Annotated in this window: 105 protein-coding genes and 2 pseudogenes (2 of these 107 only partly in view); 43 read left to right on the top strand and 64 right to left on the bottom strand. The window is 68.4% G+C overall.

The window, feature by feature from the left end:
• Positions 1 to 2942, bottom strand: partial view of a long-chain-fatty-acid--CoA ligase gene (locus ACW175_RS19235; RefSeq protein WP_492101585.1) — the 5' portion only. It extends 58 nt beyond the left edge of the window; 2942 of the gene's 3000 nt are visible here — the first part of the coding sequence; it begins with the start codon at positions 2940 to 2942; its stop codon lies off the left edge, out of view.
• A gap of 231 nt (positions 2943 to 3173) precedes the next feature.
• Between ACW175_RS19235 and ACW175_RS19240 the strand changes: the two genes are divergently transcribed.
• On the top strand, positions 3174 to 4931 hold the full coding sequence (locus ACW175_RS19240; protein WP_492101586.1) for an ATP-binding protein: 1758 nt from the start codon (positions 3174 to 3176) through the stop codon (positions 4929 to 4931).
• A 4-nt stretch (positions 4932 to 4935) separates the two neighbouring features.
• Here ACW175_RS19240 and ACW175_RS19245 read toward each other — a convergent pair whose 3' ends face one another.
• Positions 4936 to 6435 carry a bifunctional aminoglycoside phosphotransferase/ATP-binding protein gene (locus ACW175_RS19245; RefSeq protein ID WP_492101587.1) on the bottom strand — a complete coding sequence of 500 codons (1500 nt, stop codon included), beginning with the start codon at positions 6433 to 6435 and terminating at the stop codon, positions 4936 to 4938.
• Between the two features lie 144 nt (positions 6436 to 6579).
• Between ACW175_RS19245 and ACW175_RS19250 the strand changes: the two genes are divergently transcribed.
• Positions 6580 to 7200 (top strand): TetR/AcrR family transcriptional regulator, encoded by a 621-nt coding sequence (locus ACW175_RS19250; protein WP_492101588.1) that lies wholly within the window; start codon positions 6580 to 6582, stop codon positions 7198 to 7200.
• An 18-nt stretch (positions 7201 to 7218) separates the two neighbouring features.
• Here ACW175_RS19250 and pdxH read toward each other — a convergent pair whose 3' ends face one another.
• Positions 7219 to 7887, bottom strand: a complete 669-nt coding sequence (gene pdxH / locus ACW175_RS19255) for a pyridoxamine 5'-phosphate oxidase (RefSeq protein ID WP_492105003.1) — start codon at positions 7885 to 7887, stop codon at positions 7219 to 7221.
• Positions 7888 to 8004: 117 nt separating this feature from the next.
• Between pdxH and ACW175_RS19260 the strand changes: the two genes are divergently transcribed.
• The 3 genes from ACW175_RS19260 (at position 8005) to ACW175_RS19270 (ending at position 9689) form a co-directional block, all read left to right on the top strand.
• Entirely contained in the window at positions 8005 to 8706 is a 702-nt protein-coding gene (locus ACW175_RS19260; RefSeq protein WP_492101589.1) for a DnaJ domain-containing protein, read from the top strand.
• Between the two features lie 106 nt (positions 8707 to 8812).
• A complete protein-coding gene (locus ACW175_RS19265) occupies positions 8813 to 9229 on the top strand; it encodes an organic hydroperoxide resistance protein (RefSeq protein WP_492101590.1) in 417 nt (138 codons plus the stop codon).
• A gap of 10 nt (positions 9230 to 9239) precedes the next feature.
• Positions 9240 to 9689, top strand: a complete 450-nt coding sequence (locus ACW175_RS19270; protein WP_492101591.1) for a MarR family winged helix-turn-helix transcriptional regulator — start codon at positions 9240 to 9242, stop codon at positions 9687 to 9689.
• A 111-nt stretch (positions 9690 to 9800) separates the two neighbouring features.
• Here the strand turns inward: ACW175_RS19270 and ACW175_RS19275 are convergent, their stop codons facing one another.
• From ACW175_RS19275 to ACW175_RS19285, 3 genes are all read right to left on the bottom strand, one after another.
• Positions 9801 to 10205: a DUF4282 domain-containing protein gene (locus ACW175_RS19275; protein WP_492101592.1), complete on the bottom strand. Its 405-nt coding sequence runs from the start codon at positions 10203 to 10205 to the stop codon at positions 9801 to 9803.
• A gap of 104 nt (positions 10206 to 10309) precedes the next feature.
• Positions 10310 to 10843 carry a hypothetical protein gene (locus tag ACW175_RS19280; RefSeq protein ID WP_492101593.1) on the bottom strand — a complete coding sequence of 178 codons (534 nt, stop codon included), beginning with the start codon at positions 10841 to 10843 and terminating at the stop codon, positions 10310 to 10312.
• Positions 10844 to 10932: 89 nt separating this feature from the next.
• Positions 10933 to 11568, bottom strand: coding sequence for a TetR/AcrR family transcriptional regulator (locus ACW175_RS19285; protein WP_492101594.1), 636 nt, complete (start codon positions 11566 to 11568; stop codon positions 10933 to 10935).
• A gap of 123 nt (positions 11569 to 11691) precedes the next feature.
• Here ACW175_RS19285 and ACW175_RS19290 point away from each other — a divergent pair, with 123 nt between their 5' ends.
• Together ACW175_RS19290 and ACW175_RS19295 are read left to right on the top strand one after the other, a co-directional pair.
• The gene (locus ACW175_RS19290; RefSeq protein WP_492101595.1) at positions 11692 to 13011 is read left to right on the top strand and encodes an oxygenase MpaB family protein; all 1320 of its coding nucleotides are present in this window, start codon (positions 11692 to 11694) and stop codon (positions 13009 to 13011) included.
• 42 nt (positions 13012 to 13053) lie between these two features.
• Positions 13054 to 13194, top strand: a pseudogene (locus ACW175_RS19295) (hypothetical protein); the annotation flags it as partial.
• A gap of 65 nt (positions 13195 to 13259) precedes the next feature.
• On the opposite strand, the gene flhA reads toward ACW175_RS19295, so the two are convergent.
• The 10 genes from flhA to ACW175_RS19345 form a co-directional block, all read right to left on the bottom strand.
• The gene (gene flhA, locus ACW175_RS19300) at positions 13260 to 15368 is read right to left on the bottom strand and encodes a flagellar biosynthesis protein FlhA (protein WP_492101596.1); all 2109 of its coding nucleotides are present in this window, start codon (positions 15366 to 15368) and stop codon (positions 13260 to 13262) included.
• 136 nt (positions 15369 to 15504) lie between these two features.
• Positions 15505 to 16872 carry a sigma-54-dependent transcriptional regulator FlbD gene (gene flbD, locus ACW175_RS19305; RefSeq protein WP_492101597.1) on the bottom strand — a complete coding sequence of 456 codons (1368 nt, stop codon included), beginning with the start codon at positions 16870 to 16872 and terminating at the stop codon, positions 15505 to 15507.
• 30 nt (positions 16873 to 16902) lie between these two features.
• On the bottom strand, positions 16903 to 17235 hold the full coding sequence (gene fliN, locus ACW175_RS19310; protein WP_099580726.1) for a flagellar motor switch protein FliN: 333 nt from the start codon (positions 17233 to 17235) through the stop codon (positions 16903 to 16905).
• Positions 17236 to 17250: 15 nt separating this feature from the next.
• Positions 17251 to 17889, bottom strand: coding sequence for a FliH/SctL family protein (locus ACW175_RS19315; RefSeq protein WP_492101598.1), 639 nt, complete (start codon positions 17887 to 17889; stop codon positions 17251 to 17253).
• A 10-nt stretch (positions 17890 to 17899) separates the two neighbouring features.
• Positions 17900 to 18922: a flagellar motor switch protein FliG gene (gene fliG, locus ACW175_RS19320; RefSeq protein WP_099580731.1), complete on the bottom strand. Its 1023-nt coding sequence runs from the start codon at positions 18920 to 18922 to the stop codon at positions 17900 to 17902.
• The gene (gene fliF / locus ACW175_RS19325) at positions 18922 to 20583 is read right to left on the bottom strand and encodes a flagellar basal-body MS-ring/collar protein FliF (RefSeq protein WP_492101599.1); all 1662 of its coding nucleotides are present in this window, start codon (positions 20581 to 20583) and stop codon (positions 18922 to 18924) included. The genes fliG and fliF overlap by 1 nt, the downstream gene beginning before the upstream one ends.
• A gap of 281 nt (positions 20584 to 20864) precedes the next feature.
• Positions 20865 to 21146, bottom strand: coding sequence for a CtrA inhibitor SciP (sciP, locus tag ACW175_RS19330; RefSeq protein ID WP_099580735.1), 282 nt, complete (start codon positions 21144 to 21146; stop codon positions 20865 to 20867).
• Between the two features lie 169 nt (positions 21147 to 21315).
• On the bottom strand, positions 21316 to 23079 hold the full coding sequence (gene flgE, locus ACW175_RS19335; protein ID WP_492101600.1) for a flagellar hook protein FlgE: 1764 nt from the start codon (positions 23077 to 23079) through the stop codon (positions 21316 to 21318).
• 128 nt (positions 23080 to 23207) lie between these two features.
• Positions 23208 to 23927 carry a flagellar hook assembly protein FlgD gene (locus tag ACW175_RS19340; RefSeq protein WP_492101601.1) on the bottom strand — a complete coding sequence of 240 codons (720 nt, stop codon included), beginning with the start codon at positions 23925 to 23927 and terminating at the stop codon, positions 23208 to 23210.
• A 14-nt stretch (positions 23928 to 23941) separates the two neighbouring features.
• Positions 23942 to 25777 (bottom strand): flagellar hook-length control protein FliK, encoded by a 1836-nt coding sequence (locus tag ACW175_RS19345; RefSeq protein WP_492101602.1) that lies wholly within the window; start codon positions 25775 to 25777, stop codon positions 23942 to 23944.
• 285 nt (positions 25778 to 26062) lie between these two features.
• On the opposite strand from ACW175_RS19345, the gene ACW175_RS19350 reads away from it, so the two are divergent.
• Genes ACW175_RS19350 through mnmA form a run of 4 tightly spaced genes read left to right on the top strand, consistent with a single transcriptional unit; the run spans position 26063 to position 30495 of the window.
• Complete coding sequence (locus ACW175_RS19350) at positions 26063 to 26191, top strand: hypothetical protein (RefSeq protein WP_492101603.1); 129 nt, start codon at positions 26063 to 26065, stop codon at positions 26189 to 26191.
• Entirely contained in the window at positions 26182 to 28293 is a 2112-nt protein-coding gene (gene flgK / locus ACW175_RS19355; protein ID WP_492101604.1) for a flagellar hook-associated protein FlgK, read from the top strand. The genes ACW175_RS19350 and flgK overlap by 10 nt, the downstream gene beginning before the upstream one ends.
• 3 nt (positions 28294 to 28296) lie before the next feature.
• Entirely contained in the window at positions 28297 to 29220 is a 924-nt protein-coding gene (locus ACW175_RS19360) for a flagellin (RefSeq protein ID WP_492101605.1), read from the top strand.
• 54 nt (positions 29221 to 29274) lie between these two features.
• Entirely contained in the window at positions 29275 to 30495 is a 1221-nt protein-coding gene (gene mnmA / locus ACW175_RS19365; protein ID WP_492101606.1) for a tRNA 2-thiouridine(34) synthase MnmA, read from the top strand.
• A 104-nt stretch (positions 30496 to 30599) separates the two neighbouring features.
• Here the strand turns inward: mnmA and ACW175_RS19370 are convergent, their stop codons facing one another.
• A complete protein-coding gene (locus tag ACW175_RS19370; RefSeq protein ID WP_099580748.1) occupies positions 30600 to 30911 on the bottom strand; it encodes a hypothetical protein in 312 nt (103 codons plus the stop codon).
• Positions 30912 to 31080: 169 nt separating this feature from the next.
• On the opposite strand from ACW175_RS19370, the gene ACW175_RS19375 reads away from it, so the two are divergent.
• The gene (locus ACW175_RS19375) at positions 31081 to 31407 is read left to right on the top strand and encodes a DUF2200 domain-containing protein (protein ID WP_492105004.1); all 327 of its coding nucleotides are present in this window, start codon (positions 31081 to 31083) and stop codon (positions 31405 to 31407) included.
• Between the two features lie 5 nt (positions 31408 to 31412).
• On the opposite strand, the gene ACW175_RS19380 is transcribed toward ACW175_RS19375, so the two are convergent.
• Positions 31413 to 31913, bottom strand: coding sequence for a winged helix-turn-helix transcriptional regulator (locus ACW175_RS19380; RefSeq protein WP_492101607.1), 501 nt, complete (start codon positions 31911 to 31913; stop codon positions 31413 to 31415).
• Between the two features lie 235 nt (positions 31914 to 32148).
• Between ACW175_RS19380 and ACW175_RS19385 the strand changes: the two genes are divergently transcribed.
• Positions 32149 to 33336: an acetyl-CoA C-acyltransferase gene (locus ACW175_RS19385; RefSeq protein ID WP_492101608.1), complete on the top strand. Its 1188-nt coding sequence runs from the start codon at positions 32149 to 32151 to the stop codon at positions 33334 to 33336.
• 53 nt (positions 33337 to 33389) lie between these two features.
• Positions 33390 to 33659 (top strand): GNAT family N-acetyltransferase, encoded by a 270-nt coding sequence (locus ACW175_RS19390; protein WP_492101609.1) that lies wholly within the window; start codon positions 33390 to 33392, stop codon positions 33657 to 33659.
• Here the strand turns inward: ACW175_RS19390 and ACW175_RS19395 are convergent.
• Complete coding sequence (locus ACW175_RS19395; protein ID WP_492101610.1) at positions 33656 to 35032, bottom strand: M20/M25/M40 family metallo-hydrolase; 1377 nt, start codon at positions 35030 to 35032, stop codon at positions 33656 to 33658. The two genes, ACW175_RS19390 and ACW175_RS19395, sit on opposite strands and share 4 nt — an antisense overlap.
• Before the next feature lie 71 nt (positions 35033 to 35103).
• Positions 35104 to 35604, bottom strand: a complete 501-nt coding sequence (locus ACW175_RS19400; RefSeq protein ID WP_492101611.1) for a winged helix-turn-helix transcriptional regulator — start codon at positions 35602 to 35604, stop codon at positions 35104 to 35106.
• A gap of 101 nt (positions 35605 to 35705) precedes the next feature.
• On the opposite strand from ACW175_RS19400, the gene ACW175_RS19405 reads away from it, so the two are divergent.
• Positions 35706 to 36506, top strand: a complete 801-nt coding sequence (locus ACW175_RS19405) for an SDR family NAD(P)-dependent oxidoreductase (RefSeq protein ID WP_492101612.1) — start codon at positions 35706 to 35708, stop codon at positions 36504 to 36506.
• Between the two features lie 106 nt (positions 36507 to 36612).
• On the opposite strand, the gene ACW175_RS19410 is transcribed toward ACW175_RS19405, so the two are convergent.
• Positions 36613 to 37182 carry an OmpA family protein gene (locus ACW175_RS19410; protein ID WP_492101613.1) on the bottom strand — a complete coding sequence of 190 codons (570 nt, stop codon included), beginning with the start codon at positions 37180 to 37182 and terminating at the stop codon, positions 36613 to 36615.
• Between the two features lie 199 nt (positions 37183 to 37381).
• Complete coding sequence (locus tag ACW175_RS19415) at positions 37382 to 38251, bottom strand: LysR family transcriptional regulator (RefSeq protein ID WP_492101614.1); 870 nt, start codon at positions 38249 to 38251, stop codon at positions 37382 to 37384.
• Positions 38252 to 38361: 110 nt separating this feature from the next.
• On the opposite strand from ACW175_RS19415, the gene bla reads away from it, so the two are divergent.
• Positions 38362 to 39264 (top strand): class A beta-lactamase, encoded by a 903-nt coding sequence (bla, locus tag ACW175_RS19420; protein ID WP_492101615.1) that lies wholly within the window; start codon positions 38362 to 38364, stop codon positions 39262 to 39264.
• Here the strand turns inward: bla and ACW175_RS19425 are convergent.
• Positions 39261 to 40229, bottom strand: coding sequence for an SDR family NAD(P)-dependent oxidoreductase (locus tag ACW175_RS19425; RefSeq protein ID WP_492101616.1), 969 nt, complete (start codon positions 40227 to 40229; stop codon positions 39261 to 39263). The genes bla and ACW175_RS19425 overlap by 4 nt on opposite strands.
• A gap of 95 nt (positions 40230 to 40324) precedes the next feature.
• On the opposite strand from ACW175_RS19425, the gene ACW175_RS19430 reads away from it, so the two are divergent.
• A complete protein-coding gene (locus ACW175_RS19430) occupies positions 40325 to 40915 on the top strand; it encodes a TetR/AcrR family transcriptional regulator (RefSeq protein WP_492101617.1) in 591 nt (196 codons plus the stop codon).
• Positions 40916 to 40922: 7 nt separating this feature from the next.
• Here ACW175_RS19430 and ACW175_RS19435 read toward each other — a convergent pair whose 3' ends face one another.
• The 9 genes and pseudogenes from ACW175_RS19435 to prmC all read right to left on the bottom strand — a co-directional run bounded on the left by ACW175_RS19435 (position 40923) and on the right by prmC (position 49409).
• Positions 40923 to 41255 carry a hypothetical protein gene (locus ACW175_RS19435; RefSeq protein ID WP_099580774.1) on the bottom strand — a complete coding sequence of 111 codons (333 nt, stop codon included), beginning with the start codon at positions 41253 to 41255 and terminating at the stop codon, positions 40923 to 40925.
• Positions 41256 to 41320: 65 nt separating this feature from the next.
• Entirely contained in the window at positions 41321 to 43900 is a 2580-nt protein-coding gene (gene clpB / locus ACW175_RS19440) for an ATP-dependent chaperone ClpB (RefSeq protein WP_492101618.1), read from the bottom strand.
• 97 nt (positions 43901 to 43997) lie between these two features.
• Positions 43998 to 44762 carry a M48 family metallopeptidase gene (locus ACW175_RS19445; RefSeq protein ID WP_492105005.1) on the bottom strand — a complete coding sequence of 255 codons (765 nt, stop codon included), beginning with the start codon at positions 44760 to 44762 and terminating at the stop codon, positions 43998 to 44000.
• Positions 44763 to 44840: 78 nt separating this feature from the next.
• Positions 44841 to 45416, bottom strand: a complete 576-nt coding sequence (locus ACW175_RS19450) for a hypothetical protein (RefSeq protein WP_492101619.1) — start codon at positions 45414 to 45416, stop codon at positions 44841 to 44843.
• A 75-nt stretch (positions 45417 to 45491) separates the two neighbouring features.
• Positions 45492 to 45833 carry a response regulator gene (locus ACW175_RS19455; protein ID WP_492105006.1) on the bottom strand — a complete coding sequence of 114 codons (342 nt, stop codon included), beginning with the start codon at positions 45831 to 45833 and terminating at the stop codon, positions 45492 to 45494.
• Positions 45834 to 45843: 10 nt separating this feature from the next.
• Positions 45844 to 46893, bottom strand: a complete 1050-nt coding sequence (locus ACW175_RS19460; protein WP_492101620.1) for a sensor histidine kinase — start codon at positions 46891 to 46893, stop codon at positions 45844 to 45846.
• Positions 46894 to 47122: 229 nt separating this feature from the next.
• Positions 47123 to 48295, bottom strand: a complete 1173-nt coding sequence (locus ACW175_RS19465) for a DUF4167 domain-containing protein (RefSeq protein ID WP_492101621.1) — start codon at positions 48293 to 48295, stop codon at positions 47123 to 47125.
• Positions 48292 to 48502, bottom strand: a pseudogene (locus ACW175_RS19470) (hypothetical protein). Before ACW175_RS19470 ends, ACW175_RS19465 begins: the two are co-directional and overlap by 4 nt.
• Positions 48503 to 48539: 37 nt before the next feature.
• Entirely contained in the window at positions 48540 to 49409 is an 870-nt protein-coding gene (prmC, locus tag ACW175_RS19475; protein ID WP_492101622.1) for a peptide chain release factor N(5)-glutamine methyltransferase, read from the bottom strand.
• 72 nt (positions 49410 to 49481) lie between these two features.
• On the opposite strand from prmC, the gene ACW175_RS19480 reads away from it, so the two are divergent.
• Together ACW175_RS19480 and ACW175_RS19485 are read left to right on the top strand one after the other, a co-directional pair.
• Entirely contained in the window at positions 49482 to 49748 is a 267-nt protein-coding gene (locus tag ACW175_RS19480) for a type II toxin-antitoxin system ParD family antitoxin (protein WP_492101623.1), read from the top strand.
• On the top strand, positions 49745 to 50035 hold the full coding sequence (locus tag ACW175_RS19485) for a type II toxin-antitoxin system RelE/ParE family toxin (RefSeq protein WP_492101624.1): 291 nt from the start codon (positions 49745 to 49747) through the stop codon (positions 50033 to 50035). Before ACW175_RS19480 ends, ACW175_RS19485 begins: the two co-directional genes overlap by 4 nt.
• 3 nt (positions 50036 to 50038) lie before the next feature.
• Here the strand turns inward: ACW175_RS19485 and ACW175_RS19490 are convergent, their stop codons facing one another.
• Positions 50039 to 50800 carry an MOSC domain-containing protein gene (locus ACW175_RS19490; protein WP_492101625.1) on the bottom strand — a complete coding sequence of 254 codons (762 nt, stop codon included), beginning with the start codon at positions 50798 to 50800 and terminating at the stop codon, positions 50039 to 50041.
• Between the two features lie 102 nt (positions 50801 to 50902).
• On the opposite strand from ACW175_RS19490, the gene ACW175_RS19495 reads away from it, so the two are divergent.
• From ACW175_RS19495 to ACW175_RS19510, 4 genes are read left to right on the top strand one after another with little or no spacing between them, the layout of a single operon-like run.
• Positions 50903 to 52129, top strand: a complete 1227-nt coding sequence (locus ACW175_RS19495) for a YihY/virulence factor BrkB family protein (protein WP_492101626.1) — start codon at positions 50903 to 50905, stop codon at positions 52127 to 52129.
• 37 nt (positions 52130 to 52166) lie between these two features.
• Positions 52167 to 52694 carry a GNAT family N-acetyltransferase gene (locus ACW175_RS19500; protein ID WP_492101627.1) on the top strand — a complete coding sequence of 176 codons (528 nt, stop codon included), beginning with the start codon at positions 52167 to 52169 and terminating at the stop codon, positions 52692 to 52694.
• 49 nt (positions 52695 to 52743) lie between these two features.
• Positions 52744 to 53271 (top strand): AAA family ATPase, encoded by a 528-nt coding sequence (locus ACW175_RS19505; protein ID WP_492101628.1) that lies wholly within the window; start codon positions 52744 to 52746, stop codon positions 53269 to 53271.
• Between the two features lie 58 nt (positions 53272 to 53329).
• The gene (locus ACW175_RS19510; RefSeq protein ID WP_492101629.1) at positions 53330 to 54100 is read left to right on the top strand and encodes a DUF3108 domain-containing protein; all 771 of its coding nucleotides are present in this window, start codon (positions 53330 to 53332) and stop codon (positions 54098 to 54100) included.
• A 3-nt stretch (positions 54101 to 54103) separates the two neighbouring features.
• Here ACW175_RS19510 and ACW175_RS19515 read toward each other — a convergent pair whose 3' ends face one another.
• The gene (locus ACW175_RS19515; protein WP_492101630.1) at positions 54104 to 55480 is read right to left on the bottom strand and encodes an aminotransferase-like domain-containing protein; all 1377 of its coding nucleotides are present in this window, start codon (positions 55478 to 55480) and stop codon (positions 54104 to 54106) included.
• 123 nt (positions 55481 to 55603) lie between these two features.
• Here ACW175_RS19515 and ACW175_RS19520 point away from each other — a divergent pair, with 123 nt between their 5' ends.
• Entirely contained in the window at positions 55604 to 56269 is a 666-nt protein-coding gene (locus ACW175_RS19520) for a LysE family translocator (protein WP_492101631.1), read from the top strand.
• A gap of 35 nt (positions 56270 to 56304) precedes the next feature.
• On the opposite strand, the gene ACW175_RS19525 is transcribed toward ACW175_RS19520, so the two are convergent.
• Complete coding sequence (locus ACW175_RS19525) at positions 56305 to 56832, bottom strand: DUF1993 domain-containing protein (RefSeq protein ID WP_492101632.1); 528 nt, start codon at positions 56830 to 56832, stop codon at positions 56305 to 56307.
• Between the two features lie 109 nt (positions 56833 to 56941).
• Entirely contained in the window at positions 56942 to 59149 is a 2208-nt protein-coding gene (locus ACW175_RS19530) for a putative bifunctional diguanylate cyclase/phosphodiesterase (protein ID WP_492105007.1), read from the bottom strand.
• A 181-nt stretch (positions 59150 to 59330) separates the two neighbouring features.
• Here ACW175_RS19530 and prfA point away from each other — a divergent pair, with 181 nt between their 5' ends.
• From prfA to ACW175_RS19545, 3 genes are read left to right on the top strand one after another with little or no spacing between them, the layout of a single operon-like run.
• Positions 59331 to 60401, top strand: coding sequence for a peptide chain release factor 1 (gene prfA, locus ACW175_RS19535; RefSeq protein WP_492101633.1), 1071 nt, complete (start codon positions 59331 to 59333; stop codon positions 60399 to 60401).
• Positions 60402 to 60459: 58 nt separating this feature from the next.
• On the top strand, positions 60460 to 61224 hold the full coding sequence (locus ACW175_RS19540) for a pseudouridine synthase (RefSeq protein ID WP_492101634.1): 765 nt from the start codon (positions 60460 to 60462) through the stop codon (positions 61222 to 61224).
• Positions 61225 to 61255: 31 nt separating this feature from the next.
• Positions 61256 to 62254: a class I SAM-dependent methyltransferase gene (locus tag ACW175_RS19545; RefSeq protein ID WP_492101635.1), complete on the top strand. Its 999-nt coding sequence runs from the start codon at positions 61256 to 61258 to the stop codon at positions 62252 to 62254.
• Between the two features lie 220 nt (positions 62255 to 62474).
• On the opposite strand, the gene ACW175_RS19550 is transcribed toward ACW175_RS19545, so the two are convergent.
• The 11 genes from ACW175_RS19550 to ACW175_RS19600 form a co-directional block, all read right to left on the bottom strand.
• On the bottom strand, positions 62475 to 62927 hold the full coding sequence (locus ACW175_RS19550; protein WP_492101636.1) for a MaoC family dehydratase: 453 nt from the start codon (positions 62925 to 62927) through the stop codon (positions 62475 to 62477).
• An 87-nt stretch (positions 62928 to 63014) separates the two neighbouring features.
• Positions 63015 to 63416, bottom strand: a complete 402-nt coding sequence (locus ACW175_RS19555; RefSeq protein WP_492101637.1) for a hypothetical protein — start codon at positions 63414 to 63416, stop codon at positions 63015 to 63017.
• A 123-nt stretch (positions 63417 to 63539) separates the two neighbouring features.
• Complete coding sequence (locus ACW175_RS19560) at positions 63540 to 63950, bottom strand: hypothetical protein (protein WP_492101638.1); 411 nt, start codon at positions 63948 to 63950, stop codon at positions 63540 to 63542.
• 12 nt (positions 63951 to 63962) lie between these two features.
• Entirely contained in the window at positions 63963 to 65102 is a 1140-nt protein-coding gene (gene ispG / locus ACW175_RS19565) for a flavodoxin-dependent (E)-4-hydroxy-3-methylbut-2-enyl-diphosphate synthase (RefSeq protein ID WP_492101639.1), read from the bottom strand.
• 78 nt (positions 65103 to 65180) lie between these two features.
• A complete protein-coding gene (locus tag ACW175_RS19570; RefSeq protein WP_492101640.1) occupies positions 65181 to 66242 on the bottom strand; it encodes a helix-turn-helix domain-containing protein in 1062 nt (353 codons plus the stop codon).
• A gap of 157 nt (positions 66243 to 66399) precedes the next feature.
• Positions 66400 to 68664, bottom strand: coding sequence for a phosphoenolpyruvate--protein phosphotransferase (gene ptsP / locus ACW175_RS19575; RefSeq protein WP_492101641.1), 2265 nt, complete (start codon positions 68662 to 68664; stop codon positions 66400 to 66402).
• A gap of 241 nt (positions 68665 to 68905) precedes the next feature.
• Positions 68906 to 69307 carry a hypothetical protein gene (locus tag ACW175_RS19580; protein WP_492101642.1) on the bottom strand — a complete coding sequence of 134 codons (402 nt, stop codon included), beginning with the start codon at positions 69305 to 69307 and terminating at the stop codon, positions 68906 to 68908.
• Positions 69308 to 69448: 141 nt separating this feature from the next.
• Positions 69449 to 70411: a DMT family transporter gene (locus ACW175_RS19585; RefSeq protein ID WP_492101643.1), complete on the bottom strand. Its 963-nt coding sequence runs from the start codon at positions 70409 to 70411 to the stop codon at positions 69449 to 69451.
• 67 nt (positions 70412 to 70478) lie between these two features.
• Positions 70479 to 70943: a hypothetical protein gene (locus ACW175_RS19590; RefSeq protein WP_492101644.1), complete on the bottom strand. Its 465-nt coding sequence runs from the start codon at positions 70941 to 70943 to the stop codon at positions 70479 to 70481.
• Positions 70944 to 71020: 77 nt separating this feature from the next.
• A complete protein-coding gene (locus ACW175_RS19595; RefSeq protein WP_492101645.1) occupies positions 71021 to 72268 on the bottom strand; it encodes an aspartate kinase in 1248 nt (415 codons plus the stop codon).
• A 116-nt stretch (positions 72269 to 72384) separates the two neighbouring features.
• The gene (locus ACW175_RS19600; protein ID WP_492101646.1) at positions 72385 to 73248 is read right to left on the bottom strand and encodes a hypothetical protein; all 864 of its coding nucleotides are present in this window, start codon (positions 73246 to 73248) and stop codon (positions 72385 to 72387) included.
• Between the two features lie 65 nt (positions 73249 to 73313).
• Between ACW175_RS19600 and ubiG the strand changes: the two genes are divergently transcribed.
• The 4 genes from ubiG to ACW175_RS19620 all read left to right on the top strand — a co-directional run bounded on the left by ubiG (position 73314) and on the right by ACW175_RS19620 (position 76978).
• Entirely contained in the window at positions 73314 to 74069 is a 756-nt protein-coding gene (gene ubiG / locus ACW175_RS19605) for a bifunctional 2-polyprenyl-6-hydroxyphenol methylase/3-demethylubiquinol 3-O-methyltransferase UbiG (protein ID WP_492101647.1), read from the top strand.
• 184 nt (positions 74070 to 74253) lie between these two features.
• Positions 74254 to 75267: a YMGG-like glycine zipper-containing protein gene (locus ACW175_RS19610; RefSeq protein ID WP_492101648.1), complete on the top strand. Its 1014-nt coding sequence runs from the start codon at positions 74254 to 74256 to the stop codon at positions 75265 to 75267.
• Between the two features lie 121 nt (positions 75268 to 75388).
• A complete protein-coding gene (locus tag ACW175_RS19615) occupies positions 75389 to 75691 on the top strand; it encodes a glycine zipper 2TM domain-containing protein (protein WP_492101649.1) in 303 nt (100 codons plus the stop codon).
• An 87-nt stretch (positions 75692 to 75778) separates the two neighbouring features.
• Entirely contained in the window at positions 75779 to 76978 is a 1200-nt protein-coding gene (locus tag ACW175_RS19620) for a glycosyltransferase family 87 protein (protein ID WP_492101650.1), read from the top strand.
• Here the strand turns inward: ACW175_RS19620 and ACW175_RS19625 are convergent.
• From ACW175_RS19625 to ACW175_RS19640, 4 genes are read right to left on the bottom strand one after another with little or no spacing between them, the layout of a single operon-like run.
• Positions 76876 to 77310: a DUF1178 family protein gene (locus ACW175_RS19625; RefSeq protein WP_492101651.1), complete on the bottom strand. Its 435-nt coding sequence runs from the start codon at positions 77308 to 77310 to the stop codon at positions 76876 to 76878. The two genes, ACW175_RS19620 and ACW175_RS19625, sit on opposite strands and share 103 nt — an antisense overlap.
• A gap of 19 nt (positions 77311 to 77329) precedes the next feature.
• Complete coding sequence (locus ACW175_RS19630) at positions 77330 to 78163, bottom strand: carbon-nitrogen hydrolase family protein (RefSeq protein WP_492101652.1); 834 nt, start codon at positions 78161 to 78163, stop codon at positions 77330 to 77332.
• Entirely contained in the window at positions 78160 to 78414 is a 255-nt protein-coding gene (gene grxC / locus ACW175_RS19635) for a glutaredoxin 3 (protein WP_492101653.1), read from the bottom strand. The genes ACW175_RS19630 and grxC overlap by 4 nt, the downstream gene beginning before the upstream one ends.
• A gap of 31 nt (positions 78415 to 78445) precedes the next feature.
• Positions 78446 to 79222, bottom strand: a complete 777-nt coding sequence (locus tag ACW175_RS19640; RefSeq protein ID WP_492101654.1) for a ComF family protein — start codon at positions 79220 to 79222, stop codon at positions 78446 to 78448.
• Between ACW175_RS19640 and ACW175_RS19645 the strand changes: the two genes are divergently transcribed.
• The gene (locus ACW175_RS19645; RefSeq protein ID WP_492101655.1) at positions 79222 to 80136 is read left to right on the top strand and encodes a methyltransferase domain-containing protein; all 915 of its coding nucleotides are present in this window, start codon (positions 79222 to 79224) and stop codon (positions 80134 to 80136) included. The two genes, ACW175_RS19640 and ACW175_RS19645, sit on opposite strands and share 1 nt — an antisense overlap.
• Positions 80137 to 80142: 6 nt before the next feature.
• Here the strand turns inward: ACW175_RS19645 and ACW175_RS19650 are convergent, their stop codons facing one another.
• Together ACW175_RS19650 and mutT are read right to left on the bottom strand one after the other, a co-directional pair.
• Positions 80143 to 80298 carry a Flp family type IVb pilin gene (locus ACW175_RS19650; protein ID WP_492101656.1) on the bottom strand — a complete coding sequence of 52 codons (156 nt, stop codon included), beginning with the start codon at positions 80296 to 80298 and terminating at the stop codon, positions 80143 to 80145.
• Positions 80295 to 80699: an 8-oxo-dGTP diphosphatase MutT gene (gene mutT, locus ACW175_RS19655; RefSeq protein ID WP_492101657.1), complete on the bottom strand. Its 405-nt coding sequence runs from the start codon at positions 80697 to 80699 to the stop codon at positions 80295 to 80297. Before mutT ends, ACW175_RS19650 begins: the two co-directional genes overlap by 4 nt.
• 279 nt (positions 80700 to 80978) lie before the next feature.
• Between mutT and ACW175_RS19660 the strand changes: the two genes are divergently transcribed.
• Both ACW175_RS19660 and ACW175_RS19665 read left to right on the top strand, forming a co-directional pair.
• A complete protein-coding gene (locus ACW175_RS19660; protein WP_492101658.1) occupies positions 80979 to 82439 on the top strand; it encodes a DEAD/DEAH box helicase in 1461 nt (486 codons plus the stop codon).
• 153 nt (positions 82440 to 82592) lie between these two features.
• Complete coding sequence (locus ACW175_RS19665; protein ID WP_492101659.1) at positions 82593 to 84857, top strand: PAS domain-containing protein; 2265 nt, start codon at positions 82593 to 82595, stop codon at positions 84855 to 84857.
• A 49-nt stretch (positions 84858 to 84906) separates the two neighbouring features.
• Here the strand turns inward: ACW175_RS19665 and ACW175_RS19670 are convergent, their stop codons facing one another.
• Both ACW175_RS19670 and ACW175_RS19675 read right to left on the bottom strand, forming a co-directional pair.
• Positions 84907 to 86457 (bottom strand): hypothetical protein, encoded by a 1551-nt coding sequence (locus ACW175_RS19670; protein WP_492101660.1) that lies wholly within the window; start codon positions 86455 to 86457, stop codon positions 84907 to 84909.
• Positions 86454 to 87221 (bottom strand): ABC transporter ATP-binding protein, encoded by a 768-nt coding sequence (locus ACW175_RS19675; protein ID WP_492105008.1) that lies wholly within the window; start codon positions 87219 to 87221, stop codon positions 86454 to 86456. The genes ACW175_RS19670 and ACW175_RS19675 overlap by 4 nt, the downstream gene beginning before the upstream one ends.
• A gap of 120 nt (positions 87222 to 87341) precedes the next feature.
• Between ACW175_RS19675 and ACW175_RS19680 the strand changes: the two genes are divergently transcribed.
• Positions 87342 to 89933, top strand: coding sequence for a glycosyl hydrolase 115 family protein (locus ACW175_RS19680; RefSeq protein WP_492101661.1), 2592 nt, complete (start codon positions 87342 to 87344; stop codon positions 89931 to 89933).
• A gap of 21 nt (positions 89934 to 89954) precedes the next feature.
• On the opposite strand, the gene ACW175_RS19685 is transcribed toward ACW175_RS19680, so the two are convergent.
• The 4 genes from ACW175_RS19685 to ACW175_RS19700 form a co-directional block, all read right to left on the bottom strand.
• A complete protein-coding gene (locus ACW175_RS19685; protein ID WP_492101662.1) occupies positions 89955 to 90479 on the bottom strand; it encodes a hypothetical protein in 525 nt (174 codons plus the stop codon).
• An 85-nt stretch (positions 90480 to 90564) separates the two neighbouring features.
• Complete coding sequence (locus ACW175_RS19690; protein ID WP_492101663.1) at positions 90565 to 91044, bottom strand: hypothetical protein; 480 nt, start codon at positions 91042 to 91044, stop codon at positions 90565 to 90567.
• Between the two features lie 3 nt (positions 91045 to 91047).
• On the bottom strand, positions 91048 to 92514 hold the full coding sequence (gene argJ, locus ACW175_RS19695; RefSeq protein ID WP_492105009.1) for a bifunctional glutamate N-acetyltransferase/amino-acid acetyltransferase ArgJ: 1467 nt from the start codon (positions 92512 to 92514) through the stop codon (positions 91048 to 91050).
• A 29-nt stretch (positions 92515 to 92543) separates the two neighbouring features.
• Positions 92544 to 93518 carry a peptidylprolyl isomerase gene (locus ACW175_RS19700; protein ID WP_492101664.1) on the bottom strand — a complete coding sequence of 325 codons (975 nt, stop codon included), beginning with the start codon at positions 93516 to 93518 and terminating at the stop codon, positions 92544 to 92546.
• Between the two features lie 411 nt (positions 93519 to 93929).
• Between ACW175_RS19700 and secA the strand changes: the two genes are divergently transcribed.
• Positions 93930 to 96698 carry a preprotein translocase subunit SecA gene (gene secA, locus ACW175_RS19705; protein WP_492101665.1) on the top strand — a complete coding sequence of 923 codons (2769 nt, stop codon included), beginning with the start codon at positions 93930 to 93932 and terminating at the stop codon, positions 96696 to 96698.
• A gap of 100 nt (positions 96699 to 96798) precedes the next feature.
• Here the strand turns inward: secA and ACW175_RS19710 are convergent, their stop codons facing one another.
• On the bottom strand, positions 96799 to 97398 hold the full coding sequence (locus ACW175_RS19710; RefSeq protein ID WP_492101666.1) for a methyltransferase domain-containing protein: 600 nt from the start codon (positions 97396 to 97398) through the stop codon (positions 96799 to 96801).
• A gap of 63 nt (positions 97399 to 97461) precedes the next feature.
• Positions 97462 to 98829, bottom strand: coding sequence for an MFS transporter (locus ACW175_RS19715; RefSeq protein WP_492101667.1), 1368 nt, complete (start codon positions 98827 to 98829; stop codon positions 97462 to 97464).
• 73 nt (positions 98830 to 98902) lie between these two features.
• Here ACW175_RS19715 and ACW175_RS19720 point away from each other — a divergent pair, with 73 nt between their 5' ends.
• Positions 98903 to 99607 carry an ArsR/SmtB family transcription factor gene (locus tag ACW175_RS19720; RefSeq protein WP_492101668.1) on the top strand — a complete coding sequence of 235 codons (705 nt, stop codon included), beginning with the start codon at positions 98903 to 98905 and terminating at the stop codon, positions 99605 to 99607.
• Between the two features lie 162 nt (positions 99608 to 99769).
• On the opposite strand, the gene ACW175_RS19725 is transcribed toward ACW175_RS19720, so the two are convergent.
• Complete coding sequence (locus tag ACW175_RS19725) at positions 99770 to 100825, bottom strand: DUF2855 family protein (RefSeq protein ID WP_492101669.1); 1056 nt, start codon at positions 100823 to 100825, stop codon at positions 99770 to 99772.
• A gap of 186 nt (positions 100826 to 101011) precedes the next feature.
• Between ACW175_RS19725 and ACW175_RS19730 the strand changes: the two genes are divergently transcribed.
• From ACW175_RS19730 to ACW175_RS19740, 3 genes are all read left to right on the top strand, one after another.
• Positions 101012 to 101911, top strand: a complete 900-nt coding sequence (locus tag ACW175_RS19730) for an EamA family transporter (RefSeq protein ID WP_492101670.1) — start codon at positions 101012 to 101014, stop codon at positions 101909 to 101911.
• Between the two features lie 61 nt (positions 101912 to 101972).
• Positions 101973 to 103112, top strand: coding sequence for an epoxide hydrolase family protein (locus ACW175_RS19735; RefSeq protein ID WP_492101671.1), 1140 nt, complete (start codon positions 101973 to 101975; stop codon positions 103110 to 103112).
• 184 nt (positions 103113 to 103296) lie between these two features.
• Positions 103297 to 104316 (top strand): threonine aldolase family protein, encoded by a 1020-nt coding sequence (locus ACW175_RS19740; protein ID WP_492101672.1) that lies wholly within the window; start codon positions 103297 to 103299, stop codon positions 104314 to 104316.
• 57 nt (positions 104317 to 104373) lie between these two features.
• Here the strand turns inward: ACW175_RS19740 and ACW175_RS19745 are convergent, their stop codons facing one another.
• The gene (locus tag ACW175_RS19745; protein WP_492101673.1) at positions 104374 to 106599 is read right to left on the bottom strand and encodes a putative bifunctional diguanylate cyclase/phosphodiesterase; all 2226 of its coding nucleotides are present in this window, start codon (positions 106597 to 106599) and stop codon (positions 104374 to 104376) included.
• A gap of 235 nt (positions 106600 to 106834) precedes the next feature.
• Positions 106835 to 107194 carry a phage holin family protein gene (locus tag ACW175_RS19750; RefSeq protein WP_492101674.1) on the bottom strand — a complete coding sequence of 120 codons (360 nt, stop codon included), beginning with the start codon at positions 107192 to 107194 and terminating at the stop codon, positions 106835 to 106837.
• A gap of 209 nt (positions 107195 to 107403) precedes the next feature.
• Between ACW175_RS19750 and rpoH the strand changes: the two genes are divergently transcribed.
• The 3 genes from rpoH to ACW175_RS19765 all read left to right on the top strand — a co-directional run.
• Positions 107404 to 108300 carry an RNA polymerase sigma factor RpoH gene (gene rpoH, locus ACW175_RS19755; RefSeq protein ID WP_099575897.1) on the top strand — a complete coding sequence of 299 codons (897 nt, stop codon included), beginning with the start codon at positions 107404 to 107406 and terminating at the stop codon, positions 108298 to 108300.
• A 170-nt stretch (positions 108301 to 108470) separates the two neighbouring features.
• Complete coding sequence (gene mrdA, locus ACW175_RS19760; protein ID WP_492101675.1) at positions 108471 to 110444, top strand: penicillin-binding protein 2; 1974 nt, start codon at positions 108471 to 108473, stop codon at positions 110442 to 110444.
• Positions 110445 to 110529: 85 nt separating this feature from the next.
• Positions 110530 to 110896, top strand: the 5' portion of a protein-coding gene (locus ACW175_RS19765; protein WP_492101676.1) for an alpha/beta fold hydrolase. It continues 365 nt past the right edge of the window; 367 of the gene's 732 nt are visible here — the first part of the coding sequence; its start codon is at positions 110530 to 110532; its stop codon lies off the right edge, out of view.

A 110896-nucleotide genomic window follows, 5' to 3' on the forward strand; every position in this document is an offset into this window, starting at 1 on the left:
TCCGGCGCGGCGTCGCGACCGATCGAGCGCATATCCAGGCGCGAGCCCCGGGCGTGCGGACGGACCCGGACCACCAGGTCGTCGGTCAGACCGTACCAGAAGCTGCTGCCGGTGGCCTCCAGGCGGCCGTCCATCGGATCGTCGGTGACCAGGGTCATGCCCGAGGCCAGGACGGCGGCCTTGATCGACTCGTAGACGTCGCCGGGCGCGCGTTCGCTGACCAGCGGACGGGCCGCCGGACAGGTCTCGGCGTTGATCTCGGCCAGGCGGCGGCCGGCATAGGCGGCCGAGCCGACCGGCAGGCTGGGGTCGTCGACGACGATCTCCGCCGAGCCGCCGCGGGCGGCCATGGCTGCGTCAGAGAAGCCCAGCGGCGTCTTCCAGTCGGTGGCCACGTCATGGATCGGCGGCGACTGGCCGCCCAGCGCCTTGGCCGCGAACATCACCCCGAAGGTGGCGGCCGTGATCGCCAGGGCCAGCACCGCGCCCTTCCACAGCCGGCCGAAGCCGGCGCTCAGCGCGATGATCAGGCCGATCAGCCCGGTGGCGACGCTGATGAAGGCCAGTCGCGGCGCCCAGTCCAGGGTCATGTCCGTGTAGCCCAGCGGCAGGGGGATCATGCCCAGCTTGACGCCCAGCGCGCCGCCAGCGGCCAGGGTGGCCGGGGCCAGGGCGATCAGCAGAGCCAGGTCAAGATAGAGCGACGCCCAGCGGGGCGGCTTGCCCGAAGCCTTGCCCGCCGGTTCGCTCCTGGTCTTGGCGTCCTTCTTGCCCTTGCCGCGCTTGCCCGGCGTGATCGGCATGGCGAACGGCAGGGCCTCGCCGGCGTCGGCCAGGACGGGCGTCGGCTTGGACGGTTCGGCCGGATCCGGCTCGCGCAGGCGCAGCGGCGGTTCGGGCTCGGCCTTGATCTGGACTGGCTCGGGCTCCGGCGTCGTGACCTCGGCGACGGCGATAGGTTCGGCCTCGGGCTCGGGAGGCTTCTCGGCCGGCGCCGCGGCGGCGGCGATGGCGGTGGCCTCGGCGATGATCGCGTCGGCGGCCGAGACCTGCTGGATTTCCGGCTCCGGCGTGGGATCGGCGACGATCTCGGGCTCAGGCGTGGTTTCAGACTCCGGGGTGTGGAGCGCCGTCTCGGCCTCGACCGCCTCGACCGGTTCCGGCGCATAGATGACCGCCGTGTGGCCGCCATCGGCGGCGGCCAAGGTCTGTTTCGCGACCGGCTCGGCGTCCTGTTCGGGCGCGCTCGTTTCCTGAGGTCGCGGCGCGGGCGTCGACTGAACCGGCGTTTCCGGCAGCGTGTAGCCTTCGTCAGCCAGGCGCTTGCGGATCAGTTTCTTGTCGATCTTGCCGGTCGCGCCCAACGGTATGTCGTCGACGAAGATCACGTCGTCCGGCATCCACCACTTGGCGATCTTTCCCTGGAGGAAGTCGATGAACTCGACCTTCGTCGCCGCCTCGCCCTCCTTCAGCTTGACCAGCAGCACGGGCCGCTCGTCCCACTTGGGATGCGGCATGCCGACCACCGCCGCCAGGGCGGCCTTGGGATGGCCGACGGCGATGTTCTCGATCTCGATGGTGCTGATCCATTCGCCGCCGGACTTGACGACGTCCTTGGCGCGGTCGGTGATCTGCATGAAGCCATGCTCGTCGATCGTGGCGATGTCGCCCGTGTCGAAGAAGCCGTCCTGGTCCAGGATCTTGCCGCCGGCGCCGCGGAAGTACTCGGCGGCGATGATCGGGCCGCGGATCTTCAGGTGGCCGAAGGCCTGGCCGTCGTGCGGGAGCAGCTTGTCGTCGTCATCGGTCAGGCGCAGCTCGACGCCCAGCGGCGGCCGGCCCTGCTTCAGGCGATACGGCATCTGCTGGTCGTAGGGCAGCTTTTCCAGTTCGTCGGTCATCACCGACAAAGTCCCGACCGGCGAGGTCTCGGTCATGCCCCAGGCATGGACCACCTCGACGTCATACGTCTCCTGGAAGGCGCGGATGATCGTCTCGGGACAGGCGGCCCCGCCGATCACCACCTTCTTCAGCACCGGCAGCTTGGCGCCCGTGGCCTCCAGGTGCTGCAGCAGCATCTGCCAGACGGTGGGCACGGCGGCCGAGAAGGTCACGCCCTCGGTATCAAGCAGTTCATAGATCGAGGCGCCGTCCATCTTGGGTCCCGGCATCACGATCTTGGCGCCCGCGCCGGGAGCCGAGAACGCCACGCCCCAGGCGTTGGCGTGGAACATCGGCACCACCGGCAGGATCACGTCCTTCTGCGACAGGCCCATCACGTCCGGCTGCAGGGTGATCAGGGTGTGCAGGAAGTTCGAGCGGTGCGAATACATCACCCCCTTGGGGTCGCCCGTCGTGCCCGAGGTGTAGCAGAGGCCCGCCGCCGTGCCCTCGTCGAAGCCGCCCCAAGCGCACTCGGCGCCGTGCTGATCGATCAGGTCCTCGTAGGCGAGCAGCCCCTTGAAGCGCGGAGCCTCACCGGCCAGCGGGAACTCTCCCGGCATGTGGTCGCGGTCGGTGAACACCACCACGTGCTCGACATGCGGCAGGCGCGGCAGGATCGCGGCGATGATCGGCAGGAAGGTCAGGTCGGTGAAGATCAGCCGGTCGCCGGCGTGGTCGGCGATCCAGGCGATCTGCTCGGGGAACAGGCGCGGGTTCAGGGTGTGGCAGACGGCCCCGATGCCCATGATGCCATACCAGGCTTCCATGTGCCGGCCGGTGTTCCAGGCCAGGGTGCCGACGCGGTCGCCGGGCTTGATCCCCAGGGACAGCAGCGCATTGGACACCCGCTTGGCGCGGTCGCGGATCTCGCGATAGGTCGTGCGCACGATCGGCCCCTCGACCGAACGGCTGACCACCTCGCGCCCGCCGTGCCACTGGGCGGCGTGGTCTATGATCTTGTCCAGGGTCAGGGCCCCGTGCTGCATCAAACCCTGCATCTGAACCTTACTCCCGGCGGCTTATCGTTGTTCACGCAAGGCTATCGGTGTGCGGCGCAACACGCAACGCGCCGCGCCCCAAGGGAGAAAAGAGAGCCGTACGTCGACGCGATTGGTCGGATATCCGACAACACCGCGCCAATCGGCCGCAGGATGCATTTAAAGACTCTTGGTTGCGATCAACCGATAGTCCCGCGTGGCGAATGCGTTTCGTCGATAGGAGACGATGGCGTGGGGTGGCTGGCCGACACTCTGGCGGATGAGAGACTGGACGAAGTGGGCGCCGACATTCGGCGGCTGAGCGTCTCGCGTCTCGTCTCCGGTTGTCTGGCGGCTGGAGTCGTCGGCCTGGGTCTCGGCGCGACCGTCGCGGTCGCCTGGCTGGCCGGCTTTCTGTTCGCCGAGGGCCTGGCTACCCTAGCGACCCGGAACTTCGGCCAGGACCGCCCGGTGTCGCGCGGCGACCGCGCCGCCTTCATGCTGGCCGCGATCCCCGTCAACGGTAGCTGGGCCGCCCTGGCCAGCCTGCTCTGGCTGCAGGGCTCCGACAGGCTGAAGATCGCCGCCGTCGCCATCTGGTGCGGCCAGCTGGTCTTCGCCCAGCAGTATCGTCACCAGCCGCTGGCCTTGCTGATCATCAGCGGGCTGCTGCCCGTGGTCAGCCTGATCGTCTTCCCGTTCTTCTTCATGCCTGGCGCCGACATGGTCACCCAAGCGACGCGTTGGTCGCTGGTGCTGCTGATCGGCGTGACCGTGAACGTGGCTCTGCGCAACCGCGCCGCCGCCCGACGCATGGACGCGCTGACCCGGGGCCTGCGCGAGGAGCGCGAGCGCGCCCTGGAGGCCGCTCGCGCCAAGTCGACCTTCATCGCCGTCACCAGCCACGAACTGCGCACGCCGATGAACGGCCTGCTGGGCATGGCCCACGCTCTGGAGCGATCGGACCTCAACCCCGCCCAGCGCGAGCAGGTCGCCCTGATGCTGAAGTCGGGCGACAGCCTGATGCAGCTGCTCAACGACGTGCTGGACATGTCGCGGATCGAGGCCGGCCGCGTCGTGCTGGCCCCGGAAGCCGTCGATCCCCGCGCCATTGTCACCGAGGTGGTCGACACCTGGCGCGATGCGGCGGAGTTCAAGAGCTTGTCGCTGTTCACCGATTTCGGCGCCGAGGTCCCGGCCTGGATTTTCGCCGACCCGCTACGCATCCGCCAGATCCTGACCAACCTGGTATCCAACGCCGTCAAGTTCACCACCGCGGGCCATGTCCGGGTCAGCGTCGACGCCGAGCGCTCGGCCCAGGCCTGGACACTGCGCTTCGCGGTCAGCGACACCGGGCCGGGCGTGCCGACGGCGGCGGCCGACCGGGTGTTCGACAGCTTCACCCAGGCCGACGAGACCATCTCGCGCAGTCATGGCGGCGCGGGCCTGGGGCTGACCATCTCACGCGCCCTGGCCCGCCAACTCGGCGGCGATCTGGAACTGCGCCCCGCCCAGGTCGGGGCCTGCTTCGTGCTCAGCATCCGCGCCGAGGAGGCCGAGGCGGCCGAGGCCGCGCCGGAGCTCGAAACGCGGGATGACGAGACCCTCGACCAGATCCGCGTGCTGATGGCCGAGGACAACGCCGTCAACCAACTGGTCGTGCGCACCATGTTGGAGCCGACCGGCGTGGCCCTGACCATCGTCGAGAACGGCGAGGAGGCGCTGAAGGCCATGGCCTCGGGCCACTACGACTGCGTGCTGATGGACATCAACATGCCGGTGATGGACGGCATCACCGCGCTGCAGGCGATCCGCCAGGGCCGGGCCGGCGATCCCGCTTTGCCCGTCATCGCCCTGACCGCCTCGGCCATGGCCGGCGACCACGAACGGTTCCTGGGCATGGGCTTCGACGACCATCTGGGCAAGCCGGTCAAGCCGATGGACCTGATCACGGCGATCGTCAGGGCCGTGAACCCGGATCCGCCGAAAGAGGGACTGCGAGCGGCGTAAGCCCCTACCCCATTGTCTCCGCCAGCGCCCGGGCCTCGTCCTCGAAGGCGTTGACCGTGTCGACCTTGCGCCAGGTGATCTCGCCCGTCTCGCGGGTCAGCTGGTTTTCCAGCACCGCCACATCGGCGTCCGAGGCGTCGTTGACGCGGGCCGCCACGCGCGCGCGCAGCACTTCCGCTGGCGCCTCCAGCCAGACGCCCAGGAAGCCGACGTCGCAGCGCTTGGCCAGGGCCTCGGCGCGGGCGCGCTCCTCGGATTTCAGGAACACCGCGTCCAGCACCACCGAACGGCGGGCCTTAAGGCACAGCTCGGCATCGTGGAACAGCTGGTCGTAGACCTTGGCGCTCATCTCCGGCGTATAGGCCTCGCGCGGCAGGCGCTGCAGCGAAGGCACGCCCCACAGGCGCTTGCGGATCTCATCGGTGCGCAGGACCACGGCCCCCGGCGCGGAGCCCAGGCCCGGCGCGCAGACTCGCGAGAAGGTCGACTTGCCCGAGCCCGATAGGCCGCCGGCCGCCACCAGGCTCACCGGCTTGGGCGCCAGGTGCTCGAGCGCCGTGTTCAGATAGGCCCGTGCGGCCTCGTCGTCGCCGGTATAGGCCCAGACGTGGGTGCGCACGGCGGCGCGCACGGACAGCATCAACGGCAGGGCCGCAAGGCCCGTCCACAGCCCCTCGCCGAACGTTCGGGCGGCCTCGTCCAGATAGGCGTTCAGCACCCGGCCGGCGGCGTCGCGGCGACGGCGGAAATCCAGGTCCATCAGCAGGAAGGCCAGGTCGTACTGCACGTCGATATCGGACAGGGTGTCGTTGAACTCGATGCAGTCGAACAGGATCGGCTGGCCGTTCTCGATCAGGATGTTCCCCAGGTGCAGGTCGCCATGGCAGTGGCGGGCGAAGCCCTCGGCGGCGCGGCCGTCCAGCAGCGGGCCCAGGCGTTCCAGGGCGATATCGGTCTCTTGCACCAGGCGCTCGACGGCCTGCTTGCCCAGCCGCGCGGAGAGACCCCGCAGCAGGTTGGCGTTGGAGCGGATCGTATAGCCCAGGGCCAAGACGCCGCCGCCTCGCGGGCGCAGGCTCGCGCCGGCGTGGAAGCGGGCCACGGTGCGGCCCAGCGAATCCTCGAGCGCGTCGTCGATCGCCCAGGGCTGGGTCGCCAGCACGCCATTCTGGTCGAAGCGGCGCATCTCCAGCAGGTACTCGACGATCTCGCCCTCGCCGTCGATCTCCAGCCCGCCGTCGGCGGTGCGGTTCAGCTGGCGGACTTCGCGATAGATGTCCGGCGCGGCGGCGCGGTTGAAGCTCAGCTCACGCTCCAGCGCCCAGCGCCGCAGCTCCAGGGTCGAGTAGTCCAGAAAGCCGAAATCGACCGGGCGCTTCACCTTGAAGGCCGAGCCATCGATCAGGAACACCCGGGCGCACGAGGTCTCGATCGTGCTTTCCGCCCGGTCGCCAAACCAGGCCGCCACTTCCTGTTCGCGCGCGGCTTCCGCGTCCTTGATCACGCCCGGTTTCCCATCTCGTCGCGCCCGAACACCGGCGCCGAGGCTGCATAGCCCAAACGCGCGCCCGCGTCCTCTCGCGCAAGCCTTGCCGAGTCTTCATTTTCGCGGTTAGATTGCATCGAAGTCATCAGGTGCGAGTTTCACATGCTTGTCGGCGCGGGTCTGAAGCGGTCTGGACACAAGCGCGAGGAGATCCTCGCCTCCGCCCGATTCCTCTTCCTCAAGGAAGGCTATGCCGACACTGGCATGGAGGTAGTCGCCCGCGCGGCCGGGGTCTCGACCGCCACGCTCTATGCCTATTTCCCCAGCAAGGCCGACCTGTTCAAGGCGATCGTGCTGGAGACGGTCAGCAGCGTCGGCGCGCCGGTGCGCGAGGCGGTCCGGGTGAAGGGCGACGCCCGTGCGCGGCTGACCGCTCTGGCCATCGCCTACGCCACCTTCCTGTCGCGCGCCGACACCCGCGCCATGTTCCGCATGGTCACGGCCGAGCGCCGCCGCTTCGAGGACGTGGCCGAATATTTCCTGCAGAGCGCCCGCGACGAACTGGGCGGGGCGGCGATCTCGGTGATCAACGACCTGACCAGGACCGGCGAGATCAAGGTCGAGAAGGCCTCCTGGGCCGCCGGCCAACTGCTGGGCCTGCTCGACCACGCCACCCTGGTCCTGGGCATCACGGCCGGCGACGAAGTGCTGTCGCGGCGGCCAGTCACAGCGCTCGCCCAGGACGCGGTCGAGACGTTCCTGGCGCGCTATGGCGTAAGGTGACCCGGAGCGGGCGTTCCTTTACGGAAACAGCCGCTTCGTCGTCCAGCCCCCGGCCGCGCGGTCGAACACCAGCCGCTCGTGCAGGCGGAACGGCCGGTCGCGCCAGAACTCTAGGGTGACCGGGATGATGCGGTAGCCTGACCAGTGCGGCGGGCGCGGAACCTTGGAGAGGCCGAACTTCAGGCCCATCTCGGCGACCCGCTTTTCCAGGGCCAAGCGGTCGGGCAGCGGGCGCGACTGGTCGCTGGCCCAGGCGCCCAGTTGGCTGTGGCGGGCGCGGCTGGCGAAATAGGCGTCGGCCTCGGCCTCGCTGACCGGCTCGACCACCCCGCGGATCCGCACCTGGCGGCGCAGGGACTTCCAGTGGAACAGCAGGGCCGCCTTGGGATGGGCGTTCAGCTCCACCCCCTTGGCGCTCTGGGTGTTGGTGTAGAAGACGAAGCCGCGCGCATCGACGTCCTTCAGCAGCACCATCCGCGAGTCCGGCATGCCGTCGGCGTCGACGGTCGAGACGGTCATGGCGTTGGGGTCGTTCGGCTCTTTCTTGCCCGCCTCCTCCAGCCACTCGGCGAACAGGGCGAACGGATCCTCTTCCGACAGCAGGGGCGGCGGCGTCGCCTCGGTCACCTGGCGGACATAGTCGTCCTCGCTGGGCGAGGCGGGGATCAAGGTCGGGTCAGCGCTCATGCCTTCGATATAGAGCCTGGCGCGGTCGAGAGCCACATCAGGGCAAGTCCTTTGGGGACCTGACCTCTAAAGTCTTAACTTAACCCGCCGTTGACCATCCGGCGCCAGGGTCGGACCATGACGACCCGTACGCCCGCCCTGACGCTTTCGGCTGCTCGCGCCCTGCTGGGTGTCGGTCCGAACGCGGACGAGCGCGAACTGCGCATGGCCTATCGTGAGGCCGCCAAGCGGGCCCATCCCGACCGCCCGACCGGCGACGCGGCCCTGTTCCGCGACGTGCTGGCGGCCTACCGCCTGCTGCAGGACACGCCGGTCGTTCAGCACAACTTTCCGCCGGCCGTGGCCCAGCCGATCCCGATCGCCGACCGCGTGTTCCTGGAGATCGACATCGCCACCGCCGTCAGCGGCGGCGCCGAGGAGCTGGCCATCGACGGCCGCCGCCTGCGGCTGAAGCTGCCCGCCGGCCTGCGCGAGGGCGACAGGGTCCGGGTCGAGGGCGTGCTGTTCGAGGTCCGCCTGCGCGCCCAGGCCGGGGCCCTGGTGCGCGGCGACGACATCTGGCTGACCGGCAAGGTCGATCCGCGCGTGCTGGCCGAGGGCGGTCGCGTCGACGCCGACACCCCGCTGGGCCCCCGCCCGGCCTGGATCTCGACCAAAGCCGCCGCCCGCGGCCTTGTCCGCCTGCCCGGCCAGGGCCTGCCCGCCCGCGCGGCGCACAAGGCCGGGGATCTGTTCCTACGCCTGGAAGCGGCCGAGACGCGCGGCGAAAGCCCGGCGCGCTCTCTGCTCAAGCGCTTCGCGGCGGCCTGGGCGGCTTAGGCTTCACACAAGAATAATCGCACACGATCTTTTTTAGCGTGAAGCTCTTGCAATTACATAGTGCACGATTAAATCGTTCACATCATTCCAAGCCAAGGAGGCTCCCATGACCACGCTCTACACCACCCGCGCCACTGTCGTTGGCGGCCGTGACGGCCACGCCCGCAGCGAGGACGGCCTGCTGGACGTCCAGCTGTCGATGCCCAAGGCCCTGGGCGGCAAGGAAACCGGCACGAACCCCGAGCAGCTGTTCGCCGCCGGCTACGCCGCCTGCTTCCAGAGCGCCATGGCCCACGTCGCCCGCACCCAGAAGATCGCGCTGGCCGGCTCGACCGTGACCGGCCAGGTTGGCCTGGCCACGCAAGAGGTCGGCTTCAAGCTGGAAGTCGCACTGGACGTCGAAATCCAGGGTCTGAGCCAGGCCGACGCCGAGGCGCTGGTTGCGACCGCCCACCAAGTCTGCCCCTATTCGAACGCCACCCGTGGCAATGTCGACGTGGCCATCACCGTGAAGGCCGCCTAAGTCAGGTCCCATGACCCAGCAGAAGTCCGCGCCGTCCGATGGTCCGATCGAGGTCCTGCGCCTCGAGAACCAGCTGTGCTTCGCCCTCTACGGCGCGGCCAACCGGATGACGCGGCTCTACCGGCCCATGCTGGACGCCCTGGGACTGACCTATCCGCAGTATCTGGCGATGCTGGTGCTGTGGGAGGCCAGTCCCCGGACCGTCGGGGCCCTGGGCGACGCCCTGGACCTCGATTCCAGCACCCTGACCCCGCTGCTCAAGCGCCTGGAGGCCGGCGGCCTGGTCATGCGCACCCGGGATCCGGAAGACGAGCGGCGCGTCATCGTGGCGCTGACCGACAAGGGCCACGCGCTGCGCGATCAGGCGGCCTCCATCCCGGAGAAACTGTTCTGCGCGCTCGACATGCCACTGGAGACGATGGGCGTGCTGCGCGAACAGCTGAAGACCGTCGCTAAATAGAAGCTTTTAAACCTGAGAACGCGGCGGCCGCGCCGCCTGACTTAAACCTGAGAACGCGGCGGCCGCGCCGCCTGCCTTAAACCTGAGAACGCGGCGGCCGCGCCGCCTGACTTAAACCTGAGAACGCGGCGGCTGCGCCGCCTGCCGGGCGCGGATGGCGGCGTGGTCGGCGTCGCTGGTCTGGCGCAGGGCCCGCAGGTCCTCGCTGATCCGGAAGATGGCGACGTAGAACTCGCAGAAAGCGCGCCACAGCAGCACCAGCGCGCCCGCGACCAGCAGGCCGGCGATCAGCACCGGGAAAGCCAGCAGCAGCGAGCCGACGCCCGGCTCCTTCAGCGCCAAGCCGACGGCGGCGCCGACGACCGAGAAGCCGAACAGGGCCACGACACCAAGGCCCGCCCAATAGATGAAGTGAATCACCGGCCCGGTCACCAGACGATCGAACGTCAGAAGATCCCAGAGCAGTGAATTCGACCCACGCTTAGTCTTATTGGCCGGAGGCATACGGAACCCCAAATCGGCGAGAAACGCCCCGATAAGCCTGCATCGCTAGCAGTGCGAAGCCCGCTCGGCAATGCCGGGCGGGCTCGCGGTTGTATCAGTCTAGACCTGATGTCGCATTACTGCGGCTTGGCGCCCGCGACCGTGGCGTCGATCTGAGCCTTGGTGGCCGTGGTCGAGACGCTGCCATCGGCGCCCGCGCTGAGGCTGTTGGCCGGCAAGGCGAACTTCACGCCGCCATTGGCGACGATCACGTTGGTCGAGCCGTCGGCGCCCGTGCTGGTGCCGGTGATCTGGCCGACCGAGACGCCGCTGGCGTCCTTCACGGCGGAGCCGACCTTGAAGCTGGCGACGCTGGCCGAGGTCGGCGTCCCCGCGGCGTCAGCCGGGTTGGCCGACGGCGGCGTGGTGGTCTGAGTCGTCGTCGAACCCGACGGCGTCATCGTGGTGGTCGTGCTCTGAGCCGGCGTCATGGTGGTTGTCGACTGGGTCGGCGCCGGCATGGCGGTCGAGGCCGGCGGCATGGCGCCGGTGGTCGGCGAAGCCGGGGCGGTGGCGCTCGGGGTCGTCGTGGTGGTGGTGCTCTGGGCGAAAGCCGCGCCGGCGAACGTCAGGGACGCGGCGGCGGCGAGCAGGGCGATCTTGTTGGTCATGGTCACTCTCTCCGTCGAAAGGGCCCCTCCCTTGCCGAAAACAACGTGACCTCGCGGACGCGGTTCCGTCGGCGAGTCGACTCGATCTTCTACCCTCGCGCGTCGCCGTCGCCGCGGGGCGCCATGACCAGGGCCCCGATATAGGCCTCCATCAGCCGCACCAATTCGTCCTCCAGCCGTGCGGGATCCAGCGCCAGCTCGGCCTCGGCGGTGGCCGCGCGCAGCAGGCCGACCACCGCATGGGTCAGGACGAAGCCGGCCTCGGGCGACAGCGGAAAGCCGAAGACGGTGTTGCCGGCGATCGCATCGAAGAAGCGAAGATGATGATGCATGACCACCTCGTCGCCGCCAGCCAGGGTCAGGGCGTCCAGCAACGCGCGGCGCGTGGCGGGCGAGCCCTCGAAGGCCGTGGCCAGGGTGCGGACGATCAGGCGCACCGCGCCCAGCTCGGGTCTCTCCACGGCGGAATTGGCGATGACGATCTGAGCGATGCGGTCGCGGGCGGCGGCGGCCTGGCGCTGGGCCAGGGCCGCGAGGATCGCCTGCTTGCCCGCGAAATACTGGTACAGCGTGCCGACGCTGACCCCGGCCCGCTCGGCGATGTGGTTGGTGGTCAGGGCCTCGACCCCGCCCAACTCGAGAAGTTGAAAGGCCGCTTCCAGAATCGCCTCGACCGTCGCCTCGGAACGCGGCTGGCGCGGCGTTCGCCTCGTCTTTTCAGTCACTTGCCGCCTGGCCTCCAGGAAGCGCCGGCCTTGCGGACAAGGCGAGTAGCGCGAGGGTCCGTGGAGCCTAACCTAGAAGCCGGGACGAGGATCCGCCAAGGGTCCGCTACGCCAGGAGATCCGATGAACGCCGCCCTCGAAAAGGTCCGCGCCAAGGTCGCGTCGCAGAAGACCGCCCTGCCCGCGCTGTATGGCGACGTAGACTTCGACGCCACGCCGGAACGCTTCACCGACGATCCGAAAGCCAGCGTCGCGCCGCGCCTGCGTAAGCTCGATCCGGACAAGGTCGCCCTGATCAAGGCCTACACCCTGCTGGGCGATGTCGTGGCCGACGCCTATGCGGCCCTGATGCCCCAGTACGGCTTTCGACCGCTGATCGCCATGCTGACCAAGGCCTGCGACCAAGGCGTCGCCGCCGTGCCCGACGCGCCGCCGGAACTGGCCGCCTTCATCGCCGACATGGAGGCCACGCCGGCCTGGGTCGACATGGACCTGGTGCGCGAGGGCCAGCGGCTGGACCGCAACGCCGCCGCCAATCTGGGGCCTTTCGCGATCCGGGGCGCGTTCATCGCCACCTTCATGAACAAGTACGCCGCCCTGCCGATGGCCCTGACCGGAACCCTGTCGAACGACACGGCCGCCCGCCGGGTCAACGAGACGGCGACCTTCTTCACCACCACCCTGCTGCCGGGCTCGCTGGAGCGCCACGGGGCCGGCTTCAAGGCCGCCGCCATGGTGCGGCTGATGCACTCGATGGTGCGGTTCAACGCCCTGAAGCGCTCGGACCGCTGGGACGTCGGCGTCTACGGGATTCCGATCCCGCAGGTCGACCAGATGCCTGCCGGCCTGATCCCGATCTTCCTGATGAGCTACAAGATCGTCGCCCAGGGTCGGAAGACCTTCACCGCCGACGAGCGCGCCCGGGTCGAGCTGGCCCGCTACCGCTGCTTCCTGCTGGGCCTGCCCGAGGACCTGCTGGCCGACACCCCGCAAGGCGTGGTCGACACCATGAACGCCCGCAGCGGATCCTTACGCGCCGGCTTCGACGACGCCACCTGTGGCGAGCTGGTCCGCGCCACGCTGAACGTCTACCTGCCGCCGGACGAGCGCCCCGAGAACCGCCTGTTCGACAAGGTCGAGCGCCGGTTCTCCAAGGTGTTCTTCCTGCGCAACTTTATGAACGGCGACGTCGCGGCGGCCAGGCGCATGGGCGTCGAGATCGGTCCCCGCGACTTCATGATGTTCGGCGTGGTGGCGCTGCTGGTGACCAGCCAGCTGCTGGCCTACCGCCTGGCGCGCAACGTCCCGGTCGTGAGCGACCTGGCGGACGCCCGGCTGGTCGGCAAGCTCAAACGCCAACTGGCGCGGTATGGCCACGCGGAGTTCACGAGCGACGCGGAGACGTACCGCCCGGCGCCTGGCGCGGCGGCGAAAGCGGCTTGAGGCGGGGGAAGGCCAAGCCGACGTTTCGCGAGGCGGTGATGGGTGGCTGTCGGACCCTGCTCCCTCTCCCATAGGGAGAGGGCTGGGGTGAGGGGTTACAGCGCTCGACGGAGTGCCGGCACGCCGTCAAACCTCGTAACCCCTCACCCTCCCACCGCTTCGCGGCGGGCCCCTCCCTCTCCCTAAAGGAGAGGTTTTCTAGGGTCCTCCTCGGGTCGAAAGCAGCCCCCGGGCGATGACCAGGATCCCTAAACCATCCCTACCGTCTTCAGCCGCGCGCGGGGGTGGATTTCGTTCTGGCTCATCACCACGGTCTGGCCGCGGAAGCGTTCGATGATCGAGCGGACATAGGGACGGACGCCGGGGCTGGTCAGCAGCACGGCGTGCTCGCCGGCCAGGGCGGCGCGCTCGAAGGCGTCGCGGACGCCGCGGATGAAGTCCTGCAGGCGCGAGGGCGGCAGGGCCAGCTGCTTATCGTCGCCGGGACCGATCAGGGCTTCGGCGAAGGCCTGCTCCCAGTCGGCCGACAGGGTGATGATCGGCAGGGCGCCGTCGTCGCCGCGATTGGCCCAGCATAGCTGGCGCGACAGGCGGGCGCGCACCTGCTCGACCAGCAGGGTGACCGAGGCGGTGTGCGGCGCGGCCTCGCCGATGCCTTCCAGGATCTGCGGCAGGTCGCGGATCGAGACCCGCTCGCGCAGCAGCGACTGCAGCACGCGCTGCACCGTGGCGGCGGTGGCGGTGCCCGGGATCAGGTCGTCGACCAGCTTCTTCTGCGACTCGGGCAGCTCCTTCAGGAGCTTCTGCACCTCGGCGTAGGACAGCAGGTCGGCCATGTTCTCCTTGAGGATCTCGGTCAGGTGCGTGGTCAGCACCGTGGCCGGGTCGACGACCGTGTAGCCGCGGAAGGTGGCTTCCTCGCGCAAGTCGTCGGCGATCCAGGTGGCCGGCAGGCCGAAGGCGGGCTCGCGCACATGCTCGCCGGGCAGCTCGACCTGGCCGCCGCGCGGGTCCATGGCCATCAGGCTGCCCAGGCGCACTTCGCCGGCGCCGGCTTCCATTTCCTTGATGCGGATGGCGTAGCCCTGGTTGGCCAGGCGCATGTTGTCGAGGATCCGCACCGGCGGCATGACGAAGCCGAACTCGCCGGCCAGGGTCTTGCGCAGGGCGCGGATCTGGTCGGTCAGCTTGCGGCCGTCCAGGTCGTTGATCAGGGTCAGCAGGCCGTAGCCCAGCTCGATCTTGACGTCGTCGATGGCCAGCGAGGCGCTGATCGGCTCTTCCTCGGCCTCGGTCGGCCCGGCGGCGGCCTCAAGCAGCGACGGATCGATGGGCTTGGGCTTCTTGGCGTCCTGGATGCGCTTGTAGGCCAGGGCCCCGGCGCCCAGCGACAGCACCGCGAACGGGATGATCGGCATGCCCGGGATCAGGGCGATGATGCCGGCCGAGGCCGAGACCATGCCCAGGCCCGCCGGGTTCATGGCCAGCTGGGTCGTGAGGGCCTTGTCGGCCGAGCCTTCGACGCCGGCCTTCGACACCACCATACCGGCGGCGATCGAGATGATCAGGGCCGGGATCTGGCTGACCAGGCCGTCGCCGATGGTCATGATGGTGTAGGTCGAGGCGGCCTGGTCGATCGGCAGCTTGTGCTGCACCACGCCGATGATGATGCCGCCGACGACATTGATGCCGGTGATGATCAGGCCGGCGATCGCGTCGCCCTTCACGAACTTGCTGGCGCCGTCCATGGCGCCGAAGAACGTGCTTTCCTGTTCCAGTTCCTTGCGGCGCAGCTTGGCGCCGTCCTGGTCGATCAGGCCGGTCGACAGGTCGGCGTCGATCGCCATCTGCTTGCCGGGCATCGAGTCCAGGGTGAAGCGGGCGGCGACTTCGGCGATCCGGCCCGAACCCTTGGTGACGACCATGAAGTTCACCACCACCAGGATGATGAAGACGATCACGCCGATGACGAAGTTGCCCTGCATCATCAGGTGGCCGAAGGCCTCGATGACCGCGCCGGCCCCGCCGGTGCCTTCCTGGCCGTGGCCGAGGATCAGGCGGGTCGAGGCGACGTTCAGGCCCAGGCGATACAGGGTCGAGACCAGCAGGACGGTCGGGAACGAGGTGAATTCCAGCGGCCGCTTGATCAGGATCGCGGTCATCAGGATCAGCACCGAGCCGGTCACCGAGATGGCCAGCAGCATGTCCAGCAGGACCGGCGGAACCGGCAGGATCAGCAGGACGATGATGCCCACGACGCCCAGCGCCAGGCCCATTTCGCCGCGCAGGAAACCATCCAGCAGCGACCGGGCGCTGGGCATGGAACTGGCGGTCTTGGGAACGGCGGCGTCGGCCATGCGGAACCTTGAACCGTGGATGGAAAGCTAGACCAGCGCTTGGAGCGATTTGCGGTCCGCCGCCATATCCTTAACGAGAATTAGTCCTGTTCGGCGCCGGACGGATGGTCGCGGCGCCGAGCCATGGAGTCGCGGCTTAAGCGGCGGCGCCGACCCCGCCTTGCGGCGGCGGAACGGAGACGCCGGCGTCGCCATATTCCTTGAGCTTGTTGCGCAGGGTGCGGATCGAGATGCCCAGGATGTTGGCCGCGTGGGTGCGGTTGCCCAGGCAGTGTTCCAGCGTATCGATGATCAGCTTCTGCTCGACCTCGGCGACGGTCGAACCGACGAAGGCGCGCGAGACGGCGTCGGCGGCCATCTGGGCGCCGCGGGCGACCGCGACGTCCGGCGCGGGCGCCAGTTGCTGGCCGTCCGGCAGGCGGATGGCGAATTCCTCGATCTCGGCGCCGGTCGACAGCAGCACCGCGCGGTGCATGGCGTTTTCCAGCTCGCGAACGTTGCCCGGCCAGCGGTGGGCCAGCAGGCGGCGCTTGGCTTCGGCCGAGATCGGTTTTTCGGGCACGCCGTTGGCGGCCGAATACTTCTTCACGAAGAACTCGCACAGGCTGAGCACGTCGCCGGGACGCTCGCGCAGCGGCGGCAGGCGCAGGTTCACGACGTTCAGGCGGTAGAGCAGGTCTTCGCGGAAGATGCCGTCCTTCACGGACTGGGCGAGGTCGCGGTTGCTGGTGGCCAGGATGCGGATATTGACCTTGACCGGCTTCGAGCCGCCGACCCGGTCGATCTCGCGCTCCTGGATGGCGCGCAGCAGCTTGGCCTGCAGGCGGACATCCATCTCGCTGATTTCGTCCAGCAGCAGGGTGCCGCCGTCGGCTTCCTCGAACTTGCCGATGCGGCGGGCCATGGCGCCGGTGAAGGCCCCCTTCTCGTGGCCGAACAGCTCGCTTTCCAGCAGGTTCTCGGGGATGGCGGCGCAGTTGACCGAGATGAACGGCGCCTTGGCCCGGCGCGACTTGCCGTGGACGTAGCGGGCCATGACCTCCTTACCCGAACCGCTTTCGCCGGTGATCAGGATCGAGGCTTCGGACGCGGCGACCTGGTCGGCCAGCTTGATGACCGACTCCATGGCCGGGTCGCGGACGACCATCGGCTTTTCGTCGTCGGTGACCGCGGCCAGGACGGCGGCGATCAGCTCGGCGTCCGGCGGCAGCGGGATGAACTCCTTGGCCCCGGCCTTGATGGCGGCGGCGGCGCGCGCCGGATCGGCGTCGACGCCGCAGGCCACCACCGGCACCCGCATCCGCTCGGCCTCGTTGGCCGCGATCAAGCCCGCGATATCCAGCGAGTACTCGACCATCAGCAGGTCGGCGCCCTGCCCGGCGCGCAGCGCGTTGGTCGCCTGCTCCGTCGTTTCGACGTGCGAGACCTTCGCGCCCGCGTTCATCGCCATCTTCACGGCGACCGAGAGCTGCCCGTTCAGTTTTCCGACGACCAGAAGCCGCATTTTCTACACTCCCTCACGGACGGCAGGGCGTTAGCCCTGGTCGCCGTCCTTGATGATTTCCGTCATGGTCACGCCCAGGCGCTCGTCGACGACGACGACCTCGCCCCGGGCGACCAGGCGGTTGTTGACGTAGATGTCGATCGCCTCGCCGACCTTACGGTCCAGCTCCAGGATCGAGCCCTGGTTCAGCTGCAGCAGCTGAGCCACCGACATGTGGGCGCGCCCCAGCACCGCCGAGATGTTGACCGGGACGTCGAAGACCGGCGCCAGGTCCGACGCGGTCTTGTCGCTGAGCTCGACCGGCATTTCGGAGGCCAGCATGCTGCCTCCGAATTCGTCGAGCGGGAGATTGTCGTCGGCCATCTTAGGTCAGCCTTTTCAGGAGAACAGGGGTTCGGCGTGGAGACCTTCGGCGGCGATGGCCGCTTCCAGCGCTTCGGCGACGCGTTGGGCGGCGCCGTCTGGATCGAAGGCCGCGCGGCCCTCCCCCCAGTCGAAAGTAAAGGCCGCGGGGGCCATGGCGCCGTCGGCGCGGGCGACGATCTGGCCCTGGAAGCCGATCTGTGTCGCCACATGCTCCAGCGCGGCTTGCGTGCGCTCTTCCAGCTCGGGCGACACCCGGACGAAGATGCGCGGCTGAGCCTCGACTTCGCGGGCCAGGGCCTCCAGCGCCGCGGAGACCGGAGCCTCGGGGAAATGGTGCAGGGCCGCGTCGGCGATCTTGCGGGCGCAGGCCAGGGCCAGCATGGCCGCGCCTTCGCGGTGCTCATGCGCCACATGGGTCAGCGAACCGAACGCCTCGCGGATGGCGTGGGCCACCTCGTTCAGGGCGTGGGCGGCTTCCTGCTCGGCGCGGGCCACGGACGAGCGTTCGCCCTCCTGGTAGGCCTGGGCCTTGGCCGCTTCGATCTCCTCGAGGGTGAAGTTCTTCTTCACCTTGGGCGGGGTGTAGGCGACGCCGCCACGGTCGTCGAAGACCGTGCCGAAGTCGAACCTGCGGTGAGGGGTGTCGTTCATGCCATCCGCCTCAGTAGATCAGCTCGTCGTCGCCGCCGGAGCCGGCCAGCATGATCTCGCCCTTGGCGGCCAGATCCTTGGCGACCTGCACCATGCCCACCTGGGCGGCGTCGACATCCTTCAGGCGCACGGGGCCCATGCTCTCCATGTCCTCACGCATGATCTTGGCGGCGCGCTCCGACATGTTCGAGAAGAACATGTCGCGCAGCTTGTCCGAGGCGCCCTTCAGGGCCAGGCCCAGCTGTTCCTTCGGCGTGCCGCGCAGCAGGGTCTGGATGCCGCCCGGGTCCAGCTTCGAAAGGTCTTCGAACACGAACATCAGGGCCCGGATGCGCTCGGCCGCCTCGCGGTTGCGCTCCTCCAGGGCCGCGATGAAGCGAGCTTCGGTCTGGCGATCGAAGTTGTTGAAGATCTCGGCCATCATCTCGTGGCTGTCGCGCTTGGACGTGCGCGCCAGGTTCGACATGAATTCGGTGCGCAGGGTCATCTCGATCTTGTCGAGGATCTCGCGCTGCACCGGCTCCATCCGCAGCATACGGGTGACGCATTCCAGGGCGAAGTCTTCCGGCAGGCAGGCTAGCACGCGGGCCGCGTGGTCACTCTTCACCTTGGACAGCACCACCGCGACGGTCTGCGGGTATTCGTTCTTCAGGTAGTTGGCGAGCACCGCCTCGTTCACGTTGCCCAGCTTGTCCCACATGGTGCGACCCGCCGGACCGCGGATCTCCTCCATCAGGGCGTCGACTTTTTCCTGCGGCATGAACGAGGCCAGCAGGCGCTGGGTCTGTTCGTAGGAGCCCATGATCGCGCCCGTCGAGCTCATGCCCGAGACGAACTCGACCAGCAGATCTTCGACGACGCTGGCCGAGACCGTGCCGAGGCCCGCCATGGCCTGGGAGACCTCTTTGATCTCCTCGTCGTCCAGGGCTTCCCAGATCTTGGTGTGGTCCTCACCGAGGGCGAGCAGAACGATCGCGGCCTTTTCCGGCCCCGACAGGTTCTTGATATCGGTGACGGCGGCTTTCATGGCCATCAGGTCGACTCGTGCAGCCAGTTACGGAGGATCGCGACCGACTCTTCCGGATGCTTTTCGACGAACTCGGAGACCCGCTTGATCGACGAGGCCTTAACCTGGCCTTCGATCTTGGCGATATCGATACGCGAGTCGATGTCGGAGGTCGGGCCCGCGATGGCGATCGGCTCGCCCGACTGGTCGACCACGACCTGCTGCTGGGTGCCATCCGACAGGGTGACGAGGCGGGTCACCGGCGCGCCGCCGCCGGGGCCCGCCAGGGCCATCGGACCCGGCGCGGGGGTCGACAGGTTCTTGATGAACGGGCGGACCGCGAACATCAGGACCAGCAGAGCGACGATGCTCAGGATGCCCAGCTCGGCGAAGCGCATGATGTCGTTCTTGTCGAAGCCGGCCAGCAGGCCTTGCTTCTCAAGGCCCTGGTCCTCGGGCTGCGGGAACTTGATGTTGGTGACCTTCACCTGGTCGCCGCGCTGAGCGTCGAAGCCCACGGCGGTCTTCACCAGTTCCTCGATCTGCGCGATCTCCTGGGCGGTGCGCGGGGTGTAGGCGCCCGGCTTGCCGTCCTTGCCCGGAGGGGCGGTGATCCCGTCGATGGCCACGGCCACGGCGACCTTCTTGATCGTACCTGGCTCACGGACGGTCGTGGTGACCGACTTGGAGATCTCGTAGTTGGTGACGCTCTCGTTGGCGTTCGACTTCGAACCCAGCGGCTGGAAGCCGTTGGCGCCGCCTTGCCCGGGGACGTTCGAGGTCGCGGTGACCCCCGAGGTGTCGTCGTTCTTGCTTTCCTGGCTGCCCTGCTCGTTGGTGCTTTCCGAGCGGACGACCTGGCCGTCCGGGTCGAACTTCTCTTCCTGGGTGGTGACGCGGTTCAGGTCGAGGTCGGCGGTGACGTTGACGCGAGCCTTGCCCGGGCCGAGCACGCCTTCGATCATGTCCTTGACGGTCTTGGCGATACGGGCTTCGGCCTCGGTGCGGCGATCCTCGGCTTCCTTGCCCGCCAGGCTGTCGTCGCTCGGAGCCGACAGGGTCTTGCCGTGCTGGTCGATGACCGTGACCTTTTCGGCCTTCATGTTCGGGACCGACGAGGAGACCAGGTTCTGAATGGCCCGGACCATTTCCGAGCCCGGCTCGCGCGCGCCAATGCCGATGGTGACGGCGGCCGACGGTTGCTCGGCGTCTTCCTCGAACAATTGACGCTTGGGCAGCACCAGGTGGACGCGGACGCTGTTGACGCCCTGCATGGCCTTGATCGTGCGTTCCAGTTCGCCCTGCAGGGCGCGTTGACGGTTCAACTGCTGGACGAAGTCGGTCTGCCCCAGCGCGTTGTTGCCGTCGAAGATCTCGTAGCCGATGGAGCCGGAGCTCACGAGGCCCTTGCCGGCGACCATCAGGCGGGCGCTGGCGACCTTGTCGCGCGCCACCATGATCGTCGAGCCGTCGCCCTTGGTCTCGTACTTGATGCCGGCCTGGTCGAGCGCCTGGGTGACGCTGGAGGCTTCCTTCAGGTCCAGGTTCGAATAGAGCAGCTCATTGGGCTCCTTGCCCATGAACATGACGAGGGCCACCAGAACCGCGACGACGCCGGCGCCCACGCCAAGCATCGCGGCCAGACGGCCGACGCCAAACTGCTTGATCGAACCCAGAAAGCTTTCCACGAAGCCTCACCCTTGATCCCACGGTCCTCCGCGAGGGAGGAACCGACAAGGCGAACGAGAACCGCCCGTCGGTAGGCAGGATTTACCCAGTACAAGGTAAACGAGGCGTTTATATTTGGGTCGGGACGGGCCGCGAGGCGGCGCCAAAACGTCGCGGCCGCCCCCTCTCGGGAGCGGCCGCTGAACGTCGTCGAACCCTTGTGGCGCAAGGCCCGCGGGGTTTTCCGAGGTAGCAAGGGGTGTCGACATTGACGCACCTCCTTTAGCCGAACGGCCTACCTTTAACGGTACTGCTGGATCCGAGTGGTCCGCAGGCCCGCCAGGCCGTGCCGGTCGATCGACTGCTGCCAGCTGAGGAACTCATCGTTCGTCAGCTTGTAGCGATCGCAGGCCTCGTCGAGCGAGAGAAGACCCCCGCGGACGGCGGCCACGACCTCGGCCTTCCGACGGATCACCCAACGTTGGGTTTCCGGCGGCGGCAAATCCGACAGGGTAAGAGGCGCACCGGTCGGACCGATAACGTACTTTTCACCCCGGCTGTTCGTGCGCTGCTGTTGCAACATGGCTTTACGCCTTTCCCACAACCATCACTGTTGAGGCCTCACTATAGGCGCCGCCTAATAACATCGGCTTAATCCCAATAGTAAAGAAGGCCTGAACAGGGTGGCTCCTTTAGCAGTCCGTAGTGTCTCGATGTGAAACACAAGAATTAAAGAGCGTTAATCCCTATGATCAGCGCTTAATATTCAAGAGTTCTTCCAGCATCTGATCGGCGGTCGTGATGATTTTCGACGACGCCGAGTAGGCGCGTTGCGTGGTGATCAGGCCCGTGAACTCAGTAGACAGATCGACCGTCGAAGCTTCCAGCGTCGACGGGGCCAGCGCGCCGGCCCCGCCCGAGCCCGGAGCCTTGAGGCTGTAGGTGCCGCTTTCGTTGGTGACGCGATAAGCGTTGCCGTTGACACCCTTCAGACCGTTCGGGTTGCTGAAGGTGGCGACGGCGACCTGGGCGATACGGCGGGTGACGCCGTTGTCGAAGATGGCCGAGACATAGCCGTCGTCGTCGACTTCGATGTTGGTCAGGTTACCAAAGGCCGTACCGTTGGTGTTCACTGACTGGACGACCGACTGGCTGTTGTACTGGGTCAGGCCGCCGGCGGCGTTGGCCAGGTCGATCTGGACATCCTGGGTGTCGATACCCAGGCTGTCGGCCCAGATCGGCGGCTGCGGCAGCTGCGCGGCCGGCGGGGCCGGCTGCACGACCAGCGGGGTGCCCGAGGCCTGGACCGAGATCGAGGTCGGGTTGGTGCCGCCGAACAGGTTGCCCGTGCTCTGCAGCTTGCCGTCGGTGGTGAACTTCACCATGCCCGAGCTGATCAGGCCGTTGGCGTTGTTGGCCAGATCGCCCGGCTTGGCGCGCAGCTCGGCATACCACTCGTTGGGGCCCGGGCCCTTCAGCAGCGACAGGGTGACCGTGCGCTGGCCGCCCTTGGAGTCCGATAGCGGGACCTGAATCTCGAAGTCCGGCTTGACGCCTTTGGTGTTGTCCAGGGCGTAGTCCGACATCGACCAGGTCGACGGATCGTACAGCTTGCCCAGCTTGACGTCGGCGTCCGTGGCCAGACCCAGATCCACCAGGTTGACCTTGTCGCCCGCCGCGTTGATCGCGGTGTCCGTCACGTTGCCGGCGGGGGTGGCGGCGCCCTTGTAATCGATGGTCGAGCTGACCAGCGCGCCTGTGTTGTCGTAGCCGACCTTGCCGCTGGCGACGATCACGCCGTTTTCCTTGATGTCGACCAGGTATTCGTTGTCGCCCGAGGCAGCCGGATTGGCGACGCCCGTCGAGCTGTAGACGACGTCGAAGTTGTGGTTGACCAGGTTGGAGTCCTGGACGTTGGTCTTCGACGGCGAGCCGGCGGTGCCGACCTTGTACGAGACGGCGGCGGCGACCGGCTGTTCCGAGCGCAGGTTGGCGTTGATGCCGACGCGGGTCGTCTTCTCGGCGGTGCCGCCGACGCTGCCGACATTGATCGACGACAGCTGCATCAGGTCCGACGGGTCGGGCGTGATCATGCCGCTGACCGGATCGGCCAGCCAGCCTTGCAGGTACAGGCCGGCGTCGTTGCGCAGATAGCCCAGGTTGTCCAGCTGGAACGAACCGGCGCGGGTGAACGAGCGGGTGTCGGTCGCCGTCAGGTTCTCCGGCTTCTCGGTGGTGACGAAGAAGCCCGCGCCCGAGATCGACAGGTCGAGGTTCGAGGTCGTCGACTGGGTCAGGCCCTGCTGGCTGACATACTGGTGGGTCTGGGCCTTCACGCCGCCGGCGCTGTAGGCCTGGTTCTTCGAGCCCGAGGTCACCAGGGTCGAGAAGTTGGCGCTGGAGCGCTTGTAGCCGACGGTGTTGACGTTGGCGATGTTGTCCGAGATCGCGGCCAGGGCCGACGAGTTGGCGATCAGGCCGGAGACGCCGGCGAGCATGGCGCTGTTGATGCTCATGACTGAATTCCTACTTCTGAATGGGGTTCGAAGGGTTCAGCGCTGTTTGCGTTTGGGTCCGGGGGAAGACCGTCTTCCGGGGACCGCGTCGGCGTCTTTCTGACGCCCGTTCGAAGGGTAGTCCGGCCTTAGGCGGCCGCTGCCGTGTCGGTCTTGGTGTCGGTGTTGGCGGCGACGGCGGTGATGCCGATGACGTTGTCGATGGGGACCGCCTTGCCGTTGATGATGACCTGCGGCTGGCCGGTGGAGTTGTCGACCGCCGTGACCACGCCTTCGGTGCGGCCCTTGACGTTCGTGGCCTTGATGTCCTTGCCGTCCGCGCCCTTGGCGGTGACGGCGATCGTGTAGACGCCGCCGTCCGCCAGCTGGGCCCCGCTGTCGTCCTTGCCGTCCCAGGTGATGGTGTGGTCGCCGCTCTTCTGGTCGTCGGGCTTCAAGGTGCGGACCACCTTGCCGGCGGCGTTCTTGACGTCGATCGACATCGAGGTCGAGGCGCCCGGCTGGCTCCAAGAGAAAGTGGCCTTGCCCCCCGTCAGCGTCGAGCTGTCGCTCGTGGCGGTAACCTGCTTGCCGATCATCGACACGCCTTCCGACAGGTTGGTGCCGGTGTTCATGCCGACCAGGGCGGCCAACAGGTCATTGGTGACCAGTTGCTGCTCGACCCCCGTCATCTGGGTGATCTGGCTGGTCATCTGGGTCGTGTCGGTCGGCGACAGCGGATCCTGGTTCTTCAGCTGCGTGGTCAGCAGCTTCAGGAACGTCTGCTCGTTGTTGGCGAGCGACGTCCGCGAGTTGTTGATCTTGTTCAGGACCGAAGAGGTGTTCTGAGACGAGATGGCGTCAGCCATGGCTCGGTCCTTCCTTAGATGCGGATGTCGAGACCGCTGTCAGCGACCGTTTTCAGGCCGGGCAGCAGGTCAGCGGGGGTGATGGCGATGTCTTCCTCGCCGGTCAGGGCGGCCTGGAAAGCGCGACCCGAGAAGGCGCGCTGTCCCTGGTCGCCGAAGTCCTGGAAGGCGAGGAAGGGGTTGGAACTCTGGCCGTTGTTCTGGCTGGAGACGTCGAACGACAGACCGTTGTCGGCGACGTTGAAGCCGGCGTCGTTCAGGGCCTGGCGCAGTTCGTTGGCCTTGCCGCGCAATTCCTGCGCGGCATGGAGGGTGTCGAACTTCATCGAGGCGGTCATTGCGCCGTCGCGGCCGATCTCGATGCGCACGTCGACCTTGCCCAGGTTGTCCGGGGTCAGGGTGACGTCGAAACGGGTGGCCTTGTCGGCGCGCTTGAGGATCTCGGCCGACAAGGCCGCGACGGTCTCGGGCGAGCCGCGCACCGGGGCCGGCGCGGCGACCGAGGCCGAGGCGCTGGCGGCCTGAGCCTGGGCGACCGGAGCCTGGACGGCCATGGCGTTGGTGTCGACAGCCGCGGCGGCGGCGGCCGGCGCCTCGACCGAAGCGATCGTCGCGGCGGCCTTCTCGGAGCCCTTAGTGTCGTTGGTCGTCTCACCGCCAGCCGAGCCGGCGGCGACGGCGGTCACGGCCTGGGCGGTCTCGACGGCGACAGCGTCGGCGACCTTGGCCTGGGCGGCCAGCGGCGACGTCGCGGTCTTCTGGGGCTCGGCGGTCTTGGTCGCGGTCTGGGCGGCTTCGGGCGCGGCGGCCTCGGCGGCGACGTCCGGGGCCGCGTCGGCGGCGTCGGCGGTGACGGTTTCGGCGACGACCGGCGCGACCTCGACGACCGGCGCTTCGACGAGTTGCGCGGCGACCTGAACGGCGGGGGCCGGCGTGGCCGGTTGGGCGACGGCGGCCTTCGGGGCTTCGGCGGTCTTGGTCGCGTCGGCGGCGTTGGCCACGGCGGCCTTGGGCGCGGTCGGGTCGTCGGTCGAGGCCGGGGTCGCGGCGTCGCCGGCCAGGGCGGCCAGCGCCTCGAGGGCGGCCGCGTCGACGACCTGGCCTTCCGGCGCGGCGGCGACCGGCGCGGTCGTCTGGGCCTGGGCGGCGACCGGCTGTTGCGGCGCCTGGACGGGCTGAGCGGCTTCCGCGGCGGCCGGCTGGGCGGCGACCGGCCCCGCCTGGGCGGTCCGCACGGCGGCGGCGAAGTCGGCGGCCTGGTCAGCGACGGTCGCCGTCGTGTCCGCGACGGGTTGAGCGTCGGCGGCGGCTTCAACCTTGATCGGAGCCTGGACCGGGGCGGTCATGGCGGCGATCAAGGTGGCGGCGGCCTGGGCCGCGGCGTCGGCGGCGGCCGCCTGGTCGGCGTCCTTGTCCGAAGCCTTGTCCGAAGCCTTATCCGAAGCCTTGTCGGCGACGGCGTCGCCCTTGGCGTCCTGGCTGGCGTCGGCCTTGTCCGACGCCTTCGCATCGGCCTTGGCGTCGGCGACGTCGGCCCGCTTGGCGTCTTGAGCGGCCTTGGCGTCATCCGCCTTGTCGGCGCGGTCCGCGCGCTTGGCGTCGGTCTTGCTATCCGTCTTGGCCGGCTTGTCGGCCGCCTTGGCGTCGCGTCCATCGTATTTGGCGTCGTTCTTGTCGTCGCGAGCGTCGCTCTTCGATTCCGTCCGCGACGGAGCACGCGGCGCGGGCGCCTCGTCGCTCTTGCCGGCGATGGCCAGCAGGGCGTCGAAGCCGTCGTTCGACGCCTTGGCGCTCACCACCGGGGTCGGCGCGGCGGGAAGAGCGGCGGTGGGTGCGGCGATCGCGGTCATTCGCAGTCGTTGCTCGGTTGGGACGGCGGTCCATGACGAACGCGCCTTTGTCCGGCCTCCCTTACGCAACGGTCGGGCCAACTCGCCAAAGCCGCATCAAGTATCTGTTTTATTTGGCTTTAATGGCTTGTTTACGAAGCAAAATCGTTCTCCGTGCGGCGCTTTTTGCCGAGCCCGCCCGGTCGAAAGGGACGGGAGTTGCCGCGTCGCCCCGTCGCGGGGCCAGTTGGCGCCGTCCTTGCGCATGATCCCTCGTCGAACTTCCGACCACCGGAACTTTTCGCAATGAATTTCAATAGCTTGGCAAATATCAGGAACACGATTCCTTCCGCGACCCGGCAAGTTTCGCCGGGCAACGACGCGTCGTGCGTTGCGCGGTTTGCCGAGCTTGTGGGGGTTACCGCATGTCGCTGAATGCGATCATGAACACGGCGACGTCCGGCATGATGGCCGCGCAGACGGGTCTGCGCGTCACCTCGGACAACATCGCCAACGTCAACACCACGGGCTACGTCCGCAAGACGATCTCCCAGTCGAACCTGCTGTCCAACGGCATGGGCGTGGGCGTCAGCATCGACGCCATCAAGCGCGCGACCGATCGCTTCCTGCAGTCGGCCAGCCTGAACGCCGCCTCGGACAGCGGACGCACCTCGGTGGTGGACGACACGCTGAACCGCGCCCAGCAACTGTTCGGCGACCCCAGCGGCGACACCAGCTTCTTCTCGACCCTGGACGACATCTTCTCGGCCTTCTCGTCGGCGCAGGACGATCCGTCCTCTTCTCTGCTGCGCACCCAGGCGCTCACGCGGGTGGACGACTTCCTCAGTGAATCGAGCCGCATCACCTCGTCGCTCTCCAAGCTGGGCAAGGACGCCGACACGCGCATCTCCGCCGATGTCGACCGCGTCAACGACCTCTTGAGCCAGATCGACGGCCTCAACACCGACATCACCCGCGCCAAGGTGGCCGGGGCCGACGCCACCGGAGCCGAGAACGTCCAGAGCAGTTTGGTCGACGAACTATCCAAGCTGATGAACGTCCAGGTCACGCCCCGGCAGTTGGGCGGGCTGTATGTCCGCTCGACGGAAGGCCTGTCCCTGGCCGGCGACGGCGCGGCCAAGCTGACCTACCAGACCTCGGCCACCGCCACCGGCTACCTGACCGTGCAGCTGGCCAGCGGCTCGGTGCAGCCCACGCCGATGAACATCTCCAGCGGCGAGATCAAGGGCCTGCTGGACGTGCGCAACACCGAGCTGGTCAGTCTGTCCGACCAGTTGGGCGAGTTCACCTCGCGCGCGGCCGAGGAGATCAACCGCGCCGCCAACGCCGCCTCGTCCGTGCCCGCCCCGACCAGCATGACCGGCCGCAACACCGGCCTGGACGACACCGCGGCCCTGACCGGCTTCACCGGCAAGACCACGATCGCCCTGACGGACAGCAGCGGCGTCATCCAGCGCCGGATCGACATCGACTTCGACGCCGGCACGATGAGCGTCAACGGCGCGGCGGGCCCCACCTTCAACCCGTCCGACTTCATGGCCCAGCTGAACACCGCGATGGGCGGCATGGGCGCGGCCGGATTCTCGGGCGGGGCCATGACCCTGACCGGGAACGGCGGCCTGGGCGTGGCCATCCAGGATGATGCGACCAACCCGTCGAGCAAGGCCGGCAAGGGCTTCAGCCACTATTTCGGCCTGAACGACATCATCCGCACCAACGGCTATTCCCCCTACGAGACGGGCCTGACCGCCGCCGACCCGAACGGCTTCACCTCGGGCTCGATGACCATCCGCCTGACCGACGTCGAGGGCGGTCGCATCCGCGACATCGTCGTCGACCCGCCCGTCGGCGGCACCATGCAGGACATGCTGGACGCCCTGAACTCCCGCGCCTCGGGCGTAGGCCTCTACGGCCAGTTCACGCTGAACACCAAGGGCCAGATCAGCTTCGCGTCCAACGGGGTCACGCCGGTGACAATGTCGGTCCAGGCCGACACCACCGAGCGCGGTCTCGGTGGGCCCTCGGTCAGCCAGCTATTCGGCATCGGCCCGGCCGAGCGCAGCACGCGGGGCGAAAAGTTCTTCGTCAGCCCGGCGATGAACGAGAACCCGAAGCTGCTGCCCCTGGCCCAGTTGGACCTGACCCAGGCTGTCGGCGGCAACGCCGCCCTCGCCATCGGTGACGGCCGCGGCGCCCTGGCCCTGGCCAAGGCCGGCGACGTCACCGCCGGCTTCTCGGCCGCTGGCGACGCCGGCGCCGTCAATATGAGCGTCAACCGCTACGCTTCCGACTTCAGCGGCGCGATCGCCCGCAAGTCCGCCACCGCCGCCAGCCGCAAGGACGCCGCCGACGCGGTGTCCAGCGAGGTCAACAGCCAGCGGCAGTCGGAAGAGGGCGTGAACCTCGACGAAGAACTGATCAACCTGACCACCTATCAGCAAGCCTTCAACGCCTCGGCCCGCCTGATTCAAGCGACCAAGGACATGTATGAAGTACTCACCGGACTTCTGGGGTAAGCCATGACCCGCGTCTCGACCGTTCAGAACTACAACATCATGACGTCCAACCTCATGAAGGCGCAGATCCGCCAGAATGACGTGGGCGCCCAGGTGTCCAGCCAGAAGGTCGCCAACGACCTGAAGGGCTACGCCAAGAACGCCGAAATCCTGACCGCGATGCGGGGGACCCAGAACCGGATCAACGGCCTGCTCGACCAGTCCAAGCAGGTCGGCAACCGGCTGGAGATGCAGGACACGGGCCTGGGCCGCGTCGCCGACGCCACCGGGAGCGCGCGCGCGGCCATCGCCAACGCCCTCGCCGCCGGCAGCGCCACCACCCTGATGCAGCAGATGCGCGCGGCCTTCGGTGATGTGGTCCAGGGCCTGAACACCAAGTCGAACGGGCTCTACGTCTTCTCCGGCGCCAAGACAGACACGGCCACCACCTCGGCTACCACCATGGCCGACCTGACCACCGCACCGACCACCGCCGACCTGTTCCACAACGACCAGTACATCACCACCAACCGCATCGACGAGCAGACCAACGTCAAGACCGGCGTGCTGGGCGACGCGATCGGCGCCAACGTGTTCGACGCCTTCAAGCAGGTGCAGGCCTATGTCGACGCCAATGGCGACTTCACCGGCAAGCTGGACGACACCCAGGTCCAGTTCCTGACCGGCCTGCTGAGCACGTTCGACACCGCCCAATCGGGCGTGGTCGACCTACAGGGCAAGAACGGCGTGACCCAGAAGCGCTTCGAGGCGGCGACCACCGACCTTTCGAACCAGGCTGACACCCTGACGGGCATGGTCGGCGGCATAACCGACGTCGACATGGCCGATGCCGTCACCCGACTGGAAGCCGCCAAGCTGGCCGTCCAGGCCTCGGCCCAGGTGTTCACCAGCCTGCAAGCCTCGTCGCTGCTGAACGTGCTGAAGTAGGAGCGGCCCCGCGCCAACCTCGCAAAACTGGCCATCAACCGCTATATGGCGGCGATGAACGCCGACTTGCCGACCCCGACCGCCCCTAACGACGCCGACACGCTCATCGCGCGCGCGGTCGAGCAGGTGCGCGCGGCCGTCGGCCTGCCGGGGGGGACTCGGATCGTAGCGGCCATGTCCGGCGGCGTGGACTCCACGGTCACCGCGGCCCTGCTGGCTCGCGCCGGCTATGACGTGGTCGGCGTCACCCTGCAGCTCTACGACCACGGCGCGGCGATCACCAAGAAGGGCGCCTGCTGCGCCGGCCAGGACATACTGGACGCCCGCATGGCCGCCGAGCGCATCGGCATCCCGCACTATGTGCTCGACTATGAAAGCCGCTTCCGCGAGCAGGTCATCGAGGACTTCGCCGACGCCTATCTGCGGGGCGAGACGCCGATCCCGTGCGTGCGCTGCAACCAGACGGTCAAGTTCCGCGACCTGCTGGACGTGGCCCGCGACCTGGGCGCCGAAGCCATGGCCACCGGCCACTACGTGCAGCGTGCGTTCGCCGGTGGAGCAAACCGCCCGCAGCTGCGCCGCGCCGCCGACCCGGCCAAGGACCAGAGCTATTTCCTGTTCGCCACCACGCGCGACCAGCTGGACTTCCTGCGCTTCCCCCTGGGCGGCATGGACAAGCCGACCGTGCGCGCCGTCGCCGCCGGCCTGGGCCTCGCCATCGCCGACAAGCCCGACAGCCAGGACATCTGCTTCGTCCCCGAGGGCAAGTACACCACGGTTATCGACCGCATCCGCCCGCACGGCGCGGAAGCGGGCGACGTCGTGCACCTGGACGGCCGCGTGCTGGGCCGCCACGAGGGCGTGACCCGCTACACCATCGGCCAGCGCCGGGGCCTGAACATCGCCGTCGGCGACCCGCTGTTCGTGGTGAAGATCGACGCCGACAAGCGCCAGGTCATCGTCGGCCCGCGCGAGGCTCTGCTGACCGCCGCCCTCACGCTCAAGGAAGGCAGCTGGCTGGGCGGCCAGGACAGCCTGGAAGCGGCGGCGCAGGATGGCCAGCCGGTACTGGCCCGCGTCCGCTCGACCCGTGAGCCCGTAGCCGGTCGCCTGGCGATCCGCGATGGAGAGGTCTCGGTCGTATTCGACGGCGCCGAGGAAGGCGTGGCCCCCGGTCAGGCCTGCGTTCTGTACGATCCGGCCGATCCCGAGCGCGTGCTGGGCGGCGGCTTCATCGCGGGGACGACCCAGACGATGGATCTCGCCGAAGCCTGATCGCGGCCCGGCTTCCACCGAAAGCCTTGCCTTAGGTCCCAATACGAAAAACCCCCGCCGGCGAACCGACGGGGGCGTTGTGCGTCAAGCTGACGAAGCGGTGCTTACGCGCCGCCCGGGAAGCGGAAGGGAACCTTCACCGAGCCGGTCTTGGCGCCCATCGGCAGCTTTTCGGCGATGCACATGGCGGCCTTGTCGAAGCCCTTGCCGGCGGCGCTGTTGTCGACGACCTTGCAGTCCGACAGCTTGCCGGCGTCGGCGGTGCATTCCAGCATCACCTGGGCGGCGTCGCGGGTGTTCGCGAACTGCTGCAGGCAACGGCCCATCTGGTCTTCGAAGCCGCCAGCGGCCGAAGCGGCCTGAGCGACGAAGAAGCTGCCGGCGATACCCGCGGCGATCGCGATCGAGAATTTCATGGTTAGCTGCCCCTTGCGGCGTTCAAATCTGATGTGACTGTTTTACGCAGGCAGACGCCAAAGAATGGCTAAGGTTCGCGGTTAATCATTTCCAAAAATGGTGAATGACCGCGGGCGGATGAAATTGGGGGTGGACCGGACCGTGACGACCAACCACCGAATCTACGGAATGGCCTTCGCCAGCGTGTATCCAGCCTATGTCGCCAAGGCCGAGAGGAAGGGCCGCACGCGCGCCGAGGTCGACCAGATCATCCTCTGGCTCACCGGCTTCACGCCAGACGCGTTGGAGGCTCAGCTGGCCAACAGGACAGACTTCGAAACCTTCTTCGCGCAGGCGCCCGCCATGAATCCCGCCCGCGCCGAGATCAAGGGCGTGGTGTGCGGCGTGCGCGTCGAGGACGTGGCCGAGCCGCTGATGCGCGAGATCCGCTACCTGGACAAGCTGGTCGACGAGCTGGCCAAGGGCAAGGCGATGGAGAAGATCCTGCGCGGCTAAGGGGACTATTCCGCCGCGATCTTGGAAGCCTCGAGCGCCTCGCCAACCGTCAGCAGCGAGTCCTCCTGCGACGTCCGCTCCAGGTCGCGGAGCTGCACGACATCGCCACAGGCCTCACAGGCCAGGACCGGATGGAAGGCGCAGCCGCATGTCTTGTGGCGGAACATGTTCGGAGACTTGTCGCGGCCATAGATGTGACGATCGCCCCACTCGGCCATGGTCAGCAGCACCGGTGACAGGGCCAGGCCCTTGTGGGTCAGCCAGTATTCATGGCGCGGCGGACGCTCGGAATAGCGGCGGGTTTCCATGACGCCGTGGGCGACCAGGGTCTTCAGCCGCGCCGCCAGGACGTTGCGGGCCACGCCCAGCCGTTCCTGCCACTGCTCGAAGCGTTTCACCCCGGCGAAGGCGTCGCGCAGGATCAGCAGAGTCCACGGATCGCCCACCACTTCCAGCGTGGCGGCGACCGAGCATCGTTCGTTCGTATAGTCAGCAGTGCGGCCCATTTCGTGAAGTTGAGACGTTCCGCGAGGGAAAGCAAGAGAGCGTTGCGTTTGAATATGAACCATAGTAGGTTTTTTATCGCAATCGACTCTCTCGGTTATTGCACGACTGGCGAGGCGCGGCGATCTTGGTCGACAGCGCCTCGCCCCTTTCCCTTCGCATCCTCGCAACCCACTTGCGCATGATCAGGCGATGAGGGCCTATCTCGCCTCAAATACGTCTTCAGGGAGCTAAACCATGTCCGCGTCCGATCCCGTCGTCATCGTCGCCTACGCCCGCACGCCGATGGGCGGCTTCCAGGGCGCCCTGGGCGGGGTGAAGGCTACCGAGCTGGGCGCGACGGCGGTCAAGGCGGCCATCGCGCGGGCTGGCGTCGCGGGTGACAAGGTCGAGCAGATCTTCATGGGCTGCGTGCTGCCGGCCGGCCTCGGCCAGGCGCCGGCCCGCCAGGCGGCTCTGGGCGCGGGCCTCCCCCTCTCGGTCGAGGCGACCACGGTCAACAAGATGTGCGGCAGCGGCATGCAGGCCGCGATCATGGCTCATGACGCCCTTAAGGCCGGCTCGGTCGACGTCGTCGTGGCCGGCGGCATGGAGAGCATGACCGGCGCGCCCTACCTGATGTCCAAGCACCGCGGCGGGGCCCGCATCGGACACGACCAGCTGTGGGACAGCATGTATCTGGACGGGCTGGAGGACGCCTACACCCCCGGCAAACTGATGGGCGCCTTCGCCGAGGACACGGCGGCCCAGTACCAGTTCACCCGCGAGGCCATGGACGACTACGCCACCAAGGGCCTGATGAAGGCCAAGGCCGCCGTCGAGAGCGGGGCCTTCAAGGCCGAGATCACCCCGGTCACCGTCGTCAGCCGCAAGGGGACCGAGGTGGTCGACACCGACGAGCAGCCGGTCAAGGCCGATCCGGCGAAGATCCCGACCCTGCGCCCGGCCTTCAGCCGCGACGGCGGCGTCACGGCGGCCAACAGCTCCTCGATCAGCGACGGCGCCGCCGCCCTGGTCATGACCCGGCAGAGCGTCGCCAAGGACCTGGGCCTGCCGATCCTGGCCCGCGTGGTCAGCCACGCCGCCCACGCCCACGAGCCGTCCCTGTTCGCCACCGCTCCGGTCCCGGCCATGCGGAAGGCGCTGAAGAAAGCCGGCTGGACCGTCGAGGACGTCGACCTGTTCGAGATCAACGAGGCCTTCGCCGTGGTGCCGATGGTCGCCCAGCAGGAACTCGGCTTCGATCCGGACAAGCTGAACGTCAATGGCGGCGCCTGCGCCCTGGGCCACCCGATCGGCGCCTCGGGCGCGCGGATCCTGTGCACCCTGATCAGCGCCTTGCAGGCGCGCGGCAAGACCAAGGGTCTGGCCAGCCTGTGCATCGGCGGCGGCGAAGCCACGGCGATGGCGATCGAGCTGGTCTGAGTTCGGCGACTCCTCCCCCGCAACGCGGGGGAGGATCACGCGTTGGAAATCGCATGACCGACACCTTCCGCCATAACCCCGAACTCAGCCGCTACGAGCTGGAGGTCGACGGCCTGCTGGCCGTCGCCGACTATCAGCGGGCCGGCCACCGGCTGGTGATCCCGCACGTCGAGGCCGATCCGGCGCTGCGCGGAACCGGCGCGGCCGGACGGCTGATGACCAAGGTCGCCGAGACGGCGCGCGCCGAGGGTATGCGGATCACGCCGCTATGCTCCTACGCGGCGGCGTGGTTGAAGCGAAACGATCCGGATCTGATCGCCTAAGGCTTGGGCGCGGGCGGCGGGCTCTCGAAGCTGCCCGCGGGTCCCGGGAACACGACCGGGCTCTCCCAGCCGTCGGCGCTGACCGACGAGACCCCGAAGAAAAAGTCATCGATCACCACGTCTTTCAGCGTGGTGGTGGTCGCCGCGTCCGGAACCCAGCGGCTGAAGCGCCAGGTCGGATCGGTCGTGCCGCGCCACCACACCCGATGCCCGGCCGAGCCCGGCGTCGGCGCCCACGAGACCTTGGTGTCGGGACTGACCGCGCCGGCGATCTTGACGTCCGTCGGCGGCGTCGGGGCCGAGGCCAGGCTGGCCATGGCGATGGTGTTCAGACGGGTGACCTGGGCCAGATAATTGAAGTCCACGCCCTCGATCACGTCGCCATAGGGCTTGCCGTTCTCGGTGCGCAGGTTCTGGTGCTGGCGGTCGTAGTTCTCGACCGCCTCGGTGACGCGCACCGCCGGATAGCCGGCCTCCAGCACGGGAACCTGGTCCCCGCCCCGGCCGTAGCGGTCGGTGCGATAGACCATCATCACGTCGAAATTGGTCAGGTAGCGGTCGGCCAGGCCGTCCAGGAACCGGGCGATGTTGCGCGACGGGCTGTCGACCTCACCGCCGTTGTAGCGGCGGCCATTGGCTTGCTCCGGCGTCTCGACCGCCTTGGTGCCTTCGGAGAAGACGCGGACGTGGGTGTTGTCCATCACCCCGCTCTGGCCGCGGCTGTTGCCGACGATGTCGTTGTTGAGGTCGGCCTCGACCTTCCAGCCCTGAGCCTTGGCGTAGTCGGCCAGCACCTTGCCGCCGTAGAGGCCCTGCTCCTCGCCCGACAGCACAGCGAACACCAGGGTGGCCGGGAACCTGTGCTTGGAAAGCACCCGCGCCGCCTCGATCACCGCCGCCGTGCCCGAACCGTCGTCATTGGCGCCCGGCGCGTCGCTGGTGAAGTCCATGACGTCGGTGACGCGGCTGTCGATATGGCCGGCGATGATGATCACCCGGTTCGGATCGCTGGTTCCCTTCTGGATGGCCAGGACGTCCATGACCTCGGTCGGGCTCGGGACGCGCTTGCCGGTGAACACCTGGCTGGGCGTCTCGATCGTCAGGCAGCCGCCGCAGTCCTTGGAGATCGCCTCGAAGCGGGCCTTGGTCCAGCGGCGGGCCGCGCCGATGCCGCGCTTGTCAGACTTGGTGTCCGACAGGGTATGGCGGGTGCCGAAGCCGACGAGCGAGCGGATCGTGCTCTCCAGCGCCTTGGGATCGACATCGGCGGCGATGGTGCGCAGCAGAGGCTGGTCGGTGGTCGGCGCAGGCGTTTCCGCACGGGCGACGCCCGCGGCCATCAGGCTAGCGGCGAGGATGAGAGACAGGCGCATCGGAGCTCCGGAAGCAGCGCGAATTCGAGGCGCGCACGTTTCCGGCCAAGTTCGTCCGGCGCAAGCCCTTTTCAGCCCTTGGCCCGTCGCTCCGCCATGAAGGCCACGCGGTCCAGCACCTCGGGGCCGGCGGCGGGACCGGGCGTGTAGGCGAAGTTGGCCTCCGTGATCGGCTTGCCGCTGATCCGGTCGACCATGATCGGTTCCGCCGCCAGGCCCGTCTCGAGGTCGACCAGTTGGCCGGCCACGCCCTCGATGGCGAAGTGGCGGTTGCCGAAGGCCAGCATGGCCGTCAGCACCGACCCGAAGTCGCGGCCCAGGTCCGTCAGCAGATATTCGTAGCGTGGCGGCCGCTCACTATAGGCGCGCTTCTCAAGAAGTTTGTTTTCGACAAGCCCGGCCAACCGTTTCGTCAGAATGTTCGGCGCCACACCCAGGCTCTTCTCGAACTGGTCGAAGCGGGTCAGCCCCTGAACCGCGTCGCGCAAGATCAGCAGGGTCCAATGGTCGCCCACCCGCTCCAGCGTGCGGCCGACCGGACATTGAGTGGGAAGACGTTCCGATTTGCTCATGCAAAAGATTTGGTTAGTCACTTGCGAAAAGCAAGTTACTCCATAGCTAGAGGACATGCCGGACCGCTGGGGCCTCGGCCAACGATTTGAGGAACCACACCATGAGCGACAACGCCAGCAAAGGCTCGGCCCTGATCACCGGCGCTTCCACGGGCATCGGCGCGGTCTATGCCGACCGCCTGGCCAAGCGCGGCTACGACCTGATCCTGGTCGCCCGCGACGAGGCCCGCCTGAACGCCCTGGCCGAGCGCCTGCGCGGCCAGACCGGCGTCAAGGTCGAGGTCATCAAGGCCGACCTGACAGACAAGGCCGACCTTTTGAAGATCGAGCAGCGCCTGGCGACCGACACGGCCATCACGGCGCTGGTCAACAACGCCGGCGTGGCGGGCGCCAACGACTTCGTGGCCACCGATCCCGACGCGTTCGAGAAGATGATCCAGCTGAACGTCACCGCTGTGACCCGCCTGGCGGCGGCGGCGGCGCGCAACTTCGTGCCGCGCGATACGGGCGCGATCGTCAACCTGGCCTCGGTGGTGGGGCTGATCCCTGAACTGGGCATGCCGGTCTATGGCGCGACCAAGGCCTTCGTCACCTATCTGACCCAGGGCCTGCGCGTGCAGTTCGCCCATTCCGCCGTGCGTCTGCAGGCGGTGCTGCCCGGCGCCACGCGTACGGAGATCTGGGAACGGTCGGGCTCCGACATCGACGCGATGGATCCGGACACGATCATGGACGTCGACGACATGGTCGACGCGGCCCTGGCGGGCTTCGACCAAGGCGAGCTGGTGACGATCCCGTCCCTGCCGGACGCCGCCGACTGGGACGGCGCCCTGGCCGCCAAGGCCAAGCTCTATCCGAACCTGTCGCGTCGCGAGCCGGCGGCTCGCCTCAAGATGGCCTGAGATCGGAAAGCTCGCCGGCGCGGCGCTCACTCCCGCGCCGGCGAGTCCGCCCGGATTGGCTTTGCTGGGTTGATGCCGCCCAGGAAAGTCAATCCGGAACTCGAAACTAGCTGAGCACCATCACCACGACGCGGCGGTTCTGGGCCCTGCCCTCTCGCGTTTCGTTGGGGGCGACCGGGGCGTCCTGGCCGTACGAGATCGTCGCCATGCGGTTCAGCGCGACGCCGTGCAAGCTGAGGAACTTGCGCACGGTTTCCGCGCGCTTCTCGCCGAGCTCGTCGTTGTATTCCTTGGAGCCCGAATTGTCGGTGTGGCCCTGGATCTCCAGGTAGACGTTCTTGTTGTCGGCCTTCAGCTTCTCGGTGAATTCCGACAGGCGCTGCTCGGCTTCCGGCGAGAGGTTCGCGGCGTTGACCGGGAACTTCACGGAGTCGTCGCTGAGCACCAGGGCGTACTGGAACTTGCCCTCGGCCAGCTTGCCGGCCGCGATGGCGCGATCCAGCGCCTCCTTGGAGGTCTTGTCCAGTTCGCCGATCTGGGTGTCGTGAGCGCTGACCCGCGTCTCGACCTGGCCGACCTGCTGGTTGACGAACTTCTTGGTCGCGCAGCCGCTGACCGACAGGCCGCCCATGACCAGGGCGGCGGCGACCATCATGGTCTTTGTGCTTGCTATCATTGTTTGGGTCTCGTCCGTAGAATGGGGTCGCGAGACGTCCTGCAACGCTCGCGGTGACAAATCGGACAGCAGAACTTGACCAAAGATGGGCGCGATTCCGGCGCTCCTAGGTCAAGTAAGACCCTTTATACTCAAGCTTATTTCATGGTCTTTTATACCCCGCGCAAGCGCCGCTTCCGGAGTTTGGTTCCGAAGATTTTTAGTTTTCGCCAAGCCCGGAAAGCCATGCCTCGAAGGCCCGCAGGGCCGGAGTCGGCGCCTTGGATTTCAGCCAGGTCAGCCAATAGCGGCCGGCGCCGACCTGAGTCTCGAACGGCCGGATCAGGCGGCCCTCCTGCAAGTGGCGCTCGAACATCATCGGCGGCGCCAGGGCGACTCCGACGCCCTGAAGCGCCGCCTCGACCATCACCCAGGAACTGTCGAACACCGGTCCTCTGATCGGCGGCGGCGACAGGCCCGCGGCGGCGAACCAGTCCGGCCAGTCGGCGGCGCGGTAGCTGCGCAGCAGGGTCTCGCCGAACAGATCAGTGGGGTCCGAGAGCCGCTCGGCCACGGCCGGCGAGCAAAGCGGGCTCATCGGCGCCTCGAATAGCGGCGCGGCCTCGGTGCCATGCCAGGCCCCGTCGCCGAAGCGCACCGCGCAGTCCAGTCCCTCCCCCGCCAGGTCGGTGCGGTTGTTGTTGGTGAAGATCCTCAGGTCCACGAACGGATGGGCCTCGCGGAAGGCCGGCAGACGCGGCAGCAGCCAGCCGACCGCGAACGTGCCCACGACCCCGACGCTGAGCACCTCCAGCACCCGCCCGCCCTCGAACCGCGCCAGCACGTCGCCCAGCTTGTCGAACGAGTCCCGCACGCTGGGCAGCAGGGCCAGCCCCTCGTCGGTCAGGGCCAGACCGCGCGGCAGGCGGCGAAACAGCGCCGCGCCCAGCCGAGCTTCCAGGCCTTTCACCTGATGGCTGACGGCGGCCTGGGTCACGCACAGCTCGATCGCGGCGCGGGTGAACGATAGGTGCCGGGCTGACGCCTCGAAGGCGCGCAGGGCGTTCAGCGGCAGTTGGGCGCGGCTCATGGGGACCTGAAACTCAAGAAACCCAAATTCATCTAGGGTCTCCGCCAAGGTATCGTCGTTTGCGAGGAACGCCAGCCTTGGGCAGGTTTGGCGGGCAAGGAGACCCCCAAATGCTTCATCGCCGCGATTTGCTAACGGCCCTGGCGGCCGCGCCCGTTGTCATGCCCGCGTTTTCCCCAAACCGCTCGAACGCCGCCGCCTTCGTCAGCCCGCAGCCTTCCGCCCTTAGCTCACGTATTAACGAATTGGAGCAGGCCAGCGGCGGCCGCCTGGGCGTGGCGGTGCTGGACACCCACGACGGCCGCCGCTTCGCCTGGCGCGGCGACGAACGCTTCCGCATGTGCAGCACCTTCAAGATGCCGTTGGCCGCCGCGATCCTGCGCCGCGTCGACCAGGGCCGCGAGCGCCTCGACCGCCGGGTGACCTATGGCCGCGAGGTGCTGATGGGCAATTCGCCAGTGGTCGAGAAGCACATCGGCCGGGGCATGACCATCGGCGAACTCTGCGCGGCGACCATCACCTACAGCGACAACGCCGCCGCCAACCTGCTGCTGGACGCGCTGGGCGCGCCCACGGACATCACCCGCTTCCTGCGGGCGCTGGGCGACCAGACCACCCGCTGCGACCGCCGCGAGCCCGAGCTCAACACCGGCGCGCCCGACGACCCGCGCGACACCACCACGCCGGCGGCCATCGCCGAGACCTGGAAGACCCTGCTGACCACCGACACCCTGTCGGCGGCCTCCCGCAGGCAACTGACCGCCTGGGTCGTGGCCAACCGCACCGGCGGCAAGCGCCTGCGGGCCGGCCTGCCGCGCGGCTGGACCGTCGGCGACAAGACCGGCAACAACGGCCAGGACCAGACCAACGACATCGCCGTGATCTGGTCCCCGAGCCGCAAGCCGCTGTTCATCGCGGCGTTCCACGACCAGGGCTCGGCCGATGACGACGTCCGCAGCGCGGTGCTGGCGGATGTGGCGCGGGCCGTCGTGAGCGCGGGGTTCGGCGTCTAGAATGTCTCGCCGACCAGTTTCTCGCTCAGCGCCCACAGGGCCTGGGCTCTGGCCGGGTCGAGGGCGTAGCCGCGAACGCCACTGCGAAGCTCCGAGGCGTCCTCGACCGGCTGGGCCAGGTGGCAGTCCTCGCAGTACAGGCCGCCGACCGCGTCGATCGGGGCCACGACGCCGGCCCAGACGCTGGTCGCCGCGCCCTGCGGGATGGTCTTCAATTCGAAGGCGTCGAGGCCCTTGGCCTGGGCCTCGGCGTTCAGTTGATCGATCATGCCCTGGATAAAGGACGGGTCCAGGTGACGAGACAACTCGGTCTGGATGCCGCCCGGATGTACGGCCACGGCGCGCACGCCGCGAGCCTTGTGGCGGCGGTCGAACTCGACGGCGAACAGGATGTTGGCGGTCTTGGAGCGGCCATAGGCGCCGAACGGGGTGTACTCGGTCGTCTCGAAGTTCGGATCCTCGAGATTGACGTCCGAGAAGCGGTGACCCGCGGAGGCCAGCGACACTACCCGCGAGCCGGCCTTCAGCAGGTTGGCGATGCGGTTGACGAACACGAAGTGGCCCAGGTGGTTGGTCCCGAATTGGGTCTCGAAGCCGTCAGCGGTCTTGCCCAGCGGCGTGGCCATGACGCCGGCGTTGGCGATGATCAGGTCCAGCGGGCGGCCGTCGGCCACCAGGGCGTCGGCGGCGGCGCGGACGCTGGCCAGGCTGGCCAGATCCAGTTCGATCAGTCGCAGCGAGCCGCCGCTCTTGGCCGCCGCCTCGCGAACGACGGCGGTCGCGCGCTCGGCCTTGGCCAGGTCGCGCGCCGCGCCGATCACATCGGCGCCGTGGGCGGCCAGGGCGCGGGCGGTCTCGACGCCCAGGCCGGCCGATACGCCGGTGACCAACACGCGCTTGCCCTTGAGGTCGACGCCGGAAAGGACGTCGTCGGTGGTGGATTTGGCGCCGAATGGATTGCTCATGACTCTCGATCCTTGTTGTACGAGCCGATCCGGAGGATTAAATGGAGGAAGGCTCCGGATAAATATTCGGAGGCATCCTCCGTTTTTCAAGTCCAATGTCCGAAGATTCCGTGATCCCGATGGCCAAGGCCGCCCGCAAGCCCCGCGCCGACAGCCTGCGCAACCGCGACCTGCTGCTCGCGGCGGCCAAGACGGCTTTTGGTGAAACGGGGGCGGAGGCGCCGCTGGAGGATATCGCGCGGCGGGCCGGCGTGGGCATCGGCACGCTCTACCGCCACTTCCCCACCCGCGAGGCGCTGGTGGCGGCGGTCTATTCCCGGGAGCTGGAGCAATTGGCCAGCGCGGCCGACGACCTGCTGGCGCGGCGGCCGGGGGGAGATGCGCTGGAGGCTTGGCTGGATCTGCTGATCGACTACATGGCCACCAAGCGCGTGGTGGCCCCGGTCCTGCGCGCCGATCCAGGCGAGGGCTCACGCCTCTATGCCAGCGCCGGCGCGACCATCCTGCCGACCCTGAAGCGCCTCACCGAGGGGGCTCAGGCGGCCGGCGACATCCGCGCGGACATCGACTTCGAGGACATCCTGCGCATGATGAGCGGCCTCAGCCTCGGCTACGAACAACCCGGCTGGGACGTCGGCGCGCGACGCCTGTTGAGCGTGATGATGGCTGGACTGCGGGCGACGTAGAAGGAGCCTAAGCCCCTTCCTCATCCACATAGATCACCACCGGCTTGCCGCGCGACAGCGGCTCCCAGCCGGCTTCGATGGCCGAGGCGATGGCCTTGGCCACGGTGCGCTCAGGAACCTGAGAAGGCTTCAGCGGCGGGGCGCTGAACTTCGGCTTGGGGCCGGGCGGAAACTCGATCAGCGCCTCGCGCTGGCCTTCCTTGTGACGGACGGCCAGCACCTTGCCGTGCCGCTCCGAGGGGTCGTAGTTCCACTGCGGCAGGCGGTGCAGACGCCAGACATAGGGGTCTCCATCGACCTCGATGTCGAACTCGACGGTGAGCTTGGTGGTTTTGGCCATGCGGGGGAATAACCCGATGTGGCCTCAAGAAAAAGGGCCGCCCCTTCCGGAGCGGCCCTTCTCTGTCATTGCAACGTCGCCTTGCCGAACGACAGCTGGCCATCCTGGACCCCGACGGCGATGACGCCGCCGTCCTCGATCTCGCCAGCCAGCAGCTTGCGGGCGATCGGGTCGATCAGTTCCTTCTGGATGACGCGCTTCAAGGGACGCGCGCCGTAGACCGGGTCGTAGCCCTTGTCGGCGATCCAGTTCAGGGCCTCCGCGTCGATGGCCAGGGCCATGCGACGGTCGGCCAACAGCTTCTCCACCCGCTTCAGCTGGATCGTGACGATATCGCCCATATGCGCGCGCGACAGGCGCTTGAACAAGATGATCTCATCGATCCGGTTGAGGAACTCGGGGCGGAAGTGGCCGCGCACCATGTTCATCACCATCGGCCGCACCGCCTCGACGTCTTCGCCTTCTTCCTGGTTGGCCAGGAATTCGGCGCCGAGGTTGCTGGTCATGATGATCAGCGTGTTGCGGAAGTCGACCGTGCGGCCCTGGCCGTCGGTCAGGCGACCATCGTCCAGCACCTGCAGCAGCACGTTGAAGACGTCGGGGTGGGCCTTCTCGATCTCGTCGAACAGCACCACCTGGTACGGACGCCTGCGAACGGCTTCCGTCAGCGCCCCGCCCTCGTCATAGCCGACATAGCCGGGAGGCGCGCCGATCAGGCGGCTGACCGAATGCTTTTCCATGTACTCGGACATGTCCATCCGGGTGATGGCATGCTCGTCGGCGAACAGGAACTCGGCCAGGCTCTTGGTCAGCTCGGTCTTGCCAACGCCCGTCGGGCCCAGGAACAGGAACGAGCCGATCGGCTTGGTCGGGTCGTGCAGACCGGCCCGCGCGCGGCGGACGGCGTCGGACACGGCGGCCAGCGCCTCGTCCTGGCCGACCACGCGACCGCGCAATTCGTCCTCCATCTTCAGCAGCTTCTCGCGCTCGCCTTCCAGCATCTTCTCGACCGGCACCCCAGTCCAGCGGCTGACCACGGCGGCGATTTGCTCGGCGTCGACCACTTCCGGCGTCAGCGCTTGGGTATCGCCCTGCTCGGCCTCGGCCAGGCGGCGCTCCAGGGCCGGGATCTCGCCGTACTGGATCTGGCCGGCGCGGGCGAAGTCGCCGGCGCGCTGGGCGTTGGCGAGGTCGGCGCGCAGGCGGTCGAGGGCTTCACGGGCCTGGGCAGCGCCGCCAGCCTTGTCCTTCTCGGCCTTCCACTTGGCGGTCATCTCGTCGCTGCGGAACTGCAGGTCGTCGATCTCGACCTCCAGGTTCTCCAGGCGGTGCTTGGACGCCGCGTCGGTTTCCTTCGAGAGGGCTTCGCGCTCGATCTTCAGCTGCACCAGGCGGCGGTCGATCTCGTCGAGCTCTTCGGGCTTGGAGTCGATCGCCATGCGGACGCGGCTGGAGGCCTCGTCCATCAGGTCGATCGCCTTGTCCGGCAGGAAGCGGTCGGCGATGTAGCGGTTGCTGAGCATGGCCGCGGCCACGATGGCGCTGTCGCTGATGCGCACCCCGTGGTGGACCTCGTACTTTTCCTTCAGGCCCCGCAGGATCGAGATGGTGTCCTCGACCGTGGGCTCGCCGACAAACACCGGCTGGAAGCGACGGGCCAGGGCCGCGTCCTTCTCGACGTGCTTGCGGTACTCGTCCAGCGTGGTGGCGCCGACGCAGTGCAGCTCGCCACGCGCCAGGGCGGGCTTGAGCAGGTTGGAGGCGTCCATCGCCCCGTCACCCTTGCCCGCGCCGACCAGGGTGTGCATCTCGTCGATGAACAGGATGATCGAGCCCTCGGCCGCCGTGGTCTCGGCCAGCACGGCCTTCAGGCGCTCTTCGAACTCGCCGCGATATTTCGCGCCGGCGATCAGGCTGCCCATGTCCAGCGACAGCAGCTTCTTGTCCTTCAGGCTCTCGGGCACGTCGCCATTGACGATGCGCAGGGCCAGGCCCTCGACGATGGCGGTCTTGCCGACGCCGGGCTCGCCGATCAGGACGGGGTTGTTCTTGGTGCGGCGCGACAGGACCTGGATGGTTCGGCGGATCTCCTCGTCGCGGCCGATCACGGGGTCGAGCTTGCCGTCGCGCGCGGCGGCGGTCAGGTCGCGGGCGTAGCGCTTGAGGGCCTCATAGCCCTCCTCGGCATTGGCGCTGTCGGCGGTGCGGCCCTTGCGGATGGCGTTGGCGGCGGTTTCCAGGGCCTGGGCCGAGACGCCGGCCTCCTTGAACAGCTTGGCCGCGTCCGCGCCTTCCTTGGCGATGGCGATCAGCAGGCGCTCGGTGGTGACGAAGGCGTCGCCCGCCGTCTTGGCGCCCTTCTCGGCCTCGGCGAAGACGCGGGCGGTGTCGGGCTTCATGTAGAGCTGGCCGCCGGCGCCGTCGACGCGCGGGGTCTTGGCCAGCAGCGTCTCGACGCCAGCGTCCAGCTGGTCGGGACGGCCCCCGGCGCTCTGGATCAGGGCGCGGCTTAGGCCGTCCTTCTCCTCGAGCAGGACCTTGAGAATGTGTTCGGGCGCGAACTGCTGGTGGCCTCGCGCGAGGGCCAGGCTCTGGGCCGATTGGACGGCCTGCTTGGCGCGGTCCGAGTAGAGATCGATGTTCATGATGTCCCCTTCCTAGGCGGATCGGGGCGCGCTGCCTTGACTAAGCACAACGCGCTCCGATGGGGCATTTAGGTGTGGCCCATCAGCCACACAAGACCTACCACCCCTTGCTGGCGAGATAACGTTCCAGCTCGGCAATTCGTACGGCGTCCGACGGGTGGGTCGAGCTTAATTCGCCACCCGACGCCTGGCCCGAGGCCGCGTCCTGGGCCTGCATGTTGCGCCACAGCACCACCGCCTCGCGCGGCTGGTAGCCGGCGCGCTGCATGAAATCGACGCCCAGGCGGTCGGCCTCCAGCTCCTGCTTGCGCGAGAACGGCAGCAGCAGACCGTACTTGGCCGCGTCGTTGCCGTGGTCCTTGAGCAGCTTGCCGAAGTCGGTGCCCCCAGCCGCCGCGCCGGCGATGCCCAGCAGGATCTTCGAGGTCCGCTCCTGCGACACTCGCTCGGCGGCGTGGTGGGCGACGACGTGGCCGGCCTCGTGGCCGATCACGGCGGCCAGCTGGTCGTCGTTCTGGGCCATGGACAGCAGGCCGACCGTCACCCCGACATGGCCGCCCGGCAGCACGAAGGCGTTCGGGGCCTCGTCCAGAAACACCGCGTAGTCCCAAGGTCGGCCCGCCAGGCCGGCGGCGGCGATCACCCGCTGGCCCACGGCCTGGACGCGGGCGTTCTTGCGCGGCTCCTTGGAGATGTAGGTGGTGCGCAGCGTATCGGCCCAGGCCTTCTCGCCGTCGGCGGCGAGGTTGTCGTCATTGACGATCAGCAGCTGGTCGCGGCCGAGGTCGGCATTGTAGGCGCAGCCCGACACCGCGCAGGCGGCGGCCATCAGGAGCGGCAGGGTCAGGCGACGAAGGGCGATCATGGGCGCGGCGAACCGTGTTTCGAAGTCGGCGCGAACCTTATCTCCGGCGGGCGACGACGGCGCAACCGGTCAAGCTTAGAACGACTTCGCGCAGCCGAGGCCAAGGGTGGCGTCGGTCGAGCCCATCAGGCCCGGCTTGATGCTTCCGACCGGCTTGCAGCCGTTCTCGGGCGGTCGGGTCAGATAGGGCCTGGCGTCGCGGGCGAAGCGGCCGGTCGGGTCCAGATTGGGGCGCGTCGCCCGCCCCCCGTCCATCGCCTGGGCCAGCCGCTCCTGGCAGCGGGCCCGCGCGTCGGCCGGCAGGCGGTCCAGCGTCGCCAGCCGGCAGCCGCCCAAGCCGCGCAGCTCGGGCGCCGGCGTCTCGCCGACGGCCGCGCCTTCAGAGGACGACGGCGAAGCGGAACCGGCGGAAACGGCGATCGGCGCGGCGGGCGCGGGTTCGGGCGTCGCCGCCGCGCGCGGAGTCCCAGATCCGCCTCGCGACGAGGGCTGGGGCCTCGCCGGGAGCGGGGCGCGCTCCAGGAAGAGGGTCATGGCCGGCGGCTCCGGCGCCGCGACGGGTCCTCGCGCCAGGTCGAGCATGAACAGCGCGACCAGCAGCGCGTGGAACGCCACCGAGCCCAGCACGACACCCCACCGTCGTCGCCGCACGGCCGCCCCCTCTAAACCCCCGGTCGCGACACTAGCGCGGAGGTCGATGGCGGAAGTCGGGCGTAAGCGCGGCCTTTAGCGGCCTCCCAGCCGCTCGATCACCCGGGCCAGGTGGCGGGGGTCGATGGGCTTGGTCAGCACGGGCGCGTCGCGCAGATCGGGGCGGACACCCTGCACGCCATAGCCGGTCACGAAGGCGAACGGCACGCCGCGCCGCCGCAGGATCTCGGCCGCGCCGAACGAGGTTTCGCCGTCACCCAGGTTCACGTCCAGCAGCGCGAAGTCGAACGTTTCGTGTTCGGCCGCCAGCAGCGCCTCGCGCGCCGAGGACACCGGCCCCACGACGCCGTGGCCCAGGTCGGTCAGCAGATCCTCGACCAGCATGGCCACGAACAGCTCGTCCTCGACGATCAGGATCCGCAGAGGATCAGGCCGCTCCGTGGATGAAGCGGTTTGACTGGCCGGTCTGGCCGAGCTCGGCGTCGATCTCGCAAATGACGCCGTTCGGCGGATAGTCGAGGCGGACCTCGCCCCCGAGTTCACGCGCCAGGCCGCCGGTGATGAGACGTGTACCGAAGCCTTGGCGCGTCGGAGTCGAAACGGGTGGCCCATGGATTTCTTCCCACGTCATGCGCAGCCGCTCACCCGCGTCCGCCTTGCTTCGTCGCCAGACCAGTCGCACCTGGCCGTCTTCGTTCGAGAGCGAGCCGTACTTGGCCGCGTTGGTCATCAGCTCGTGCAGGGCCATCGAAAGCGCCAGGGTCGCCTTGGGCGCCAACCGGACGGGCGGCCCCTCCACGGAAAAGCGTTCCGTCTCGCCGTGGGCGGCGACCACCGAGGCGACGATATCGGCCAGTTCGGCCCCGTCCCAGCTTTCCCGGGTCAGGATGTCGTGGCCGCGCGCCAGCGCCAGCAGCCGGGTGGTCAGGGCCTCGCGCGCGTCGCCCAGGTCCACGGCGTTTCGCAGCGTCTGACCCGCCACCGACTGCACCGTGGCCAGAGTGTTCTTCACCCGGTGGTTCAGCTCGTTGATCATAAGGCGCTGCAGCTCTTCGGCGCGCCGGCGGTCGGTGACGTCGCGCATGACGCCGGTGAAGAAGCGCTTGTCGCCGTCGCTCCACTCGGCGATCGACAGCTCCAGCGGAAAGGTCGTGCCGTCGCCGCGCAGGCCGCTGACCTCACGGCCGCTGCCGATGATCCGCCGCTCGCCCGTCTCGCGATACCGCGCCAGATAGCCGTCGTGCTCGCCGTGATAGGGTTCCGGCATCAGGATCCGGACGTTGCGGCCGAACATCTCGGCGGCCGTATAGCCGAACAGACGCTCGGCGGCGGGGTTGAAGGCCTCGATCTGTCCCCGTTCGTCGATGACGACGATCGCGTCGACCGCCGTATCCACGATGGCCCTGTACCGCGCGTCGACGGCGGCGGCCTTGGCCGCCTTCTGTCCGCGCGAGGTAGCCTTGCCCGCTCCCGCCATGTCTGGCTCCGCCCTGCAGAGGTCAAGCTTATTGTCGAACTCGCGGCCTCGCCAGAGATTCTAGTCTGATCCGTGGACTTTGCGCCCCTGACGACTTGTCGCAGCCCATCGTCCGCACACGTTCCGATCCTGCCCTGGCGGCCTCCCTGCGCGCCCGACAGCGGTCATCACAACGAAAAGGGAGCCGCTTTCGCGGCTCCCTTGACGTTTTCAGCGGTGAAGCGGCGGATCAGGCCTCTTCCGGCTCCGAGCTGGTCGGAGCGCCTTCGCCGGCTTCGAAGCTGCGCGGGGCGCGGCGGCGGCGGGGCTTCTTGACCTCTTCGCCGTCGGCCGCCGGAGCCGGAGCCTCGGCGGCCGTAGCGGCCGGTTCGGCGGCGACAGCGGCGGCGCGGGACGTCTTGCGACCGAGGAAGGCCGGGGCCTCGCTGACAGCGCCGTCCTGGCCCCTCAGCACCGGCGAGCTTTCGCTGGCGGGCGCGATGGAGGTCGGAAGCGGCGAGGCTTCCGGCTCGATCACGGCCAGCGGATCGCGTTCGCCGCGCGGCTGCCAGTCACGATCGCGGTTGCGGTCGCGGCCACGACGGCGGCCTTCGCGGCCCTCGCCCCCATCACGCGCGTCTTGGGCCTGCGGCTGGACGTCGCCCTCGGCGGCGATCGGACGTTCCTCACGCGGACGATCGTCACGGTCGCGGAAGCGGTCTTCCCGGGGACGGTCATCGCGAGGACGGTCATCGCGCGGGCGATCGTCGCGAGGACGGTCATCACGCGGCCGGTCGTCACGTTGGCGGTCGTCACGGGGGCGATCATCACGCGGGCGGTCATCACGGTTGCGGTCGCGGTCGTCGCGGTCGCGCCAGCGGTCCCGGCGGCCTTCGCCCTGATTGTTGTCGCGGGGACGATCGTCGCGATTGCGGTTGTTGTCGAAGTTGCGGTCACGATCGCGGTTGCGGTCGCGATCACGGTTCTCGAAGCGGTCGCGGCGTTGCTCGCCGCCTTCACCGCCCTCGCCGCCTTCGCCCTGACCTTCCGGCTGAGCGGGGGTCTCGGCGACCTCCGGCTCTTCCGGCGGCTCGGCCTCGAAGTCGATCTCGTAGGCGGCGTAGACGTCCTTGCCGACGATGTCGGACACCGGACGATTCGGCTGGATCGCGCGCAGGACGCGGAAATAGTGCTCGGCGTGCTGCAGATAGTTCTCGGCCAGCACCCGGTCGCCGGACGACGTCGCGTCGCGGGCCAGCTGCTGGTACTTTTCGTAGACGCTCTGGGCCGCGCCGCGAACCTTGACCCCTTCGGGCCCGTTCGAATCGAAAGCGCGGTTGGCGTTGTGCTGTTGAGGCTTGCCGCCGCTGCCACCGCGATTGTTGCGGCCGCGCTGGCGCTTCATGCCTTTGAAATCTCTCATGGTCTCTTCTGAACCTGTCCGGAGGTCAGTCTTGCGCTGGACGCGTCCGGCCTTGCTGGTCTCTGAGCGGGTGTAACCCTAGTGAGTTTCAGAGACACTGGTTTCCGTAGAGCCCCCGCCCTGCTCTTTGGGCGCGGCGACCGGCGGACCGGGCGCGCCTGCCAGGGGAGCCTCGCGAGCATCAAGGATGCCTGCTTTTCCCGTCACCTGGCGATCTGGAAGGAGACAAGACTCGTCTAACGGTTCACGCCCCGGTTTCCAAGGGATTTTTCACCCCCGTGACAACGCGGTCGTGCGTCGACAGATCTTTGACCGTTCTGACCTCTTGCGCGCCGGCCGCGCGGAACAGCGCTTCGACGTCCTTGGACTGGTCGTGGCCGATCTCGACGGCGAACATTCCGGCGGGCTTCAGCACGCGCAGAATCTCCGGCGCCAGCAGGCGATAGGCGTCCAGGCCGTCGGCCCCTCCATCCAGGGCCAGGCGCGGTTCGTGGTCGCGAACCTCCGGCTCCAGGGTGTCTATCACCGCCGACGGGATGTAGGGCGGGTTGGAGACGACGAGGTCGAAACCCGCGTCGCCCAGGCCGGCCGTCCAGTCACCGTGCATGAAGGCCGCGCGGGTGTTGAGGTCCAGGCTGGCGGCGTTGTCCTTGGCCACGGCCAGGGCCTCGGCGGACGCGTCGATCCCCAGGCCCTTGGCCGCCGGCCGCTCGGCCAGCACCGCCAGCAGGATGGTGCCCGAGCCGACGCCCAGATCCAGCATCGAAAAGCCCATCTGCTCGGGGAAGGCCTTCAGCACCTCGTCGACGATGACCTCGGTCTCGGGACGCGGGGTCAGGACGTTCTTGTTGACCTGCAGCAGGATCTTCCAGAAGCCCTTGCGACCGATGATGTGGCTGACCGGCTCGCGGCGGGCGCGGCGGGACAGATACTCTTCCAGGGTCGCCTGCTGCTCGGGCGTCAGTTCCCGGTAGGGATCGGTGACGATCTCGGTGCGGGTGACATTGGCGGCCACCTCCAGCATCAGGCGCGCGTCGATCGACGGCTGATCGATGCCTGCGTCCTTCAGACGATCCTTGGCGGCGGTCCAGGCTTTGACGAGAGTCAGGGTCATGAGGGGGATTTAGCGCTTTGGAGGGACGGAGGCGAGATTGAAAGCGGTACCAGTTTTTGGTACCGTGACGTCATGGCCAGCAAGAACACTTCCGTGAGCCTGGGCGATCACTTCCAGGCCTTCATCGATACGCAAGTCGCCGACGGCCGTTATGGTTCGGCGAGTGAGGTCGTGCGCGCGGGACTCCGCCTTTTGGAAAGCCACGAGGCCAAGCTTGCCGCTTTGCGAGCAGCGCTAAAGGCGGGTGAAGAAAGCGGCTTCATAGAAGACTTCAACTTCGACGCGTTCATTGAGGAAAGGCTGCGGGAGTCCCACCCGCACGGATTCCAGGAGGAATGAAGGCTTACCGCCTCTCGTCTCTCGCCAGGCTCGACCTCATCGAAATCTGGGGGTATTCGCGCGACCGATGGGGCGACGTCCGCGCCGAGGCCTACCTCCGAGGCATCCAGTCCACGGTCGAAATGATCGCCGCGCGTCCTGACGTCGGCTGGGCTGACGAAGCGATAGGCGAAGGCTACCGCCGCCGCGCCATCGGATCGCACGTCATCTTCTACCGCATGGACGAGAACGTAGAGATCGTCCGCGTTCTCCACCAAAGCATGGACGCGAAGTCCCGCCTGGGCTGACGATCACCCCACCGCCACCCCATCCCCCTCGCCCACCGCGCCGCCCTGCGTGACGTTCACGTAGATCCCGCAGAACATGTGGCCGTAATTGTCGAACAGGGCCTTCACGAGCTCCACATCACGCTCGGCCGTCGTGGGATCCACGTGGGTGGCGGCGCAGCGGACGATGGGTTTCAGGACCTCGGCGGTCGCGCCGCCGACGGTCAGGGCCTTGCCGGTCCAGTCGTTCTCGACCCAGGCCGGCCAGCCCTCGACATAGAGATTGGCGCGGAAGCGCAGAGGGTCCAGGTCGCGGCCGATCCGCTGGCCGAGGTCGCGCACGCTGGCCAGGTTGACGATCGAGACATAGCCGGAGCGGCTGTCCATGAACCGATGGGCGCCCGGGCCCTCGACCACCTTCAGCGGCCCCTTGATCTCGCCGTCCAGCAGGTCGGTCAGCCAAGCCTCCAGCCCCGCGCGGCCCGCGTCCGCGCGCAGGTCGCCGGCGAAGTCGGGCGCCCCCTCGGCGCGGGCGTTGAAGACCCCCGTCGTCTCGTCATAGGCCGTGCGGACCTTGGCGACGGCCGGGATCTTGGCCAGGACCGCGAACTTCATCTTCGAGATGTGAGTCGGCGCCTCGGGATCGAAGCCGCTGGGGCCATCCTCGACCGCGTAGAGCCGATCACATGGAAAACAGGCTCCGGCCTCCAGGGTGGCGGCGGTCAGGCGCTCGGGCGTGAAGCCCTTGACGGGATGGCGGTAGAGCGAGGCGATGCGGGCGTCCATGGGCCGAAAGTCGTGGACGACTCGGCTGATGGCAAGGCTTGCGCGCCCCCGACCGGGAACGCGACTCGCCGCGCGGGGTTCTGCTGACCTGGAGGGCGTTTCATGGCCGGCGGATCACCGCGTCCGATCTTGAGGTGGTTGAAGTCGCGTCCGTACCACCTGGCGCCTTGGATCGTGCTGCTGGCGGCCGCGCCGTTGGTCCTGCCGCGCAAGAAATCGCCGGAGACGCCTGGCGTTGTACCGATCACCGATCCGCCCGGCCTCTCGGAAGGCCGCGCCATGCCGCCGGACCAGTTCGACGAGGCGGAGCCCCGGCGCGGTCGCGCGGCGCGGCATCCGGGACATATCCCGCTCGTGGGCTGGCGCGACATCCTCTGGCGCACCTGGCTGGAGATCGGCGTCGACCGCCTGCCGGCCGTCGCGGGAGGCGTGACCTTCTACACCCTGCTGGCCCTCTTCCCCGCCATCGGCGCCTTCGTGTCGCTGTACGGCCTGTTCGCCGACGTGCGGACCGTCGAGGCGCAACTGCGCGACATGGCCGGCGTCTTTCCCGCCAGCGTCGTGCAGATCGTCGGCGAGCAGATGCTGCGCCTGGCCAGCCAGGGCCAGGCCAAGTTGGGCGTGGCGTTCGGCTTCTCGCTGCTGCTGTCGATCTGGAGCGCCAACGCCTCCATGCGCACGCTCTTCGACGGCCTGAACATCGCCTATGACGAGGAGGAGAAGCGCCACATCGTGCCGCGCACCCTGCAGAGCTACGTCTTCACCTTCTGCGCCCTGGCCTATGCGGCGGCGGCGTCCGGCGTGCTGATCGTCACGCCTATTCTCTTGCGGGCCGCACGCCTCTCGGCGCTGGAGGAAATCTGGGCGCCGATCCGCTGGTTGATCGTGCTGCTGATGACCGCCGTCGCCTTCGCCGTGCTCTATCGGTTCGGCCCCAGCCGTGCGCGGGCCCGCTGGCGGTGGGTCTGGATCGGCGCGGCGGCGGCGGCGGCGGGATGGCTGGCCGGTTCTCTGGGCTTCTCGCTCTACGTCAACACCATCGCCCACTATGACGCCACCTACGGCCCGCTGGGCGCGGTGATCGCCTTCATGGTCTGGGTGTGGTTCTCGATCATGGCCATCCTGGTCGGGGCCGAGCTGAACGCCGAGATCGAGCATCAGACCGCCGTCGACTCCACGACCGGCCCCGAACAGCCGATGGGCGCGCGCGGCGCGGCCATGGCCGACACGGTGGGCCTGGCCTTCCATCCCTGGGAGATGATCAAGCGCGAAGCCGGCATGGTCCGGCGGGTGACGGGTGGGGCCTGGAAGAAGGTGCGAGGGCGTTAGGCTTCCCACGGCCGCGCTCGCCGCCTAAGTAACCGGCATGACTCTGCTCCTGCCCTACCGCGAAGACGAACTGGCCGACATCGCCGCCCTGGTGAACTCGGCCTATCGCGGCGAGCTGGCGACCCAGGGCTGGACCAGCGAGAGCTATCTTCTCGGCGGCCAGCGCACGGACGAGGACTCCTTGCGCGCCGACCTGGCGGCCACGCCGGGCGCGACCATCCTGACCCTGCGCGACGCCGAGGGCGACAAGCCCTACGCCTCGGTATGGGTCCAGCCGTCGGAAGGCGACGCCTGGTATGTCGGCATGGTCACCGTCTCGCCCCCGCGCCAGGCCGGCGGCATCGGCCGAGCGATGCTGGAGGCCGCCGAGGCCCACGCCCGCGAGCGCGGCGGCAAGACCCTGGAGATGACCGTCATCTCGGTGCGCGACACCCTGATCGCCTGGTACGAACGCCGCGGCTACCGCCTGACCGGCAAGACCGAACCCTTCCCCTATGGCGACGAACGCTTCGGCGTGCCCCAGCGCGACGACCTGCATTTCGTGACCCTGGAAAAGACGCTTTAGGCGGGCTAGGCTGGGGTTACACGCCGCCGTCGCGGCGAGGATCCCACCCATGCATCGCTACATCCTGACCGGCGCCCCGGGCGCGGGCAAAACAGTGCTGTTGCGCGCCTTGGAGCGCGCCGGCCACGCCGTGGTCGAGGAGGCCGCCACCGACGTCATCGCTCTGGCCCAGGCCGAGGGCGTGGCCGAGCCGTGGACTGATCCGGGCTTCGTGGACGCGATCGTGACCCTGCAGCGGCGGCGCGAGGCGCGGGCCGTCGGCGAGGTCGTGTTCTTCGACCGCTCCCCAGTCTGCGCCCTCGCCCTGGCGCGGTTCCTGGATCATGCGGTTTCGCCGCTGCTGCGGGAAGAGCTCCGGCGCATCGAGGGGCTCTACAAGCGGCGGGTATTCCTGGTGCGGGGCCTGGGCTTCATCACACCGACCGCCGCGCGTCGGATCAGCCTGGAGGAGGCGCGGCGGTTCGAGGCTGTGCATGAGGCGGCGTATCTGGAACTGGGCTACGAATTGATCCCAGTCGCGAAGGGTAAGCCGGCCACGCGGGCGGCGGCGGTGCTGGCCTGCATTACCGAACCTTAAGTAGCCCTCGCCCCCCGCCTGCTCTCACATGCCGGCGTTGTTGGCTCAGGGGCTTTTCATGTCGTTCATTTCCCGCATCGCCGTCGGCGCCGCGCTCGCGCTGGTCGTGACCGCTTCGGCGCAAGCCGCCGTCACGCCTGTCCCCGTTGGCCAACCACTGGCGCGGTTCGACAAGCTGCAGCCGGCCACCCACCGCTATCTGCGCTACCGCCAGATGGGCGACACCATCACCCCGCTGGACGTCTGGACCCGCGAGATCCGCATCGAGCCCGACCAGGCCGGGGTCAAACGCCTGCACATCGTCCAGCACTGGGACGGCTCGACGCCGGGCGTGGTCAAGAAGCTCGACAGCTGGTTCGAGCTCGGCACCTTCCGACCGTTCGCCCACGTGCGCCGCGTCACCGGCAAGGACGGCCAGACCAAGATCGAAGGCTTCGAGTTCAAGCCCGACCGGATCGTCGGTCTGAAGGACATGGAGGGTAATACGACGGCCGCGTACGACATGGCCTCGCCGCGGCCGGCCTTCAATTTCGAGACCGACATGGAGTTCCTGCAGGCCCTGCCGCTGGCCAAGGGCTATGAGGCCTCCATCGTCTTCCACCATCCGGGCGGCGAGGCCCCCGCGGCCTACGTGTTCAAGGTCACGGGCAGCGAAGTGCTGACCAGCTCGGCCGGGGGCAAGGTCGACTGCTGGGTGGTGACCACCGACTACAACCACCCCGAAATGAAGCCGACGACCTTCTGGCTGGCCAAGGACAGCCAGGTGGTGGTCAAGAACGTCGCGGTCGCGCCGGACGGCTCGACCTGGGTGAAGACGCTGCTCTGGTAATGCTCAGATCACCGCCCGCGAGCGTTCCGAGACTTCGCTCGACAACGCGCTGGCGACGATTTCCAGGCCTCGCCGGAGGGTCTCCCGGTCCGGCGCCGCGCCCAGGCAGACGCGGACGCCGCTCTCGGGACCGGCCTCGACCACCGGGGCCGAGGGCGGCGTGATCTCGGCGCCGCCGCGCAGGGCGCGGCCGGCCAGGCGCTCGGCCTCCAGCTCGCTCATCGGCAGCCAGATATGCGGGGCGGTCTCGGCATAGACCGTCTCCATGGCCGGCCCCAGCAGGTCGCGGGCCATGGCCATGCGGACACGGGCCTCGTCGCGGGTCTCGGCCAGGATGGCGTCGGCGCCGCCGTCCTCGATCCACTGGGTGGCGATCAAACCGCCGAAGGCCGGCGGCGCGTAGACCGACACGCGCACGGCGTCCAGCACCCGCTCGAAGGTCTCGGCCGCCGGCGCGACCAGGAAGCCCGCGCGCAGGCCGGGCGCCAGGGTCTTGGAGACGCCCGAGACGTGGAAGGTCCGCTCCGGCGCCAGCATGGCGAACGGCGGCGGCGCGCCGTCGGCATAGGCGCCGTAGATGTCGTCCTCGACGATCGTCAGATCGTGCTTGCGGGCGATGGCGACGATGGCGTCGCGGCGCGCGCGGCTCATGATCCGGCCCGTGGGGTTCTGCAAGGTCGGCAGCACGGCCAGCACCTTGGCGCCGGTCGCGGCGATGGCCTCTTCCAGGGCGTCGGGGCGCAGGCCTTCGCTGTCCATCGCCAGTCCCCGGACGCGCCAGCCGCTGTGCAGGGCCAGGGTCTTGAGGCCGTGATAGGCTAGGTGCTCGGTCAGCATCATGTCGCCGGGCCGCAGCACCGCGCCCAGCGCCAGGGCCAAGCCCTGCTGGGCGCCCGCGCAGCAGATCAGCCGCCGCCAGTCGACACTCTCATAGCTGCTGGTCCGCGCCAGCCAGGCCGCCCCCGCCCGCCGCTGGGTCTCGTGGCCCGCCGGCGGGGCGTAGGCCAGGTGCTCCAGCAGGTCCGGACGCCGACGCAGCCGCGCCAGGGCTTCAGGCAGGCGCGCCCCCGCCGGGGCCTGGGCGGCGATGTTCTGGGCCAGGTTGATCGGGCCGTCACGCTCATGGGGCCTGTGCTCGGCCGGGGCGTTGACGAAGCTGCCGCGCCCGACATGGGCGCTGACCAGGCCCGCCCGCTCGGCTTCGACATAGGCGCGGGTCACGGTGCCGAGCCCGACGCCCAGCCGATAGGCCAGATCGCGCTGCGGCGGCAGACGCTCTCCCGCCGCCAGCACGCCCGAGGCGATATCGGCGCGCAGCACCGCCACCAGCCGCTCGTAGAGCGGGGCGCCGCCGTCGGGAAGGGTCGGTATCCAGGCCATAGGCATCGCGCGTCTAGTTTATTGTCATCATGACAATATGCAATTTGACTCACGATACAATGGAAATCATCACCGTGACACCTCGGCCGCCCGTACCGAGACACCCTCCAAGGGAGACCGGAGATGACCCCCGAACTGCTGCTCGCCTATGTCCTGTTCTGCTTCGCCACGGCGGGAACGCCCGGCCCGAACAACATGATGCTGCTGGCGTCCGGGGCGAACTTCGGGTTCCGCCGAACCGTGCTGCATATCGTGGGGATCAGCTGCGGCCTGGGCTTCATGGTGCTGTGCATGGGCCTGGGCCTGGGCGGCGTCTTCCGGACCTATCCGCTGCTGCACGAAGTGCTGCGCTGGGTCGGGGCCGCGTATATGCTGTGGCTGGCCTGGAAGATCGGGACGTCCAGCAAGGTCAGCGACAAGGACCTGCGCAAGCCAATGACCTTCCTGCAGGCGGCCGCGTTCCAGTGGGTGAACCCTAAGGCCTGGGCGATGGCGCTCGGCGCCGTCACGACCTACGCGCCGGAGGGCAGCGGCTGGACCCTCGTGCCGCTGCTGGCAGGGACCTTCATGCTGATCGGCGCGCCGTGCAGCGCGGCCTGGGCGGGGTTTGGCCAGGGGCTGCGGCCGTTCCTGGACAGGCCCGCGGTGTTGAGGACGTTCAATATCGTGATGGCGGCGCTGCTGGTGGCGTCGCTGTACCCGCTGTTCGTGGATCACAAGGCCAGGCCCGTGAGCCTGGAGGCCCTGGCGGACGTCCCCGCGCCGCCGCCGATGCGGTCGCACGGGTGAGGTGGAGGGGGCCGGCTCCGGCCCCCTGCCCTTTCCTAAGCCGCCTTCAGCCGCTCCGGGCCGATGCCCAGGAAGTCGCGCTTGCCCAGCGGCACGCCCTTGTGGCGCAGGATGTCGTAGGCGGTGACGACGTGGAACTGGAAGTTCGGGATCACGAACTCCAGCAGGTAGTCCAGCCCCGTGAACTGCAGGGTGAAAGTACCTGCCGGCACGGTGACCTCGCGCGTCTCGGCGCCGTCGAAGGCCGAGGCCGGGACGCTCTCGACATAGGCCAGGGTCCTGGCGATCCGGTCCCGCAGGTCGGCGAAGGTCTTCTCCTCGTCGGCCATGGGCGGCGCATCAAGGCCGGTCAGGCGAGCGACCGCGCCCTTGGCCGTGTCCGAGACCCGCTGGATCTGGCCGGACAGGGGCAGCATGTCCTCGAAGAGGCGCGCCTCGACATAGGCGTCCGGGCTGGTTCCGCCGGCCTCGGCATGGGCCTTGGCCTTTTCGAGCAGCAGCAGCAGCGTCTTGAGGCCGCGCGTGAGCGACGTCACGGCGACGGTCTGGAGAGTGACGGACATGGGAACTTCCTCGCTGAGCCCGCCGGACGTCCCCGCACGGGCTAGGCGACGACTTAAGCCCGCCTCGGGATAGTTTTCAATCGCTACTGATGACAATCGTTGTCAGCGGCTATGGGCTCGCCGTCAGCTTCACGCGGCCGCCGTCGGCGACCAGGGCGTCGATCGCGTCCGCCGACACGGCCGCGCTGAACAGGAAGCCCTGGGCCTGGCCGCAGCCGATCTCCTTCAGCTGCTCGCGCTGGACATTGGTCTCGACGCCCTCGGCGATCACCGAGAGATGCAGGGCCTTGGCCAGGCGGACGATGGCGTGGACCACGGCGCCGGCCTCCTTGTCCTCGCCCAGCGGGGTGATGAAGCTGCGGTCGATCTTGATCTTGTCGATCGGATAGCGGCGCAGATAGCTTAGCGAGCTGTAGCCTGTGCCGAAATCGTCCAGGGCAAGCGAGAAGCCCATTTCCCGCAGCCGCTCGATGGCCTCGTGGGTAGTCTCGTCGTCGCCCAGCAGCGCGCCCTCGGTGATCTCCAGCTCGATACCCTGAGCTCGCGCGCCGGTCTCCCGCAGCAGATCGGCGACCTGGCGGGGGAAGTCGGCCTGCTTCATCTGGAGGGCCGACACGTTGACGGCGACTTTCAGGGCCTTCCAGCGCAGACTGTCGGTGAAGGCGCGGCGCATGACCAGGCGGCCCAGCTCGTCGATCAGGCCGCAGTCCTCGGCCAGGGGCACGAAGGCGGCGGGCGAGATCGCGCCCCGGGTCGGGTGGGTCCAGCGAGCCAGGGCCTCGACCCCGACCACCTTGCCGACCGCGTCGACCTGGGGCTGGTAGGCCAGCGAGACGCCGCCGTCCCGCATGGCCTGGCGCAGATCCGCTTCCAGCCCGCGACGGGCCTTCAGCGCCGCGTCCATCTCGGGCTCGAAGAAGCAGAAGCGGCCACGGCCTTCTTCCTTGGCGCGATACATGGCGACGTCCGCGCGGCGCGCGGCCTCGACCGCGCCGACATGGGCCTCGGCCGGGTTGACCGCGGCCACGCCGATCGAGCCGCCGACGAACACCGTGCCGCAAGACAGCTCGACGGGGCCGCTCAGGGCCATGATCAGGCGCTCCGCGAGGGCCGCCGCACCATTGGCGTCGAGGTCCACGGCCACCACGCCGAACTCGTCGCCGCCCAGCCGCGCCACCGTCTCGCCGACGCGGCACAGGCCGGACAGGCGTTTGGCCATGGCCTGGATCAGCTCGTCCCCTGCCGCGTGGCCGTGGGTGTCGTTGACCGCCTTGAAGCGGTCGAGATCGATGGCCAGCACCGCCGTCGCGCCTCGGCGCCGCGACAGGCCGTCGATCGCCTGACGCAGGCGCTCCTCGAACAGCACGCGGTTGGGCAGGCCGGTCAGGGCGTCGTGCAGGGCCATGTGCTTGGCCCGCGCCTCGCTGGCCACCAGCCCCTCGGCGATGCGGCGGCTGCGACGGGCGAAGACCAGCACCGCCACCGCCAGACCGCCGACCACGATCAGGATCGGCAGCACCGCCTTGCGCAGCAGGCGCTGGCCCGGATGCGGCGGCTCCCAGTCCAGGGTGGCGACGATGCGGCCCGAAAGGTCCTTCAGCGCGACGTGGGCGTCTTGGACTTGGTCGGTGGCGTCGCCGGGATGCAGGTGGATGCCGGCCAGCAGGAAACGGCTGGCGACGCCGTCCAGGAAGGTCGCGTCCAGCTTCAGCGCGGTCAGCACGACCGGCGCCTGGGCATGGCGGACCAGGGCCGTGCCGAAGTCGGACTGCACCAGGCTGGCGGTGACCAGATAAGTCTCGCCGTCGATGCGCTCGATGGCGCTGACCTGGATGGGCCGCGAGACCGGATCCCCGTCCGGGCTGGGTACCGTCGGGCGCGGCGTGGCCGACTCGCGCTGACGCAAGCGCGTCATCACCGGCGCGAAGGCCGACGCGTGGCGCTCGTACCAGGCGCTCGACATGGCTTGGCCCAGTTGCTCGTTGAAGATCGCCCGGCCCTGGTGGTCGATCACGAAGATCAGGTCGAAGCCCGACTGGCTCACGAGATAGGCGCCGATATTCTCGTGCGCCCACTTGGGGTCGTACTTGTGGTCGAGGTTCACGACCGCGTCGTCCCAGCCGACCTCCGGCCAGATCGTGCGCTCGAGGTCCGCGACCTTGGCCTGCATGCCGCGTTCGACCAGGGCCTGCTCGTGCAGCAGTGCGTCGCGGTCGACCCGACCGGCGATCATGAACAGCACGGCGACCAAGACGCCGACGGTCAGCAGCGCCATGCCCGCCAAAGGCGCTGAAAGGCGGGTCTCGATGCGCTTCATCTTGGGCGAAGGGGACATAAGGGTTCGCTCGCGGGAGTGCGCACCTTTCACGCCAATGGCTAAGCCTGGGCTAACGGCCAGGGCTAACGAACTCCGAACGGGTTTCGCCCGCCTCCATTCCCTTCCACCGGGAAAGGCTCTAGAGAAATCGCCCAATCCTTTTCAGATACGTGACGCTCCCTTGCGACTGCCCCAGGCCCGCCTCGACCAAGTTCTCGACCGCTTCCGCGAGGTGGAGGCGCGCATGGGCGCGGCCACCGACGGGACCGAGATCGTCAAGCTTTCCAAGGAGCACGCCGAGCTGCGCCCCGTGGCCGAGGCCGTCGAGCGCCTGGCCAAGCTGTCGGCCGAGCGCGCCGAGCTGGACGTCATGGCGGCCGATCCCGAAATGGCCGACATGGTCCGCGACGAGATCCAGGCCCTGGACGAAAAGCTGCCGGCCCTCGAACACGACCTGGCCTTGATGCTCGCGCCGAAGGACAAGGACGAGAACGCCTCGGCCATCCTGGAAGTGCGCGCCGGCACCGGCGGCGACGAGGCGGCCCTGTTCGCCGGCGACCTGTTCCGCATGTACCAGCGCTACGCCACCCTGCAGGGCTGGCGCGTCGAGGTCGACAGCATCTCTGAAGGCGAGATGGGCGGCTTCAAGGAAATCGTCGCCTCGATCACCGGCGACGGCGTGTTCGGCCGGCTGAAGTTCGAAAGCGGCGTCCACCGCGTGCAGCGCGTGCCGGCCACCGAAGCGCAGGGCCGCATCCACACCTCGGCCGCCACGGTCGCGGTGCTGCCGGAAGCCGAGGACGTCGAGATCGACATCAAGGACAGCGACCTGCGGATCGACACCTACCGCTCGTCCGGCGCCGGCGGTCAGCACGTTAACAAGACCGACTCGGCCGTGCGCATCACCCACTTGCCGACCGGCGTGGTGGTGACCAGCTCGGAAAAGTCGCAACACCAGAACCGCGCCCGGGCCATGAAGAACCTGAAGGCCCGCCTTTACGACATGCAGCGCGAGGCCCTGGACAGCGCCCGTTCCGAGGCCCGCAAGAGCCAGGTCGGCAGCGGCGATCGCTCGGAACGCATCCGCACCTATAACTTCCCGCAGGGCCGGGTGACCGACCACCGGATCAACCTGACCCTCTACAACCTGTCGCGGATCATCGAGGGCGACGCCCTGGACGACGTGATCAACCCGCTGATCGCCGAGGATCAGGCCGAGCGCCTGGCCAGCCTCGAAGAAAGCTTCGGCTGATGTGCTGGAGCATGATCTTGTCTGAAAACCGGCTTCCACTTTTCGGGATCACGCTCTGATGTCCTGGACCCGGACCTACGACGAGGACGAGCCCCAGCGGGTCAACAAGTGGCTGGCCCAAAGCGGCGTGTGCTCGCGCCGCGAAGCCGAAGCGTTGATCTCCGAGGGTCTGGTGTCGATCGACGGCGAGGTGGTCGAGGACATGGGCCGCAAGATTCTGCCCGGCCAGACCCTGACCCTGGCCGACCGGGCCACGGCCAAGCTCGACTCCACCTTCACCTACATGATCCACAAGCCGGTGGGCGTGGTGTCGTCCCAGCCGGATCCCGGCCAGACGCCCGCCGCCCGGCTCTTAACGCGCCTGAACATCTGGGGCGGCGTACCCGCGCCGATCCCGCAGTCGGGCGACCTGCTGCCGCCGATCGGCCGCCTGGACAAGGACTCGCGCGGCCTGCTGCTGCTGTCCCAGGACGGCGTCGTGGCCAAGGCCGTGATCGGCCCGCAGTCGGACCTCGAGAAGGAATACCGCGTCGCCGTCATGGGCGAACTGACCGAGGAGAAGCTGGAGCTCCTCCGTTTCGGCCTTGAGCTGGACGGGAGAGAGCTCCGCCCCGCCGACGTCGAGGTCATCTCCGACCAGCGCCTGCGCATCGTTCTGCGCGAAGGCCGCAACCGCCAGATCCGTCGCATGTGCGAGCTGGTGGAACTGAAGGTTGTCGACCTGTTCCGCGTCCGCATCGGCCCGCTGACGCTCGGCGAAATGCCCGAGGGCCGCTGGCGGCCCTTGACCGGCGAAGAGCGCGCGGCGTTGATCGCGGGGTAGGCCGCGTCCGAAGGGCGGCGGGAGGGAAACCATGCGCACCCGAGACGCCCTCCTGGCCGAGGTCAATGCCGAGTTGCCGGATTTCGACTGGGCCGAGGGCGCGCGGCGGTATCTGGATGGGTTCTTCGCCCAGTATTCGCGCGAGCAGATCGAGGCTTTCGTGGCCACCAAGCCGCTGGCGGCGATCACGCCGGAAGATCCGGCCGGCAGCCTGGCCGAGGTGGTCAGCTACCTGAACCACTTCGCCAACACGATCCACCTGCTGGCGCTGCCGCGCGGGGCGCGGGTGCTGGACGTGGCCTGCGGGCCGGGCTGGGTATCGCACTGGCTGACGCGGCTGGGCTACGCGACAACCGGCGTCGACATCTCTGAGCAGTTCGTGGCCCTGGCGCGCCAGCGGCTCGCCGACGATCCCTATCTCACTCTGTCCGCCGAGCAACTGGAGGCGATGTTCGCCACGGTGGATCTGGAACACGAGGCGCTCCCCTCCGGACTAGAGGGGACCTTCGACGCGGCGATCCTGGAATCGTGCCTGCACCATTTCGTCGACCCGATCGCGGCGCTGGAGAACATCCGGCGGGGCCTCAAGCCCGACGGCGTGGTGCTGATCATCGAGAGCGACAACCGCCAGGGGCCGATCCGCGATGACTACATGCGCGTGATGCTGGAGACCCGGACCCTGGAGCGGCCCTATTCGCGCGCCCAGTTGCTGGAGATTCTGGCTCATGCGGGCTTTCCGGCCGTCGAGTTCTTCGGCGCGGTCAACGGCTTCTTCGCCCAGAGCGGCCAGGCCGGCTACGACCTCAGCGCGGCCCTGGCCCGCATCACCGCCGACGCCAATATCTGCCTGTGCGCCACGAGCGAGGCGGCGCTGGCCCGGATCGTCCCGTCACGGGCCGTCGCCCCGGCCGAGCCACCGCCGGTCGACGCGGGCATGGCCCTGGCCACGCGGCTGCGCGACCGGACACCCGCCTGGGCCCGGCCGCTGCTGCGTCCGTTCGGGCGGATGCTGCTGGCGCTGCGGCGCTAGGGCGTGGTGACTTTGCTGTAGGGGATGAACGGCCCCAGCATCACGAAGCTGGTCTCGCCAAAGCGGGCCGCCATCATGGTGTCGTGGTGGCAAAGCCGCGCGCCGACGGTGCGCGTGGTCAGGGTGGAATCCCACTCCAGCTCGGACGCGCCGGCGTCGGACGTGACCTTTTAGCTGACCTCGCCCCCCTTGACGCCAATGTTGAGACGGCGCGGCGCGCTTAGGCTCTGGCCGGCTTGCGTCGCCGGGGCACGCGGACCACGGCCTCGCCGTCCATGATCAGGTCCTCGCCGACATAGCCGGCGCAACGCAGGGTGACGCGGGCGCTCTCGGTGTCGATGGCCGCGACGGTGACGCGGGCGGTGACGACGTCGTCGATCCGCACGGGGCGGTGGAAGGCCAGGGTCTGGGACAGGTAGATCGCGCCGGCGCCGGGCAGGATGGTGCCGACCACCGCCGAGCCGAACGAGGCCGACAGCAGGCCATGGGCGATCCGGCCCCGATAGGCAGTCTTGGCGGCGAAACCCTCGTCCATATGCACGGGATTGAAGTCGTCGGAAGCCTCGGCGAACAGGCCGATCCGCGCTTCGGTGACGGGGACGTGCTTTTCGGCGGTCATCCCGACGGACAGTTCGTCCAGGATATAGCCGCCCGAGGGGTGAGGTCCGATCATCCCACGCCGTTAGCCGTCATGACGCGCCGTGGAAAGCGAAAATGCACGCCCGGCGCTCCCGAACGCGCGTTCCGCGGACGCAGACGCCTAGCGCGCGGCCGGGGCGTACGGCACGAACGGACCCATGGCGACCGAGGCCGTGACCCAGCCGCCCACGTCGCCCAGGTTGACGAAGTCGTTGCTGCAAAGCGGCTCGATCCCCTTGCGCGTAAGGACCACCGCGTTGTGGTCCAGGTTGTGGGCGCCCAGGGTCGGCCGGTTCACATAGATCTCGCCGTCCGACATCCGATAGACGATGGCGGTCTTGTCGATCACATCGGTGCTGTAGACCTTGGAAGGATTGATGCAGGCAACCGGCTGGCCGGCGACACGGCCGTTGATCGCCAGATCCAGGCTACGCTTGCTCTTGGCGTTCAGTTCGCCGGCCGAGGCGCCGAACGCCGTGGCGAGCACCGCCACAGTGACCAAACCTTGAAGCATCATCCGCATGGTCGTCTTGCTCCCTGTCGCCTGCCGGCGGCGTTGACCGCTCGGCCCTTAGCGAACACTGTCCGCCCAGCTTGCAAGATAGTCAACCTCAACGCGCACCAATGACCGGAAGTAGACGTTATACTAAGGCTTGTCCGGCTTGGCGTAGGGCACGAAGTCGCCGAGGTTCACGAAGCCCTTGGAAAAGTGCGACAGCCGTTCGACCAGGGTGACGATGTCGGTGTTGCACAGCTGGGCGGTGATGGTCCGCGTAACCAGGATGTCGTCGCTGCGCAGCGTATCGGCGCCGCTCCGGGGACGGTTCACGTAGATGCGGCCGCCGGGGCCGTTATAGAGGATCGCCGTGCCCTCGATGATCTCGCTGCTTTCCGTGGGGCGCAGGCTGATGCAGTGGACAGGCTTGCCGGGCACGCGCCCTTCGAGGCGCTTGGCCAGCTTGGCTTCGCCTTCCGGATTGGGGCGGTCGGCGGCCAGGGCGCCGGACGCCGCCGCCAGAGCCATGACCATCGTCAGACCGCGAACCATAGCGCGCATGGCGCCTACTCCCTATTCGGCCGCGAGAGTCTCCGCGGCGTTCGCGGCCTGGATCTCGGCCGCCTTCTTCTCAACGAGTTCGACGATGTGATCGATCATTCCATCGTTGGATTGTTTGTGGTCGGGCTTGCCGGCCATGTAGACCATGCCCGACCCGGCCCCGCCGCCGGTGAAGCCGATGTCGGTCATCAGCGCCTCGCCCGGGCCGTTGACGACGCAGCCGATGATCGACAGCGACATCGGCGTCGAGATGTGGGCCAGCCGGGCCTCGAGCGCCTCCACCGTCTTGATGACGTCATAGCCCTGACGGGCGCATGACGGGCAGGCGATGATGTTGACGCCCCGATGGCGCAGGCCCAGCGACTTGAGGATATCGAAGCCCACCTTGATCTCCTCGACGGGATCGGCCGCCAGCGAGACCCGGATGGTGTCGCCGATGCCGGCCCACAGCATCGAGCCGATGCCGATCGAGGACTTCACCGTGCCGGTGCGCAGAGCCCCGGCCTCGGTGACGCCCAGATGCAGCGGACAGTCGATGGCCTCGGCCAGCTGGTAGTAGGCGGCGACGGTCATGAACGGGTCGGACGCCTTCACCGAGATCTTGAACTCGTGGAAGTCGTGATCCTGCAGGATGCGGGCGTGGTTGAGGGCGCTCTCGACCATCGCCTCGGGGCAAGGCTCGCCGTACTTTTCGAGCAGCTCGCGCTCCAGCGAGCCGGCGTTGACGCCGATCCGCATCGAGCAGCCATGGTCACGGGCGGCCTGGATCACGTCGCGGACCCGGTCGGCGCTGCCGATATTGCCCGGATTGATCCGCAGGCAGGCCGCGCCCGCCTGGGCCGCCTCGATGCCGCGCTTGTAGTGGAAGTGGATGTCGGCCACGAGCGGGACCTTGGCCTCGCGGGCGATGGTCTTGAACGCGGCCGTGCTGTCGACGTCCGGGCAGCTCACGCGGACGATGTCGGCGCCAGCCTCCTCCAGCTGACGGATCTGTTCCAGCGTCGCGGCGGCGTCGCTGGTCAGGGTGTTGGTCATCGACTGGACGGTGATCGGCGCGTCGCCGCCCACCTCGACATTGCCGACGCGGATCTTGCGCGATTGCCGACGCGTGATCATGCGCCAGGGACGGACGTGCGTGTGGTCTGCGGCCATGACGCTAATTTAGAGGGTCTTCAGGTCGGATAGAAGGCCCCACAGCTCTCCTTCCACCATAAGGGAAGAAGGGATTTATTATTGAGCCGTAGCCGGCGCCGCCGCCACCGGCGCGGGAGCCGCCGGCGCCGGCGGGATCAGCTTGGCCACCGGCGTCTGGTTCGAGGTCAGGCGGCTCGTCAGGCGGCCATTATAGTAGACCTCGAACAGGCTCGGCTCGACCACGTCGAGGATCAGGCCCGGCGTGCGCGGCGCGCGATAGGCGTCGCCGGCCGAGAGCCAGCGGGTCATGTGGATCGTGCCGTCCGCGCGGCGCACGGTCAGGGCCCCGGCCTTGCGGGCCTGGATCAGCACGCCCGAGCCCTCGGCCGGCGTCGCGCCCAGCACCTGGCCCTTGAGCTTGAACGGCGAGCCCACCACGAACTGGCTGGCCGGATCGATGACGCCGGCCTTGGCGTCGGACGCGGCGCGCGCCTTCGAGGCGGCGTTGGCGGCGTCGACCGAGCCGCCGTTGGCGGCGGCGTCGTCGAGGCCCGGGGTCTTGTAGGGATCAGGCGTGGTCGACTCAACCGGGGCGGGCAGCGGCGAGCCCAGGGCGACCTGGCTGTTGGCGGCGTGGGACTGGACCTGGGTCGAGACGGCGGCCGGAGCGACCTGCGCCGGCGGCTCTTCCTTGGTGATGGCGCGCTGGGCGACGTTCCACAGCAGGATGGCGCCGACCACGAGCAGGCCGCCGGCGAAGATCAGTGCCAGGCGCGGGTCGCGCTCGCGGCGCACGCCGACCGGGGCGCGCAGCTCGGCGCCCTCGTCGGGGCAGTCGGTCTTGAAGCGCGCCACGGCCGCCTCGGCGTCCAGGCCCAACAGGCCGGCATAGGCGCGGACATAGCCGATGGTGAACGGGCGCGAGGGCAGGTCGTCGAGGCGCATGTCCTCGATCGCCTCGATATAGGTCTGGCGGATGCGGGTGGCGTCGGCGACGTCCTGGGTGGTCAGGCCACGGAACTGGCGCGCGGCTTTCAGGGCCAGGCCGATGTCGGCGGCCTCGTCCAGCGAAGGTTGCGCGACGGCGATCGGCGTATCGTCCGCATCAGCGTCCGTGACGAGATGCAAACGCCTCACGTTGCCCGTATCCAGCGGCATGTCGACTAAAAGCCCCCAACAACTCGCGCCGCGCGCGAAGCGCGGAGCCCCCAATTCCGTATCACACGGAATTCTTAACAACTGTTTGTGGATATCAAACTAAGTAGCGGGATTCAATGTACTAAAACGTGACGCTTAGTTAATGGCCAAGCTTTCGTCACACCGCCACATACAGTTTTCTCGCCAGGGTCTCGATTTCGCCGCGCAGCGATCCGCCGGAACCCTTCAGCAGGGCCTCGACATTGCGCCGGGCGGCCTCCCGATCGCACGACAGGACCATCTGCTTGACCGGCCCAATGCCGGCCGGCGGCATGGAGAGGGCCTCGAAACCCAGGGCCACCAGGGTGAAGGCCTCCAACGGACGGCCCGCCATCTCGCCACACACGGACACCGGCGTGCCAGTGTCGGCGCAGGCCTGCTGAATGGTCTTCAAGGCGCGCAGAGCCGCCGGCGACAGCGGGTCGTAGCGCTCCGACACCTTCGGATTGCCCCGGTCGGCGGCGAACAGGTACTGCATGAGGTCGTTCGTGCCGACCGAAACGAAGTCGGTCATCGGCAACAGTGCGTCCAGATGCCACAGCAGCGACGGGGCCTCGATCATCGCTCCGACGTCCAGGCGCGACGGCGCGGGGCGGCCGCGCTTCAGCGCCCAGGCCACTTCCTGGTCGACGAACGAGCGCGCGGCCCGGAACTCGTCGACATTGGCCACCAGCGGGAACATCACCTTCAGCGGCCGCCCGGCGGCGGCCTTGATCAGGGCGCGGATCTGCATGCGCAGCAGGGCCGGACGGTCCAGGCCCATGCGCACGGCGCGCCAGCCCAGGGCCGGATTGTCCTCGCGCTCGAGCTCCATGTACGGCAGCAGCTTGTCGCCGCCGAGATCGAGCGTGCGGAAGGTCACCGGCATGCCGTTGGCGGCCTCCAGCACCTTTTCGTAGAGCGCGGTCTGAGCCTCCAGACGCGGCAGCTCCTCGGCGACCATGAACTGGAACTCGGTGCGGAACAGGCCGATGCCCTCCGCCCCGGTCTCGGCCAGGATGTCGAGATCGACGGCCAGGCCGGCGTTCATCAGCAGGGTGATCTTGGCCCCGTCCTTGGTGATCGGCGGGGTGTCGCGCAGGCGGGCAAACTCGGCCTTGCGCTGGGCGCGGACCTCCATCCGGACCTTCAGCGCCTTGATGACGTCGGGACGCGGGCGAAGCCAGGCCTCGGCGGTCTCGGCGTCGACCACGACGGGGTCGCCTTCGCTGAGCCGGTCGCGCAGTCCGGCCAGGCGGCCCACGCACGGGATGTCCAGCGCCCGGGCCACGATGCCCGCGTGGCTGGCGGCCGAGCCTTCCTCGAGCAGGATGCCCTTCAGCTTGGCGCGGTCGTATTCCAGCAGGTCGGCCGGACCCAGGTTGCGGGCGATCAGGATAGCGTCGTCCGGCAGCTTGCGCACGGCGTGGACGTCGCCCGACAGGTGGCGCAGCAGCCGGTCGTTGAGGTCTTCCAGGTCGTGCAGCCGCTCGCGCAGATAGGGGTCGCGGGCCTGGCCCAGGCGAGCGCGATGCTCGGAGCGCACGCGCTCCACGGCGGCCTCGGCGGTCAGGCCCGAGCGCACGGCCTCCTGCAGAGACCGGTTCCAGCCCCGGTCGTGGGCGAACAGGCGGTAAGTCTCCAGCACCTCGTAGCTGGCCCCGACCAGACCGTGCTGGCCCTCCAGCATCTGGTCGATCTGGGTCTGCAGCGCCTCGATGGCGTAGGACAGCCGCGCTTCCTCGGCCAGGGCGTCGTCGGACAACAGGGTCTCGGGCGCGACCGGCTGCTCGTGCAGCACCGCGACGCCGTAAGCCAGACCTTCCGCGAAGCGCGAACCCTTCAGCCGCTCGGGCTTGTGCGGGGCCAGCTCGACGTCCTTGAGCTCGGCGGCGCCCAGCAGTTCGCTGGAGCTGACCATCTCGGCCAGCACCATGGCGATGATCTGAAGGTCCTCGACCTCCTCCTCGTCATAGGTGCGCTCGGTGCGGTTCTGGACGACCAGCACGCCGATCGCCCGGCCGCCGCGCAACAGCGGCACGGCCAGGAACGCGTGGTAGGGGTCTTCGCCCGTTTCCGGACGGTACGAGAACTGCGGATGGCTGGCGGCGTCGGACAGGTTCAGCGGCCGGCCCAGGCGCATGGTCTCGCCGACCAGGCCTTCGCCCGGCTTCATCCGGGTGACGTGCACGGCTTCGCGCGACAGGCCCTCGGTGGCGAACAGTTCGAGATCGCCGGTGGCGCGGCGCAGATAGATGGAGCAGACCTCGGCGACCATCGAGATGGCGATGGTGCGCACGACCATGTCGAGCTTGGCCTGGGCGGGACCGCCGCCGGCCATGGCCTCGCGTATCTGCCGCAGCAGGCTGCGTGGTCCTCGAACGGCGATGCCGGATGCCGCCATGACGCCTTTACGCGCTCCCTCTCCCTGGAACCGGTGTAGCCCAGCTTGACGCGCCAAGGGTTAAGGCCGGTCCAAGCCTTCCACATGGGGGCTACAGCAGATTCCGCCAGCGCGATAGCCGGCGCGGACAACCGAACGGCGATTAGGTGCGTGGGCACGAAAAAGCGCCGCCCCGGTTAGGGGCGGCGCAGGTTAGCTCGCTCGAGGAGGGATCATGACACGAGCGGCCTAGAGGCGGGGCCTAGCGGCGATAGCCATAGGCGTAACGGTTGTCGTAGCGGGCGTCGTAACGGTCGTTGCGGTAACCGCCGCGATCGTAGGCGTAGCGGTTGTCGTGGCCGTAGCGGTTGTCGCTGTAGCGGCTATCGCTGTAGCGGGGGGCGGTCCGGTACGACTGGCTATAGTGACGGTCGTACTTGTCCTTCGCCGTCGTAGCGCCGAGGGCGGCGCCCGCCACCGCGCCGATGGCGACCGCCTCGCCCTTGCCGTGACCCAGGGCCGCGCCGGCGATGCCGCCGATCAGAGCGCCGACCACGGCGCGATCGGTCTTCTCGCCCGCGAAGGCGGCGGTGGCGGGGGCGACCAGCGCGCCGGTGATGGCGACGGCGACGACGGTCTTGGTGAACTTGCCGATGGTCTTCATGGCGGGGCTCCTGTTCCAGAAGCGTCGCCCTCTTTCCCGAAACCGAGACTGGGCGGCGCTGTTGATGTCCGTTGTAGGACCCCGCGCTTGAACCTGATCTGAACCGCGCTGTTCAGGTTCGCGTCATGTTGAGAAAAAGGTTCAGGCCGCCGCCAAGGCCGCTTTCGCCGGCCGATGCAGCCGCACCGACCACAGCACGCCGGCCAGCATCAGCACGATCGCCGCCGTCTCCAGCCCGCGCGGCCATCGGCCCTCGTGCAGAAACCCGTAGAGCAGCGCGAACAGGGTCTCGAACACGATCAACTGACCCGAGAGGCTGAGCGGCAGGAGGCGGCTGGCCGCGTTCCACAGGCCGTTGCCGATCACCGACGCCCCGATCGCCACGGCGAAGCTGACCATCCAGAACCAGCCCCAAGCTTCAGGGGTATGAGCCGCCGGCGCATGGACCTTGCCTCCCAGGGCGAAGGCCGGGATCACCAGCGCCAGCGACAGCAAGCCGGTAGCAAGGCCCGTCAGCAGCGACCATTCGTGGCTGTTGAACTTCGGCGTCGCGGCCAGGCGGCGGGCGTTCCAGACGGCGTAGGCGGTCCACATCGCCAGAGCCAGGGTCGCGCCCAGCAGGCCGACCACCTGCCGCGCGACGCCGACGCCCTGGCTCTGCGTGAACACCGAGACGTTGATGCAGATCCCGCCGGCCACCACCAGCGCCAGCGGCAAGGCCAGATGGCGGAGCGCCACGCCCTCCCCTCGCTTGGCCCCCACGAGGGTGACCGTCACCGGCAGCAGCCCGATGATCAGCGAGGCCAGGGCCACGCCCGCGCTCTGCACCGCGACCGACAGGCCGACATAGTAGATCAGGTTGCCCAGCAGGCTCAGCGCGGCCAGGTCCCGCCAGTCCCTGGCGGTCATCTTGCCCATCACCGTCTTCCAACTCGGCGCCAGCAGCACCGCCGAGGCCAGGCCGTAGGCGATGTAGCGCCCGGCCGTCATTTGCAACGGCGTGAACTCGGCCAGCAGCTTCGGCGCCAGGAACACCCCGCCCCAGAACGCGCCGGCGATCAGGCCGCACAGCAAGCCCAGAAGGAGGTCGCGGGAGGTGCTCATGAGGCTTGGCATAGCAGAGCTATGGCTGCTTCGCGCCTTCCCTTCCCCTCCCTTGCGGGAAAGAACCCTATCCGTGCCCGGGCAGGGCCAGCGGCTCGTCGGCGTCGGCCACCAGCTTGCGGGCCTGTTCCAGCGCCGCGTCGATATCGGTCTCGATGAACTCGACTTCCAGGTCGGTCAGCGGGTGCGGGGCGGCGACGACGTTGCGCAGATAGGCGCGCTTCTCCGCCTCGGTCATGGTCCACCAGCCGACGGTGTGACCTTCCTCGATGACCGCGTCGCCCATGGCCAGCAAGTCGTCGGTGTCGAAGATCGGCTGGCCGGGCTTTTCCGGGAACCACTGGCCGTCGTCCGGCAGGGCCTGGTCCAGCTGGTTCAGCAGCTTCGCCAGCCACGGGCTGATCAGCAGCGGCTTCTCGTAGCCGTCGCCGAACTTGGCGCGCAGCAGCAGATCGTAGAGCAGGTCGAGACCGGCGTCGCCGTGGAAGGTGACGGTCTTGGCGTCGGGATCGAACTTGAAGACGTCGGACATGGCGATTCTCAGCAGCTACGGCGTCTTCTTAACGTCACAACACGACGTTTCGGCAACGGCGAATGTTGGCCGAGCCCCTACAGCTGATCCAGCCCGTACACCGCGTGCAGCGCCCGCACGGCCAGTTCGGTATAGGCCGCGTCGATCAGGACGCTGATCTTGATCTCAGAGGTCGAGATGACCTGGATGTTGATGTTCTTCTCGGCCAGGGCCTGGAACATCGACTGGGCGACGCCGGCGTGGCTGCGCATGCCCACCCCGATCACCGACACCTTGGCGACGTCCTCGTTGACCGCGACGTCCTCGAAGCCGATCTCGTCGCGGGCGGCCTGGACGATTTCCACGGCGCGGGCGGCGTCACGCTTGCCGACCGTGAACTCCATGTTGGCGGTCGCGTTGGTGCGGGCCCGCGACTGGACGATCATGTCGACATTGACATTGGCGTCGGCGAGACGGCCGAAGATCTGCGAGGACACGCCCGGGTGATCGGGCAGGCCCAGCAGGGTGATCTTGGCTTCGTCGCGGCTGTAGGCGACGCCCGAGACGATGCGCTTTTCCATGATTTCTTCCTCGTCGCAGACGATCGTACCTTGGCCCGGGGCTTCGCCCGGTTCGACGAAACTCGACAGCACCCGCACCGGGACGCGATGGGCCATGGCCATCTCGACCGAGCGGGTCTGCAGCACCTTGGCCCCTAGCGAGGCCATTTCAAGCATCTCTTCGTAGCTGATCTTGGCCAGGCGCTTGGCCTTGCTCTCGATCCGCGGGTCGGTCGTGTAGACGCCGTCCACGTCCGTATAGATGTCGCAGGCGCCCTTCACGGCGGCGGCGATGGCCACGGCGGAGGTGTCCGAGCCGCCCCGGCCCAGGGTGGTGATGCGCTGGTCCGGGGTCACGCCCTGGAAGCCGGCGATCACGGCGATCTCGCCGCTGGCGAAGCAGGCTTCCAGATTGGCGGGCGGAATGTCCTCGATGCGGGCGCGGCCGTGGGCCTCGTCCGTGATGATCGGCACCTGCCAGCCCAGGAACGAGCGGGCCTTGTGGCCCATGTTGCGCAGGGTCATGGCCAGCAGGCCGGCGGTGACCTGCTCGCCCGACGCGACGATGGCGTCGTATTCGTCGTCCGATTCCGGGAGCCCTTGCGCGGCGCGGCCCGCGCCGTCGGTCCAGGCGACCAGTTCATTGGTCTTGCCCGACATGGCCGAGACGACCACCGCCACCTGCTTGCCCGTCGCCACCTCGGCCGCGACCAGGCGCGCCACCCGACGGATGCGCTCCAGGTCGGCCACCGACGTGCCGCCGAACTTCATCACCAACCGAGACACGTGCCTGCCACCTCGAAAACCGGTCAATTCTTGCGCGGAACGCGGCGCGAGGCCCCCGCTCGCGCAAGCCGCCGCCTTCTAGCGACCTTGATGCGGCGCCGCAATGCCGCCGGCCGTTATTTTCGGGACGCCGAAACGTCCGGGACCGGCGGTACCGTGAACGCCACCACCTGTCGGGTGGCGCGATTGACGCCCCACAGCGTGCGCTTCCGCCCAAGGTCCCCGCCGCGGTCCCCACTTCGATCCCCACTTCGATCCCAGGCGATCGCCTGGCCCTCGACCGGGATCGACAAGGTCGTCACCAGGTCCAGGGTGGCCCCGCCCTCCGTGGGAATCGCCAGGGCGTACATCTCGGGCCGGTCGTGACCGGTGACATAGAGCAGGCCGTCGTCGCCAAAGCCGCCGCCTGAGCAGCTGTAGGGGGCCATGCGCTCCAGCACCGCCGCCGGCAGGGCCCAGGCCGCGACGCGCCGCCACTGGTCGTCGAACTTCACCAGGGTGGTCCAGCGATGGTCGCGCCCGGGCTCCCCGCCCTTGGCGTCGTAGTTGGCGAACATCGACCACCAGAAGCCGTCGTGGCGATCGACCCAGGTCAACGAGCCGATCCCCGGTCCCAGCGGCACGGTCCGCGTGTGGGTCATCTTCACCGGATCGAACACCTCCACGGCGCTGTTCTGCGGCACGCTGGGATAGTTCGAGCCCGCGCAGACCAGGTCCTTGCCGACGATGAGGCAGGCGTTCAGGTGCTTGAAACGCACCGGGTCGCCGGTCCACTCGGCCTGCTTGACGCCCGTGGCCTTGTCGTAGCGGGCGATCCTGCCGTTATCGATGGCGTAGAGATGCGTCTTGTCGGCCGCCACGCCCTGGTTGGCTTCGGGCGCGTCCAGGCGGCGCGTTTCCACGGTCTTGAGGGCGGGCTCCTGGGCCAACGCGCCCCCCGCGACGGCGGCCAGCATCGCGGCCATGAACAAGGACTTCATCGGCTTTCCCTAGAACGACGGGGCTGACCCTAGCCCGCTCGCCTTCGTCGCTCTAGATTGGCTTCATGACGGATACCACCTCCACGCCCTCCTGGAGCATCGACCCCGCCGACGTGGCGCGGTTCTCGGCCATCGCCGCCGAGTGGTGGGATCCCAAGGGCAAGTTCGCGCCGCTGCACGTGTTCAACCCCTGCCGCCTGGCCTTCATCCGCGACGAGGCCCTGGCCCGGTTCGGCCGCGACGGAACGGTCCGCCAGCCGTTCGAGGGTCTCTCTCTGCTGGACATCGGCTGCGGCGGCGGCCTGCTGTCCGAGCCGATGGCGCGCCTGGGCTTCGCGGTCACCGCCATCGACGCTTCGGAAAAGAACATCAAGACCGCCGCGACCCACGCTTCCGAACAAGGGCTGGAGATCGGCTACCGTCCGGCGACCGCCGAGCAGATGCTGGCCGAAGGCGCGGTTCCGTTCGACGTCGTCCTGACCATGGAGGTAATCGAGCACGTCGCCGATCCGGGCGAGTTCCTGCGCACCTGCGCCAAGCTGCTCAAGCCCGGCGGGCTGATGATCGTCGCCACCCTGAACCGCACGCTGAAAGCCCTGGCCCTGGCCAAGATCGGCGCCGAATACGTGCTGCGCTGGGTGCCGCCAGGCACCCACGACTGGAAGCAGTTCCTCAAGCCCGAAGAGCTTCGCGCCTTCCTGGCCGGCGAGCCGGTCGAGATGCAGGGTCCGTTCGGCGTGTCCTACAATCCGCTGACGGGACGGTGGAGTCGGTCGGCCGATTCCGACATCAACTATATGATGACCGTCACCAGGGATTGAAACGAAGTCTCTTTCTACGCGCGCTCTTTTCGCAAAACCGGCTTCCACTTTCGCGGATCGCGCGCCAGCCGGGAACTTCGGCCCGAGGCGGGGCTTCTCTCCGCGCAGGGACTTGAACTCGGATTGGCGACCCAACTGTCGGGGGTCGGCCGTCGATCCGTTCTAGAGGGAACGGAGACTTCTCATGACTTCCAAGACCATCGCCGCGCTGCTCGCGACGACCGTGGCGTTTGGCGCGATCGCGCCCGCCTTAGCCCAGGATTCCGCGTACCAGCGCAGCCTTCAGAACTACGACGCTCAGCGCTCCAACTACTATGACAAGGTCGCCGAGTATCAGGACCGCCAGGACGCCTACGAGCGCGACCGCGCCAACTACGTCAAGGCGCGCGAGGACTATGACCGCCGCTATGGTCGCGGCGCCTATGACCGTCGCTATCCGACCTACGCCACGCGCTACACCACGGCCCAGTATCGTGAGAGCGCCGCCTATTATTCAGAGCAGGCCGATTTCGAACGGGCCCGCGCCAACTATGAACGCGCCCGCTACGATTATGACCGCCGCAACGGCGACGGGGCCTATGACCGCCGCCATCCGCGCGACGCCAACCGCTTCCGCACCAGCGGGGTGAGCTATGCCTCGGGCTCGAGCTACGATCCGGGCCGCCAGCAGTGGGAGCGTGATCGCGACCGCTACACCACGGCCCGCGACGCCTATGACCGCCGCTACGGCAATGGCGCCTATGACCGCCGCAATCCGGGCGAGGGTTCGCGCTTCGCGGCGCCCTATGCCGGCGCCTACAGCATCGACACCAACGCCAACGTGGCGTCGCAAAACGACTGCCGTCAGGACGCCAAGCGGAACGCCACCGTCGGCGGCGTGATCGGCGCCCTGGCCGGCGCGGCCCTGGGCTCGAACGTCGCCGCCCGTAACGCCCGTCCGGAAGGCACCGTGCTGGGCGCCCTGGTCGGGGCCGGCGTCGGCGCGGCCGTGGGCAACGCCTCGGCCAAGTGCGACACGCGCGGCAACTACTACAGCTACGAGCAGACCCAGCCCTACCGCTACAGCGATGGCCGCACCGCCACCGCCAGCGAACGCTGCCGCCTGGCCCCGGCCCCGACCGAGTACAATGGTCGCGTCGAGACCCGCTACATCCGCGTCTGTCCTGACGCCGAAGGCCGCTATCGCGTCGAGGGCTAGTCTTTCGAGGCTGTAAGACCCAAGCTGACGGTCGACTTGCCGACAAATTGGCAACCGGCCGTCAGCTTGGGCGTTTACGCACCGAGGGATCTTACAAAAGCAATTAATCGGAGAGCCCGCCATGCGCGCCCGCCTGAAGACCATCGTCCTGGCCACCGTCGTCGGTTTCACCGTCAGCAGCGTGGCCATCACCGCCGCCGAAGCCCAGCAACGCCGTGAGCGCGTTCTGGTCTGCAACAAGTCCAAAGCCAAGAACGGCGCCATCATCGGCGGTCTTGGCGGCGCCCTGCTCGGCAACACCGTCGCCGGCCATGGCAACAAGACCGAAGGCACGCTGCTGGGCGCCGGTGTCGGCGCCGTCGCCGGTCACGAGATCGGCAAGAACAAGAAGAAGTGCCACTACGAGTACCGCTATCGCCGCTAACGAACAGCGGCCAGAACACGCAAAAGGGCGTCGGATCGAAAGATCCGGCGCCCTTCGTGTTTGGGGCCCTTAAGACGACCTTGAGACTTGGCGGCGACCCTTGGGGTGATGGCGCAGTCCGAGATCCCGATGCCCTCCGGTCCCCAGGCCGACCGCCGCCGGCTGATGCTGGCGCTGGTGGCGATGTTCGCCCTGCTCAGTGTGATGGTGGCGCGCAACCTGACGCTTCAGCCCGCCGGCGTCGACTTCCTTTGCTTCTGGAACGGCGGGCGCGTGGCCCTGGCAGAGCCGGGCCGCCTCTACGACTTCCTGTATCTGTCCGAACGCCAGGGCCTGAGCGCGGCGGACGGGGTGCTGCGGCCCTACATCAACCCGCCCTCGGCGCTGCTGTTGTTCGCGCCGCTGTCGAAGCTGCCGTTCCTGGCCAGCTATCTGACGCTGATGCTGCTGAGCCTCGGGGTGATGGCGACGGCGGCGGCGCGCCTCCGCGCGCCGTGGTGGCAGGTGCTGCTGCCGACGGTAGCCTTCGCGGTCTTCTGCGGCCAACTTAGCCCACTGATCTCCGGCCTGGTCGTGCTGGGCCTGTCGTTCCGCGAACGGCCCTCGGTCGCGGGCCTGCTGTTCGCCATCGCCGCGTCGATCAAGCCCCAACTGCTGATCCTGTTGCCGATCGCCCTGGCGGCTAAAGGGCAGTGGCGGACCATCCTGTTCACCGGCGCGTGGGGCCTGCTGTTCTGCGCGGCCTCCGCCGGCCTGTTCGGGCTTCAGACCTGGATCGACTGGCTAGGCGCCCTGCCACGCTTCAACCGCATCGTGGCCGAGCAAGGCCTGCTGGACACCGCGATCACGCCTTACGCGAAGCTGACGGCCCTGGGCCTGAACGGCGCCTGGGCCTATCTGCTGGCGCCCGCTGTGCTGTGGGGCGTGTGGACGGCTTTCCGCCGCGACGCTGGCTGGCCCGATCAGCTGATCGCGCTGCTGGGCGGGGCGCTGCTGATCTCGCCCTACGCCATGAACTATGAGCTGGCCCTGCTGGCCCCGGCGGTCGCCGCCTATGTCGCGCGGATAAAGGATCGCCGCTGGCTGGCCTATGCTGTCGCGGCCGCGGTCTATGGGTTGAACATCTCGGCCAGCGCGCTGTCGCTGATCGCGGCCCTGATCCTGCCCGTGCTGGGCAGGGACCTTCAGTTGACGTCGGTCTTCTTCGGCGCGGGCGGCGGCAGGGGCGCCACGCGCACGCCGTCCTCGACCAGCGCCTTGACCTCGGTGGGCGACGCCTCGCCGTAGATGCCGCGTTCTTCCGACTTGCCCTCGTGGATGGCGCGGGCCTCCTTGGCGAAGGCGTCGCCGACATAGTCGAAGTTATCCTCGACGTGCCGCCGGACCTCGCCCAAGGCCGTCATCATCATCTCGCGCGCCTTCGGATCCAGCGGGGGCCCTGAGCTCTGCGCCTTCGTTCCCGCCACGGCCGGGGCCATGATTTGCTTGGAGACGCCGCGCGAGCCGCAGATCGGACAGTCGACAAGGCCGCGCGCGGACTGGTCGTCATAATCCGACGACGAGCCGAACCAGCCCTCGAACGCGTGGGCCGCATCGCACTGAAGCGCGTACTTGATCATGAGCTATAGATGGCGAGCTTTACGGCCCGACGAAAGGCCTGGCGTTCTGGAGGACCGGGATCGCCGCCCGCGCCGACAGGGCCGCGGACAGTTCGAGGTCGGCCATCAGCACGCCGGGCTCGTCGTGGTCAAGCTTGGCGATCACCTCGCCCCAGGGCCCGACGACGATCGAGCGGCCCCAGGTGCCGCGACCGTCCTCGTGGAAGCCACCCTGGGCGGCCGCGATGACGAACGAGCCCGTCTCGATGGCGCGCGCCCGCAACAGCACGTCCCAGTGCGCCTCGCCGGTCGGACGGGTGAAGGCGGCCGGCGCGGTGATTACCATCGCTCCGGCCAGCGCCAGCGCGCGGTGCAGGGCCGGAAAGCGCATGTCGTAGCAGATAGTCAGGCCGAACTTGCCGAGCGGCGTGTCCACCACCACGGCCTGGTCGCCGGGCGTATAGGTCGCCGACTCCCGCGCCGTTTCACCGGTGGGGAGATCCACGTCGAACATGTGAAGCTTGTCGTAGGTGGCCACGATCGCCCCGCTGGGGTCGATGACGACCTGCCGGTTGGCCGCCTTGCCATCCTCACGCCGCACCAGCGCGGAGCCGACGTCGATCCAGGTTCCGGTCTCGGCCGCGATCTCGCGCAGGCCGCTCACGACCGGATCGTCCTCCAGCGCCGTCAGGGTCGGGAGCAGCTTGCTCCGGTCCTTCTGCAGGACGTTGGTGCATTCGGGCGTCAGCACGAACTGGGCGCCCTGCCCGATCGCCACGCGGACCAGCGGCGCGACGTGGGCCAGCGCCGCGGCGTGCGTCGCGGGCGTCCGGGTCTGGATCAGGCCGACTCGCAAGGGCGCGGACAGGCTCATGCGGCGAGAAGAGCGTCCAGCTTGCCCTCGCGCTCGAGGGCCATCATGTCGTCGCAGCCGCCGATGTGCCGGTCACCGATGAAGATCTGCGGGAAGGTGGTGCGGCCCGAGCGCTGCATCATCTCTTGGCGCAGGTTCGGGTCCATGCCTGCCTCGACCTCGGTGAAGTCGGCGCCCTTGTCGGTCAGCAGGGCCAGAGCCCGGGCGCAGTAGCCGCAGAACGGGCGGGTGTAGATGGTGATATGAGCCATGGAACGGTCGCTACCCTGGTGTTGTGCGTCCTCATATAGGACGCGCCTGCATTTCTGTAACGCGGGCGACGACGGAAAGCGTCACCGACGCCGCCCCGGCCGCCAGAAGCGCTCGCGCGCAGCCTTCCGCCGTGGCTCCGGTGGTCAACACGTCATCAATCAGAACGATCCGCCGGCCGACAACCCGGTGTCGCCGCGCCTCGGGGACGGCGAAGGCGGCGGCCACATTGCGCCGCCGGCCCGAGGCCGACTTGCCGCCCTGGCTGTCGGTGTCGCGCTTGCGGATCAGGACGTCGGGCAGATAGGCCAGCCGCGCCATCCTGGCTAGCGGCCGGGCGATCTCGGCGGCCTGGTTGTAGCGACGGCTCAGCATCCGCGCGCGGTGGACGGGCACCGGGACCACCGCCTCGGCCTCGGCCAGCAGCTCGACCGAAGCGCGCGACAGCCAGCGGGCGAACAGGCCGGCCAGATCCGTGCGGTCGGCGTGCTTCAGCTTCAGAATCAGCTCGCGCGAGTGCTCATCATAGACGCAGGCCGCGCGGCAGCGCTGGAACGCCTTGGGCTTGGCCTGACAGGCGGGGCAACGCTCCGCCTGCTCGTAAGCCATGGCCAGGCCGCAACCGTCGCAGACCGGATCGTCCAGAAAGGTGATCTTCGAAAAGGCGCTGGCGGTCAGCCCGCCGCTGAGCGCCGCCTCGCCGTCCAGACTGGAGGGCGGCAGCAGCAGGTCGAGCACCGAGCGCCCGAGGCCAAACATGAGAGGTCCGCCTTTCCAGAACGATCCGGAATCGCCATGTTCCGCGCGCAATGACCGCCTCCCCCCTGCTCTTCGACCGCCCCCTGCATCGCGCCCGCCTCGACCGCGCCGCGCCGGGCTACGCCGCCGCCGACTTCCTGAAGGCCCGCGTGGCCCAGGACGTGGTGATGCGGCTGGAGACGATCCTGCGACGCTTTCCGACCGCCGTCGACCTCGGCGCGAGAAATGGCCATTTTTTCAAAGCCTTGGCCGACAGCGACGCCCTCGCCAATATCGACACCCTGATCGAGACCGACCTGTCGGAACGAATGCTAGGCGGCCGTGGCGCCCTGCGCGTGGTCGCCGACGAGGAGCGCCTGCCGTTCGGCGACGCGACCCTGGACCTGGTGGTCTCCACACTGACACTGCACTGGACCAACGATCTGGTCGGCGCCCTGATCCAGATCCGCCGCGCCCTGCGACCCGACGGCCTGTTCCTGGGCGCGATCTTCGGCGGGGCCACCCTGACCGAGCTGCGCCAATGCCTGCTGGCCGCCGAGGCCGAATTGACCGATGGCGCGTCGATGCGCGTCTCGCCGTTCGCCGACGCCATCGACGCGGCGGGCCTGCTGCAACGGGCAGGCTTCGCTTTGCCCGTCGCCGACGTCGACCGGGTCAAGGTGCGCTACGCCCACCCGATCAACCTGCTGCGGGATCTGCGCGCCATGGGCGAGACCAGCGTGCTGCTGGACCGCTCGCGCAAGCCGCTCGGCCGCAAGGTGCTGTTCCGGGCGATGGAGCTCTATGTCGAAAGGTTCGCCGAGGCCGACGGCCGCGTGCCGGCGACGTTCGAGATCGTCTCGGTGACGGGCTGGGCGCCGCACGACAGCCAGCAGAAGCCGCTGCGGCCGGGCTCGGCCAAGATGCGCCTGGCCGACGCGCTGGGGGTGACGGAAGAGTCGGCGGGCGAGAAGCCCACGCCCTAGCCGCGATTAGGTGCCGATGGCCTCGGAGGCCTTGCCCAGCGCCTTGTTGGTGGCGGCGCTGAACGCCGTCATGCCGCCCACGATGAGCAGGGCGATCAGTCCGATAATGAGGCCGTATTCGATCGCGGTCGCGCCGGACTCGTCGGCCCAGAAACGCTTCACAGCAGATCGCGCAGCCAGGCCACGAGGGGTTCGTCCGCCGGCGGCATCGGATAGTCCGCAAGCTTGTCGGGTTTCACCCATGCCAGGCCCTCATGCTCCTTGCGCGTCACCTGGCCTTCCCAGCGGCGCAGCAGGTAGAGTGGCATCATGAGGTGAAAAGACTCGTAACCGTGGGACGCGAAAACGAACGGCGCGAGGCACGCCTGAGCGACCTTGATGCCCAGCTCCTCGTCCAGTTCGCGGATCAGGCACTCCTCGGGAGTTTCGCCCGGTTCGACCTTGCCGCCCGGGAACTCCCACAGACCGGCCAGCGACTTGCCCTGGGGCCGCTGACAGATCAGCACGCGCCCGTCGACATCGATCAGGGCGGCGGCGGCGACGAGGACGATGGGCTTGGTCATGAGCCGGGTTTGGCGCGGCGTTCCGACGCTGGCAAGGGCCCCGCCCCTTACCTTCCTTGACTTTTGCACTGCAACAAGCGATATGCACCTCGCGCCCCATTGGCGCTATCGGTGCTCCAGCCGCGTGACGGTCCGTTTCAGGACCAGCCTGTCGAGCGCCCTGAAGAGATTCTCATTAGATCGCCCGTGCACGCGGGGCGCTCCTCCGACGACCAGCCGAGGGGCCAGCCGTGCGAGGACGCATGGGCTGTCTTTCGGCGCACGAAAGACAAAACACACGTGACTCAATTTTCCGACCTTGGCCTGGCCAAGCCGCTGCTGAAGGCCCTTGCCGAGAAGGGTTACAAGGAGCCGACGCCGATCCAGGCCCAGGCCATCCCGGTGGTGCTGCAAGGCAAGGACCTGCTGGGCATCGCCCAGACCGGCACCGGCAAGACCGCCGCCTTCGCCCTGCCGATCCTGCAACGCCTGGCCGAGAACCGCATGCCGGCCCCGCGCCGCGGCTTCCGCTGCCTGGTGCTGTCGCCGACCCGCGAACTGGCCACCCAGATCGCCGACAACTTCAAGGCCTACGCCGTCCACATGGGCCTGTCGGTCCACACGATCTATGGCGGCGTTAAGTACGGCCCGCAGATGAAGGCCCTGGCGGGCGGCATCGACGTCCTGGTCGCCACCCCCGGCCGCCTGATGGACCACATGGCCGAGAAGTCGGCTAGCGTCTCGGGCGTCGAGATCTTCGTCCTCGACGAAGCCGACCAGATGCTGGACCTGGGCTTCGTGGTGCCGATCCGCAAGATCGCCGCCCAGATGTCCAAGAACCGCCAGAACCTGTTCTTCTCGGCCACCATGCCGACCGAGATCGGCAAGCTGGCCGCCGAGCTGCTGAAGGATCCGGTGCAGGTCTCGGTCGCCCCGCAGGCGACCACGGTCGAGCGCATCGACCAGCGCGTCCTGTTCATCGAGGCGCAACGCAAGCGTCCGCTGCTGGCCGAGATCCTGGCCGAACCGGGCGTCGATCGTACGATCGTCTTCACCCGCACCAAGCGCGGCGCCGACCGGGTGGCCAAGTATCTGAACGCCGCCGGCATCGAGGCCGCCTCGATCCACGGCGACAAGACGCAAGGCCAGCGCGAGCGCGCCCTGGCCGCCTTCAAGGCCGGCGAGATGCGGGCCCTGGTGGCGACCGACATCGCCGCGCGCGGCATCGATGTCAACGACGTCAGCCACGTCATCAACTACGAGCTGCCCAACGTGCCGGAGGCCTATGTCCACCGGATCGGCCGCACCGCCCGCAAGGGCAAGGACGGCATCGCCATCAGCTTCTGCGCCGATGACGAACGCAGCCTGCTGAAGGACATCCAGAAGGCCACCCGCCAGGTGATCCCGACCTTCGACCGCCGCAACGACAAGGCCCTGGCCGCCGCCGCGGCCGTCGCCGACAAGCTGGCGCCGCCGGAGAAGTACGTGGATCCGCGCAAGGCCGACCCGCGCAACGACGTCCCGTCGGAACTGCGCCGCCAACGTCCCCGGGGCCGCAACGGCGCCAATGGCGGTGGCGGTGGCGGCGGTGGTGGCGGTCGCTCCGCCGGCGGACAATCGGCTCAGGGCAAGGGTCCGCGGGGCCAGGGTCAAGGCCGGGGTCCGGGCCAAGGCCAGAAGGCCGGGGCTCCCCGAAACGAGTTCCGCGGTCCCAAGCCCGCGGCCGCTCCGCCCGAAAAGCGCTGGTCCCCGATCGATTAATCCTCATTTCGAACAAGCAGTTGCGCCCGGAGAGCCTTTCGCGCTCTCCGGGCGCTTCCGTATGCGCGCTCGCCAAAGCGGCGCTTGAATCCACGCGGTCTATGGGTTCACCTTGTCCAGGGCCGGTCGTCTGACCGGATGGGGGAACCGCGAATGGGCGAGGGCAAGCCGCGCGCCACGCCTGTGCTGACCAGGATCGCCGGCGGCGAGATGGCCGAGCGGGTGCGCGCGTTCGACTGGTCCCAGACTCCCATCGGTCCCCGCGACGCCTGGTCGCCTAGCCTACGCATGGCCGTGGACATGATCCTGGCCACCAACTTTCCGATGGCCCTGCGCTGGGGACCGGAACTCGTTCTGATCTACAATGACGCCTACGCCCCCGCCCTGCGCGAGCGGCATCCCGAGACGCTGGGCGCGCGGCTGGACCAGACCTCGCCCGACTTCCAGGCCTCGATCCGCGCCTTCCACGAGGACATCCTGGCCGGGACCAGCGGCGGCTTCGCCTTCGAGAGGCTGCCTCTGAAGGTGACGCGCGCCGGGGTTCAGGAGACCAGCTACTTCACCATCAGCTACAGCCCTGTCCCGGATGCGACCGCGCCGAACGGCGTTGGCGGCGTTCTGGTCACGGCGGTCGAGGTCTCGCAGTCCGTGGCCGCCGAGCAGACCCTGCGCACCACCCAGGAGCGTTACGAGATGGCCCGCGACGTGGCCGGGGTGGTCGGGGCCTGGGAGTGGGATATCCAGGCCAACAAGGTGTATGCCGACACCCGCTACGCCGAGCTGCACAACGTCTCCCCCGAATTCGCCGAGGCCGGCCTGCCGGCGCAGAGCTATACGCCGGCCGTCCATCCCGACGACTGGCCCGCCGTGCGCGACACCGCCGTGAAGGCGGCCAACGAGGGAGGCGACTTCTCGTACGAGTACCGCCTGGTGCAGGCGGACGGCTCGATCCGTTGGGTCTATACGCGCGGTCGGGCCTATCTGGGCGACGACGGCCAGCCGGCTCGCAATACCGGCGTCGTCGTCGACATCACCGAGCGGAAGCAGGTGGAGGCCGAGCTGGCCGCCGCGCGCATGGACCTGGATCTCGCCGCCCAGGCCGCCGGCATGGGCCGCTGGGATCACAAGCCCCATATCGGCCAGCGCTTCTGGGACCCCCGCGCCCGCACGATCTTCGGCCTGTCGCCGGACGAGGCGCCCTCGCAGGAGACCTTCGAGCGCCTGCTGCATCCCGACGATCGGCTCAGGGTCCGCGCGGCCGTCGCCGCGGCCACGGATCCGTCAGGCGACGGCGCGATCAACCTCGAATACCGCATCCGCCGGAGCGGCGACGGCGCCCTGCGCTGGGTCGAGATCTCCGGCCGGGCCTTCTTCGAGGGCGGCCAATGCGCGCGCTTCGTCGGCGTCGTCTCGGACGTCACCGAGCGCCGCGAGGCGGTCGACCGGCAACTGCGCCAGGAAGAGACCCTGCGCCAGGCCGTCGACGCCGCCGATGTCGGCACCTGGGACCTGGACCTGGACAGCCGCGTGCTGACCTGGTCCGATCGCTGCTGCCAGATGTTCGGCCTTCCACCCGGCGAACCGGTGGATGTCGAGAGCGCCTACGGGCTGATCCATCCGGCCGATTTGGATCGGGTGCGCGACGCGGCCAGGCGGGCGACGGATCCGACCCTCCGCGCCGACTACGCCGTCGAGTATCGCGTGATCGGCCGCGACGACCATGTCGAGCGGTGGCTGGGCACGAAGGGCAAGGTGTTCTTCGGCGACGACGGCAAGCCCCACCGCGTTGTCGGCGCCCTGGTCAACATCACCGAGCGCAAGCGCGCCGAGCTGCACCTGCGCCTGCTGGTCAACGAGCTGAACCACCGGGTGAAGAACAGCCTGGCCACCATCCAGGCCATCGCCGCCCAGAGTTTCAACGGCGCCCACGCGCTGGACGAGGCGCGGGAGGCCTTCTCCAACCGCATCGTCGCCCTCTCCGAGGCCCACGACCTGCTGACCCGCGAGAACTGGGAAGGCGCCGAGCTTCATGACGTCACGGCCCGCTTGGCCGCCCTGCACGGGGGTCCCGACCGGTTCGAACTCAGCGGCCCCTCGGTCCGACTGTCGCCCAAGACCGCCCTGTCGCTGTCGATGGCCCTGCACGAGCTGGCCACCAACGCCATGAAGTACGGGGCTCTGTCGACACCGGAGGGTCAGGTTCGCGTCGCCTGGGATCTGGCCCCCGAGGCAGGCGCGGCACGGCTGGACCTGACCTGGACCGAACGCGGCGGTCCGGCGGTCAGCGTTCCCACCCGTCGCGGCTTCGGCTCGCGCCTGATCGAGCGCGGCCTCGCGGCCGAGCTGTCTGGCTCGGCGGCGATCGACTTCCACCCCCACGGCGTGGTCTGCCGGATCCGGGCCTTGTTGGAGGCTTAGGCCTTCTTGGCGCGTGATGGCCGCCGAAACCGGCGTCCACTTTCGGCTATCACACGCTCGCCGCCCGCAGCGCCGCCGCGATCTGCTCGTCGGTCCGGCGCAGCGCCATCATCAGCGCCCCGGCCACGATCAGCGGCAGCACCGCCCAGACCAGCCAACCGGCCACGGCCAGCGCTGTCGACACGCCGATCAGGGTGGCGACGCACAGCTCGGCGAGGGTCGCCAGCAGCGAGGCGCCGCGCCGACGGCGAAAGTCGGATCGCTTACCGGGCTTCTGGCGCCAAACGCCGATCAGGCCCGTGGTCCAGGCCGACAGGGCCGCGCCGATCGCGGTCCACAGGCCAGCCAACGGCGCGTACCAGGCCAGCACGGCGATCGGGACGGCCAGCAGCACCGCCACTGGCAGCAGGGCCGCCGTCAGCTTGGCCCGGCGCAGCACGCTCATGGGCGCGGGCGCTATGGCCAGCAGGTCCGGCGTGTCCTCGGCCGAGACGGTGATCCAGACCAAGCTCCCGGCCACCTGCCCGGCCAGGAAGGTCACGGCGGCGGCCGGCCCGGCCAGGGCCCAGACCGGCATGTGCGACGCGCTGCGGGCCAGCACCAGGGCCAGCGGCAGCATGTACAGCACTCGCAGCAACACCTGCGACAGCAGCGCCGCGTCGCGACTGATCAGGCGCAGCTCCTTGCGCACCGTGGCCTGGAAGGGTCCGGCGGCGAAGGCCCGCGTGGGTCCCTTGGCGCCCTTGCGGGTCTCGGCGCCTTGGGTGGCGGCGGCCGCGTCGGCGAAGCGCCGGCCCAGGGTCTGGGCGGCGAACAGGAAGATCCCAGCGCCCAGGGCGGCCAGGATCAGCAGCGGGAGCGGCTCGCCCAGGGCCGCGCGCAGCGGCAGGTCGGCGAAGGGCGGCGGCTGGATGCGGCCCTCGCGGGCTTCGGTGGCGACGCGGGCGAACAGGCTCTCGCTGGCCTTCTGGCCCATGAGGTTGCGGTACTGGCTAGCCAGGAAGAAGGCCGCGCCGATCAGGGCCGCCATCACCTGGGCCACGGTGCGCGTGCGGCGCGGACCGATTAAAGCAAACAGCGCCATGGCCAGCAGCAGCCCGACACCCGAAGCGCCTAGGGCGGCGGCGGCCAGCACCACGAACACGCCCAGCCAGGCCGGATGTCCCAGCACGATCGACGGCGTCAGCAGCAGCACCGCCGGAATCATGAACCAGAGCCCGGCATTGACCGCCAGCCCAAGAGCCCTGACGAACAGCACCTTGCGCGGGGCCAGCGGCGAGGAGAACAGCAAATCCAGATCGCCGCGCTCGTAGAGGGCGTCGGCCGAAGCCGCCAGGGTGGTCGACAGCATCAGGGTCAGGATCACCGCCAGCGCCAGATCGACGATGACCACCGCCAGCGGGACCACCGGGACCTCCTGGCCGCGCAGGGCCAGACCCATGGCCACACCGCCGGCCACGATCAGGCCGCCCAGGATCACGAAGGCGATCAGCGCGCCGGGGCCGCGCCCCTTGCGGCCGGCCAGAAAGCCGCGCCAGGCCAGGCGCAGCTCGTGGGCCAGCAGCCACGGCGTGCTGGCGGGCTTGAACGGCAGGCTCACGCGCCAACACCCTGCGGCGTGGCGTCCGAGGTCAGCTGCAAGAAGACGTCTTCCAGAGTCCGGCCGCTGGCCTCGCCGGCCTTGCCGCGCAGTTCGTCCAGCGTGCCCTCGGCCAGCAGGCGGCCGCCGGCGATGATGCCGATGCGGTCGGACATGCGCTCGGCGACTTCCAGGATGTGGGTGGTCAGGATCACCGTGCCGCCAGCGTCGACGCGGGCCCGCAGCATGTCCTTGACCAGGCGCGCGGCGGCGGCGTCCAGGCCGGTCAGCGGCTCGTCGAGGATCAGCAGCTTGGGATCGTGGATCAGCGCCCCGGCCAGGGCGACCTTCTGCTTCATGCCGCGCGAGAAGCCCTCGCACCGGCGACGCGCCTCGCTGGTCAGACCCAGGGTCTCCAGGAGCTGCTCGGCCTTCGCCTTCGCCGCCTTGGGATCGATGTTCCAGAGGCCGGCGACGAACTCCAGATACTCCAGCGGCGTCAGCTTGTCGTAGATCATCGCCTCGTCCGGCGCCCAGGCGAGCAGGGCCTTGGCGCCGGCGGGATCCTTGCGGGCGTCGACGCCGAAGATCGCCACCTCGCCGCTGTCGGGCTGGGTCAGGCCGGCGACCATTCGCAAGGTCGTGGTCTTGCCGGCGCCATTAGGCCCCAGCAGCGCATAGAGCTCGCCCGCGTGGACCGTCAGGTCGAGGTTGGACACCGCGGGCTTGGCGAACGTCTTGTTCAACCCGCGAACGATCAAGGCTTCCGTCAAATCCGCCCCCAGGGAACCATGGCCCGATGAGTTGACCGCGATTGCGCGGAGACGGCAAGGGCAACGGGAGGGTTGATGGCCTGACCTCGCGGGCTTATTGGTCAGGCCAATAAGCGAGATGGGAGAAATCGCATGCGGACGATCGTTTTTCCGGCCCGCGTCGCGTGCGGCGTGGCCCTGGCGTTATCGACAACCTCGGCCGCCCTGGCTTGCGACACGCCGGTCAGCGTGTGCGCGACGGGCAAGCCCTCTAGCCTGGCCCTGATCCGGAACGGCCAGCCCGCCGCCGTCTATGTCGACGCCAAGGCCGATCCGGCTGTGCGCCACGCGGCCGAATCCCTGAGCGGCGACCTGGCGCGAGTGGGCGGCGGACAGGCCACGAAACTGGACGATCTCTCCAAGTTCCACGGGCCCGTGGTGATCCTTGGCGTGCTGGGCCAGAGCCCGGTGATCGACGACCTGGTGAAATCCGGCAAGCTGAAGGTCGAAGACCTGCCGGGCCAGTGGGAAGGCTTCCGCCAGGTGGTGGTCGAGCGTCCCGCCCCGAACGTTCCGCGCGCCCTCGTGATCGTCGGCTCGGACCGGCGCGGCGCGGTGTTCGGCGCCTATGACCTGTCCGAGCGCATCGGTGTCTCGCCCTGGGTCTGGTGGGCCGACGTTCCGGTCACACGCAAGAGCGACCTTTTCCTGACGGCCGGCGCCCGCGCCGACCACCCGCGCGTCAAATATCGCGGCTTCTTCATCAACGACGAGAACCCGGCCTTCAGCGGCTGGACCAAGGCCAAGTTCGGCGGGGTCAATTCCAAGGCCTACGCCCACGTCTTCGAGCTGATGCTGCGCCTGAAGGGCAACTATTTGTGGCCGGCCATGTGGGCGCCCAAGGCGTTCAACGACGACGACCCGCAAAGCAAGGTGATCGCCGACGAGATGGGCGTGGTGATGGGCAGTTCGCACCACGAGCCGATGACCCGCGCCCAGGACGAGTGGCACCGCAACACGGGCCAAGGCGTCACCGGAGGGCGCTGGGACTACACGACCAACGCCGAGAACCTGCGGACCTTCTGGCGCGGCGGGATCGAACGGATGATGTCGAAAGGCGACGGCGCCCCGTATGAGAGCGTCGTGACCGTGGGTATGCGCGGCGACGGCGACGAGCCGATGGCCGAGGGCGCGGCGACCCAGCTTCTAGAGAAGGTCGTCGCGGACCAGCGCCAGATCATCGCCGACGTCACCGGCAAGCCGGCGGACCAGACCCCGCAGGTCTGGGCGCTCTACAAGGAGGTCCAGGACTATTACGACCACGGCATGCGGGTGCCGGACGACGTGACCCTGCTGTTCGCCGACGACAACTGGGGCCAGATCCGTCGCCTGCCGGTGGCCGGCAAGGACAAGCTGCCGCGCGCCGGCGGGTACGGCGTCTACTACCACTTCGACTATGTGGGCGGGCCGCGGAACTACAAGTGGATCAACACAAACCAGGTGGCCAAGGTCTGGCAGCAGATGGACCTGGCCTATCGGCGCGAGGCGCGGAACCTGTGGATCGTCAATGTCGGCGACATCAAGCCGATGGAGTATCCGCTCAGCTTCTTCCTGCGCATGGCCTGGAACCCCGAGGCCATGACGCCCAAGGCCCTGGCCGACTTCCCGCGTGAGTGGGCGGCCGAGGCCTTTGGTCCGGCGCTGGGCGGCGAGATCGGCGAGGCGCTGACGACCTACGAGACCCTGGCCTCGCGCCGCAAGCCCGAGTTGCTGGACCAGGACACCTTCCCACTGGGCCCGGACAACGGCGCGGGCCCGCTTGACGGCGGCGAGTTCGGCGACATCGTCGACCGCTGGCGGACGCTTTCGGCCAAGGTCGCGGCGATCAAGACCAGGCTGCGGCCCGACCAGCAGGACGCCTATTTCCAGTTGGTCGAATATCCGGTCACGGCCTTCGCCAATCTCTACGAGATGTACTACTCCACGGCCTGGAACCGGCGGCTGTCGGCCCGCAACGACGCCCGCGCCAACGTCTTCGCCGATACGGTCGAGGCGGCGTTCAAGCGCGACGGCGACCTGACCGCGCGGTACCACGCCCTCAACGGCGGCAAGTGGGACGGCATGATGAACCAGGTCCACATGAGCTATGTGATCTGGAACGACCCCACCCAGCAGACCATGCCCAGCGTTGCCCGCGTCTCGGCCGACACCCCGCCCGAGAAGCTGAAGGTTAAGATCGTTTTCGCGCGCTCGACCGCCGCCGATCCGAACCTCGTCACGCTGGACGCCGCCAAGTTCGACCGCGCGGTCGGCGGCAAGGGTCTCTCATGGACGATCGTGCCGCACCTGGGCCAAGGAGAGTCTGTGCTGGCTCTGCCGCAAGGCCGCCCCTCAACCACCGCCGCCGACGGCGTGCGGCTGGAGTACGGCGTCGAGGTTCCGCGCGCGGGTCCCGCCACGGTGCGCCTGGCCCTCGCGCCGACCCTGGACGCGACCGGCGGCGACGGGATCAAGATCGGCGTCTCGATCGATGACGGCCCCGTGCGGGTGGTGAAGTCCGATCTGATCCCCACCCCCGGCGCGGCCAGCAGGCCGGAGCAGACGGCCTGGATCGAGGCGGTCAAGGACCACGTCCACACCATCGAGGCCCGCTTCCCCGCCCTGTCCGCCGGTCGTCACGTCGTCAAGATCTGGCGACTCGACGACAATGCGGTGCTGGAGAGGGTGTCGCTGGATATGCGGTAGAGACCCGACGGGGTCCGATCCTCAGAACTTCGTCTTGCAGCCCTGGCGCAGATGCACGCCGCGCAGGAAGCCGCGACGAGCCAGGCCGGCGTCGACAACGGCGTTCATGTGGCGGTCGGCGGGGGCCGCGCCGGTCACTTCGCGGACCAGGCCGCGGAACGGGATGATGCTGTTGATGATGGTCTTGCCGCCGGCCTCGGCCAGCTTGCCGGCGCGGTTCTCGGTATATTCGTTGCCGACCGAGTAGTCGGGACCGAGCACGGCGTTCAGCTGGGTGACCTCGCTCGCGATCGCCTTGCAGGTCTTGAGGCCCTTGAGGCTGTAGGGATTGTCGAACGCCTTCTCCAGGATCAGCGGAACGTCGCGCTTGGACATGCCGACATCGCGCGCCGGCTGGCTGCCGATGTCGACGGCCTTCTTCTTGGCCTCGCCCCAACGGCCGCCCGGCTCGTCCGGCGTCGTGGGCGGCTTCATCTGGGCGTGGGCCGTCGGCGCGATCGCCAGGGCGACCACCGCTCCGATCATGACCAATAGCTTCCGAGACATGGCAACGCCCTCCAACGACGAGTGAACACCGATCAGGAACGACAAGCTTGGCCGGTGGTTCCCCTGAGCCGCGGGACTCCCCGTCCTAGTTCGGCGGCGTCGCCGCTTCCAGGTCGAACGCGGCGTCGAAAGCGTCGTCGTTGGGCACCACACCCTCGAGCGCGCTCTCGAACAGGCCCTCCAGCGCGTCCCAGATGAAGGTCAGCTGTTCCAGCACGGCCGGGACCTTGGCGGGGTCGAAGCCCGGATAGAGGTCCTCCACCAGCCACAGGCCGGTCTCGATGTCATAGCCGAACCGGCAGCCGATCAGGCGGAACTGGGCCTTGGCCACCGTCTCGAACAGGGCCGTCAGGTCGCGGGCCTCGGCCAGGTCCTCGGGATCCAGCACCAGGCAGCGCGTCTGCAGCCAGCCATGGTCGGGCAGCAGGTAATAGGCGCCCTCATCCTCGCCGCCGGACACTTCCAGGCCGCGATCGATCGCCTCGACCACATAGCCGGCGTCGCGGCAGGCCTTGGTCAGGCCGGCCAGCAAGGCGGCTTCCTGATCGGGGGTGAGCTCGGTCATGGCTTAGCTCCGGTAGTCGCCGTTGATGGCCACGTACTGCTTGGTCAGGTCGCAGGTCCAGACCGTCGACGAGCCCTTGCCGACGCCGACGTCGACGCTGACCTCGAACTCCTGGTTCTTGACGTAGGCGCTCATCTTGGCCTCGTCGTATTCGGCCGAGATCAAGCCGTCGCGGGCGGCGTAGAGGTCGCCGAACTTGACGCTGATCTTCTCGCGGGCCACCGGCTCGTCGGCGCGGCCCACGGCCATGACGATGCGGCCCCAGTTGGCGTCCTCGCCGGCGAAGGCGGTCTTGACCAGCGGGCTTTCGGCGATGGTGCGGGCGATCTTGCGGGCCGAGGCCGGGCTCTCGGCGCCATTGACGGTGATCTTGACGAACTTGGTCGCCCCCTCGCCGTCCTTGACCAGTTGCAGCGCCAGATCCAGCAGCACGTGCTCCAGCTTCTCGCGGAAGTCGGCCAGGCGCTTGTCGCCGGCGCGGTGGATCTTGGGCGCCCCCGACTGGCCGGTGGCGAACAGCAGCAGGGTGTCGTTGGTCGAGCGGTCGCCGTCCACCGTCACGCAGTTGAAGGTCGTGCGGGTATAGAGGCTGACCAGGGTCTGCAGCGCCGCCGGGGCGATGGCCGCGTCGGTGGCCACGAAGGCCAGCATGGTGGCCATGTCGGGCGCGATCATGCCCGAGCCCTTGGCGATGCCGGCGATCTTCACCTCATGCCCGTCGATCACGGCCGTGGCGTAGGCGCCTTTCGGGAAGGTGTCGGTGGTCATGATCGCCCGGCCGGCCTCGGCCCAGGCGTCGGCCTTCAGGCGGGCCTCGACTTCGGGCAGGCGCGCGGTGATCTTGCTGTCGTCCAGGATGACGCCAATGACGCCGGTCGAGGCCATCATCACGTCGCGCTGGCGGCAGTCCAGCCGCTTGCCGACGGCCGTGGCCACGCGGCGCACGGCGTCGGCGCCGGGACGGCCGGTGAAGCTGTTGGCGCAGCCGGCGTTGACAACCAGGGCGCGGACGTCCGCGCCGCCGGTGGCGGCCAGCTGGCGCTTGCACCAGTCGACCGGCGCCGAACCGACGCCGTGGCGGGTGAAGACCCCCGCCGCCGAGGTCCCCTCGGCGAAGCGCATGAGGACCAGGTCCTCGCGCTCATGCTTGTAGAAGCCGGCGCGGCCGGTGGCGATCTCGACGCCGGCGATCGGCGGGATGACGGGGAACGGCACGGCCAGGGGCGAAATGGCCAGGCCGGGCTTGCCCGCGCCCGTGGATGCAGGCTTGGCGGAGGCCGGCGCCGCGGCGACTTCGCCGGCCGACTTCTGGGCGCGGCGCAGGCCGGCGCGCTTCAGGGCCGAGGTCAGCGGGTCGACCAGTGCGCGCTCGAGCGCGGCGCCGGCGGCGGCGACGGGATTGGCGGCGGTCGTCGGCGCGGCTTCCGGCGCCTTCGCGACGGTGGTCTTGCCCGAAATCTTGCCGGCCATCTGGGGGGTCTTGGTCATGTGGGCCGCTCTTACTTCTTGGCGGGTTGGGCAGGTTGGGCGGGCGGCGGCCCCGAGGCCGGCGCGGCGCCTTGCGGCTCCGGCGGGGCGGAAGCCGGTTCCTGGGCGCCGGTCGCGCCGGACACGTCCTGGGGCTTGCCGACCAGCATCTCGACCTTGGCCGAGCCGCGCAGCTTCTCAAGGACGTCGCGGACCTGGTCATAGGTCAGGAAGCGTACGATCTGCGGGCGGGCCGCCTCCAGGGTGATGGGCTCCTCGGTGCGCTTGTCCTCGACCTTGACGATGACCCAGCCGCCCTCGGCCGCGAACGGACCGACCAGCGTCCCCTTCTGGGCGTCCTTCAGGGCCACGCCATAGGGTTCGGGCATGACGTCCAGGGTGAAATAGCCCAGGTCGCCGCCGTTGAAGCGGGTGGCCTGGTCGGTCGAGCGCTCCATGGCCAGGGCGTCGAACGAGGCCCCGGAGGCCAGCAGCTTCTTGACGCTGTCGGCCTCGGCCTGGCTGCCGACGATGATCTGGCGGGCACGGATCTCTTCCGACCGCTTCGAGAGCTTCTGCTGCTCGGCGTAGAGCTTGCGGATGGCGTCCTCGGTGACGGCCTTCTCGACCACGCCCTCGACCAGCATGTCGCCCAGGATACGCTCGCGGGCGGCGGCCAGGCGGCGTTGGGCCACCGGCTCCTTGTCGATCTTGCGCTTGATGGCCTCGGAGGCCAGCAGCTTCTGGTCGATGACCTCGTCGAGGCGCTGGCGGAACACCTCGCTGGAGATGTCCAGCGGTTCGCCTTCGCTGATCAGGCCCTGGGCCACGGCCTCGCGCTTGACGTCGGAGGCCCAGATCACCTGGCCGTTGACGCGCGCCACGGCCGTGTCGCCGGGCTCCGGCGGCTTGTCGGCGACCTTGTTCTGGCCGCACGCGGCCAGCACCAGGACGCAGGCGACGACGCTGAGCACGCTCATCAGGCGGGAAGTGGTCTTCAAGGCCAAGATCTCCGGCTTTGCTGAAGCCGCTCTAGCGCGGTTTTTCGCCAAGAGGAAACGGCTTCGGCGCCGAAAGCGTTCGAGCTCGAGCCTGCCCGGTTTAGATGGAGCCATCCAAACCGGATAAACAGGCTCGATCTTCCAGCATTCAGAGCGCGTTCGGGCGGGTTAGCCGAACATACCCAACCCTAACGCGCTCTTGCGAAAACCGAGGCAGGACGGACACTAACGGCCCCAGAAGCCTTACTGACGCCGGGGTCTTCGCGTTGACACCATGAGGGTCGGTGCTTAAGTCTCCGGCCGCACCGGAATAGCGGATTTATCCGCTGATCCAGCGCGACTTCATCTACCGTAGTCGAGGCCATACAGCCTTAGCGCCGGCCTCCTCGTCAAACCGTCCTACCGGATTCCCCCCGCATGCTTGGTCTCGCCAAAAAGCTCTTCGGCTCTTCCAACGAACGCAAGGTCAAGGCCTTCGCCGCGCGGGTCGCCAAGATCAACGCCCTGGAACCCGAATACTCGGCCCTGTCGGACGAGGCGCTGAGGGGCAAGACCGCCGAATTCAAGGCCCGCCTTGAAAAGGGCGAAACGCTCGACGACGTGCTGAACGAGGCCTTCGCCGTGGTGCGCGAGGCCAGCAAGCGCGTGCTGGGCATGCGCCACTTCGACGTCCAGATGGTCGGCGGCATGGTGCTGCACTTCTCGGGCATCTCGGAAATGCGCACGGGCGAAGGCAAGACCCTGGTCGCCACCCTGCCGACGTACCTGAACGCCCTGGAAGGCAAGGGCGTCCACGTCATCACCGTCAACGACTACCTGGCCCGCCGCGACGCCGACTGGATGGGCCAGATCTACACCTTCCTGGGCCTGACCTATGGCGTGATCGTCAACGGCCTCAGCCAGGGTGAGCGTCAGCGCGCCTATCGCAGCGACATCACCTACGGCACCAACAACGAATTCGGCTTCGACTACCTGCGCGACAACCTCGTCTACAGCGTCGAGGAAATGGTCCAGCGCGGCCACAACTTCGTCATCGTCGACGAAGTGGACTCGATCCTGATCGACGAAGCCCGCACCCCGCTGATCATCTCGGGTCCCACCGAGGACCGCAGCGAGTTCTACAAGACGATCGACGTGCTGGTGAAGCAGCTGATCCAGGACAAGGGCACGTACGACCACGACGAGAAGCAGAAGCAGGTCATCCTGACCGAGGACGGCCAGGAGAAGATCGAAGAGATCCTGATGTCGGGCGGCCACCTGGCCGAGGACTCGGCGGGTCTCTACGACGCTGCCAACGTCTCGGTGGTCCACCACGTCAACCAGGCCCTGCGCGCCAACGTGCTGTACACGCGCGATAAGGACTACATCGTCAAGGGCGGCGAGGTCATCCTGATCGATGAGTTCACCGGCCGCATGATGACCGGCCGCCGCCTGTCGGAAGGCCTGCACCAGGCCATCGAGGCCAAGGAAGGCGCCGACGTCCAGCCCGAGAACCAGACCCTGGCCTCGGTGACCATCCAGAACTACTTCCGCCTCTACAAGAAGCTGTCGGGCATGACCGGCACGGCGTCGACGGAAGCCCAGGAATTCGACGACATCTACAAGATGAGCGTCTCGGAAATCCCGACCAACCGCGTCATCAAGCGCATCGACGACGACGATGAGGTCTATCGCACCGAGCGCGAGAAGAACGAGGCCATCCTCAAGCAGATCGCCGACTGCCACGTGCGCGGCCAGCCGATCCTGGTCGGCACCGTGTCGATCGAGAAGTCCGAAGAGCTTTCCAAGCTGCTGTCCAGCTTCTCGTTCGAGAACAACGGCAAGAAGCAGAAGGGCATCCCGCACCAGGTGCTGAACGCCCGCTTCCACGAACAGGAAGCCGGCATCGTCGCCGACGCCGGCGTGCCCGGCGCGGTGACCATCGCCACCAACATGGCCGGCCGCGGCACCGACATTCAGCTGGGCGGCAATATCGACATGCGCCTGGCCAACTGGCGCCAGCAGCAGAAGGGCATGGGCCTGGAGGTCAGCCACGAGGACGAGGTCGAGGAGCGCAAGCGCCTCGAGGCCGAAATCGTCGTGGCCCGCGAACAGGCCCTGGCCGCCGGCGGCCTGTTCGTGCTGGGCACCGAGCGCCACGAAAGCCGTCGCATCGACAACCAGCTGCGCGGCCGCACCGGCCGTCAGGGCGACCCGGGTCGCTCGAAGTTCTTCCTGTCGTGCGAGGACGACCTGCTGCGCATCTTCGCCGGCGAGCGCCTGGACGCGATCATGCGCACCTTCGGCGTCCAGGAAGGCGAGGCGATCACCCACAAGTGGCTGAACAACGCCATCGCCACGGCCCAGAAGCGCGTCGAGCAGCGCAACTACGAGATCCGCAAGAACCTCCTGAAGTACGACGACGTCGTCAACGACCAGCGCAAGGCCGTGTTCGAGCAGCGCCAGGAGTTCATGGAGTCCAGCGACCTCTCGGACATCATCGTCGAGATGCGTCACGACACGATCGACGACCTGATCGCCCGCCACCTGCCGCCCAAGGCCTATGCCGAGCAGTGGGACATCGAGGGCCTGAAGGAGCGCGTTCAGTCGATCCTGGGCCTGGACCTGCCGATCGAGGCCTGGGCCGCCGAGGAAGGCATCGCCGACGAAGAGATCAAGGACCGCCTGACCAAGGCGGCGGACGACTACGCCGCCCAGCGCGAAGTGATCATCACGCCCGAGCAGATGCGCTCGGTCGAGAAGAACTTCCTGCTGCAGATGATCGATCTGCAGTGGCGCGAGCACCTGATGCACCTGGATCACCTGCGCAACGTCATCGGCCTGCGCGGCTACGGCCAGCGCGATCCGCTGAACGAGTACAAGACCGAGGCCTTCTCGCTGTTCGAGAAGCTGCTGGGCGACCTGCGCACCAACACCACCCGCTGGCTGATGACGGTCGAGATCGCCTATGCCGAGCCGGAGATCCCGCACGCGTCGCTGGAGGGCCTCCAGGAGGTCCACCTGGATCCGCTGACCGGCGAGAACGCCGCCGTCGCCGGCGCCATCCCGGACGGCCTGTCGCCGCAGCAGCGCCAGGCCCTGCCGATCTCGTCCCTGCCGGAAGAATGGGAGCGCACCAACCGCAACGCCCCCTGCCCCTGCGGCTCGGGCAAGAAGTTCAAGCAGTGCCACGGCTCGCTGATCTGAGGCGGCCAGAGGCCTGAGTTTTGAAGCGCCCGCCCCGGGAGACCAGGGCGGGCGTTTTGCTTTGAGCCCTCCCGTCGGCGGATGGGGAAGGGAGCTCCTTTTAGAGCTTCTTCAGCACGAACTCGATCGCGCACTCGCCGACCGCCGTGCGGGTCTGGTCGAAGCGGTCCACGCCGATCCGCTGGTTGAAGTCGTAGCGGAAGGTGGCGTCCATCAGTTCGATCTTCTTGATCTCGACATTGGCCGACAGGCTGGCCAGCAGCTCCGTCAGGTTGATGCTGGCGCTGGACCAGGAGGCCTTCTTGAAGATCGTGAAGGTGTGCTTGTGGTCGGTGTTGAATGTCGAGGGGAACACCCCCTGCTCATAGAGATCCTCGTCGGGGATCAGGCACACCAGGTGGCCGCCGGGCTTTAGGATCCTCAGCCAGTTCTCGAGCGCTTCCCCGGGATCGCGCATGTGTTCCAGGCAGTGCGACGAGTGGACGAAGTCGAAGGTCGCGTCCGGCACGCTGGCCATCAGTTGGGCGTCGCCGTCCGGCAGGTCCCAGCCTCGGCACGATTTCATCAGCGGGAAGAATTCGTAGTACTGGCCGATCGAATCCTCGCCGGCCCCGATGTCGATCCCGTCGCCGACGATGTAGCGGGTCGCGTAGCGCGAATCCTTGATCTTGTGGAAGACGGACTTGCTGGATTCGTGCATCGCTGAGCCTTGGCCGGGCGGGATTCGCCGGACCGCCAGCAGGCGGCGAACCCCGCCTTGAGGTCAAGCCGCCCTTTCGACGCGAGCCGTCAGGGCGCTGGCCGCGACCAGCAGAGCCGCCGCCACGACGCTCGAGATCCTGAGCCCCCAGACGATGTCCGCGCTGGCCAGGGCCCCGAAGATCGCCACGCCGGCCGCGCCGCCGACCTGGCGGCAGGCGTTGAGCGTTCCGGAAGCCGCGCCGGCGTCGTGGCGGTCGACGCTGGCCAGCAGGCCGCTGGTCAGGGCCGGAATGGCCAGGCCCATGCCGCCGGGGATCAGGGCGAAGCCGGGCAGCATCTCCAGCAGGCCGCTGTCCGCGCCCAGCCGGGCGGTCAGGGCGTAGCCGCAGGCGGCGATCAGCACGCCGCCCGTCGTCACCGTTCGCGCCCCCAGCCGCGCCACCAGGCCGCCGCTGACGAGGTTGGACAGCACGAAGGTCGCCGTCAGCGGCAGGAAGGCGATCCCGGCCCCGCCCGGTGCCCAGTGCAGGGTCCGCAGCATGTAGAGGCCCAGCACGAAGATCAGGCCGTAGTAGGTGAAGTTCAGCGCCGATCCGACCGCCACCGCCGTCCAGGCCGGACGCTTGCGGAAGGCGGCCAGCGGCATGGCCGGATGCCTGGCGCGGCGCTCGACCAGCACGAAGGCGACGGCCAACAACACACCCATGACCAGGGCCGCCAGAGGCGCGCCGTTCCAGCCGAGATGTCCGCCCTCGATCAGCCCGCCCACCAGCAGGGTCACGGCGGCGACGGCCAGGACCTGGCCAGGGATATCGAACGGGACCTTCGGCTTGGGCGGCGTCGCCGGCGCCACGACCTGGGTCAGCACCGCGCCGATCAGGCAGAGCGGCAGGTTGACGAAGAACACCCAGCGCCAGCCGACCGCCTCGACCAGCAGCCCGCCCAGCACAGGCCCGGCGGCGATCGACACCCCGCCGGCGGCGGTCCACCAGCCGACGGCCGCCGCGCGCTTGCGGTCATTCCCATGGGCGGCGTGGGCGATCAGGGCCAGGGACGGCGGGATCAGCAGCGCCCCGGCCGCGCCTTGCGCAACGCGGGCCAGGATCAGGGCCAGCGGACTTCCCGCGAAGCCGCAGGCGGCCGAGGCGAGGCCGAACAGCACCAGGCCCGCCATGAACGCCCGCTTGGGTCCGACCCGGTCGCCGATCGCCCCGGCCGACAGCAGCATGGCCGCCAGGGCCAGGACATAGGCGTCGACCACCCATTGCAGCTGCGCCGTCGGGGCGTCGAAGGCCGTGCCGATGGCGTCCAGCGCGACATTGACGATGGTCACGTCCAACTGCGTGACCAGGAAGCCGAAGCTGGCGGCGGCCGTGATCAGGGGTAGGCGTGAAGCGGGAGAAGACGCGGTGCTCATGGGCGCCGTCATGCCTCGGTCCGGCGCCCGATTGCTACACGCGCCGATGAACCATTCCACCCGAGATCGGTCTAAGGTGCCCGCCATGGACGCCAATATCGCCTCCCCCGCCGCCCTGATCGGCGACCCGACCCGCGCGGCCATGCTGCAGGCCTTGCAGGACGGCCGCGCCCAGCCCGCCAGCGCCCTGGCCTGGGCCGCCGGCGTCACCGCCCAAGCGGCCAGCAACCACCTGGCCAAGCTGGTCGACGGCGGTCTGCTGGCCGTCGAGCGCGAGGGTCGGCACCGCTATTATCGCCTGGCCAGCGCCGAGGTGGCCCACGCGATCGAGGCGCTGGCGGTGCTGGCCGCGCCGGTGCGCTCGCTGGAGATCCCGCGCTCGCCCAAGGCCCGGGCTTTGCGGGACGCGCGGTGCTGCTACGGCCACCTGGCCGGGCGCCTGGGCGTCAGGGTCTGCGAGGCGCTGGTCGACCGCCACCTGATCCGGCCGGCGGAGGGGAAGCTCTACGATGTCACGGCGGAGGGCCGGGTCTGGTTCGAGGACCTGGGCGTCGCCGTGGACGCCCTGCGCTCACCGCGCGGCGTCGCCCGCCAATGCCTGGACTGGACCGAGCGGCGGCATCACCTGGCCGGCCCGCTGGGGGTAAAGCTGCTGGAGGCCATGACCGCGCGCGGCTGGCTGGCGCTGGAGGCCAAGGGCCGGGCGGTGCGGGTGACGCCGGAGGGGGGTGCGGCGTTGCGGGAGCGGCTAGGGGTGAGAGTGGAGGATGAGGGACGGGCAGCAGCCTAGGGATACCCCTCTCCCCCCTCTTGGGGGAGGGGGACCGCCGAACGGCGGTGGAGGGGGCCAGCCGCAGCGCCCTCGGGCCTGCGCGGTCCCCCTCCGTCACGGCGCGTATTCGCGCCGCGCCACCTCCCCCAAAGAGGGGAGGAGAGACAAATCCGCCGCTTGCTAAGGCCGCAACACCACGCCCACGTCCGCCGGCGTGCCGCCGCCAACCTGCGCCAGGTACGCCGCTTGGACGGCCTCGCGTCCCTGCCCGGCCTCCACCTTCAACCACCGCGGCGCATCCGCCACGAAGCCGGACCACGCCGCGCCATACCGCCGCTCGAATTCGCCCGGCGCCCAGTCCTGCCGGCGCTTGGCGATCCGGTCCGGCGCGAAGAAGAAGGCCGGCGTCGGGCCGGGCAAAGCGGCTTGGGCGCGCGGCGCCTCCCAGTGGGTGCCGCCGACCAGGATCGAGGCCCTAAGATCGTCGGCGAACCGGTTGTGGACGCTTGCCAGCACCGCCGCATCGCCCGCGAAGTCGACGAACGCCGCCGCCCCCTCGATCGGCGCCGTCGCCAGGTCGTCGTAAAGGACCACCTGGTCGTAGAAGCCCAGCCCCTCGACGAAGGCCTTGTTGCGGGGCGAGGTCAGGCCCACGACCTTCACCCCGCCGCGCCGCTTCAGCAGCGCCGCCAGGCCGATCGCCGTCTTGGACGAGGCGCTGGACAGGATCACGCTGGCCGCGCCGTGGAAGCCGTTCTCGTCGAACTGGTCCTCGATCAGGAACGAGGTGATGAACAGCGGCTGCAGCAGCGCCTTGTGCGCCTCCAGGCCATCGTCCTCGCCCACCGCCTGATACTGATTGTAGACCAGCGCCAGATGCTGGCGGTGCGGGGCGGCGTCCGTGAAGCCGGTCTTGCCCGGCTTGGCCAGCACCGTCAGATGCGTCGACATCGGCCAATAGCCGTAGAACCGTTGTCCGACCGCGATGTCGGGATGGTTCGAAGCCTCGACCCGGGCGTGGCCCCAGACCGGTACGCGGCCAAAGCCGTCCGGACCGGGGAAGAAGTCCCAGTACTTCATCATCTCGCCGAACACGGCGTAGGTGATGTTGTTGGCCGTCAGGGCGAAGCTCTCGATGGCCAGGCGGACCTCGCCATCGTTCAGCGGAGCGGGCGCGGCGTCGCGGAACTCGGTGCGGCGCAGGTCGCTTTTGGCGACGACGAAATCCCAGGCCATGTGGGGCCTCCCAGCTTCATTTGACCGGAGTTAGCGGGAGGTCGCGCGGCAAGTCAAACGTGCGTTTGACCTTACATACGACGGCGCGCTCTGGAGCGCGGTGATTGTCATCGGGACAATGTTTCCGTTGCGACGCGGGACGCGAGGGTTCAGGTCGGGTCTAGTCCAGCTTGCGATTGGAACCCCATGACCGCCAACGCTCCCCTGCCCTTGCGCCACTTCCTGCTGGCCCTGGCCGTGGTGGCGGTGTGGGGGACGAACTTCGTGGTCATCCGCATCGGTCTGAACCACCTGCCGCCGCTGCTGTTCGCGACCTTGCGCTTCTGCATGGTGCTCGTGCCCATGGTGTTCATCGTCAAGCGGCCGGCGGTGTCCTGGGCGAACCTCGCGGCCTATGGCCTGCTGATCGGAGCGGGGCAGTTCGGCCTGCTGTTCGTGGCCATGAAGGGCCACATCTCGCCGGGCCTGGCCTCGCTGATCCTGCAGACCCAGGTGTTCTTCACCATCGGCATGGCCATGTGGATCAGCAAGGAGCGGATCCAGGGCTTCCAGGTCGCGGCCCTGCTGCTGGCGGTCGCCGGCATCGTCGTGATCGCCGCCCACGGCGGCGGGGCGGCCACGCCGCTGGGCGTGATGCTGGGCCTGCTGGCGGCGCTCAGCTGGTCGGGCGGCAACATCGTCGCGCGCCAGGCCGGGCCGGTGAACATGCTGGGCTATGTCGTCTGGGCCAGCCTGTTCTCGATCCCACCGCTGTTTCTGATGTCGCTGTGGCTGGAAGGCTGGCCGGCCGTCGTCCACGGCGTGACCAGCGCCAGCCTCGGCACCTGGCTCGCCGTGGCCTGGCAGGCCGTGGGCAACACCATGTTCGGCTATGCCGCCTGGGGCTGGCTGCTGGCGCGCCACCCTGCCGCCACCGTGACGCCCATGGCCCTGCTGGTGCCGGTGTTCGGCATGAGCGCCTCCGCCCTGATCCTGGGCGAGGGTCTGCCGGCCTGGAAGCTGATCGCCGCGGCGCTGGTGCTGACGGGCCTGGCGGTGAACATGCTGTGGCCGAAGGTGCGCGCGCGGATGCTGGCGGCGACCTAAAACGGATATTGACCTCCCCCGCGTCACCCGCCTGACCCTCCCTGAAAACAGGGAGGCCGCCATGGTGACGCCGTTCGAGGTGAACTGGACCCGCGAGCGGATCGACAAGGTCCTCGCCCAGGTTCGCGCCTATGAGTTCCCGCCCGCCCCGGAAGGCGGCGGCTGGGGCTATGGCTGCGACGCGGATTTTCTGCGCGAGCTCTGCGCCTACTGGATCGACGGCTTCGACGTCGCGGCGGCCCAGGCCAACCTCAACCGCTTCCCGCAGTTCACGGCGACGATCGAGGACCTCGACATCCACTTCGTCCACGTGGTCGGCGAGGCGGGCGGCAAGCGGCCGCTGCTGATCAGCCACGGCTGGCCGGGCAGTCACTTCGAGTTCTGGGACGCCATCGAGCCCCTGGCCTTCCCGTCGCGCCACGGCGGCGATCCGGCCGACGCCTTCGATCTCGTCATTCCGTCGCTACCCGGCTTCGGCTTCTCCGGAAAACCCAAGCGCCCGCTCGGCCAGCGCGCCACCGCGCGGATCTTCGACACGCTGATGACCGACGTCCTCGGCTATTCGACCTATCTCGCCCAAGGCGGCGACTGGGGCGGCCTCGTCACCTCCTGGCTGGGCCTCGACCACCCCGCCCATGTGAAGGCCATCCACCTCAACATGATCGGCCTGCGTCCCGCCGGACCGCCGACGACGCCCGAGGAAATAAGCTGGATCACCGGCTTCGGCGCCCAGATGGACCTCTGGGGCGCCTATTTCCGGCTGCAGGCCAGCAAGCCGCAGTCGGTGGCGTGGCTTGGCGCCAACAACCCCGTCGGCCAGGCCGCCTGGATCCTGGAGCGCTTCCACGACTGGGCGGATCTGTCGACCAAGCCGTTCGAGCAGGTGTTCACGCGTGACCAGCTGCTGACCAATCTGATGCTCTATGTGATGACCGGATCCTTCACGACCGGCGCCTGGTACTACCGGGCGATGCTGGAGGAGGGCGGCCCGGTCCTGGCGCAGGGCCAGCGCTGCGAGACGCCGACCGCCTTCGCCAACTTCCCCGGCGAGAGCATCTACAAGCCCCCGCCCCGCTCGTGGGCCGACCGGGCCTACAACATCACCCGCTGGACCGACCAGCCGCGCGGCGGCCACTTCGCGGCGATGGAGGAGCCGGGACTGTTCGTTCAGGATCTGAGAAATTGGGCTCAGGAACTCTAACCCCTCCCCCTTGATGGGGGAGGGGCTAGGGGTGGGGATGACCACGGCGGTCGATGCCAAGTGCGGCGTCCAACTCAGCATCACCCCCATACCCAACCCTTCCCCCATCAAGGGGGAAGGGAGCTTCTGGACGAGCCTGTTCAGCCATGGCATCCCGCACTCAAGTTTCTTCAAAGGTGCGCCCATGGCCCGCTACGATTTCGCGTCCGACAACGTCGCCGGCGCCATGCCCGAGGTCATGGAGGCCCTGGTCGCCGCCAATGCCGGGACGGCCTCGGGCTACGGCACCGACCACGTCAGCAAGGCCGCCGGCGACCGCATCCGCGCCCTGCTGGACGCCGACGCCGAGGTCAGGTTCACAGCCTCGGGCACGGCCGCCAACGCCTTCGCCCTGACCCTGCTGGCCGCCCCGCACGAAGCGGTGCTGGCCCATGAGCACGCCCACATCCGCACGGACGAGACCGGCGCTCCCGGCTTCTTCAGCCAGGGCGGCGGCCTGATCGGCCTGCCGGGCGCCTCGGGCAAGATCGAGCTCTCCGCCCTGGAAAACGCGCTCGCCCGTCCGGAGGTCTCGTACAATCAGCCCGCCAACGCCCTGTCCCTGACCACCGCCACCGAATACGGCACGGTCTATTCGGAAGAGCATCTGCACGCCCTGATCGCGCCGGTGAAGGCCAAGGGCTACGGCGTCCACCTGGACGGCGCGCGCCTTGCCAACGCCGTGGCCGCCGGCTTCGACCTGAAGAGCGTGCCGAAGAGGGGCGTCGACATCCTCGTGATGGGCGGCACCAAGGCGGGCTCGACCCCGACCGAGGCCGTGGTGTTCCTCAACCCAGCCCACGCCCGCCGCCTGGACGCGCGGCTGAAGCACGCGGGCCAACTGGTCTCCAAGGGCCGCTTCCTGGCCGCCCCGTGGCTGGGCCTGCTGGGCGAGGACGGCTCCACCGGTCCCTGGGCCGCCCGCGCCGCCCACGCCAACGCCATGGCGCGAAAGCTGGCCGCCCTGATGCCGTTCACGATCAAGCACCCGGTCGAGGCCAACGGCATCTTCGTCGAGATGGACGAGCCGACGCTCGAACGCCTGCGCGGCGAAGGCTGGTTCGTCTACCGCTTCCTCGATGGCACGGTGCGCTTCATGTGCTCGTGGGCGACCACGCCGGAAATGGTCGAGGACCTGGGCGCGGCGCTGAAGCGGGTTCGGTAAACCCTCTCCCACAGGGAGAGGGCGGGACCCGTCGCGAAGCGATGGGAGGGTGAGGGGTTAAACCGTCAACCGTTGCAACCCCTCATCCCCCCACGCCTGCGGCGCGGGTCCATCCTTCTCCCTCTGGGAGAAGGTGACAACGGGGGCTGCGGCCGCTTCAGCCGCCGCGCTGGCGCTCGTCTCGGTGATCCCGAGCAGCTTGGCGATCTCGCTGGCCGGGGCCGGGCGGCTGATGAAATAGCCCTGGATCTCGGCGCAGCCCTGGCCGCGCAGGGCGTTCAGCTGCTCCAGGGTCTCGACCCCCTCGGCCGTGGTGACGATGCCCATGGACGAGCCGAGGTCCAGCACGGCCTTGATGATGGCCATGGCGTCGCTGTCTTCCAGGATGTCGCGGACGAAGGTCTGGTCGATCTTGATCTTGTCGAACGGGAAGCTGCGCAGGTAGCTGAGCGAGCTGTAGCCCGTGCCGAAGTCGTCCATCGAGATCCGCACGCCCAGGGCCTTCAGGTCGTGCAGCATGGTCATGTTGGCGGCGCTGTCCTGCAGCAGCACGGACTCGGTGATCTCGAGCTCCAGGCGCTGGGCCGGCAGTCCCGAGGCGGCGATGGCCGAGACGACGGTGCGCACCAGGCCCCGGTCGCGGAACTGGGCCGGCGACAGGTTCACCGCCAGGCGCACATGGTCCGGCCAGCGGGCGGCCTCGGCGCAGGCCGTGCGCAGCACCCACTCGCCCAGCGGGACGATCAGGCCGATCTCCTCGGCCAGGGGGATGAAGTCGGCGGGCGAGACCATGCCCCGCTCGGGGTGGCGCCAGCGCAGCAGGGCCTCGCAGCCCGTCACCCGCTCGTCGCCCAGATTGTACAGCGGCTGATAGAACAGCTCGAACTCGCCGGCCGTCAGAGCCCGGCGTAGGTCCAGTTCCAGCGCCCGCCGGGCCTGAAGCTGCTCGTCCATGGCGCGCTCGAAGAAGTGGAAGGCGCCGCGACCATCGGCCTTGGCGCGGTAGAGGGCCATGTCGGCCTTCTTCAGCAGCTCGTCGGCGTCCTCGCCGTCCGAAGGCGCGGCGGCGACGCCGACGCTGGCGCCGATCACCACCTGATGGCCTTGCAGATCAAACGGCGCGGACATCGCCTCCACGATGCGCTCGGCCAGGCGCGTGGCGCCTTTCATGTCCATCAGGCCCGTCTGGACCACGGCGAACTCGTCGCCGCCAAGGCGGGCCACGGTGTCGCCTTCGCGCACGCAGCCGCGCAGGCGCTCGGCGGCGACACGCAGCAGCTCGTCGCCCAGCGGGTGGCCCAGGGTGTCATTGACGGTCTTGAAGCGATCCAGGTCGATGAAGTGCACGGCCAGTTGGTCGCCCTTGCGCGCGCGGCGGGCCAGGGCTTCGGACAGGTGTCGTTGGAACAACACGCGGTTGGGCAGCTCGGTCAGCGGGTCATAGTGGGCCAGGCGAGCGATCTGGGCCTCGGCGCGCTTGCGTTCGGCGATGTCTTCCGACACGCCCAGCAGGTATTCGGCCTGCCCCTCGGCGTTGCGCAGGGCGATCTTCTTGGTGCGGAGGATGGCCATGCCGCCGTCCTTGCGCGGCACGTGGTCCTCCTCGATCACGCGGACCTCGCCCGACTCGAGCACCTCGCGGTCGCGCTCGACATAGAGGGCGGCCATTTCGGCGTCATGGAAGTCGGCGTCGGTCTTGCCGACCACCTCGGCGCGGGACCGGCCCAGCATCTTCTCGCCGGCGCGGTTCAGCAGCACGTAACGGTGGTCGTCGGCGCGCTTGACGAACACCATCGAGGGCATGGCCTCGACGATGGCCGTCATGAAGGTCTGGGCGCGCTCGACATCGGCCTTGGCGGCGGCGAGATCGGCCACGCCCCGGCGATTGGTCTCGTTGGCGGCCTGCAGCAGGCCCAGCACCGTGCCGACGCCCAGATACCGGCCGCCCTCGGTGACGATGAAGCCGCGCAGCAGGTCCGAGGCGCGATACGACAGGCTGTCGGTGGTGAACTCGGCCAGGGCCATGTCAGCGTCGACGAGCAGCGGCTCGCGGTCCATCAGCGTCGAGATCGGGCGGTTGGCGTATAGGGCGCGGCCGTACTCGGCGGCCATGCGCAGGAAGAAGGCGTTGCGTTCGACCAGGCCGATCGGGCGGTTGTCGGCATCGACGACGGGCACGATCAGGGTGTCGGGCTCCTCGCGGAACCGCTCGTACAGGGTCTTGCCCATATCGTCCCGCCGCGCGGGCGTCAGGAAAGAAACGGTATCCCGCAGGGTGAACATGGTTACGCCTCCACTCGCGGAGGGAATGACCATTTCTCCAGCTAACGACGTGCTAATGGCCCCGCTTGAGTCCGGCTATTTCGCCAAAACTTCATGGCGCTGTCACAGTGTTTGAAGGGGCATTTACGATGCTTGACTACTCTGAATGGAGACCTGGCCCCGGCGCCCGTCATCCCTGAAGTCTCGGCCCGCCGTCAGACAGGCCGCGACCTTCACCCCAGGGGCTCGCGAGGCCTTAATCTCGCCCCCGCTTCGCATCCCCCAGCGCGACCTGCCCGACCCAGCTGACGACGCCCGTGACGATCGCCGCCGCGATCCCCGCCAACAGGCCATGGACCGCCAGGCCGTCCAGCAGCCAGGCCACCAGCCCGATCATCGCCGCGTTCACCACCAGCAGGAACAGGCCCAGGGTCAACAGGGTCAGGGGGAAGGTCAGGACGGTGACGACGGGCCGGACGATGGCGTTGACGATCCCCAGCAGGAAGCCCGCGATCAGCAGGGTGGGCCAGCCGTCGGCCGTGACGCCGGGCACGATGCGCGCGGCCAGCCACAGACCGGCGGCGGCGATCAGGATGCGGAAGATGAAACGGAACATGCGGCGCGACTCCCTCTGAACTCGGGGGAAAGATTGGCCCAATCGTGCGTCCGGTCAAAGTCACGGCGCATTCGTACAATATCCAAGCGGGCAACTCGGACATTACAAATGCGTTACCACTCTTCCAACCGCCGCTTCGCGAACTATCTAGTCCCTCGTGTGAGGGATGATCGCGCGCACTTGAGCAGCGGATCCGCACGCAAGGGGATATAAGAAGTATGGCCGTGAATTCTCTATCGGTGATGTCGCCGGACGGCGGCCTGTCGCGTTATCTCACCGAGATCCGCAAGTTCCCGATGCTTCCCAAGGACGAGGAGTTCATGCTCGCCCAGCGATGGAAAGAGCATCAGGACTCCGCCGCCGCCCACAAGATGGTGACCTCGCACCTGCGTCTCGTGGCCAAGATCGCCATGGGCTATCGCGGCTACGGCCTGCCGATCGGCGAGGTTATCTCCGAAGGTAATGTCGGCCTGATGCAGGCGGTCAAGAAGTTCGAGCCCGACAAGGGCTTCCGCCTGGCCACCTACGCCATGTGGTGGATCCGCGCCTCGATCCAGGAGTACATCCTGCGCTCGTGGTCGCTGGTGAAGATGGGCACGACCGCCGCGCAGAAGAAGCTGTTCTTCAACCTGCGCAAGGCCAAGAGCCAGATCGCCGCCTTCCAGGAAGGCGACCTGCGTCCTGACCAAGTGAGCTACATCGCCACCAAGCTGGGCGTGCTGGACAGCGAAGTCATCTCGATGAACCGCCGCCTGTCGGGCCCCGACGCCTCGCTGAACGCGCCGCTGCGCGTGGACGGCGAAAGCGAGTGGCAGGACTGGCTGGCCGACGACGACCAGGTGTCGCAAGAGACCGTCGTCGCCGAGAACGAGGAGAAGTCGCTGCGGATGTCGCTTCTGGAAGAAGCGATGGTCGAGCTGACCGACCGCGAGCGTCACATCCTCACGGAACGCCGTCTGAAGGACGACCCGACCACGCTCGAAGAGCTGGCCGCCCAGTACGGCGTCAGCCGCGAGCGCGTCCGCCAGATCGAGGTCCGGGCGTTCGAAAAGCTGCAGAAGACCATGCGCGAGGCGGCCATCGCCAAGAACATGGTGGATGCGTAAGGCTTGAACTCACCTCGGTGAGACGGAAAAGGGGCGCTCGTTGAGCGTCCTTTTTTCGTTCCGCGCCCTGGTTTCTCGCTGCCTGATAGAAACCGTCCGCTGGCGGCGAAACGCCCTTTGAGACCGACTAGCGGTGTGATGTCGTCGCGACAAGGTGCGGTTGAGTCGAGATGAGCGAACCTTCAATCTTCTTCTTCGAGGTCAATGAGCGTCAGGGGGTCTTCCACCGGCGCGCGTTCCTGTTGGGCGGGCTGACCGGGGGCGGCCTGTTGGCCCTGGGCGGTCGTCTGGCGCAGCTGCAACTGGTCGAGGCCCAGCGCTACCAGAAGCTTTCGGCCGGCAACCAGTTCAACTACCGACTGGTGCCGCCGCCGCGCGGCGTGATCCTGGACCGCAACGGCGTATCGCTGGCCTCCAACCGCCCGAACTTTCGACTGATCATCAACAAGGACAAGGGCCTCGACGCCGAGGCCGTCATGAACGACCTCTCCAAGCTGGCGCCGATCGACGACGCCCGGCGCGCCCGGGTGCTCAAGGAGCTGGACCGCGCGCCGCGCAAGGCCCCGGTCGTGGTCATGGAGGACCTCTCCTGGGAGGAGTTCTCACGCGTCAACATTCGCGCGCCGGAACTGCCGAGCGTCACCGCCGACATGGGCGAGGTGCGGGTCTATCCGTTCGGCGGCGCCTTCGCCCATGTCATCGGCTATGTGGCCAAGGCGTCGGATCGGGATCTGAAGGCCGCCGAGGGCGACAGCACCCAGGATCAGGTCCTGCTGCACAACCCCGGCTTCCGGATCGGCAAGCAGGGGGTGGAAAAGGCCTTCGACAGGGATTTGCGCGGTCGCGCCGGCGCCACCAAGGCCGAGGTCGACGCCCAGGGGCGCGTCGTGCGCCTGGATCCGGCCGGCGACATTCCCGCGACGGCCGGCAAGGAGATCCGCCTCACCCTGGACGCCGACATCCAGAACCGCGCCCTGGAGGTGATGGGCGAGGAAAGCGGCGCGATCGTCATGGTCGATTGCCGCAACGGCGACCTGCTGTGCATGGCGTCGGCGCCCAGCTTCGACGCCAACCAGTTGGTCAAGGGCCTGTCAGGTCCCGAATATCGCGCCCTGGCCGAATACGAACGCAAGCCCCTGCTCGACAAGACCATGACCGGCGTCTACCCGCCGGGCTCGACCTTCAAGCCGACGGTGGCGCTGGCGGCGCTGAGCGCGGGCGTTAATCCGAGCGAGCGGGTGGTCTGCACGGGCGGCTGGTACTTCGGCGGCCGCACCTGGCACTGCCACAAGAAGGGCGGGCATGGTTCGCAGAACATGCACGACGCCATCAAGAACTCCTGCGACGTCTATTTCTACCAGATGGCGCTGCGCATCGGGCCGGACCCGATCCACACGACGGCGACCGCCATGGGCTTTGGCCAGACCTTCGACCTCGGGATTCCCGGCCAGCGCAAGGGCCTGGTCGGCTCGCGCGAATGGAAAAAGAAGGCCTTCAAGAAGGACCCGACCTGGCATCCCGGCGACTCCGTGCCCTACGGGATCGGCCAGGGCTATATCAACGTCAACGCCCTGCAGCTGGCGGTGATGTGCGCGCGCCTGGCCAACGGCAAGCGGGCGCTGAACCCGCGCCTGGTCCAGTCGATCGGCGGGATCGACCAGCCGCACGGCGACGCCGTGGCCGACCTGCCGATCCCGGCCGAGCACCTGGCCATCGTCCGCGAAGGCATGGCGGCGGTGGCCAACGACCCCACGGGCGGCGCCTACAAGCAGAGCCAGCTTGGGCTTGGCGACGTGCTGATGGCCGGCAAGACCGGCACGGCCCAGGTCCGTCAGTATTCCCAGACCGGATCGCGCAGCAACCAGGGCGTCCCCTGGCGGCTGAAGGACCACAACCTGTTCATCGCCTTCGCGCCCTACGACAATCCCCGCTACGCGATGTCGGTGCTGGTCGAGCACGGCGGCCTGTTCGGCTCCAGCGCCGCCGCGCCCCGCGCCCGCGAGGTGATGCGCGTGGCCCTGCTGAAGGATCCGGAAATCCGCGCGCGCATCGAACAGCCGACCCCGCTGCCGTCCTTCGAGCCCGAAGAGAACGAGGCGGCGGAAGCCCCGACGCCGACGGAGGACGACCTGCCGCAGGGGTGACCGGGCTCCTGCGGCCCTCTCCTTTCGGGGGAGGGAGCAGGCGCCCTCCCCCGAACAGACTTTCAGAAGATCCGCGTCCGGCGCTATGAACGCCAGGATGACCGACGCTCCCCTCCCCCAGCTGATCCTCCTCCCCGGCCTGCTCAACGACGCCGAGCTGTGGCGCGACCAGATCAGCGGGCTTGCAGATGTCGCCCGGCCGTGGGTTCCCGACCTGACGCCCTACGCCACGATCCGCGAGATGGCGCGGAGCGTGCTGGAAAAGGCCGAGCCGAGCTTCGCCCTGGCCGGGTTCTCGATGGGCGGCTATGTGGCCCAGGAGATCGCCCGGATCGCGCCGGAGCGCATCGAGCGGCTGGCCCTGCTGGACACCTCGATCCGCGTCGACACCCCCGAGCGCGCCGCCCAGCGCCGGGCCCTGAACAAGGCCGCCGCCAAGGGCGGAACGTTCC

It is taken from the genome of Caulobacter sp. FV1ye6ST (genome assembly GCF_058681225.1).

Excerpts from the sequence above, each read along its gene's own strand:
- ACW175_RS19340 (WP_492101601.1), bottom strand. The coding sequence starts at position 23,927 with ATGGCTGACGCCATCTCGTCTCAGAACACCTCTTCGGTCCTGAACAAG.
- ACW175_RS19685 (WP_492101662.1), bottom strand. The coding sequence starts at position 90,479 with ATGTCTCGGAAGCTATTGGTCATGATCGGAGCGGTGGTCGCCCTGGCG.
- ACW175_RS19250 (WP_492101588.1), top strand. The coding sequence starts at position 6,580 with ATGCTTGTCGGCGCGGGTCTGAAGCGGTCTGGACACAAGCGCGAGGAG.
- ACW175_RS19350 (WP_492101603.1), top strand. The coding sequence starts at position 26,063 with ATGAATTTCAATAGCTTGGCAAATATCAGGAACACGATTCCTTCCGCG.
- ACW175_RS19430 (WP_492101617.1), top strand. The coding sequence starts at position 40,325 with ATGTCCGAAGATTCCGTGATCCCGATGGCCAAGGCCGCCCGCAAGCCC.
- mutT (WP_492101657.1), bottom strand. The coding sequence starts at position 80,699 with ATGACCAAGCCCATCGTCCTCGTCGCCGCCGCCGCCCTGATCGATGTC.
- ACW175_RS19570 (WP_492101640.1), bottom strand. The coding sequence starts at position 66,242 with ATGCCGCTGGATACGGGCAACGTGAGGCGTTTGCATCTCGTCACGGAC.
- ACW175_RS19400 (WP_492101611.1), bottom strand. The coding sequence starts at position 35,604 with ATGAGCAAATCGGAACGTCTTCCCACTCAATGTCCGGTCGGCCGCACG.
- ACW175_RS19580 (WP_492101642.1), bottom strand. The coding sequence starts at position 69,307 with ATGAAGACCATCGGCAAGTTCACCAAGACCGTCGTCGCCGTCGCCATC.
- ubiG (WP_492101647.1), top strand. The coding sequence starts at position 73,314 with ATGACGGATACCACCTCCACGCCCTCCTGGAGCATCGACCCCGCCGAC.
- ACW175_RS19530 (WP_492105007.1), bottom strand. The coding sequence starts at position 59,149 with ATGAAGCGCATCGAGACCCGCCTTTCAGCGCCTTTGGCGGGCATGGCG.
- pdxH (WP_492105003.1), bottom strand. The coding sequence starts at position 7,887 with ATGAGCGCTGACCCGACCTTGATCCCCGCCTCGCCCAGCGAGGACGAC.
- fliG (WP_099580731.1), bottom strand. The coding sequence starts at position 18,922 with ATGGCCATGAAAGCCGCCGTCACCGATATCAAGAACCTGTCGGGGCCG.
- ACW175_RS19525 (WP_492101632.1), bottom strand. The coding sequence starts at position 56,832 with ATGTCCGTCACTCTCCAGACCGTCGCCGTGACGTCGCTCACGCGCGGC.
- ACW175_RS19260 (WP_492101589.1), top strand. The coding sequence starts at position 8,005 with ATGACGACCCGTACGCCCGCCCTGACGCTTTCGGCTGCTCGCGCCCTG.
- ACW175_RS19425 (WP_492101616.1), bottom strand. The coding sequence starts at position 40,229 with ATGAGCAATCCATTCGGCGCCAAATCCACCACCGACGACGTCCTTTCC.
- ACW175_RS19485 (WP_492101624.1), top strand. The coding sequence starts at position 49,745 with ATGAAGGCTTACCGCCTCTCGTCTCTCGCCAGGCTCGACCTCATCGAA.
- ACW175_RS19610 (WP_492101648.1), top strand. The coding sequence starts at position 74,254 with ATGACTTCCAAGACCATCGCCGCGCTGCTCGCGACGACCGTGGCGTTT.
- ACW175_RS19665 (WP_492101659.1), top strand. The coding sequence starts at position 82,593 with ATGGGCGAGGGCAAGCCGCGCGCCACGCCTGTGCTGACCAGGATCGCC.
- ACW175_RS19615 (WP_492101649.1), top strand. The coding sequence starts at position 75,389 with ATGCGCGCCCGCCTGAAGACCATCGTCCTGGCCACCGTCGTCGGTTTC.
- ACW175_RS19405 (WP_492101612.1), top strand. The coding sequence starts at position 35,706 with ATGAGCGACAACGCCAGCAAAGGCTCGGCCCTGATCACCGGCGCTTCC.
- ACW175_RS19545 (WP_492101635.1), top strand. The coding sequence starts at position 61,256 with ATGCGCACCCGAGACGCCCTCCTGGCCGAGGTCAATGCCGAGTTGCCG.
- ACW175_RS19750 (WP_492101674.1), bottom strand. The coding sequence starts at position 107,194 with ATGTTCCGTTTCATCTTCCGCATCCTGATCGCCGCCGCCGGTCTGTGG.
- ACW175_RS19645 (WP_492101655.1), top strand. The coding sequence starts at position 79,222 with ATGACCGCCTCCCCCCTGCTCTTCGACCGCCCCCTGCATCGCGCCCGC.
- ACW175_RS19505 (WP_492101628.1), top strand. The coding sequence starts at position 52,744 with ATGCATCGCTACATCCTGACCGGCGCCCCGGGCGCGGGCAAAACAGTG.
- flgK (WP_492101604.1), top strand. The coding sequence starts at position 26,182 with ATGTCGCTGAATGCGATCATGAACACGGCGACGTCCGGCATGATGGCC.
- grxC (WP_492101653.1), bottom strand. The coding sequence starts at position 78,414 with ATGGCTCATATCACCATCTACACCCGCCCGTTCTGCGGCTACTGCGCC.
- ACW175_RS19290 (WP_492101595.1), top strand. The coding sequence starts at position 11,692 with ATGAACGCCGCCCTCGAAAAGGTCCGCGCCAAGGTCGCGTCGCAGAAG.
- ACW175_RS19345 (WP_492101602.1), bottom strand. The coding sequence starts at position 25,777 with ATGACCGCGATCGCCGCACCCACCGCCGCTCTTCCCGCCGCGCCGACC.
- ACW175_RS19515 (WP_492101630.1), bottom strand. The coding sequence starts at position 55,480 with ATGGCCTGGATACCGACCCTTCCCGACGGCGGCGCCCCGCTCTACGAG.
- ACW175_RS19690 (WP_492101663.1), bottom strand. The coding sequence starts at position 91,044 with ATGACCGAGCTCACCCCCGATCAGGAAGCCGCCTTGCTGGCCGGCCTG.
- ACW175_RS19680 (WP_492101661.1), top strand. The coding sequence starts at position 87,342 with ATGCGGACGATCGTTTTTCCGGCCCGCGTCGCGTGCGGCGTGGCCCTG.
- ACW175_RS19480 (WP_492101623.1), top strand. The coding sequence starts at position 49,482 with ATGGCCAGCAAGAACACTTCCGTGAGCCTGGGCGATCACTTCCAGGCC.
- ACW175_RS19550 (WP_492101636.1), bottom strand. The coding sequence starts at position 62,927 with ATGATCGGACCTCACCCCTCGGGCGGCTATATCCTGGACGAACTGTCC.
- ACW175_RS19630 (WP_492101652.1), bottom strand. The coding sequence starts at position 78,163 with ATGAGCCTGTCCGCGCCCTTGCGAGTCGGCCTGATCCAGACCCGGACG.
- ACW175_RS19265 (WP_492101590.1), top strand. The coding sequence starts at position 8,813 with ATGACCACGCTCTACACCACCCGCGCCACTGTCGTTGGCGGCCGTGAC.
- ACW175_RS19315 (WP_492101598.1), bottom strand. The coding sequence starts at position 17,889 with ATGAACGACACCCCTCACCGCAGGTTCGACTTCGGCACGGTCTTCGAC.
- ACW175_RS19460 (WP_492101620.1), bottom strand. The coding sequence starts at position 46,893 with ATGGCGGGAGCGGGCAAGGCTACCTCGCGCGGACAGAAGGCGGCCAAG.
- ACW175_RS19465 (WP_492101621.1), bottom strand. The coding sequence starts at position 48,295 with ATGAGAGATTTCAAAGGCATGAAGCGCCAGCGCGGCCGCAACAATCGC.
- ACW175_RS19360 (WP_492101605.1), top strand. The coding sequence starts at position 28,297 with ATGACCCGCGTCTCGACCGTTCAGAACTACAACATCATGACGTCCAAC.
- ACW175_RS19710 (WP_492101666.1), bottom strand. The coding sequence starts at position 97,398 with ATGCACGAATCCAGCAAGTCCGTCTTCCACAAGATCAAGGATTCGCGC.
- clpB (WP_492101618.1), bottom strand. The coding sequence starts at position 43,900 with ATGAACATCGATCTCTACTCGGACCGCGCCAAGCAGGCCGTCCAATCG.
- ptsP (WP_492101641.1), bottom strand. The coding sequence starts at position 68,664 with ATGGCGGCATCCGGCATCGCCGTTCGAGGACCACGCAGCCTGCTGCGG.
- ACW175_RS19560 (WP_492101638.1), bottom strand. The coding sequence starts at position 63,950 with ATGCGCGCTATGGTTCGCGGTCTGACGATGGTCATGGCTCTGGCGGCG.
- mrdA (WP_492101675.1), top strand. The coding sequence starts at position 108,471 with ATGAGCGAACCTTCAATCTTCTTCTTCGAGGTCAATGAGCGTCAGGGG.
- ACW175_RS19435 (WP_099580774.1), bottom strand. The coding sequence starts at position 41,255 with ATGGCCAAAACCACCAAGCTCACCGTCGAGTTCGACATCGAGGTCGAT.
- ACW175_RS19270 (WP_492101591.1), top strand. The coding sequence starts at position 9,240 with ATGACCCAGCAGAAGTCCGCGCCGTCCGATGGTCCGATCGAGGTCCTG.
- ACW175_RS19410 (WP_492101613.1), bottom strand. The coding sequence starts at position 37,182 with ATGATAGCAAGCACAAAGACCATGATGGTCGCCGCCGCCCTGGTCATG.
- ACW175_RS19555 (WP_492101637.1), bottom strand. The coding sequence starts at position 63,416 with ATGCGGATGATGCTTCAAGGTTTGGTCACTGTGGCGGTGCTCGCCACG.
- ACW175_RS19520 (WP_492101631.1), top strand. The coding sequence starts at position 55,604 with ATGACCCCCGAACTGCTGCTCGCCTATGTCCTGTTCTGCTTCGCCACG.
- ACW175_RS19395 (WP_492101610.1), bottom strand. The coding sequence starts at position 35,032 with ATGCGCCTGTCTCTCATCCTCGCCGCTAGCCTGATGGCCGCGGGCGTC.
- ACW175_RS19380 (WP_492101607.1), bottom strand. The coding sequence starts at position 31,913 with ATGGGCCGCACTGCTGACTATACGAACGAACGATGCTCGGTCGCCGCC.
- ACW175_RS19740 (WP_492101672.1), top strand. The coding sequence starts at position 103,297 with ATGGCCCGCTACGATTTCGCGTCCGACAACGTCGCCGGCGCCATGCCC.
- ACW175_RS19370 (WP_099580748.1), bottom strand. The coding sequence starts at position 30,911 with ATGAAATTCTCGATCGCGATCGCCGCGGGTATCGCCGGCAGCTTCTTC.
- flbD (WP_492101597.1), bottom strand. The coding sequence starts at position 16,872 with ATGCGGCTTCTGGTCGTCGGAAAACTGAACGGGCAGCTCTCGGTCGCC.
- ACW175_RS19415 (WP_492101614.1), bottom strand. The coding sequence starts at position 38,251 with ATGAGCCGCGCCCAACTGCCGCTGAACGCCCTGCGCGCCTTCGAGGCG.
- bla (WP_492101615.1), top strand. The coding sequence starts at position 38,362 with ATGCTTCATCGCCGCGATTTGCTAACGGCCCTGGCGGCCGCGCCCGTT.
- ACW175_RS19590 (WP_492101644.1), bottom strand. The coding sequence starts at position 70,943 with ATGTCCGACGTCTTCAAGTTCGATCCCGACGCCAAGACCGTCACCTTC.
- ACW175_RS19625 (WP_492101651.1), bottom strand. The coding sequence starts at position 77,310 with ATGATCAAGTACGCGCTTCAGTGCGATGCGGCCCACGCGTTCGAGGGC.
- sciP (WP_099580735.1), bottom strand. The coding sequence starts at position 21,146 with ATGTTGCAACAGCAGCGCACGAACAGCCGGGGTGAAAAGTACGTTATC.
- mnmA (WP_492101606.1), top strand. The coding sequence starts at position 29,275 with ATGAACGCCGACTTGCCGACCCCGACCGCCCCTAACGACGCCGACACG.
- ACW175_RS19735 (WP_492101671.1), top strand. The coding sequence starts at position 101,973 with ATGGTGACGCCGTTCGAGGTGAACTGGACCCGCGAGCGGATCGACAAG.
- ACW175_RS19540 (WP_492101634.1), top strand. The coding sequence starts at position 60,460 with ATGTCCTGGACCCGGACCTACGACGAGGACGAGCCCCAGCGGGTCAAC.
- ACW175_RS19585 (WP_492101643.1), bottom strand. The coding sequence starts at position 70,411 with ATGAGCACCTCCCGCGACCTCCTTCTGGGCTTGCTGTGCGGCCTGATC.
- fliN (WP_099580726.1), bottom strand. The coding sequence starts at position 17,235 with ATGGCCGACGACAATCTCCCGCTCGACGAATTCGGAGGCAGCATGCTG.
- flgE (WP_492101600.1), bottom strand. The coding sequence starts at position 23,079 with ATGAGCATCAACAGCGCCATGCTCGCCGGCGTCTCCGGCCTGATCGCC.
- ACW175_RS19490 (WP_492101625.1), bottom strand. The coding sequence starts at position 50,800 with ATGGACGCCCGCATCGCCTCGCTCTACCGCCATCCCGTCAAGGGCTTC.
- ACW175_RS19745 (WP_492101673.1), bottom strand. The coding sequence starts at position 106,599 with ATGTTCACCCTGCGGGATACCGTTTCTTTCCTGACGCCCGCGCGGCGG.
- ACW175_RS19715 (WP_492101667.1), bottom strand. The coding sequence starts at position 98,829 with ATGACGGCGCCCATGAGCACCGCGTCTTCTCCCGCTTCACGCCTACCC.
- ACW175_RS19720 (WP_492101668.1), top strand. The coding sequence starts at position 98,903 with ATGGACGCCAATATCGCCTCCCCCGCCGCCCTGATCGGCGACCCGACC.
- ACW175_RS19385 (WP_492101608.1), top strand. The coding sequence starts at position 32,149 with ATGTCCGCGTCCGATCCCGTCGTCATCGTCGCCTACGCCCGCACGCCG.
- ACW175_RS19495 (WP_492101626.1), top strand. The coding sequence starts at position 50,903 with ATGGCCGGCGGATCACCGCGTCCGATCTTGAGGTGGTTGAAGTCGCGT.
- ACW175_RS19600 (WP_492101646.1), bottom strand. The coding sequence starts at position 73,248 with ATGAAGTCCTTGTTCATGGCCGCGATGCTGGCCGCCGTCGCGGGGGGC.
- ACW175_RS19390 (WP_492101609.1), top strand. The coding sequence starts at position 33,390 with ATGACCGACACCTTCCGCCATAACCCCGAACTCAGCCGCTACGAGCTG.
- ACW175_RS19500 (WP_492101627.1), top strand. The coding sequence starts at position 52,167 with ATGACTCTGCTCCTGCCCTACCGCGAAGACGAACTGGCCGACATCGCC.
- argJ (WP_492105009.1), bottom strand. The coding sequence starts at position 92,514 with ATGGCCGGCAAGATTTCGGGCAAGACCACCGTCGCGAAGGCGCCGGAA.
- ispG (WP_492101639.1), bottom strand. The coding sequence starts at position 65,102 with ATGGCCGCAGACCACACGCACGTCCGTCCCTGGCGCATGATCACGCGT.
- flhA (WP_492101596.1), bottom strand. The coding sequence starts at position 15,368 with ATGGCCGACGCCGCCGTTCCCAAGACCGCCAGTTCCATGCCCAGCGCC.
- secA (WP_492101665.1), top strand. The coding sequence starts at position 93,930 with ATGCTTGGTCTCGCCAAAAAGCTCTTCGGCTCTTCCAACGAACGCAAG.
- ACW175_RS19375 (WP_492105004.1), top strand. The coding sequence starts at position 31,081 with ATGGCCTTCGCCAGCGTGTATCCAGCCTATGTCGCCAAGGCCGAGAGG.
- ACW175_RS19510 (WP_492101629.1), top strand. The coding sequence starts at position 53,330 with ATGTCGTTCATTTCCCGCATCGCCGTCGGCGCCGCGCTCGCGCTGGTC.
- ACW175_RS19730 (WP_492101670.1), top strand. The coding sequence starts at position 101,012 with ATGACCGCCAACGCTCCCCTGCCCTTGCGCCACTTCCTGCTGGCCCTG.
- ACW175_RS19725 (WP_492101669.1), bottom strand. The coding sequence starts at position 100,825 with ATGGCCTGGGATTTCGTCGTCGCCAAAAGCGACCTGCGCCGCACCGAG.
- ACW175_RS19280 (WP_492101593.1), bottom strand. The coding sequence starts at position 10,843 with ATGACCAACAAGATCGCCCTGCTCGCCGCCGCCGCGTCCCTGACGTTC.
- prmC (WP_492101622.1), bottom strand. The coding sequence starts at position 49,409 with ATGACCCTGACTCTCGTCAAAGCCTGGACCGCCGCCAAGGATCGTCTG.